This is a genomic window from Roseovarius sp. MMSF_3359 (assembly GCF_030733385.1).
Taxonomy (GTDB): Bacteria; Pseudomonadota; Alphaproteobacteria; order Rhodobacterales; family Rhodobacteraceae; genus Roseovarius.
Genome location: NZ_JASHJC010000008.1, coordinates 1 through 114,041 on the forward strand (window position 1 = coordinate 1; position 114,041 = coordinate 114,041).

The 114,041-nt window shown below is 61.3% G+C and carries 105 protein-coding genes and 2 tRNA genes; 46 read left to right on the top strand and 61 right to left on the bottom strand.

Going from position 1 to position 114,041, the window contains the following annotated elements; translation table 11 throughout:
* The 3 genes from RBB29_RS12570 to RBB29_RS12580 all read left to right on the top strand — a co-directional run.
* The coding region (locus tag RBB29_RS12570) for a tetratricopeptide repeat protein (RefSeq protein ID WP_371931497.1) at nt 1-765 on the top strand (765 nt) is incomplete at its 5' end.
* The gene (ruvX, locus tag RBB29_RS12575; RefSeq protein WP_306117061.1) at nt 762-1,238 is read left to right on the top strand and encodes a Holliday junction resolvase RuvX; all 477 of its coding nucleotides are present in this window, start codon (nt 762-764) and stop codon (nt 1,236-1,238) included. The genes RBB29_RS12570 and ruvX, both read left to right, overlap by 4 nt.
* A complete protein-coding gene (locus RBB29_RS12580; RefSeq protein WP_306117060.1) occupies nt 1,235-1,477 on the top strand; it encodes a DUF1289 domain-containing protein in 243 nt (80 codons plus the stop codon). Before ruvX ends, RBB29_RS12580 begins: the two co-directional genes overlap by 4 nt.
* Before the next feature lie 46 nt (nt 1,478-1,523).
* Here the strand turns inward: RBB29_RS12580 and RBB29_RS12585 are convergent, their stop codons facing one another.
* A complete protein-coding gene (locus RBB29_RS12585; RefSeq protein ID WP_306117059.1) occupies nt 1,524-1,880 on the bottom strand; it encodes a cupin domain-containing protein in 357 nt (118 codons plus the stop codon).
* A gap of 9 nt (nt 1,881-1,889) precedes the next feature.
* A complete protein-coding gene (locus RBB29_RS12590) occupies nt 1,890-3,773 on the bottom strand; it encodes an acyl-CoA synthetase (protein WP_306117058.1) in 1,884 nt (627 codons plus the stop codon).
* A 382-nt stretch (nt 3,774-4,155) separates the two neighbouring features.
* On the opposite strand from RBB29_RS12590, the gene RBB29_RS12595 reads away from it, so the two are divergent.
* Nucleotides 4,156-5,163 (top strand): extracellular solute-binding protein, encoded by a 1,008-nt coding sequence (locus RBB29_RS12595; protein WP_306117056.1) that lies wholly within the window; start codon nt 4,156-4,158, stop codon nt 5,161-5,163.
* 78 nt (nt 5,164-5,241) lie between these two features.
* On the opposite strand, the gene RBB29_RS12600 is transcribed toward RBB29_RS12595, so the two are convergent.
* Nucleotides 5,242-6,021 carry a DeoR/GlpR family DNA-binding transcription regulator gene (locus RBB29_RS12600; RefSeq protein ID WP_306117055.1) on the bottom strand — a complete coding sequence of 260 codons (780 nt, stop codon included), beginning with the start codon at nt 6,019-6,021 and terminating at the stop codon, nt 5,242-5,244.
* Nucleotides 6,022-6,230: 209 nt separating this feature from the next.
* On the opposite strand from RBB29_RS12600, the gene RBB29_RS12605 reads away from it, so the two are divergent.
* The 5 genes from RBB29_RS12605 to RBB29_RS12625 all read left to right on the top strand — a co-directional run bounded on the left by RBB29_RS12605 (nt 6,231) and on the right by RBB29_RS12625 (nt 13,615).
* Nucleotides 6,231-7,172, top strand: coding sequence for an ABC transporter substrate-binding protein (locus RBB29_RS12605; RefSeq protein ID WP_306117054.1), 942 nt, complete (start codon nt 6,231-6,233; stop codon nt 7,170-7,172).
* 99 nt (nt 7,173-7,271) lie between these two features.
* The gene (locus RBB29_RS12610; RefSeq protein WP_306117053.1) at nt 7,272-8,294 is read left to right on the top strand and encodes a glycine betaine/L-proline ABC transporter ATP-binding protein; all 1,023 of its coding nucleotides are present in this window, start codon (nt 7,272-7,274) and stop codon (nt 8,292-8,294) included.
* A complete protein-coding gene (locus tag RBB29_RS12615; RefSeq protein WP_306117052.1) occupies nt 8,291-10,288 on the top strand; it encodes a proline/glycine betaine ABC transporter permease in 1,998 nt (665 codons plus the stop codon). Before RBB29_RS12610 ends, RBB29_RS12615 begins: the two co-directional genes overlap by 4 nt.
* A gap of 3 nt (nt 10,289-10,291) precedes the next feature.
* Nucleotides 10,292-11,161 carry a phosphotransferase gene (locus RBB29_RS12620; protein WP_306117051.1) on the top strand — a complete coding sequence of 290 codons (870 nt, stop codon included), beginning with the start codon at nt 10,292-10,294 and terminating at the stop codon, nt 11,159-11,161.
* Nucleotides 11,162-11,170: 9 nt separating this feature from the next.
* Nucleotides 11,171-13,615, top strand: coding sequence for an FAD-dependent oxidoreductase (locus RBB29_RS12625; protein ID WP_306117050.1), 2,445 nt, complete (start codon nt 11,171-11,173; stop codon nt 13,613-13,615).
* Nucleotides 13,616-13,706: 91 nt separating this feature from the next.
* Here RBB29_RS12625 and RBB29_RS12630 read toward each other — a convergent pair whose 3' ends face one another.
* The 3 genes from RBB29_RS12630 to RBB29_RS12640 are packed head-to-tail and all read right to left on the bottom strand — an operon-like array spanning nt 13,707 to nt 15,720.
* Nucleotides 13,707-14,603, bottom strand: a complete 897-nt coding sequence (locus RBB29_RS12630; protein ID WP_306117062.1) for a DMT family transporter — start codon at nt 14,601-14,603, stop codon at nt 13,707-13,709.
* Nucleotides 14,604-14,624: 21 nt separating this feature from the next.
* Complete coding sequence (locus RBB29_RS12635; protein WP_306117049.1) at nt 14,625-15,521, bottom strand: fatty acid desaturase; 897 nt, start codon at nt 15,519-15,521, stop codon at nt 14,625-14,627.
* A complete protein-coding gene (locus RBB29_RS12640; RefSeq protein ID WP_306117048.1) occupies nt 15,514-15,720 on the bottom strand; it encodes a DUF2061 domain-containing protein in 207 nt (68 codons plus the stop codon). Before RBB29_RS12640 ends, RBB29_RS12635 begins: the two co-directional genes overlap by 8 nt.
* 105 nt (nt 15,721-15,825) lie before the next feature.
* Here RBB29_RS12640 and RBB29_RS12645 point away from each other — a divergent pair, with 105 nt between their 5' ends.
* Nucleotides 15,826-16,683: a helix-turn-helix domain-containing protein gene (locus tag RBB29_RS12645; RefSeq protein ID WP_306117047.1), complete on the top strand. Its 858-nt coding sequence runs from the start codon at nt 15,826-15,828 to the stop codon at nt 16,681-16,683.
* A 13-nt stretch (nt 16,684-16,696) separates the two neighbouring features.
* Here the strand turns inward: RBB29_RS12645 and RBB29_RS12650 are convergent, their stop codons facing one another.
* Nucleotides 16,697-18,610: an acyltransferase family protein gene (locus RBB29_RS12650; protein WP_306121161.1), complete on the bottom strand. Its 1,914-nt coding sequence runs from the start codon at nt 18,608-18,610 to the stop codon at nt 16,697-16,699.
* Between the two features lie 565 nt (nt 18,611-19,175).
* On the opposite strand from RBB29_RS12650, the gene RBB29_RS12655 reads away from it, so the two are divergent.
* Nucleotides 19,176-20,279, top strand: a complete 1,104-nt coding sequence (locus RBB29_RS12655; RefSeq protein ID WP_306117084.1) for a hypothetical protein — start codon at nt 19,176-19,178, stop codon at nt 20,277-20,279.
* 3 nt (nt 20,280-20,282) lie between these two features.
* On the opposite strand, the gene RBB29_RS12660 is transcribed toward RBB29_RS12655, so the two are convergent.
* The 3 genes from RBB29_RS12660 to RBB29_RS12670 all read right to left on the bottom strand — a co-directional run bounded on the left by RBB29_RS12660 (nt 20,283) and on the right by RBB29_RS12670 (nt 21,597).
* Nucleotides 20,283-20,368, bottom strand: a tRNA-Leu gene (locus RBB29_RS12660).
* Nucleotides 20,369-20,544: 176 nt separating this feature from the next.
* Nucleotides 20,545-21,090, bottom strand: coding sequence for a hypothetical protein (locus RBB29_RS12665; protein ID WP_306117085.1), 546 nt, complete (start codon nt 21,088-21,090; stop codon nt 20,545-20,547).
* A gap of 30 nt (nt 21,091-21,120) precedes the next feature.
* Nucleotides 21,121-21,597 carry an Lrp/AsnC family transcriptional regulator gene (locus tag RBB29_RS12670; RefSeq protein WP_306117086.1) on the bottom strand — a complete coding sequence of 159 codons (477 nt, stop codon included), beginning with the start codon at nt 21,595-21,597 and terminating at the stop codon, nt 21,121-21,123.
* Nucleotides 21,598-21,707: 110 nt separating this feature from the next.
* Here RBB29_RS12670 and putA point away from each other — a divergent pair, with 110 nt between their 5' ends.
* Genes putA through RBB29_RS12685 form a run of 3 tightly spaced genes read left to right on the top strand, consistent with a single transcriptional unit; the run spans nt 21,708 to nt 26,292 of the window.
* A complete protein-coding gene (gene putA, locus RBB29_RS12675) occupies nt 21,708-25,139 on the top strand; it encodes a bifunctional proline dehydrogenase/L-glutamate gamma-semialdehyde dehydrogenase PutA (protein WP_306117087.1) in 3,432 nt (1,143 codons plus the stop codon).
* Between the two features lie 44 nt (nt 25,140-25,183).
* On the top strand, nt 25,184-25,927 hold the full coding sequence (locus RBB29_RS12680; protein WP_306117088.1) for a rhomboid family intramembrane serine protease: 744 nt from the start codon (nt 25,184-25,186) through the stop codon (nt 25,925-25,927).
* Nucleotides 25,924-26,292: a GFA family protein gene (locus RBB29_RS12685; RefSeq protein ID WP_306117089.1), complete on the top strand. Its 369-nt coding sequence runs from the start codon at nt 25,924-25,926 to the stop codon at nt 26,290-26,292. Before RBB29_RS12680 ends, RBB29_RS12685 begins: the two co-directional genes overlap by 4 nt.
* 42 nt (nt 26,293-26,334) lie before the next feature.
* Here the strand turns inward: RBB29_RS12685 and RBB29_RS12690 are convergent, their stop codons facing one another.
* Together RBB29_RS12690 and RBB29_RS12695 are read right to left on the bottom strand one after the other, a co-directional pair.
* The gene (locus tag RBB29_RS12690; RefSeq protein WP_306117090.1) at nt 26,335-27,123 is read right to left on the bottom strand and encodes an inositol monophosphatase family protein; all 789 of its coding nucleotides are present in this window, start codon (nt 27,121-27,123) and stop codon (nt 26,335-26,337) included.
* A gap of 193 nt (nt 27,124-27,316) precedes the next feature.
* Nucleotides 27,317-28,231 (bottom strand): LysR family transcriptional regulator, encoded by a 915-nt coding sequence (locus RBB29_RS12695; protein ID WP_306117093.1) that lies wholly within the window; start codon nt 28,229-28,231, stop codon nt 27,317-27,319.
* 99 nt (nt 28,232-28,330) lie between these two features.
* Between RBB29_RS12695 and metF the strand changes: the two genes are divergently transcribed.
* Both metF and RBB29_RS12705 read left to right on the top strand, forming a co-directional pair.
* The gene (gene metF, locus RBB29_RS12700; protein WP_306117091.1) at nt 28,331-29,197 is read left to right on the top strand and encodes a methylenetetrahydrofolate reductase [NAD(P)H]; all 867 of its coding nucleotides are present in this window, start codon (nt 28,331-28,333) and stop codon (nt 29,195-29,197) included.
* Between the two features lie 72 nt (nt 29,198-29,269).
* Nucleotides 29,270-29,758: a PaaI family thioesterase gene (locus RBB29_RS12705; protein ID WP_306117092.1), complete on the top strand. Its 489-nt coding sequence runs from the start codon at nt 29,270-29,272 to the stop codon at nt 29,756-29,758.
* 80 nt (nt 29,759-29,838) lie between these two features.
* On the opposite strand, the gene RBB29_RS12710 is transcribed toward RBB29_RS12705, so the two are convergent.
* Together RBB29_RS12710 and RBB29_RS12715 are read right to left on the bottom strand one after the other, a co-directional pair.
* Nucleotides 29,839-30,900, bottom strand: a complete 1,062-nt coding sequence (locus RBB29_RS12710; protein WP_306116485.1) for a DUF2235 domain-containing protein — start codon at nt 30,898-30,900, stop codon at nt 29,839-29,841.
* A 415-nt stretch (nt 30,901-31,315) separates the two neighbouring features.
* The gene (locus tag RBB29_RS12715; protein ID WP_306116484.1) at nt 31,316-32,443 is read right to left on the bottom strand and encodes a type III PLP-dependent enzyme; all 1,128 of its coding nucleotides are present in this window, start codon (nt 32,441-32,443) and stop codon (nt 31,316-31,318) included.
* A gap of 109 nt (nt 32,444-32,552) precedes the next feature.
* On the opposite strand from RBB29_RS12715, the gene RBB29_RS12720 reads away from it, so the two are divergent.
* Nucleotides 32,553-32,987, top strand: a complete 435-nt coding sequence (locus RBB29_RS12720) for an Lrp/AsnC family transcriptional regulator (protein ID WP_306116483.1) — start codon at nt 32,553-32,555, stop codon at nt 32,985-32,987.
* A gap of 83 nt (nt 32,988-33,070) precedes the next feature.
* Here RBB29_RS12720 and RBB29_RS12725 read toward each other — a convergent pair whose 3' ends face one another.
* Complete coding sequence (locus RBB29_RS12725) at nt 33,071-33,964, bottom strand: LysR family transcriptional regulator (protein ID WP_306116482.1); 894 nt, start codon at nt 33,962-33,964, stop codon at nt 33,071-33,073.
* A 105-nt stretch (nt 33,965-34,069) separates the two neighbouring features.
* On the opposite strand from RBB29_RS12725, the gene RBB29_RS12730 reads away from it, so the two are divergent.
* From RBB29_RS12730 to RBB29_RS12740, 3 genes are read left to right on the top strand one after another with little or no spacing between them, the layout of a single operon-like run.
* Nucleotides 34,070-34,978, top strand: a complete 909-nt coding sequence (locus tag RBB29_RS12730; RefSeq protein ID WP_306116481.1) for a phytanoyl-CoA dioxygenase family protein — start codon at nt 34,070-34,072, stop codon at nt 34,976-34,978.
* On the top strand, nt 34,979-35,596 hold the full coding sequence (locus RBB29_RS12735; RefSeq protein ID WP_306116480.1) for an HD domain-containing protein: 618 nt from the start codon (nt 34,979-34,981) through the stop codon (nt 35,594-35,596). It begins immediately after the preceding gene.
* Nucleotides 35,597-35,635: 39 nt separating this feature from the next.
* Nucleotides 35,636-36,640: a sterol desaturase family protein gene (locus tag RBB29_RS12740; protein ID WP_306116479.1), complete on the top strand. Its 1,005-nt coding sequence runs from the start codon at nt 35,636-35,638 to the stop codon at nt 36,638-36,640.
* Between the two features lie 241 nt (nt 36,641-36,881).
* On the opposite strand, the gene RBB29_RS12745 is transcribed toward RBB29_RS12740, so the two are convergent.
* Complete coding sequence (locus RBB29_RS12745) at nt 36,882-37,859, bottom strand: zinc transporter ZntB (RefSeq protein ID WP_306121162.1); 978 nt, start codon at nt 37,857-37,859, stop codon at nt 36,882-36,884.
* 143 nt (nt 37,860-38,002) lie between these two features.
* On the opposite strand from RBB29_RS12745, the gene RBB29_RS12750 reads away from it, so the two are divergent.
* Nucleotides 38,003-41,053, top strand: a complete 3,051-nt coding sequence (locus RBB29_RS12750; protein ID WP_306116477.1) for a valine--tRNA ligase — start codon at nt 38,003-38,005, stop codon at nt 41,051-41,053.
* A 212-nt stretch (nt 41,054-41,265) separates the two neighbouring features.
* Here the strand turns inward: RBB29_RS12750 and RBB29_RS12755 are convergent, their stop codons facing one another.
* Entirely contained in the window at nt 41,266-42,048 is a 783-nt protein-coding gene (locus tag RBB29_RS12755; protein ID WP_306116476.1) for a crotonase/enoyl-CoA hydratase family protein, read from the bottom strand.
* A 60-nt stretch (nt 42,049-42,108) separates the two neighbouring features.
* Nucleotides 42,109-42,273 (bottom strand): Tat pathway signal protein, encoded by a 165-nt coding sequence (locus tag RBB29_RS12760; protein ID WP_306116475.1) that lies wholly within the window; start codon nt 42,271-42,273, stop codon nt 42,109-42,111.
* A 101-nt stretch (nt 42,274-42,374) separates the two neighbouring features.
* On the opposite strand from RBB29_RS12760, the gene RBB29_RS12765 reads away from it, so the two are divergent.
* The 3 genes from RBB29_RS12765 to RBB29_RS12775 all read left to right on the top strand — a co-directional run bounded on the left by RBB29_RS12765 (nt 42,375) and on the right by RBB29_RS12775 (nt 44,560).
* Complete coding sequence (locus RBB29_RS12765; RefSeq protein ID WP_306116474.1) at nt 42,375-43,481, top strand: pyridoxal phosphate-dependent aminotransferase; 1,107 nt, start codon at nt 42,375-42,377, stop codon at nt 43,479-43,481.
* A gap of 58 nt (nt 43,482-43,539) precedes the next feature.
* Nucleotides 43,540-43,716 (top strand): hypothetical protein, encoded by a 177-nt coding sequence (locus RBB29_RS12770; protein WP_306116473.1) that lies wholly within the window; start codon nt 43,540-43,542, stop codon nt 43,714-43,716.
* 160 nt (nt 43,717-43,876) lie between these two features.
* A complete protein-coding gene (locus tag RBB29_RS12775) occupies nt 43,877-44,560 on the top strand; it encodes a tyrosine-protein phosphatase (RefSeq protein ID WP_306116472.1) in 684 nt (227 codons plus the stop codon).
* 9 nt (nt 44,561-44,569) lie between these two features.
* Here the strand turns inward: RBB29_RS12775 and RBB29_RS12780 are convergent, their stop codons facing one another.
* Nucleotides 44,570-45,241, bottom strand: coding sequence for a TIGR04283 family arsenosugar biosynthesis glycosyltransferase (locus RBB29_RS12780; RefSeq protein ID WP_306116471.1), 672 nt, complete (start codon nt 45,239-45,241; stop codon nt 44,570-44,572).
* 67 nt (nt 45,242-45,308) lie between these two features.
* Between RBB29_RS12780 and RBB29_RS12785 the strand changes: the two genes are divergently transcribed.
* Nucleotides 45,309-46,046, top strand: coding sequence for a folate-binding protein YgfZ (locus tag RBB29_RS12785; RefSeq protein ID WP_306116470.1), 738 nt, complete (start codon nt 45,309-45,311; stop codon nt 46,044-46,046).
* Nucleotides 46,047-46,095: 49 nt separating this feature from the next.
* Here RBB29_RS12785 and efp read toward each other — a convergent pair whose 3' ends face one another.
* Complete coding sequence (gene efp / locus RBB29_RS12790) at nt 46,096-46,659, bottom strand: elongation factor P (RefSeq protein WP_306116469.1); 564 nt, start codon at nt 46,657-46,659, stop codon at nt 46,096-46,098.
* Between the two features lie 217 nt (nt 46,660-46,876).
* Here efp and RBB29_RS12795 point away from each other — a divergent pair, with 217 nt between their 5' ends.
* Nucleotides 46,877-47,197 carry a DUF6280 family protein gene (locus RBB29_RS12795; protein ID WP_085801363.1) on the top strand — a complete coding sequence of 107 codons (321 nt, stop codon included), beginning with the start codon at nt 46,877-46,879 and terminating at the stop codon, nt 47,195-47,197.
* A 151-nt stretch (nt 47,198-47,348) separates the two neighbouring features.
* On the opposite strand, the gene RBB29_RS12800 is transcribed toward RBB29_RS12795, so the two are convergent.
* Complete coding sequence (locus RBB29_RS12800) at nt 47,349-47,933, bottom strand: cobalamin biosynthesis protein CobQ (RefSeq protein ID WP_306116468.1); 585 nt, start codon at nt 47,931-47,933, stop codon at nt 47,349-47,351.
* Nucleotides 47,934-47,990: 57 nt separating this feature from the next.
* On the opposite strand from RBB29_RS12800, the gene RBB29_RS12805 reads away from it, so the two are divergent.
* Nucleotides 47,991-49,457, top strand: a complete 1,467-nt coding sequence (locus RBB29_RS12805; RefSeq protein ID WP_306116467.1) for a cobyric acid synthase — start codon at nt 47,991-47,993, stop codon at nt 49,455-49,457.
* On the opposite strand, the gene RBB29_RS12810 is transcribed toward RBB29_RS12805, so the two are convergent.
* From RBB29_RS12810 to RBB29_RS12820, 3 genes are all read right to left on the bottom strand, one after another.
* Entirely contained in the window at nt 49,442-50,776 is a 1,335-nt protein-coding gene (locus tag RBB29_RS12810) for a hypothetical protein (RefSeq protein WP_306116466.1), read from the bottom strand. The genes RBB29_RS12805 and RBB29_RS12810 overlap by 16 nt on opposite strands.
* A gap of 72 nt (nt 50,777-50,848) precedes the next feature.
* Nucleotides 50,849-52,255 carry a TolC family outer membrane protein gene (locus RBB29_RS12815; RefSeq protein ID WP_306116465.1) on the bottom strand — a complete coding sequence of 469 codons (1,407 nt, stop codon included), beginning with the start codon at nt 52,253-52,255 and terminating at the stop codon, nt 50,849-50,851.
* A gap of 35 nt (nt 52,256-52,290) precedes the next feature.
* Nucleotides 52,291-52,944, bottom strand: a complete 654-nt coding sequence (locus RBB29_RS12820) for a protein-L-isoaspartate O-methyltransferase (RefSeq protein WP_306116464.1) — start codon at nt 52,942-52,944, stop codon at nt 52,291-52,293.
* 143 nt (nt 52,945-53,087) lie between these two features.
* Between RBB29_RS12820 and RBB29_RS12825 the strand changes: the two genes are divergently transcribed.
* Nucleotides 53,088-53,161, top strand: a tRNA-Cys gene (locus RBB29_RS12825).
* A gap of 255 nt (nt 53,162-53,416) precedes the next feature.
* On the opposite strand, the gene RBB29_RS12830 is transcribed toward RBB29_RS12825, so the two are convergent.
* Genes RBB29_RS12830 through RBB29_RS12855 form a run of 6 tightly spaced genes read right to left on the bottom strand, consistent with a single transcriptional unit; the run spans nt 53,417 to nt 59,466 of the window.
* Entirely contained in the window at nt 53,417-54,790 is a 1,374-nt protein-coding gene (locus RBB29_RS12830; protein ID WP_306116463.1) for an aminotransferase class III-fold pyridoxal phosphate-dependent enzyme, read from the bottom strand.
* Nucleotides 54,787-55,554, bottom strand: a complete 768-nt coding sequence (locus RBB29_RS12835; protein ID WP_306116462.1) for a carbon-nitrogen hydrolase family protein — start codon at nt 55,552-55,554, stop codon at nt 54,787-54,789. The genes RBB29_RS12830 and RBB29_RS12835 overlap by 4 nt, the downstream gene beginning before the upstream one ends.
* Before the next feature lie 16 nt (nt 55,555-55,570).
* On the bottom strand, nt 55,571-56,605 hold the full coding sequence (locus tag RBB29_RS12840; protein WP_306116461.1) for an extracellular solute-binding protein: 1,035 nt from the start codon (nt 56,603-56,605) through the stop codon (nt 55,571-55,573).
* Nucleotides 56,606-56,624: 19 nt separating this feature from the next.
* The gene (locus RBB29_RS12845; protein WP_306116460.1) at nt 56,625-57,434 is read right to left on the bottom strand and encodes an ABC transporter permease; all 810 of its coding nucleotides are present in this window, start codon (nt 57,432-57,434) and stop codon (nt 56,625-56,627) included.
* Complete coding sequence (locus RBB29_RS12850) at nt 57,434-58,363, bottom strand: ABC transporter permease (protein ID WP_306116459.1); 930 nt, start codon at nt 58,361-58,363, stop codon at nt 57,434-57,436. Before RBB29_RS12850 ends, RBB29_RS12845 begins: the two co-directional genes overlap by 1 nt.
* On the bottom strand, nt 58,363-59,466 hold the full coding sequence (locus RBB29_RS12855; RefSeq protein WP_306116458.1) for an ABC transporter ATP-binding protein: 1,104 nt from the start codon (nt 59,464-59,466) through the stop codon (nt 58,363-58,365). The genes RBB29_RS12850 and RBB29_RS12855 overlap by 1 nt, the downstream gene beginning before the upstream one ends.
* A 76-nt stretch (nt 59,467-59,542) precedes the next feature.
* Between RBB29_RS12855 and RBB29_RS12860 the strand changes: the two genes are divergently transcribed.
* Entirely contained in the window at nt 59,543-60,331 is a 789-nt protein-coding gene (locus tag RBB29_RS12860; protein WP_306116457.1) for a helix-turn-helix transcriptional regulator, read from the top strand.
* 45 nt (nt 60,332-60,376) lie between these two features.
* Here RBB29_RS12860 and eutC read toward each other — a convergent pair whose 3' ends face one another.
* Together eutC and RBB29_RS12870 are read right to left on the bottom strand one after the other, a co-directional pair.
* Nucleotides 60,377-61,369, bottom strand: coding sequence for an ectoine utilization protein EutC (gene eutC, locus RBB29_RS12865; protein WP_306116456.1), 993 nt, complete (start codon nt 61,367-61,369; stop codon nt 60,377-60,379).
* Between the two features lie 48 nt (nt 61,370-61,417).
* A complete protein-coding gene (locus RBB29_RS12870; protein ID WP_306116455.1) occupies nt 61,418-62,302 on the bottom strand; it encodes a hypothetical protein in 885 nt (294 codons plus the stop codon).
* A 209-nt stretch (nt 62,303-62,511) separates the two neighbouring features.
* Between RBB29_RS12870 and RBB29_RS12875 the strand changes: the two genes are divergently transcribed.
* Together RBB29_RS12875 and RBB29_RS12880 are read left to right on the top strand one after the other, a co-directional pair.
* Complete coding sequence (locus RBB29_RS12875) at nt 62,512-63,576, top strand: DMT family transporter (protein ID WP_306116454.1); 1,065 nt, start codon at nt 62,512-62,514, stop codon at nt 63,574-63,576.
* Nucleotides 63,577-63,768: 192 nt separating this feature from the next.
* Nucleotides 63,769-64,845 carry a DMT family transporter gene (locus RBB29_RS12880; RefSeq protein WP_306116453.1) on the top strand — a complete coding sequence of 359 codons (1,077 nt, stop codon included), beginning with the start codon at nt 63,769-63,771 and terminating at the stop codon, nt 64,843-64,845.
* On the opposite strand, the gene RBB29_RS12885 is transcribed toward RBB29_RS12880, so the two are convergent.
* The 4 genes from RBB29_RS12885 to RBB29_RS12900 all read right to left on the bottom strand — a co-directional run bounded on the left by RBB29_RS12885 (nt 64,832) and on the right by RBB29_RS12900 (nt 69,840).
* Nucleotides 64,832-65,989 carry a glycosyltransferase gene (locus tag RBB29_RS12885; RefSeq protein WP_306121163.1) on the bottom strand — a complete coding sequence of 386 codons (1,158 nt, stop codon included), beginning with the start codon at nt 65,987-65,989 and terminating at the stop codon, nt 64,832-64,834. The genes RBB29_RS12880 and RBB29_RS12885 overlap by 14 nt on opposite strands.
* 375 nt (nt 65,990-66,364) lie before the next feature.
* Nucleotides 66,365-67,855 carry a D-alanyl-D-alanine carboxypeptidase/D-alanyl-D-alanine-endopeptidase gene (gene dacB, locus RBB29_RS12890; RefSeq protein WP_306116451.1) on the bottom strand — a complete coding sequence of 497 codons (1,491 nt, stop codon included), beginning with the start codon at nt 67,853-67,855 and terminating at the stop codon, nt 66,365-66,367.
* Between the two features lie 86 nt (nt 67,856-67,941).
* Nucleotides 67,942-68,577 carry a nicotinate-nucleotide adenylyltransferase gene (locus RBB29_RS12895; protein ID WP_306116450.1) on the bottom strand — a complete coding sequence of 212 codons (636 nt, stop codon included), beginning with the start codon at nt 68,575-68,577 and terminating at the stop codon, nt 67,942-67,944.
* A gap of 21 nt (nt 68,578-68,598) precedes the next feature.
* Entirely contained in the window at nt 68,599-69,840 is a 1,242-nt protein-coding gene (locus tag RBB29_RS12900; protein ID WP_306116449.1) for an alpha/beta hydrolase, read from the bottom strand.
* A 247-nt stretch (nt 69,841-70,087) separates the two neighbouring features.
* Between RBB29_RS12900 and RBB29_RS12905 the strand changes: the two genes are divergently transcribed.
* From RBB29_RS12905 to RBB29_RS12915, 3 genes are all read left to right on the top strand, one after another.
* Nucleotides 70,088-71,887, top strand: coding sequence for a GGDEF domain-containing phosphodiesterase (locus RBB29_RS12905; protein WP_306116448.1), 1,800 nt, complete (start codon nt 70,088-70,090; stop codon nt 71,885-71,887).
* Nucleotides 71,888-72,067: 180 nt separating this feature from the next.
* On the top strand, nt 72,068-73,723 hold the full coding sequence (ettA, locus tag RBB29_RS12910; RefSeq protein WP_306116447.1) for an energy-dependent translational throttle protein EttA: 1,656 nt from the start codon (nt 72,068-72,070) through the stop codon (nt 73,721-73,723).
* A 4-nt stretch (nt 73,724-73,727) separates the two neighbouring features.
* Nucleotides 73,728-74,708: a PIN domain-containing protein gene (locus RBB29_RS12915; RefSeq protein WP_306116446.1), complete on the top strand. Its 981-nt coding sequence runs from the start codon at nt 73,728-73,730 to the stop codon at nt 74,706-74,708.
* A 246-nt stretch (nt 74,709-74,954) separates the two neighbouring features.
* Here the strand turns inward: RBB29_RS12915 and RBB29_RS12920 are convergent, their stop codons facing one another.
* From RBB29_RS12920 to RBB29_RS12935, 4 genes are all read right to left on the bottom strand, one after another.
* A complete protein-coding gene (locus tag RBB29_RS12920; protein ID WP_306116445.1) occupies nt 74,955-75,476 on the bottom strand; it encodes a hypothetical protein in 522 nt (173 codons plus the stop codon).
* A gap of 141 nt (nt 75,477-75,617) precedes the next feature.
* Nucleotides 75,618-75,908: a hypothetical protein gene (locus RBB29_RS12925; protein WP_306116444.1), complete on the bottom strand. Its 291-nt coding sequence runs from the start codon at nt 75,906-75,908 to the stop codon at nt 75,618-75,620.
* Nucleotides 75,909-76,073: 165 nt separating this feature from the next.
* Nucleotides 76,074-78,527, bottom strand: a complete 2,454-nt coding sequence (locus RBB29_RS12930; RefSeq protein ID WP_306116443.1) for a Hint domain-containing protein — start codon at nt 78,525-78,527, stop codon at nt 76,074-76,076.
* Between the two features lie 386 nt (nt 78,528-78,913).
* Entirely contained in the window at nt 78,914-79,588 is a 675-nt protein-coding gene (locus tag RBB29_RS12935; protein ID WP_306116442.1) for a VPLPA-CTERM sorting domain-containing protein, read from the bottom strand.
* Nucleotides 79,589-80,050: 462 nt separating this feature from the next.
* On the opposite strand from RBB29_RS12935, the gene RBB29_RS12940 reads away from it, so the two are divergent.
* The 3 genes from RBB29_RS12940 to RBB29_RS12950 all read left to right on the top strand — a co-directional run bounded on the left by RBB29_RS12940 (nt 80,051) and on the right by RBB29_RS12950 (nt 82,731).
* Nucleotides 80,051-80,605: a L,D-transpeptidase gene (locus tag RBB29_RS12940; RefSeq protein ID WP_306116441.1), complete on the top strand. Its 555-nt coding sequence runs from the start codon at nt 80,051-80,053 to the stop codon at nt 80,603-80,605.
* A gap of 305 nt (nt 80,606-80,910) precedes the next feature.
* Entirely contained in the window at nt 80,911-82,266 is a 1,356-nt protein-coding gene (locus tag RBB29_RS12945) for a hypothetical protein (RefSeq protein WP_306116440.1), read from the top strand.
* 258 nt (nt 82,267-82,524) lie between these two features.
* Complete coding sequence (locus RBB29_RS12950) at nt 82,525-82,731, top strand: cold-shock protein (RefSeq protein WP_306116439.1); 207 nt, start codon at nt 82,525-82,527, stop codon at nt 82,729-82,731.
* A gap of 397 nt (nt 82,732-83,128) precedes the next feature.
* Here RBB29_RS12950 and RBB29_RS12955 read toward each other — a convergent pair whose 3' ends face one another.
* The 21 genes from RBB29_RS12955 to RBB29_RS13055 form a co-directional block, all read right to left on the bottom strand.
* On the bottom strand, nt 83,129-83,917 hold the full coding sequence (locus RBB29_RS12955; protein WP_306116438.1) for a hypothetical protein: 789 nt from the start codon (nt 83,915-83,917) through the stop codon (nt 83,129-83,131).
* Complete coding sequence (locus tag RBB29_RS12960) at nt 83,911-84,735, bottom strand: sulfite exporter TauE/SafE family protein (RefSeq protein WP_306116437.1); 825 nt, start codon at nt 84,733-84,735, stop codon at nt 83,911-83,913. The genes RBB29_RS12955 and RBB29_RS12960 overlap by 7 nt, the downstream gene beginning before the upstream one ends.
* A 72-nt stretch (nt 84,736-84,807) precedes the next feature.
* Entirely contained in the window at nt 84,808-85,839 is a 1,032-nt protein-coding gene (gene dusA, locus RBB29_RS12965; RefSeq protein ID WP_371931501.1) for a tRNA dihydrouridine(20/20a) synthase DusA, read from the bottom strand.
* A gap of 205 nt (nt 85,840-86,044) precedes the next feature.
* Nucleotides 86,045-86,413: a hypothetical protein gene (locus RBB29_RS12970; RefSeq protein WP_306116435.1), complete on the bottom strand. Its 369-nt coding sequence runs from the start codon at nt 86,411-86,413 to the stop codon at nt 86,045-86,047.
* Between the two features lie 9 nt (nt 86,414-86,422).
* Nucleotides 86,423-89,056 carry a G8 domain-containing protein gene (locus RBB29_RS12975; protein ID WP_306116434.1) on the bottom strand — a complete coding sequence of 878 codons (2,634 nt, stop codon included), beginning with the start codon at nt 89,054-89,056 and terminating at the stop codon, nt 86,423-86,425.
* 9 nt (nt 89,057-89,065) lie between these two features.
* Complete coding sequence (locus tag RBB29_RS12980; protein WP_306116433.1) at nt 89,066-89,860, bottom strand: hypothetical protein; 795 nt, start codon at nt 89,858-89,860, stop codon at nt 89,066-89,068.
* Entirely contained in the window at nt 89,860-91,296 is a 1,437-nt protein-coding gene (locus RBB29_RS12985) for a hypothetical protein (RefSeq protein ID WP_306116432.1), read from the bottom strand. The genes RBB29_RS12980 and RBB29_RS12985 overlap by 1 nt, the downstream gene beginning before the upstream one ends.
* Before the next feature lie 10 nt (nt 91,297-91,306).
* Nucleotides 91,307-91,747 (bottom strand): hypothetical protein, encoded by a 441-nt coding sequence (locus tag RBB29_RS12990; RefSeq protein WP_306116431.1) that lies wholly within the window; start codon nt 91,745-91,747, stop codon nt 91,307-91,309.
* Entirely contained in the window at nt 91,744-92,001 is a 258-nt protein-coding gene (locus RBB29_RS12995; protein ID WP_306116430.1) for a hypothetical protein, read from the bottom strand. The genes RBB29_RS12990 and RBB29_RS12995 overlap by 4 nt, the downstream gene beginning before the upstream one ends.
* A gap of 608 nt (nt 92,002-92,609) precedes the next feature.
* Nucleotides 92,610-93,116 (bottom strand): hypothetical protein, encoded by a 507-nt coding sequence (locus tag RBB29_RS13000; protein ID WP_306116429.1) that lies wholly within the window; start codon nt 93,114-93,116, stop codon nt 92,610-92,612.
* A 105-nt stretch (nt 93,117-93,221) separates the two neighbouring features.
* The gene (locus tag RBB29_RS13005; protein WP_306116428.1) at nt 93,222-94,091 is read right to left on the bottom strand and encodes a sulfotransferase domain-containing protein; all 870 of its coding nucleotides are present in this window, start codon (nt 94,089-94,091) and stop codon (nt 93,222-93,224) included.
* Complete coding sequence (locus RBB29_RS13010) at nt 94,091-94,918, bottom strand: sulfotransferase domain-containing protein (RefSeq protein WP_306116427.1); 828 nt, start codon at nt 94,916-94,918, stop codon at nt 94,091-94,093. Before RBB29_RS13010 ends, RBB29_RS13005 begins: the two co-directional genes overlap by 1 nt.
* A gap of 96 nt (nt 94,919-95,014) precedes the next feature.
* Nucleotides 95,015-96,160, bottom strand: coding sequence for a porin (locus tag RBB29_RS13015; protein ID WP_306116426.1), 1,146 nt, complete (start codon nt 96,158-96,160; stop codon nt 95,015-95,017).
* A gap of 373 nt (nt 96,161-96,533) precedes the next feature.
* Nucleotides 96,534-97,367: a 3-keto-5-aminohexanoate cleavage protein gene (locus tag RBB29_RS13020; protein WP_306116425.1), complete on the bottom strand. Its 834-nt coding sequence runs from the start codon at nt 97,365-97,367 to the stop codon at nt 96,534-96,536.
* Between the two features lie 42 nt (nt 97,368-97,409).
* Nucleotides 97,410-97,796 (bottom strand): carboxymuconolactone decarboxylase family protein, encoded by a 387-nt coding sequence (locus RBB29_RS13025; RefSeq protein ID WP_306116424.1) that lies wholly within the window; start codon nt 97,794-97,796, stop codon nt 97,410-97,412.
* A 43-nt stretch (nt 97,797-97,839) separates the two neighbouring features.
* A complete protein-coding gene (locus RBB29_RS13030) occupies nt 97,840-99,291 on the bottom strand; it encodes an aldehyde dehydrogenase family protein (protein WP_306116423.1) in 1,452 nt (483 codons plus the stop codon).
* Nucleotides 99,292-99,303: 12 nt separating this feature from the next.
* Complete coding sequence (locus RBB29_RS13035) at nt 99,304-100,044, bottom strand: sulfotransferase family protein (RefSeq protein WP_306116422.1); 741 nt, start codon at nt 100,042-100,044, stop codon at nt 99,304-99,306.
* Between the two features lie 45 nt (nt 100,045-100,089).
* A complete protein-coding gene (locus RBB29_RS13040; protein ID WP_306116421.1) occupies nt 100,090-100,908 on the bottom strand; it encodes a hypothetical protein in 819 nt (272 codons plus the stop codon).
* A complete protein-coding gene (locus RBB29_RS13045; RefSeq protein ID WP_306116420.1) occupies nt 100,902-101,546 on the bottom strand; it encodes a DsbA family protein in 645 nt (214 codons plus the stop codon). Before RBB29_RS13045 ends, RBB29_RS13040 begins: the two co-directional genes overlap by 7 nt.
* Before the next feature lie 3 nt (nt 101,547-101,549).
* On the bottom strand, nt 101,550-102,629 hold the full coding sequence (locus RBB29_RS13050) for an aromatic ring-hydroxylating dioxygenase subunit alpha (protein WP_306116419.1): 1,080 nt from the start codon (nt 102,627-102,629) through the stop codon (nt 101,550-101,552).
* Entirely contained in the window at nt 102,626-103,513 is an 888-nt protein-coding gene (locus RBB29_RS13055) for a MurR/RpiR family transcriptional regulator (protein WP_306116418.1), read from the bottom strand. The genes RBB29_RS13050 and RBB29_RS13055 overlap by 4 nt, the downstream gene beginning before the upstream one ends.
* A gap of 72 nt (nt 103,514-103,585) precedes the next feature.
* Here RBB29_RS13055 and RBB29_RS13060 point away from each other — a divergent pair, with 72 nt between their 5' ends.
* The 9 genes from RBB29_RS13060 (at nt 103,586) to RBB29_RS13100 (ending at nt 113,877) form a co-directional block, all read left to right on the top strand.
* The gene (locus RBB29_RS13060) at nt 103,586-106,045 is read left to right on the top strand and encodes an FAD-dependent oxidoreductase (protein WP_306116417.1); all 2,460 of its coding nucleotides are present in this window, start codon (nt 103,586-103,588) and stop codon (nt 106,043-106,045) included.
* Nucleotides 106,042-107,124 carry a zinc-binding dehydrogenase gene (locus RBB29_RS13065; protein ID WP_306116416.1) on the top strand — a complete coding sequence of 361 codons (1,083 nt, stop codon included), beginning with the start codon at nt 106,042-106,044 and terminating at the stop codon, nt 107,122-107,124. Before RBB29_RS13060 ends, RBB29_RS13065 begins: the two co-directional genes overlap by 4 nt.
* Complete coding sequence (locus RBB29_RS13070; protein WP_306116415.1) at nt 107,121-107,720, top strand: dimethylsulfonioproprionate lyase family protein; 600 nt, start codon at nt 107,121-107,123, stop codon at nt 107,718-107,720. The genes RBB29_RS13065 and RBB29_RS13070 overlap by 4 nt, the downstream gene beginning before the upstream one ends.
* Nucleotides 107,717-108,847 carry a mandelate racemase/muconate lactonizing enzyme family protein gene (locus RBB29_RS13075; protein WP_306116414.1) on the top strand — a complete coding sequence of 377 codons (1,131 nt, stop codon included), beginning with the start codon at nt 107,717-107,719 and terminating at the stop codon, nt 108,845-108,847. Before RBB29_RS13070 ends, RBB29_RS13075 begins: the two co-directional genes overlap by 4 nt.
* Nucleotides 108,844-109,956: a mandelate racemase/muconate lactonizing enzyme family protein gene (locus RBB29_RS13080; protein ID WP_306116413.1), complete on the top strand. Its 1,113-nt coding sequence runs from the start codon at nt 108,844-108,846 to the stop codon at nt 109,954-109,956. The genes RBB29_RS13075 and RBB29_RS13080 overlap by 4 nt, the downstream gene beginning before the upstream one ends.
* Nucleotides 109,953-110,234: a cupin domain-containing protein gene (locus RBB29_RS13085; protein ID WP_306116412.1), complete on the top strand. Its 282-nt coding sequence runs from the start codon at nt 109,953-109,955 to the stop codon at nt 110,232-110,234. Before RBB29_RS13080 ends, RBB29_RS13085 begins: the two co-directional genes overlap by 4 nt.
* Complete coding sequence (locus RBB29_RS13090) at nt 110,231-111,340, top strand: mandelate racemase/muconate lactonizing enzyme family protein (RefSeq protein ID WP_306116411.1); 1,110 nt, start codon at nt 110,231-110,233, stop codon at nt 111,338-111,340. The genes RBB29_RS13085 and RBB29_RS13090 overlap by 4 nt, the downstream gene beginning before the upstream one ends.
* A gap of 144 nt (nt 111,341-111,484) precedes the next feature.
* On the top strand, nt 111,485-112,588 hold the full coding sequence (locus tag RBB29_RS13095) for a mandelate racemase/muconate lactonizing enzyme family protein (RefSeq protein ID WP_306121164.1): 1,104 nt from the start codon (nt 111,485-111,487) through the stop codon (nt 112,586-112,588).
* Nucleotides 112,589-112,599: 11 nt separating this feature from the next.
* Nucleotides 112,600-113,877, top strand: a complete 1,278-nt coding sequence (locus RBB29_RS13100) for an aspartate aminotransferase family protein (RefSeq protein ID WP_306116104.1) — start codon at nt 112,600-112,602, stop codon at nt 113,875-113,877.
* Nucleotides 113,878-114,041: the final 164 nt, after the last annotated feature.

Consider the following 114,041-nt stretch of genomic DNA (forward strand, 5'->3'; position numbering starts at 1 on the left):
GATGCCGCGCCCGATTACCTGGAACTGATGGAAAAGCTGCGGCAAACCGTGGCCGAGCGGCCCGATGACCTGCGTGGGTTGCGCTTGCTTGTGCGCAACGAGGCGGCCCTTGGCAATGTCGCTGCCGCCTATGCGGCGCAGCAGCAGACCATCCGCGTGAAAGGCCCCGAGGCCACCGCCGACGACCATGCCCTGCTGGCCGACCTGATGATTGCGGCCGCCGGCGGTTATGTCTCGACCGAGGCCGAGGCTGCCCTGCGCACGGCGCTCCAGGCCGATCCGGACAACCCAACCTCGCGCTATTACCTCGGTGCCTATCTGATGCAGGTGGACAGGCCCGATGCCGCTTTCCGGATCTGGGAAAGGCTCCTGCGCGAAAGCCCGCCCGATGCGCCCTGGGTGACGCCCATCCGCGCCCAGATCGAAGATGTCGCCTGGCGTGCCGGTGTGCAGTATCAACTGCCCGAGGCACCGCGTGAGGCCCCGCGCGGGCCATCGGCCGAGGACATGGAAGCCGCCGCCGACATGAGCGCCGACGAGCGGATGGAGATGATCCGCGGCATGGTCAGGAATCTCGCGGTGCGGGTCGAAAACGAGGCGGTGCCGCCCGCGGATTGGGCGCGCCTGATCTCGGCCTATGCGGTGCTGGGCGAAAGGGAACTGGCGCAAAACGTGTGGAGCGATGCGCAAAAGACATTCTGGGACGCGCCGAACGCGCTCGCGCTGATCCGGCAGGCGGCCATCGACGCGGGCCTGACCGAATGATTTTCGACGAGATTGAGGCGTTTGCCGCCGCCCTGCCGGCGCATCGGGCGCTGATTGGCCTCGACCTGGGTGAAAAGACCATTGGCGTCGCCATCTCCGACGGATTGCTGTCCGTGGCCAGCCCGTTCGAGACCATCCGGCGGCGAAAATTCGGGCTGGATGCCGCGCGGCTTCTGGACATCGTGGCGGAGCGGAATGTGGGCGGGATCATCCTTGGCCTGCCGCGCAACATGGACGGCTCCGAGGGGCCGCGCTGCCAATCGACCCGCGCTTTTGCGCGCAATCTCGAACGCCTGACCGACCTGCCGATCGGCTTCTGGGATGAACGACTGTCCACCGTGGCCGCGGAAAAAGCCCTGTTAGAGGCGGATGCGACACGAAAACGTCGCGCGGAGGTCATAGATAACATCGCGGCGTCCTATATTCTGCAGGGAGTATTGGACCGTTTGAGCCATCTGAGGGCCTCATCATGAGCGACGACATCCCCGTCTGGACCCGCAAGGAGATCGAAAGCCCCTGCGTGCGGATCTGCGTGGTGCATCCGGAGGCCCGGATCTGCACCGGTTGCTATCGCTCTGTCGATGAGATCAGCCGCTGGTCCAAGATGAGTGCCGATGAGCGCCGCGAGATCATGGCGGACCTGCCCAATCGCGCACCGCTTCTGCGCAAACGCCGGGGCGGCCGTGCCGCGCGGATGCAGCGGGGCCAGTAGACCGCGCCGCCACCTTTCGCGTCAGAGCAGACCGCAGTACCCTGGCCTATTCCGCGATCATGTAGAACTTGCGCAAGGTTTCTGTGATTTCCCAAACGCAGGGTGATCCCTTGGCGATGAAGAAGGTATCGCCCGCGCGGAAGGTTTCCGACCGGCCATCGGGATGCGTGAGGGTCACCGAGCCGGAAATGACGGTCATCATCTCATGCACCGGATAGGCGTCGATCTCTTCCCGGCAGGGCGCGCATTCCCACACACCGGCCAGGATCGACTCGTCTTCGGTGGCGTATGAGGTCAGGTTGATCTCCGAGTGATCCGCCGTTGTGAAAGCCTCCGCCGGGGTCATGGTGGACGGCTCCATCCCCTCGGGGTTCGGGACAAGTCGGAAACCATGCTGTGACATGCGCGCGCCCTACTCCGCCCATTCCCAGGGCCTTGTGTAATTGCCCAGGACCTCGTTCAGCTTGGCCTCATCCACATCACTGGTCTTTTCCAGTTGCGCCACCAGGCCGCGTTTCTTGTCATCGACCACATGGGTGACCCGCGCCGAAAGGCCCGCTTTTTCCAGGTCGGCATTGTAGATCCGGGTGATTGCGCTCTTGCGCAGGTCGGGCTTGAACACCTTGCCCACGGCGGTCTTGGGCAACTCGTCCAGCACCTCGATATACTTCGGGATGGCCGCGCGTTCATGCACATGGATCTTGCAATGCTCACGCAACTCTTCGCCGGTCACGCTCGCCCCTTCAACCAGTTCGACATAGGCGCAGGGGATTTCGCCCGCATGGGAATCCGGCTGCCCGATCGCACCGGCCATCGCGACGGATTTATGCGCCATCAGCGCCTCTTCGATATCGGCAGGGTCGATGTTATGCCCGCCCCGAATGATGAGGTCCTTGGCCCGGCCCGTGATCCAGAGGTATCCATCCTCGTCGATCCGTCCCAGATCGCCGGTGCGCAGGAACTTCTCCTTGTGGTAAAGATCGCGGTTCTTGGCGGCCTCGGTGTAGGTGTTGCCCGCGAAGACGCCTGGATTGTCGATGCAGATCTCGCCCACCTCATCGGTGCCACACTCCGCCGGACCATCCGGCGTGTTGTTGAAGATCTTCACGTTGGTATAGGGCAGCGGCACGCCGACCGATCCCACCTTTTTCTCGCCCGTGGGCGGGTTGCAGGACACAAGGCAGGTCGCCTCGGTCAACCCATAGCCTTCGATCACGGTCATGCCGGTCGCGCTTTCGAACCGCTTGAAAAGCTCAAGCGGCATCGGGGCCGAGCCGGAAAAGGCGTTCTTGACCGAAGAGATATCGGCATCGACCTTGCGCTGCATCAGCGCCGCCGTGGCCGTCGGCACGGTGATGACGAAGCTGATTTTCCACCGCTCGCAGAGTTTCCAGAAATTGTCGAAAACCCCGTCGCCCCGGAACCCGGCAGGTGTTGGGAAAACCACGTGCGCGCCGGATTTGATCATCGCCATCAGGATCACGTGGCAGGCGAAAACGTGGAAAAGCGGCAGCGGACACATGATGACATCATGTTCGTCAAACAAGAGCTTGTGGCCCAGCCAGCCGTTATAAACCATGCCGGAATAGCGGTGCTGCGCCACCTTGGGCATGCCCGTCGTCCCGCCGGTATGGAAATAGGCCCCCACGCGATCCTTCTCCGCATCGGCAAAATCGAGCGAAGTGTTTTGCTTGGCCACTTCCTTGTTGAAGCTCAGCACGTCGGCGTGGTGGTTGCTGGGGTTTTTCGGCCGCACCAGCGGCACGATCCAGCTTTTCGGCGGGCTGAGATAGGTGTTGAGGTCGATCTCCAGCACCGTGTGGACGCCCGGCGCGTGGCGCACGGCTTCGGCGGTCTTCTGGGCGATGTCGGTCTTTGGGAAGGACTTGAGCGTGACGACGACCTTGGCGTTCGTCTCCCGCAGGATCGCGCCGATCTGTTCGGGCTCCAGCAGCGGGTTGATTGGGTTGACGATCCCCGCGACCATTCCGCCAATCGTTGCCACCGCCGTTTCCAGGCAGTTGGGCAGCACCAGCGCCACAACGTCGGCCTCATTGACACGCAGGCTCCGATAGAGGTTCGCCGCCTGACAAACCTGATCGTGGAATTGCTGCCAGCTCAGCGTCTGCGCCTTGTCATCGGGGCCGGAAAAGAGCTGATAGGAAATTGCCGGACGGTCCGGGAAGGCCTTGGCCGTCTGTCGCAGCATCTGGTAGACCGTCTCGGGCCGCTCCCGTGCTTCCCACGGCATTTCGTCTTCGATGGCGCGCACATCTGCCTTGGTGGCAAAACTCATTCATGATCCTCCCAAATCGCCCGATCTATGCGGGCATGACTTTTCCCTTGCGCGCCAGCATGGGAGGGAAACGCCGGGCGCGCAAGTTTTACGCAGCGTATTTCGCCACGGAACCGGCGAATTCGCGGCACATCTCCGGCGAAATCACCGCCCCGCGCCGGAAATCAGCGGTTGATGCGCATGAGGCGCGCGTTTCCAAGCATTGCACCGAAGGAAGATCACGGTCGCTTGCCCGCTCACAAAAGGGCCCGACCGATGCAGGATCCTCATTCAGACCGTCCCCTTTTTTCGCGCAGATGTCGGGCATTAATCTTTTTCACTTGACTATTTTTGTAAGAAATAAGATTTATCACCGAGTAATTTAGTCAGAAAAGGAAGCCCGATGAGGACCCTTACATTCGCTGCCGCCGCTTTTGCGCTTGCCACGCCTGCCCTGAGTCAGGAGGTCAATGTCTATTCCTCCCGCCACTACGACACCGATGATGCGCTTTATGCCAAGTTCACCGAAGAGACCGGCATCAAGGTCAACCGCGTTGAAGCAAAGGCCGATGAGCTGATCGCGCGTCTTGAAGCCGAAGGTGACAACAGCCCGGCGGACGTTCTTATCACCGTCGATGTGGGCCGGATGGACCGCGCGGAACAAGCCGGATTGCTACAGCCGATTTCGTCGGACGTGGTCGAAGAGCGCATCCCTGCGCATTTCCAGCACCCCGACAACCTGTGGATCGGCATCTCGCAACGCGCGCGGATCATCTATTATGCCAAGGACCGCGTCGAAACCCCGCCCCAAAGCTACGAGGAACTGGCGGATGAGAAATGGAACGACATGATCTGCATCCGCTCTTCGTCAAACATCTACAACCAGTCGCTGATGGCCTCGATCATCGAAGTGCATGGCGAGGATGCGGCGCGTGAATGGGCGGCCGGAGTGCTGGCCAACATGGCGCGTGACCCGCAAGGCGGCGACACGGACCAGCTGCGCGGCGTGGTGTCGGGCGAATGTGACGTGGCCGTTGGCAATCACTACTACTTCCTGCGGGGCTTCTCCAAGGATGTGGATGGCCTGACCTCGGGCATCGACAATATCGGCTGGGTCTGGCCCAACCAGGACGACCGCGGCACCCACGTGAACCTCTCAACCGCCGCCATTTTGGCCAATGCACCCAATGCCGAGAACGCGACAAAACTGGTTGAATTCCTGACCAGCGATTTCGCGCAGGAGCACTTGGCCGTGCAGAACCACGAATACCCTGCCGTGACCGGCGCAAAGGGGACCGAGACCACCGAACGCCTCGGTGAGTTCAAGGCAGATGACACGACACCCACCGCAGTGTTCAGCCGGAACGCAGGCAAGGCGCAGAAGGTCTTCAACGAGGTCGGCTGGAACTAATCAAGAGCAGCGAACGCGACCGGGCGGTGCCAAACGATGGCGCCGCCCCTTTTTTGTTGGGCCCCGCGGGCGGCTGGTTCAGTCAACCACGACCAGATCGACATCCTGCTCCTGCAGCATCGCCCGGATCGGCGCGGGCGGTTCCTTGTCGGTGTAAAAGACGTCGAAGCCCGGGGACTGGCCCAAGGCCACCGGCGCGCGCTTGTTGAACTTGTCATTGTCGGCCACGACGATATTGACCTGCGCATTGCCGGCGGCGACCCGGGCGATATTGGCCTCTTCGAGATCGTGCAGCATGAAGCCGGTCTCGGCATTCACCGCCCCCACGGAAAAGATCGCGAACCGCACGTTCAGCCGCCCGATCAGGTCAAGCGCCTCGGCCCCGAACGCCCCGCCGTCATGGGCGCGCAGCTCGCCACCGGCCAGGAACACCCGGTTGCCATTGCGCGTGGCAAGCGTGCTGGCCACAAAGGCGGAGTTGGTGACCACGAAAAGATCGCTGCGGGCTTTGAGCGCCATCGCCACATAAGCCGTTGTCGACCCGATATCGAGAAAGACGGAATCGCCATCGCTGATGTTCTCGGCCACCGCCACCGCCAGCCGCGCCTTGACATCCGCATGGGTGGAAATCCGGCTCTCAAAAGTCGGCTCCGAAATATCCTCGACCAGGTGCACCCCCCCGTGCACTTTGCGGACAATACTGGCCTGCTCAAGCGTGCGGATGTTGCGCCGGATGGTCTCGTTCGTGACGTTCAGCGTCTCCGCCAGGAAACTCACGCGGCACGACCCGCCCGCCTTGCGGAGTTCGTTGAGGATCTCCTCTTCCCGCTGATTTGTCGTCTTACCCTGTATCTGCATGGCAGTCCTGTCGCTAATTGCAGTTCAGAAAGCCACAAAAAGCAACATTCGCCAAGTCAATTTTGCCGGATCGCCGAAATTTTCCGCGCAATATCAGCAAAAAATGTGGGTAAATGTGGTAATGATTGACTAAAACCAAGTTTTGCCGCAGGATTTTCGTACAACCAGACAAAAAAGCACAGAAGACCAATGAAACGGGGAGAATTAACATGTTGAATTTCAAGAACTTGGGCGCCCTGGCGATTGCCGCCGCGACCGCATCCGCCGGGTGGGCCGCAGATTCGTCCGATCCGATCAAGCTGACCCTGCATGACTGGTCCGGGCAGCTTATCAACACCAAGATCATGGGCTCGATCCTCGAAGAAGCCGGGTATAACGTCGAGTACGTTCAGGCCGACTACATCGCGCAGTTTGCCGGGCTCAAGACCGGTGATCTTCACCTTGCCATGGAGATCTGGGAAACCACGGGCCGCGGTGCGCTGGACGAGGCCGTGGCCACCGGCAATGTCGTCAATGTGGGCGAGACCGGCCTGATGGCGATCGAGGAGTGGTGGTATCCGCTCTACATGAAGGAACGGTGCCCCGGCCTGCCCAACTGGGAAGCCCTCAAGGATTGCGCCGAGGAATTCGCTACTGCCGAAACCGACCCGAACGGGCGCTATGTCGGCGGCCCGGTAACCTGGGGCGGGTTCGATGACGAGCGTGTCGAGGCGTTGGAGCTTGATTTCGAAGTGGTGCATGCGGGCACCGATGCGGCGCTTTTTGCCGAACTCGAATCCGCCTATCAGCGGCAGGATCCGGTGATCCTCTGGGTCTATGTCCCGCACTGGGCGCCAGCGAAGTACGAAGGCGAATTCGTTGAATTCCCAGCCTACACACCCGAATGCTACGAAGATCCCGCCTGGGGCATCAACCCGAATATGGCCTATGATTGCGGCAAGCCGCGCGGCCCGATCTGGAAAGCGGCGTGGTCCGGGCTTCAGGAAAACTGGCCCGGTGCCTATCCCATCATCGAGGCCTACAAGCTCACCAATGAAGAGATGAGCGCGATGGTCGGCAAGGCCGATCTCGACGGGGTGGACGTTGACACTGTGGTCGCCGACTGGATGGCCAAGAACAAGGATCGCTGGTCCGGCTGGATCGGTCAGTAATCTCCCTGGGCCGGGGGGCGTGGGCGACGCTTCCCGGTCATTTTTCCAACAGGTTTGCTATCCTTCTGCCGTGCCAACGGTCAGAATCGGGGTGTCTTGATGAACGCGAATATCAAGCTGTCATGCCGCAGCGTCTGGAAGCTCTACGGCAACGAAACCGACAGCTTCCTGCAACAGAACCCGGACCCGTCGGATGACGATATCCGCGATGCCGGGATCATCGGAGCGGTGCGCAACGCGAGCCTCGACATCGCCGAGGGCGAGATTTTCGTCATCATGGGGCTTTCGGGCTCGGGCAAGTCAACGCTCGTGCGGTGCCTGTCGCGCCTGATCGAACCCACGGGCGGCGAGGTGTTGTTCGATGGCGCCGATCTTCTGCGCGCCAGCGACGCCGAAATGATCGAGATTCGCCGTCACAAGCTCGGGATGGTGTTCCAGCATTTCGCCCTCCTGCCCCACCTGAGCGTTTTGCAGAACGTGATGTTCCCCCTGACCGTGCAGGCCGTGCCGAAACCGCAGGCCGAGGCCAAGGCGCGCGAGGTGGTCGAGCTTGTGGGCCTCAAGGGGCGCGAGGATTATTACCCGCGCGAACTCAGCGGCGGGCAGCAGCAGCGCGTGGGGATCGCCCGGTCGCTCGTGACCGAACCCGACCTGTGGTTCCTCGACGAGCCGTTTTCGGCGCTCGATCCGCTGATCCGCCGCGAGATGCAGGATGAATTCCTGAGCCTGCAGGCGCGCCTGCACAAGACCATCGTTTTCATCACCCATGATTTCGACGAGGCGGTGCGCCTGGCCGACCGGATCGCGATCATGAAGGACGGCAAGATCATCCAGGTCGCCACGCCCGAGGAGTTGGTGGTCAACCCGGCCTCGGATTATGTCGAGGAATTCACCCGCCACATCCCGCGTGACAAGGTGCTGACCGCGGGCGGGCTGATGACGCGCGGCGCAACTGCCGAAGGCACGCCGGTCCCGACCAATGCGCGGATTTCGGACGTGGCCGAACGGATCATCATGGCCGACGGCCCCGTGCCCGTGGCCGACCGGTCCGGCGAGATTGTCGGCACAATTGACCGCAAGGCCATCGCCCATGTCCTCTTTGGCGCGGGGGGCGGTGCATGACCCGACGGCTTAGCCCTGCCCTCGTGATCACGCTGAGCCTGGTCGTCATCACGATCATCCTCGGCACCTACGGGCGCGATCTTTCGAAGGCGCTTGATGCGCGCTGGCTGGTCAAATTCCCTTCCGCCTGGATCATCCCGTTCAAAACCTACATCTCGGCGGCTATGAAATGGCTCGTGGAAGAGGCGGCCATCGGCCCGCTTTCCTTCACCGATGTCACGCGCTCCATCGCCTGGCTGATCGAACAACCTTACCGTTTCGTGCTCTCTCTCCTAGGGGATGGCTTTACCACCGGTCAGGGCAACGCTGAGACCGTGATCCTGCCGCCGATAAGCTGGGTCGTGGTCACCGCAGCGGTCGTGGCGCTCGGGCATTACTGCCGCGACTGGATGCTGGCGGCGCTGGTTGGCGCCTGCTTCCTCTACCTCGCGATCTTCGGCCAGTGGGACAGCGCGATGGTCACCCTCGCCTCGGTCCTGATCGCCGTGCCGATCGGCGCGGGCGGCGGGCTTCTGATGGGCATCTGGGCCTATCGCCACCCGCGGGGCGAACGGTTCTTGATGCCGGTCCTCGACCTGATGCAGACGATCCCGATCTTTGCCTATCTCGTCCCGATCCTCTTCATGTTCGGCTTCGGCCCGGTCTCGGCCCTCGTGGCGACGATCATCTATGCCACCCCGCCAATGGTCCGCGTCACGATCCTCGCGCTCAAATCCGTCGATCCGGAACTGGTCGATTTCGGCCGCATGGCGGGGACCACACCACGGCAACTGATGTGGCGCGTGTTGGTCCCTTCGGCCTCCCACAGCCTGATGGTGGGCGTTAATCAGGTCATCATGCTCACCCTCAACATGGTCATCATCGCATCGATGATCGGCGCGGGCGGGCTGGGATTCGACGTGCTGGCCGCGCTCAGGCGTCTTGATATCGGCGCGGGGTTCGAGGCCGGGATCGCCATCGTCGTGCTGGCCATCGCGGTTGACCGGCTGAGCCAGGCTTTCGCCGAACGCATGGGGCAGATCCATCATGCACCCGAACACCAGTCGTGGATCGCCCGCCACAAACGCACCGCCATCGTTCTGGCGCTCCTCGCAATCACTTGGGCCTTTGGCCGGTTTGCCCCCGCGATCATGGCCTACCCAGAGGCGCAGACGATTACGACCGGCGCGTTCTGGGACGATACGGTCAAATACCTCAACGTGAACTTTTTCGACACGTTCGAGGCGATCAAGGTCTTCTTCCTCACCTATTTCCTTCTCCCCATCAAACGCACACTTCTGGGCATTCCCTGGCCCTGGACCATCGCCATGCTCATGCTTCTGGGCTGGCGCGCGGGCGGCTGGCGACTGGCGGTGCTCTGCGGCGGGCTGTCGGGCCTCATCGCCATCACCGGGCTTTGGTCCAAGGCGATGGTCACGGTCTATCTCTGCGGCGCGTCGGTCATCATCGCCACGCTGATCGGCGTTCCCCTGGGCGTTCTCGCCGCGCTCAACAAACGTGCGGGCGTGGTCATCAATGTGCTGATCGACACGCTGCAAACCTTGCCCAGTTTCGTCTACCTGATCCCTGTGGTGATGCTTTTCCGCGTGGGGGATTTCACCGCAATGATCGCCATTGTGCTTTATGCCCTCGCCCCCGCCGTGCGCTATGCCGCCCACGGGGTGCGCAACGTGAGCCATGACCTGATCGAAGCGGGGATCGTGTCGGGCTGCACACCGCGGCAACTCCTGCGCCTGGTGCGCCTGCCGCTGGCCCTGCCCGAGATCCTGCTGGGCATCAACCAGACGATCATGCTGGCGCTGTCGATGCTGGTCATCACCGCGCTCGTCGGCACCCGCGATCTGGGCCAAGAGGTCTATATCGCGCTGACCAAGGCCGACACGGGCCGCGGCATCGTCGCCGGTCTTGCCATCGCCTTCATCGCCATCATCGCCGACCGGCTGGTCAATGCCGGGGCAAGCGGCGCCCGCAAACGCTTTGGATTGGAGAGCTGAGCCATGAGCCAACCCGATTTCCGCACCCTCCCCCTCTGGCAGGGAGAAATCACCGCGACGCCACTGACCGGCGGGATCACGAATGTGAACTACCTCGTCGAGGATGGAGCGCAGAAATACGTTGTCCGCGTGGGCGACGACATTCCGCTGCATCAGGTGATGCGGTTCAACGAGTTGGCCGCCAGCCGCGCGGCCCATGCCGCCGGATTGTCGCCCGCCGTGGTCCATGCCGAACCGGGCCTCACGGTGCTTGATTACATCGACAGCAAAACGTTGACCGAAGCGGATGTGCGCGCGCCCGAGATGCTGCCCCGCGCGCTTGACCTGGTAAAACGCTGCCACCGCGAGGTGCCCAAACACCTGCGCGGGCCAAGCCTCGTCTTCTGGGTTTTTCACGTGATCCGCGATTATGGCGCAACGCTGACGGATCGGGGCAGCAGCCAAACCGCGCTGATCCCCGAACTGATCGATATTGCTGGTCAGCTCGAAGAGGCGGCAGGCCCCTATGACATCGTCTTCGGCCACAACGACCTGCTCTGCGGCAATTTCCTCGACGATGGTGACCGGCTCTGGCTGATCGATTTCGACTATGCCGGGTTCAACTCGCCACTCTTCGATCTGGGCGGGCTTGCATCGAATAACGGGCTGAGCGAGGCGCAGGAAGAGTGGATGCTTGAGACCTATTTCGAAGCACCGGTCACCGACGATCTGCGTCGCCGTTATTCGGCGATGAAATGCGCCTCGCTCCTGCGCGAGACGATGTGGAGCATGGTGTCGGAAATCACGTCGGAAATCGACTTTGACTACGGCGCCTACACCGCTGAAAACCTTGCACGATTCCGTGCAAGCCTTGAAACATTCAACCAAAGCTGAGGCACCGACATGGCTGATCTCCCCTCCACCGCCAAGGCCGTCATCATCGGGGGTGGCATCATCGGATGTTCCACCGCCTATCACTTGGCCAAACTGGGCTGGACCGACACCGTCCTTCTGGAGCGCAAGAAGCTGACCTCCGGCACCACGTTCCACGCGGCGGGGCTTGTGGGGCAATTGCGGTCCAACGCAAACATCACGCAGCTTCTGGGCTATTCCGTCGATCTCTACACCAAGCTCGAGGAGGAAACCGGCCTTGGCACCGGCTGGAAGATGAACGGGGGGCTGCGGCTGGCGTGTAACGAGGAACGCTGGACCGAGGTCAAGCGGCAGGCCACCACGGCGCATTCCTTCGGGCTTGAAATGGAGCTGCTGACGCCCGCGGAGGCGCTGAAGCTTTGGCCGCTCATGGATATCTCTGATCTTGTCGGCGCGGCCTTCATGCCCACCGATGGGCAGGCCAACCCGTCTGATATCACGCAAGCATTGGCAAAAGGCGCACGGATGGCCGGCGCCACGATCCTTGAGGACACGAAGGTGACCGATCTGGAGGTCGAAAACGGCCGTATCCGCGCGGTCATCACCGATCAGGGGCGGATTGAGTGCGAAAAGGTGATCGTCTGCGCCGGGCAATGGACCCGCGATTTCGCCGCTAAATTCGGCGTCAACGTGCCGCTGGTGTCGATGGAGCACCAATATATGCTGACCGAGCCGATGGGCGTGCCCTCGAACCTGCCGACGCTGCGTGATCCTGACCGGCTTTGTTACTACAAGGAAGAGGTCGGCGGGCTGGTCATGGGCGGGTATGAACCGAACCCGATCCCCTGGGCCGTGGACGGCATTCCGGAAGGGTTCCACTACACCCTGCTCGACAGCAATTACGACCATTTCGAGCAGATCATGGAGAAATCCCTGGGCCGCGTCCCCGCGCTTGAAACCGCCGGGATCAAGACGCTCACCAACGGGCCCGAAAGTTTCACGCCGGACGGTAATTTCATCATCGGCGAGGCGCCGGAACTCAGGAATTTCTATGTCGGCGCCGGGTTCAATGCCTTTGGTATCGCCTCGGGCGGCGGTGCGGGCATGGCGCTTGCCGAGTGGGCGCATAAGGGCGAGCCGCCATTTGATCTCTGGTCCGCCGATATCCGCCGCTTTGGCCGACCGCATTTCGATACCGACTGGGTCCGCACCCGCACGGTCGAGGCCTATGGCAAGCACTACACGATGGCCTGGCCGCATGAGGAACATGATAGCGGCCGCCCCTGCCGCAAGTCGCCGCTCTATGACACGCTGGCCGAACAAGGCGCTTGCTTTGGCGAAAAGCTGGGCTGGGAGCGGCCCAACTGGTTTGCCGACGTGGCGGCTGGCGAGGCACCCAAGGATATCTACAGCTTTGGCCGCCAGAACTGGTTTGCCGCCAACGCCCGCGAACACCGCGCCGCGCGTGAGGCCGCGATCGTGATCGACCAGACGTCTTTTGCCAAATTTATACTCAAAGGCCCCGATGCGCAGGCGGCGCTGAACTGGATCGCAGCGGGCAATGTGAACAAGCCCGTGGGCGCGCTGACCTATACCCAGATGCTCAACGACAAGGGCGGGATCGAATGTGACCTGACCATCGCGCGGGTGGCGGAGGAGGAGTTTTACATCGTCACCGGTACCGGTTTCGCCACCCATGATTTCAACTGGATCAGCCGGAATATCCCCGAGGAGATGAATTGCCAGCTTTTCGATGTGACCTCATCTAATGCTGTCCTATCCCTGATGGGGCCCGAGGCGCGCAATATCCTGCAAAAGGTCACCCGCGCGGATGTCTCGGACGCGGGGTTCAAATTCGGCACGGTGCAGACCATCGGCATCGCCGGATGCCCGGTGCAGGCGCTCAGGATCACCTATGTGGGCGAATTGGGGTGGGAGCTGCACCTGCCCGTCGAATACGCGCAGACGGTCTATGCCGCGCTGATGCGGGCCGGAGCGGATCACGGGTTGCTCAACGCGGGCTACCGGACAATTGAATCGCTTAGGCTCGAGAAGGGATACCGCGCCTGGGGCTCGGATATCGGGCCGGATCACACGCCGTTCGAGGCCGGTCTTGGCTGGGCCACGAAACTACGCAGCAACACGGATTTCAAAGGCCGCGCCGCGACCGAAGCGCAACGCGCGGACGGGGTGCAAAAGATGCTGGCGACCTTCACGGTCGATCCGGATGTGGTCCTGCTGGGCCGCGAGACGATCTATCGCGATGGCGAGCGGGTCGGTTGGCTGACCTCAGGCGGGTTTGGCCACACGGTCGGCAAATCCATTGGGTTGGGGTATGTGCGGAACCCCGATGGCGTAGACGCAGACTTCGTGATGTCGGGGAATTACGAGCTCGAAGTCGCGACCGAGCGCTTCCCCGCGCAGGTCCATCTGCAGCCGCTCTATGACCCGGAGATGACCCGCGTGAAGGCCTGATCCCGGCAGTCACCAACCGAAAGGGTTGCAGCGGCAACAATCCCACCGTGCCTGCGCGCCGCATCCGGAATTGCCCATTTCGGGGCATGGCTCAGTTCAGCAGGATGAGGCCCAGAATACTGGCGCTGAGCAGCGCGATGCCAAGTGCCTCGCGGCCCGCGATCTTTTCGCGGAAGAAAAGCACCGACGCCATGAGCGAAAAGATCACCTCGATCTGCCCGACGGCAAAGACATAGGCCGCGTTCTGCAAGGTGAAAGCCGTGAACCAGCAGAGCGAGCCTGCCATGCCGGTGAGCCCCATCCAGACCGCGGTGCGCCGGGCCGCGATGACGCGGGTGATCTCGCCCTTTTCCCGCCAGGCCAGCCAACCCGCCATGCCCAAAGCCTGCGCGGTGGTCACGATGGCCAGCGATATGCAGGCGCGCAGGAACGGATCATCGCTGGCGATCTCCAGCGTGGCACCGCGATACCCCACCGCCGAGATGGCGAAGAGCGCCCCGGACGCAAGGCCCAGACCCGCCGCCTTGTTGAAAAGCCGCGCCCCCTGCCCCGCGATGCGGTTGTCCGACAGGATCAGCACCCCCAGCAGGCCGATGACGATCGCGATGAACCCCGGCAGGCTGATCCGGTCACCCAGGACCAGCAGGCCGACCAGCGCCGTCTGGATCACCTCGGTCTTCTTGAAGGTGATGCCCACGGCGAAGTTCCGCTGCGCGAAAAGCGCCACGACGCACCAGGTGGCGAGGATCTGCGCCAGTCCACCGCTCAGCGCGTAAATCCAAAAAAGCCCGCCATAGGACGGCCATCCGGCGCCCGCGTGGAGCACGTAGGCCAGGGCCAACGTGACGACGAATGGCATCGAATAGACAAACCGCGCAAAGGTGGCCCCGCCGGTGCTGAGCGTGCCCATGCTGAGGTGTTTTTGCAGCATGAAGCGCAGCGTCTGGAACGCGGCCGCAGCGATTGAGATGATGATCCAGGCCTCCATGTGGCCCGTCATGCCCGGGATTTACCGCTTGCGCCAGAGCGGATGCGGCACCGGGTCCTTGGCGCGCCAGAAATACTGGCGGAAAATCTGCCCGTAGGAGCGATAGATATAGCTGTCGTTGCGGCGGATGTACTTGTCCCGGTCGGAGCGGTAGAGCGCGGGCAGATCGTACCAGGCCACCTTGGGGTGCATGTGATGAACGACATGCAGGTTATTGTTCAGAAAGAGAAAGCTCAGCGGTCCGCGATCTTCGACAATCGCTGTGCGGCCACTGCATTTCTCATGGGCGCGGTGTTCGAGAAAAGTGCGGATCTTGATGATGCCATAGCCGAAATAGGCCGCCACGAGATACGCCCATAATGGCATCGGCGACAGCCAGACCACCCACAGCACCACCAGGACGGACGGGACCTGCAACAGCCAGGCGCGTGTTACGTCTCCGTCGCCCGCGCGCATCGCCCTGAGATCGGCGCGCAGAAAGGCGGCAAACCCGATGGCCGGGCCAATCGACATGCGCCCCAGAAGCGTGTTGTTGAACATCAGGAGGCGCTGCACCCATCGCGGCTGACGCGCCCAGGTTTCGGGGTCGAGATAGTTGGATTCGGGGTCATCATACGGGTCGGTAAGATTGCTGTCCTGGTGATGGGCCAGGTGCAGGTCACGGAACCGGCGATAGGGCACCAGGAGCCCGAGGCAAGGAAACCCGATCCCCTCATTGATCCGCTCGTTGCGGAACGGATGGCCATGGATCATTTCGTGGGTCAGCGACGAATGCAGCGCGATGAAAATCGTCGCCGTGGCCACCCCGAGCGGCAGCCAGATCGCCGCCAGCCAGAAGACCGACACACCCCATCCTGCATAGCAGGCTATCAGCAGGGCCAGCGTGGGCCATTCAACCTTTGCCGGCGCCCTAGTCATGGGACCGCCCCCACCGAACATGCGCCCAGAAACGCTCGTAGACGAAATAGCAACTCAGCCCGATCACCGTGTTGATGACCGCGATCGCCCCGCCCATTGTGGCCGATCCGGTCATGACAAGGCCCACAAGGCTCATCATCACCAGTCCCAACAGGTTCCAGGCCACCGCCTTCACCAGGGTGCGCTGTCTCGTCTCCATGAATTCCCCAAATCTTCCCTTCACGAATTTGTTACGACAGAAAATGACAGGAGGGGATTCCGTTTCTAGTTAACATTCCTCTGCATTGATGATAAAAATCACCATATGATGGAAAAAGCAGACAAACGGCTGCGCGCTCTCCTGTTTCGGTCCCGGCTGGGGGATGCCATGCGCGACCGCGACGTCACGCAAAGCGCATTGGCCCGCCGTGTGGGGGTGGACCGTTCGACCATATCGCAACTGCTCAAAAGCCAGGGCGCCCGCCTGCCCAATGCGCAGGTCGTGGCGGAATGCGCCGCGGCGCTTGGTGTCTCGGCCGATTGGCTCCTGGGGTTGACGGACCGCCCCGAGACAGCCGCCGACATCGTCGCCAACTCCATGTCCCTGACCGAAGCACCCCGAGCGCTTGTCGATGAGCAGATTTTCCAGTGGCACAAGGAGGCCGCCGGGTACAAGATCCGCCATGTCCCTGCCGGCCTTCCGGATATGCTCAAAACCCGCGCGATGCTTGAATGGGAATACGCGCCCCATCTGGGCCGCTCGACAGATCAGGTCATCGGCGCGTCCGAGGACCGGTTGGAATGGATGCGCGGGGCGCAATCCGATTATGAAATTGCCCTGCCGATGTATGCGCTGACGAGTTTCGCCCGCGGCGAGGGCTATTACCGCGGTCTCGATGCTGACATTCGCCGGGGTCAGATCGAGCACCTTCTGGACGTCGCGCAGCAGCTCTATCCTCGGCTACGGCTCTACCTTTTCGATGCGCGCCGCGTTTTTTCCGCCCCGGTCACGATCTTCGGGCCGCTACTGGCCGTGGTCTATATCGGGCGCAATTACATGGCCTTTCGCGATACCGAACGGGTGCAGGTCCTGACCGCGCATTTCGACCACCTCATTCGCGAAGCCGCCGTCACCGCTCGCAAATTGCCGGATTTCCTCAACGAAGAGTGTCAAATTCGATAAGCAGGAACGGTGCCTATTCCGGCCGGCCCACTGCGTCTTCGACAAGCCGCACGGCCCCTGCCGGGGTCAGGTGATCATGATCGCGATACCAGCTTTGTGCCGCCGTCCCCGAATAACAGAATTCCGCATCGCAAAAGACCGCCCTCGGGTCATGAACATGCAGCTCGGGGTGAGAGAGCTTGAGCTTTTCGATGATCTGATCCATTTCCCGCAAGCTGCGATCAACATCCTCACGAGCCAGGCGAAGGGGACATTTCCCAAACCAACCCGCCGCCCTTGTGCTGCAATGGACGGGACTGTGGATCATTTCCGGGTTATCGGAGATCAGCAACACCTGCTTGCCGGAGGCCAGGAGCCTGCCAACGGTCTCCTGCAGCCCCTCAAGCAGCAATGCCTGCCTCTGCTCGATCTCTGCGGGGTCGAGATGTTCCGGCTCATGCGCCCGTCGGCGCAGCAATTCCCACACCCCGTAGCCACTCAGGACAACCTGTTTGATCCCCTGATCTTCGATAGCGTATGCGATTGATTTGTCTATGAAATCCTGCGCGCACTGCATGAACCCGTCAATTTCCCGGCCTTTGGTGACAACCGGAAAACACCCGCCACTGACGAAGATGATCGGGTTTTCGGTTGTGTCGGCAAAGACCTCACGGATACCGAATGCCAGATGTTGGGCGTGGCTGTCGCCGATGATGGCCGACGTCGGCGCCGCATTATCATCCAGGATCGAACATCTGCCGCCGGCCTCTTCGCGGGTGCCAAAGGGGTAACATTTTGTCCAGCCCTGCCATTGGGTCTGCAGGTCCAATGCGTCAAAGGCCGGACGTATCTGCTTCGGCAGGTTCACCCCAAGGGTCAAGATGCCGATACTCGCCGCAGCGGCGGTGATAAGTACAGTGCGGACGCGGAAATGCTTCTTGCGAAATGGCCGCTCGATAAAACGCCAGGTGATCCAGGCCAGCAGCAAGGTGAGTACGGTCAGCGCCAGAAACAGGTATGATCCCTGCGGCAATCCGAAGAGATAGCGCGAGAAGACGAACAGCGGCTGGTGCCAGAGGTACATGCTGTAGGAAATCAGGCCAATTCCGACGCAGGCCCGCAAGCTCAACAGGCGATGCGTGAGCGTCCCCGGCGCGGCAAAGAGGATGACGAGGGCCGTGCCCACCGTCGGCACCAGCGCATAAAGACCCGGGAAGGGCGTTCTTCCATCGAAGAGAACCACCGCGGCGGCGATGGCGAGCAACCCGGCGGCGGCAAGCCCATCCCCGACCCGTCCCGCCCGGATCCCCCCGCGCCCCTGCAGGTAAAGGGCGGCAAAAGCGCCGATCAGCAACTCCCATCCACGCGCATGCAGCAGGAAAAACGTCGCCGACGGATAGGCAAGCGCGCCCCATTCCGCCAAGGACAGGCTGATGAAGAAAAGCACCGCCAACACCGCGATCAGCGGCCTCAGGCCAAACCGCCAGAGCGCCATCAGGAGGAGCGGAAAGATGATGTAAAACTGCTCTTCAACCGCCAGGCTCCAGGTATGCAAGAGCGGTTTCAACTCGGCCGCCGTGTCGAAATACCCGCTTTGCAGCCAAAAGAGGATGTTCGAGGCAAACATGCCCACGGCCATGACACTGTGGAGAAACTCGGTCAGGTCCTTGGGCAGCAGGATGAACCAGGCGACGGGAATGCAGCAGAGCACGACAAAGAAAAGCGCGGGCAGAATTCGGCGGGCGCGACGGTCATAGAACCCGGCAAGGCTGAAACTCCCAGTTTTCAGTTCCTCGGCGATCAGGCTGGTGATGAGATAGCCGCTGATGACAAAAAACACGTCAACGCCGACGAACCCGCCGGCAAAAGGCGCAAAACCCGCGTGGAAGAAGATGACCGGCAGGACAGCAACCGCGCGCAAACCGTCAATTTCGGCGCGGTACTTCACGCGCCCTGCCCCGCATGCAGATGCTGTTTGGGGGCGGTGCCATCCGCCAAACCGCAAAACCGGGGCGGCAGGGAAAGGACTGCGGCTCTGACTGGTCGGGATTGTCTGCTCACCTTAAAATCACCACGCCTCGTCGTCGCTTTGCGGTGCAGGTCATGTGCGTGACCCGCCCCGGCACCACCCGGCCTCGATCTCAGGGTGGCTGGCTCATAGCTCTACACAGACCTTGCAATTTGTCAAAATCAAGCGACAGCAGAAATTCGGAACGGGGATGAGCCCGGGCAGCATTCAACCACATTGCCGCAAAGTAACTTCTATTTACGATGACGCGGGTGGTGGGATTTGACCCCCCCGGATATTGCAACACCGGAACTCAAATCTGGCGCATCATTATTAACATATTGATTGATATACATTTCCTAACGTCAATGATTGAAAAACTACCCACTGTCGACGTCCCTAACAACTAAGCAGATCACTGATCTTGCAGATATTTGTCATGTGACACTAGAGAATTCCAGACATAATCATGTTGGGGAGCGGCGGATGTAAGAAGATGTAAGCTGTGGCGGCCATCTTTGGCTTCAGGCCGGGCGCCGCCTTCGATCAGGAGTTAGATTTGACCGTTTTCTCACAGATCAAGATGTTCAATCCACCATCCTGGGCTGCCTTCACAGATGGTGCAATCACGACAAATCGGATCGAGCATTTCCCACCTTCTTCCATACCTACACTTTATGGTTTGGATGGGAAAAAATTTAAGTCCAGACTGCGCCGAGTGATGAGTAAATGTGTAGTGCTCAATGATAGGTGCATTTTTTGGGCGGGCGATGTTGAACTGGCGCGGCATGCTTGCAGGGCGTTGATAGCTCACAACCCTCGGACACAAGAGGAGTTCAACGCCGTCATTGGGCGGCTTGATCCGAAAACCTTGGCTAGCGTACAAATTATGCTGACTGTTTTTGACGGCGAGGCGATCCGCGAATTTGGCTACTGGTTATATGGCACCAGTCTTTCACAATCTGTTGAACTAGTCGGCGGTGGTTCCGGCTGGGAAGACCTAATCGAGATTAGCAGCGAGAGTTCGTTCGGGTTTGACCTTCATAACCCTCAAACAAGCGAAATCACCAACGCCGTTTACTGGGCTCTTGCCGCCATAGCAAGCATGCTTGACATTGAAAGGAACTCACCTGTTCAGGGTCATTTAGATTATGGTGGCTGCGCCGATCTGATTTCGTTCGGACCAACTGGTTTCGTCCGAGAAAGTTTCTGTGTGATCGAAGCCATCACGTCCAAGGTGGCACCTCGAGAAGATCTTGCAATAACAGGTTTCTTTGCATCGTATGGGATCGAAGGTGGATCAATCGTTTCTTACACCGATTTGACAAATCTTGACCCGCAAGATCCCTTCGTGGTCTCGCAAAGCCACGAAATACTGGCGGACTCAAAACAGAAGCCATCCCTAGATAGAATAGGCGGTCCGTTACCCTACTCGATTGTAAGAGTTCGGTGTGAGGACCGCCAATACACCTACTTCGGCAACAGTCCATTTCATATTCGCACTTTAATTGAGGATGAAATGGTTAGGCTAGATATCGAACCACGATCAGACAAAGACATTGGAGACGTTTTCTACGAAGGTCTGAACAGTCTTCGTTGGGAGCTATAAGCTTGGTGCGGGCGGTGGGACTCGAACCCACACGGCCATTCGGCCTTCAGATTTTAAGTCTGATATGTCTACCATTCCATCACGCCCGCGGATGACGTGTCGGGCCTCGTTGCAGGCTTGATAGATTACCTATCGCCGCCGCGCGCCGATGACAACGTGCTTTGGAAAAACGCGGGCATTTATGGAACCGCTTTATGAGGTGCTGCGCCGTCGCAGACCTTCCCGACCGTCCGCTCCGCTAAGGGTCAAACCGCCCGAGGGGCGATCACAACTCCTGCTCGCCGCTCTCAAGCGAGGGCAGCAGTGCGCGCTCGGACAGCCACGGGTTTAGCGCCAGCGCGGCCCGCAGGCTCAGCGCCGCTTCGGCCTTTCGCTCCAGCCCCACAAGCGTCAGCGCCCGCCCGGCAAGCGCCGCCACATGCCGCGGTGAAAGGGCGATAGCACGGTTCAGGTCCGGCAGGGCGGCGGCAAAATCCTGTCGCAGGAAATTCACGAAGGCGCGCTGATTATACCCTTCGGCATAGTTCGGGCAGTAGGTGACCAACGCATCGAGCGCGACCATCGCGCCGTCATAGTCGTAGGACGCACGCCGACTCATCCCCTCATCGAGCAATTCCTGCGCGTAGTCATCCGGCGCATCCGCCCAATATTGCCACATGTCGTTCGATATCTGCAGGCCGGTCGCCTGATCCGGCGCCTGTTGCGCGGATTGGATCAGGTCGTTCAATGCGTCGCTGTGGTCAGGCGCATCGGGGCAGGTTTCGGCAAGGGCGGGGCCAGCAACAAGAAGGGCAAGGATCGCGTATTTCATGACCCGATAATGGCGCGCCAACCGCACAGGTCAAATCACATCCGGGACAACACTCTCCTTGACCGCCTGCATCGCGACATAGGTGGAGGTATGTGCGACATGCGGCAGTGACGAGATATGCTCGCCCAATACCCGCCGGTAATCGCTCATGTTCTGGGTGCGGATTTTCATCAGGTAGTCGAAATTGGCCGCGATCATATGCACCTGCTCGATCTCGGGGATCTTGGCCACCGCCGCGTTGAAATCCGCAAGCGCCTTTTCTCGCGTATCGTTAAGGCGCACCTCGACAAAACTGACATGGTCCATGCCAAGGCGGATCGGGTCGAAAAGCGCGGAATAGCCGGTGATCACCCCCTCCTTCTCCAACCGCCTGAGCCGCGCCTGGGTCGGGGATTTCGACAAGCCGATTTCACGCGCGAGATCGGTGATGCTGATTCGACCATCCCCGGACAGCACCCGCAGGATGGCCCGGTCAAACCCGTCAAGTTCCGTCTTTCCACTTTGCATATCTTTTTTCCCTTCAGGTAGCCAAAACGACCTGCATAATCCACCAATTCAGGAAAAATAACTCATGTAACCATGATACGATAGCCCAATTCGCCAAATGGGGGTGCATCATGCCATACGATACCGATATCCGCAGTAAGATCGACCACGCCACATATGCAGATGAGGCCGAGACGCTCGCCCGCCTGGTGGCCGAGGCCGATTTGTCGCCCGAGGATCGCGCCCGCATTTCGGCGCGCGGCGCGCAGCTCGTTCGCGACATCCGCGGACAATCGAGCCCGGGCCTGATGGAGGTGTTCCTCGCCGAGTACGGCCTTTCCACCGATGAAGGCGTGGCCCTGATGTGCCTGGCCGAAGCCCTGTTGCGCGTGCCGGATGCGGAAACCATCGACGCGCTGATCGAAGACAAGATCGCGCCCTCGGACTGGGGCAAGCACATGGGGCACTCCACCTCATCGCTGGTCAACGCCTCGACCTGGGCCTTGATGCTGACCGGGAAGGTCCTGAAAGAAGACAAGACCGGCCCCGTCGGCCACCTGCGTGGCGCGATCAAACGTCTGGGGGAGCCGGTGATCCGCACCGCCGTGGCCCGGGCGATGAAGGAAATGGGTCGGCAATTCGTGCTGGGTGAGACCATCCAGGGCGCGATGGAACGCGCCGCGGGGATGGAGAAGAAAGGTTATTCCTACTCCTATGACATGCTGGGCGAGGCCGCGCGCACGGACGCGGACGCCACGCGCTATCACCTCGCCTATTCGCGGGCGATCACCGCGATCGCGCAGGCCTGCGACAAGGCGGATATCCGCGACAATCCGGGCATCTCGGTCAAGCTTTCGGCGCTTCATCCCCGCTATGAGGTGGCACAACGCGAGCAGGTCATGGAGATCCTGGTGCCGCGCCTGCGCTCGCTGGCGCTTCTGGCGAAATCCGCGCGTATGGGGCTCAATATCGACGCCGAAGAGGCCGATCGCCTGTCTCTTTCACTCGATGTGATCGAAACCGTTCTGGCTGAGCCTGCGCTCGCCGGATGGGACGGGTTCGGCGTCGTCGTGCAGGCTTTCGGGCAACGCGCGGGCCATGTGCTCGACTATCTGCACGATCTGGCGGTGCGGCTTGATCGCCGGATCATGGTGCGCCTGGTCAAGGGCGCCTATTGGGATACCGAGATCAAGCTGGCGCAGGTCGAAGGCATCGATGGCTTTCCGGTCTTCACCAAGAAGGCCGCAACCGATGTCAGCTATATCGCCAATGCCCGCAAACTCCTCGGCATGACGGACCGGATTTATCCGCAATTCGCCACCCATAACGCCCACACGGTTGCCGCCATTCTCGACATGGCGACCGACAAGAAAACGTTTGAATTCCAGCGTTTGCATGGCATGGGTGAAGCGTTGCATGACATCGTTCTGCAATCCGAGGGCACCCGTTGCCGGATTTATGCCCCCGTGGGTGCGCATCGCGACCTCTTGGCCTATCTCGTGCGCCGCCTTTTGGAAAACGGGGCGAACTCCAGCTTCGTGAACCAGATCGTGGACGAGGATGTGGCGCCGGAAGTGGTGGCCCGCGACCCGTTTGAGGCCCTCGGCGACCCGGCCCCGCATCTGCCCACCGGGCCGGAGCTGTTCCAGCCGGAACGGCCTAATTCCAAGGGGTTCGACCTCAAACACCAACCCACGCTCGACCTGATCGAAGGCGCCCGTGCGCCCTTTGCCAACCATCAATGGACCTCCGGCCCGATCCTTGCCGGAAAGGCAAAGCCGCTGGACGCCAAGCCAGTTATCAACCCGGCCAACCCGGCGGACGTGGTGGGCCACGTGTCCAACACCAGCCCGGCGGATATCGAAACCGCGCTGGACAACGCCGCGCCGTGGGAGGCCGGCGTTGAAGAGCGCGCGCGCGTGCTGAACAAGGTCGCGGACCTCTACGAAGAAAACTTCGGAGAGCTCTTCTCGCTCCTGTCGCGCGAGGCCGGCAAGATCTGGATCGACGAAGTGGCCGAACTGCGCGAAGCGGTTGATTTCCTGCGCTATTACGCGGCCAACGCGCCTGCGACCCCGCCCGTGGGCGTCTTTACCTGCATCGCGCCGTGGAACTTCCCGCTGGCGATTTTCACCGGCCAAATGGCCGCCGCCCTCGCCTCGGGCAATGCGGTGCTGTCGAAACCCGCCGAACAAACCCCGCTCATCGCGCATTTCGCGGTGTCGCTGATGCACAAGGCGGGGGTTCCGGACACCGTCCTGCAACTCCTGCCCGGCGGCGGCGATGTGGGCGCGGCACTGACCTCGGACGCCCGCGTCGGCGGCGTGGCCTTCACCGGCTCCACCGCGACGGCCATGAAAATCCGCAGCGCCATGGCGGAAAACCTCGCCCCCGGCGCGCCGCTGATCGCGGAAACCGGCGGGCTGAACGCGATGATCGTCGATTCAACCGCCCTGCCCGAGCAAGCCGTTGGCGCGATCGTCGAATCCGCCTTCCAATCCGCCGGGCAAAGGTGTTCGGCCCTGCGCTGCCTTTACGTGCAGGAGGATATTGCCGAGCCTTTCATCAAGATGCTCAAAGGCGCGATGGATGCGCTGGTGATCGGCGATCCGTGGTCTGTCGCCACCGATTGCGGTCCTGTTATCGACGAAGCCGCGCGCAAGGGCATCGCCGATCATATCCAGCAAGCCCGCGCCGAGGGCCGCTTGATGCATGAGCTCAAGACGCCGAACTCGGGCACCTATATCGCGCCTACGCTGATCCGGGTCGATGGGATCGACAAGCTCGAGCGGGAGATCTTTGGCCCGGTCCTGCACCTGGCCACCTTTGGCTCGGAAGAGTTGGACGGCGTGATCGACACGATCAACGCCACCGGCTATGGCCTGACCTTCGGTCTGATGACCCGGATCGACGACCGGGTGCAACATGTGACCGAACGGGTGAATGCCGGCAACCTCTATGTCAACCGCAACCAGATCGGCGCCATCGTCGGCAGCCAACCCTTCGGCGGTGAGGGCCTTTCCGGCACCGGCCCCAAGGCGGGCGGCCCGAACTACCTCGCCCGTTTCTCGGCCACCAAAGCGCCGATGGCGGGAGCGAACTGGTCCGCCGAGATGGCCACAAAAGACGCCCAATCGGTACTCTCGGCGGCACGGCAGACGGACCCCGCGATCCATGCGGCCCATGTCCTGCCCGGCCCTACCGGCGAATCGAACCGCCTGACCGCCCATGCCCGTGATCCGATCCTTTGCCTGGGTCCGGGCGCCGATGCGGCGGCGGCGCAGGCCAAGGCGGTCACCGATCTGGGCGGGATCGCGGTGCAGGCCACAGGGTCGCTCGCCGCCGATGCGCTGACCGCGCTCGATGATGTGTCCGGCGCAATCTGGTGGGGAGACGAGGCCTCCGCCCGCGACTACGCCCGCGCGCTTTCCAAGCGCAATGGGCCAATCCTGCCGCTCATCACCGGGCTGCCGGACACCGGTCATGTGCTGCACGAACGCCATGTCTGCGTCGACACCACGGCGGCGGGCGGGAACGCGGCCCTGCTTGGCGGCGCGTCGTAAAGCATCTCTTGACGCCAACGGTCGGGGCCGCCACGGTGGCCCCGATGTTACCCATCCGTGACCATAATCCGTCGGGGCGCACCCCTTATGTCACCTACGCGCTGATTGCGATCAACGTCGTCGTCTTCATCAGCTATTGGCACCTGTTCAGCGACGCCCGCGCCATCAACGCCTTCTTCAACGATTGGGCCATGATCCCGCGACAGGTCACCCAGACCGGCGATTATGGCGGCCTCTTCACGTCGATGTTCCTGCATGGCGGGTTGATGCACCTTGGCGGTAACATGCTGTTTTTATGGATTTTCGGCGACAATATCGAAGACGAAATGGGCCATCTGCCGTTTCTTCTCTTCTATCTTGCCGCCGGCATCGGCGCGGGCCTTGTGCATGTCCTCTCCGCACCGGGATCGCTGGTGCCGACGGTGGGCGCCTCGGGCGCCATCGCCGGTGTCATGGGCAGCTACCTGCTGCTCTATCCCAAGGCAAAGGTCGATATTTTCCTCTTCTTGGTGATCTTCTTTCGCATCCTGCCGATCCCCGCCTGGATCATGCTCGGCGTCTGGTTCGGGCTGCAACTATTCAACGGCGTCGGGGCGGATCCGGCGGCCGGCGGCGTCGCCTATTGGGCCCATGCGGGCGGGTTCGTCATCGGCAGCCTCCTGAGCCTGCCCTTGTTTCTGCGCCTCGGCGGGCCGCGCTTCTGGGCGCGGACAGACGGCCACCCGCCCCACCCCGAGGCCGAATACCAGATTGGCCGCACCCGCATTCCAACCGTGAGGCGACGATGACCCAGATCACCAAATCCACCTGCCATTGCGGCGCGGTCGAGCTCCGCCTGACCCTACCCGACGGGATCGAGAATCCGCACCGTTGCGATTGCAGTTTCTGTCGCCGCAGGGCCGCACCGACGGTCAGTGTGCCCCTGGCCAATCTCGAGGTCGTGCGCGGCGCGGACAAGCTCGCGCTCTACACCTGGAACACCGGCACGGCGCAGCATTATTTCTGCAAAATCTGCGGGATCTATACACACCATCAGCGCCGGTCAAACCCGAACGAGTTCGGCGTGAACCTGGGCACGATCGAAGGGATCAACCCGGCGGATTTCGAACCCATGCCCTGGGATGATGGCGTGAACCACCCGTCGGATGCCTAGAGCGTTAGAGAGGCGACCAGAAACGGTTCTCTCGCCATCGCATCAGGTGTCGCGGATCACCTTGGCAAACTTGTCGAAGATCGCCTCGTTGGCGCAGATGATCTCGCCATCCTCGAGAATATCACCACCTTCGCGCAGCGGCTCGACCAGCGCGCCCGCCTCGCGCAGGATGATGACACCCGCGGCCAGGTCCCAGGCGTTCAACCGCCGCTCCCAGAACCCGTCAAACCGCCCGGCCGCGACATAGGCCAGGTCCAGAGCTGCGGAGCCAAACCGCCGGACCCCCGCACAGGTGGGCATCAACCGTGCCAGGTCCTGCAACGTCTCGGGCAGATCGGCGCGCCCGCCGAAGGGCAGACCAGTGGCAAAAAGCGCCTCGATCATCTTGTCCCGCCCCGAGACGCGCAACCGGCTCTCGTTCATCCAGGCCCCTTCGCCCTTCTCGGCGAAAAATGCCTCGTCCTTCGTGGGGTCATAAATCACCCCGGCCACCACCTGGCCCTTATTTTCAAGGGCAATCGACACGGCCCAATGCGGTAGCCCGTGCAGGAAATTCGTGGTCCCATCGAGCGGGTCGACGATCCAGCGGCGCGTCGGGTCCTTGCCCTCTTCACCGCCGCCCTCCTCGCCCAGCCAACCATAGGTCGGGCGCGCATTCATCAGCTCGGATTTGATGATCTGCTCGGCGGCGATATCGGCGCGGCTCACGAAATCGCCCGCGCCCTTCATGCTCACCTGGAGGTTCTCGACCTCGCGGAAATCCTTGGCAAGCGCGCGGCCCGCTTTCCGCGCCGCTCTCAGCATAACATTCAGATTGGCACTAAGGGCCATGACCATCGCTCCTCAAGGTTCAGGCCGCGCGTATACGCCCCGAAAGCCAGCTTGCCAAGGGGGTCAACAGCGACAGTTGCCCCCAACATCAGAGATAAGACAGGCGCGCGCCACACGCGGCCCGAGGAGAAGGCCGGAGGCCGCCGACGAGATATCCGGCGTGCGCGGCACGCGCACTCAACCTGACAACAAATCAACCCTGACCGGCGCGCTGCAATCTCACCGGAATCTCCCGGGCCAGCCGGATCAGATGCGCCATATAGGGCTTGTCCGCATCCTCTTCGCGGATCGCCGCGTAAAGCCGCTTGGTCAGCCCCTTTTCCGTCACCTTCCGCGTGACATAATCCGTGCTCGTGCGCACCTCGCGGATCACCCAATCGGGCAAGACCGCCACCCCGCGGTTGGACGCCACCAGAAGCAGGATCACCGCCGTCAGTTCCACCTGCCTGATCCCGCGCGGCTCCACTTTCGCGGGCGTCAGCAATTCGGTGAACACGTCGAGGCGTGAGCGATCCACCGGATAGGTGATCAGCATCTCGTCGCGGAAATCCTCTGCCACCACGAATTCCTTCGCGGCCAGCGGATGCTGGCTCGATGCCACGAAAACCGGCTCGTAATCGAACAGCGGTTTGAAAATCACACCCGGCAGGTCCTCGGGATCCGACGATACAACCAGATCGACCTCTTCCTTCTGCAGGGCGGGCAAGGCGTCAAAGGCAAGGCCCGGCCGGATATCCACATCCACATCCGCCCAGGTCTTGCGAAACCGCTCCAGCACCGGAAACAGCCATTCGAAACAAGCATGGCATTCGATCGCGATATGCATCCGCCCCGCGCTGCCCTCGCGCACCCCTTCGAACTCGGCTTCCAGGGCTTCGATTTCCGGCAAGACCTTCTCGGCAAGACGCAACAGCCGATGCCCCGCCGCCGAGAGCTTCAAAGGCTTCGACCGGCGCACGAAAAGCTCAACACCGGCCTGATCCTCCAACCCCTTGATCTGATGGCTCAACGCCGATTGCGTGATGTGCAGGATCTCCGCCGCACGCGCCAGCCCGCCCGCGCGATGAATGGCCCGGATCGTCTTGAGGTGCCGAAACTCGATATGCATAAATTGAACAAACCTCATCTTGTTCGTGAATATTATGAAATTGTCTCACAACAGCCGACCTGCAACAAGAGGACAATTCACTCTGTCAGGATTGTTGCCATGCCCGCGCCCAACATCTCGTTCGAATTCTTCCCGCCAAAATCTCTCGAAGGGTCCTTCCGCCTTTGGGACACGGTACAATCACTCGCCCCGCTTGCGCCCCGCTTCGTCTCGGTCACCTACGGCGCAGGAGGTACCACGCGGGAGTTGACCCGCGACGCGGTCCGCACGCTGCACAGCAGTTCCGGCCTCAACGTCGCGGCACATCTGACCTGCGTCGATGCCAGCCGGTCAGAGACCCTCGCGATAGCAAATGATTTCGCCGCCGCCGGCGTGACTGAAATCGTGGCCCTGCGCGGCGATCCGCCCAAGGGCAGCGGCGCCTTCCGGCCACACCCCGATGGCTTCAACGACAGTTGCGAGCTGATCGCGGCCCTCGCAGAGACCGGCAAGTTCACCCTGCGTGTCGGTGCCTATCCGGAAAAGCATCCCGAGGCCGCGGATCAGAAGGCCGATATCGACTGGCTCAAACGCAAGATCGACGCCGGCGCCTCGGAGGCGATCACGCAGTTCTTCTTCGAGGCCGATACGTTCTTCCGCTTCCGCGATGCCTGCGTGAAGGCCGGGATCGACGCGCCAATCATCCCCGGCATCCTGCCGATCGAAAACTGGCAGAATGCGCGGCGGTTTTCGCTGGCCTGCGGTGCCAACGTCCCTGCATGGATGGATGATCTCTTCGACAAGGCCATTCGCGATGATCGCCATGATTTGCTGGCCACGGCCCTCGCGACCGAGCTGTGCAGCAAACTGATGGATGGCGGTGTCGAAGACCTGCATTTCTATACTCTGAACCGCCCCGAACTCACGCGCGACATCTGCCACGCCCTCGGTGTGGTCCCCGAAGTCTCCCTGCGCCACGTCGCCTGACACGGGATTGCGCTTGATCCGCCTCCGCCGCCCTGCCAAACAAAAGGTCAGGGCGGGCAAAGGAGGCATCGCATGAAATTCGTGGACGCTTTGGAGGATCTGCCCAGCGCATCGGACCTCGGGTCACGATCAGGCCTCGAGTTCATGCGCGCCATCCTGGCAGGTGAACTCGCCGCACCGCCCATCGCCCGAAACCTGGGGTTTCAACTCACCGATGTTGAGGATGGCAGCGCCACCTTCGAAGGCACGCCCGAATTCGGCGCCCTGAACCCCATGCGCGGCGTGCATGGCGGCTGGTACGGCACCATCCTCGACAGTGCGATGGCCTGCGCCGTCATGACCAAGGTGCCGCAGGGGGCAATCTACACCACCCTCGAATACAAGATAAACATCACCCGCGCGATCCCGGTTGGCACTCCCGTTCGGACCATCGGTTCGGTCGATCACGCCGGGCGCACCACATCCGTGGCCAGCGGCGAAATCCGCGGTATCGAAGACAACCGTCTTTATGCCACAGGCACGACCACCTGCCTTATCATGAAGGCACCTAACGCTGGCTAAATGGCTGGACCCGCTCCCTTTTTGCGACGGGGCGGGCGGGTGGGCGGCGCAAAAAGGGAGCGCGCGACGCACACCATATCTCACCCGATCTGCTGGTGCAGAACTTCCTCCAAACCCCGGTCGGTAACGGTGTCGTGCAACCGTTCACTCGGATCCTCTCCGACCTTACGCGCAGTTCTCAACAAGAAGATCTTGCTCCATCCCTGCCAGGTGCCAACCGACGGCGCATGGGCATCCATCGGGAAACGGCCCCGCCACCCCTCCGGCAAGGGCAGACCACAAAGCTCGGCCCGCTCCAACATCCATTGCAACGGCACATTCGCCAACGGCCGCGCTGCGTGGTATCCGCTCAACTGACCGCCGATATCCCCGTGGCTTCCCCGAAACCAGACCTGTTCGACCTTACCGGAATGATCCGGAGGGCTTTCCCACATCACGGGCGCATAGACCGCCCGCGTCTCGTCAAGCGCCAGCGCATGATAGCCATGACGCACCGACGGGCCCAACCTGTGCGAATGGAACGAATGGGCCGCTTCCGCCCAACGCCAGAGGATCGGCAGACGCAACCCAAGCGCCTTGACCGTGTCCCAGACACCTACCATCTCGATCGGCGTATCCGGATGGCAGAATTCGTCGGCAAAATCCCGGGCGACCGGGCTGCCGGGGGTGCATTGATAATGCCGGTACGCCGTCATGATGTTACGCTCGGTGGCGTGTTCATCGCGCAGAAGACCGACCGTGTCTATCAGGCCAGCAAGCGACCTGACCGCGTAGGCGCCCCGTGAATATCCCAAAAGGAAAATCCGGTCACCGGCCTTGTACCGGCTGGCCAGATACCCATAGGCGCGCCGGATCTGCCGGTTGATGCCCCGCCCCACCATCACATCCGGTGTCGCCCGCCAATCCTGCCACTGCAACCCCGCTTCATAATAAACAGACAAATCCGGCCCACTGACCTCAGACAAAAGCCGATAGGTCAGCCCCGCGTTGCTTTCACATCCCGGCGTCAGGGACGACATCGTCCCATCCAGGATCAGCACATGGGTCACCTGCCCCCGCGCCCTGGCGTATCCGGTTTGCCCGCGGCGCAGTCCGGGCCGCAGAAACTCGAAAACCGTCTTTGTCCAAGTGCGCCAGGACATGCCTTTGCCTTACCTTTCTTCTCCACCGGATGCCCGCCAGTTCCTCGGTGGCCGACACCTGTTTTTCTTATACTGCCGGGCCGCCATCCGGCCCCGCCCCCTCAACCTAGTCGCCAAATTCACGTTCGGCAAAGCCTGACGGCATCGGAGGCGCTGATCGCGGACAAGCAGAGCCATCTTGCCGCGTTTTCGTGAAGGCCGGGTTACTGTGACAGCACGCGACCTTACAGGCCAGCAACCCGCCCCAAAATTCATGTTTTATATCAGATGACTATGTGCTGGGACGGCGACCAAAACCGCCATTCAAGGAAAGATCCACCAAACCGGCCGATCCGTTGCGTGTCGTTGAATTTCGGATCAGATCAGGAGCCATCGCCCGACCCGGTCAACAGATCGTGACAACGGCACCACCGCGTCAGAGGGCGGCAACCGTAACCGGCGCCCCGAGCCCGTAGCCATTGAACTGCGTCGTCAATGACCGCGAATAAGCGCCCATCCCGGCAAAGAGCACGTAATCCCCCTCTTCGATATCCGACGGCAGCGGGAGCGGATCCGGCAGCCGGTCGATGCTGTCGCATGTCGGGCCGAAGACGACCCGCGGTTGCGCCGCACCGTCGCGCCATTGTCCCCCGGCACCAAGCACCCGTACCCGGTCGGTGCAGCAGATATCGCGCATCTCGAACAGCCCGCCATAGATGCCATCATTGAGGAAAAGCGAGCCATCAGCGCGCAGCGCCTTGACCCGGGCGGCCAACGTGAAGGCATCCGCCACCATCGCTCGCCCCGGCTCACAGACAAGCGCGGGCGCCTCATCCCCGAAACATGCATCCACCTCGGCCCGGATGTGATCGAAAATCGCCTCAAGGTCGGGCGCGGCCCCGGTCCGATGCGCGGCAAATCCGCCGCCTACGTTCAGCCGCGCGAGGCGCACCCCGGCCTCACGGGCCATCTCGGCCACAACCTTGATATAGCTGCCCCATGCCGCCGGATCGGCACATTGCGTCCCCGGATGGAACGTGACCGACGGCACGAAACCCTTGTCCACAACCTGGCGCAGCAAAGCCGCCGCACGCGCGGGTCCAACGCCGAATTTCTCCCCGAAATCATAGGCGGCACCCGCAACCGGCAAGGCAAGCCGCACCGAGATCTCCGCTCCGGCGGGCACCTGCGAAAGCTTCTTCAACTCCCGTTCGCAATCAACGGAATAGGACATGATCCCCAGGGCCACGGCCACGGAAATCTCCTCCTGCGACCGCACCGGATTGTGATAATGAAGCACCGCATCGGGACAGACCGAGCGCACCGCATACATCTCCCGCGGGCTTGCCACGTCAAAGGCGCGGATACCCGCTGCCACGAGATTGGCCAGCACTTCCTCCCCGGCATTGGCCTTGACCGCATAGGTCACGAGACCGTCAAACCCGTCCTGGAACCGCCGCGCCGTCGCCTGCAAAACCGCCGGACAGAAATAGACCAACGCCGCATCCGGCAGATGCCGCAGGAGATGCGCCCGGGGGTCGGGCCAGTTCGGAGAATTATGCATCGCAGTGCCTCATAACGTCTTTTTTCCCATCGTTCCGGGATTCACCGTCGATTTCACGTGTCATTTTATATATTATGACTGAAATACTTAACAAAATGACGAACAAGATATGCAAACTGACGAAACCGATCTCGCACTGCTCTCACTTCTGGGGGAAAACGCTCGCACACCGGTGGCCACCCTCGCACGCAAACTCGGCCTCGCCCGCACCACGGTGCAGGCCCGGCTTGACCGGCTCGAAACCACGGGCGTCATCCTCGGCTACAGCCTCCGCCTGGGGCAGACCGCCCGTCCGCCCCTGCGCGCCACCGTCCTGGTCAGCATCGAACCCCGCAGCGCCCCGGCGATCCTCGCACGCCTCAAATCACTCACCGAGGTCCGGCGTGTCCACACCACGTCCGGCCGTTTCGACCTGATCGTCTCGCTTGAGGCCACAACCACCGAGGCACTGGATGAAACCCTCGACCGCATCGGTGAGGCGAAAGGCGTCAACCGCTCCGAAAGCCTGATCCACCTCTCCACCAAACTCGACCGCGGCCCCTGAAGGCGCGCGACATCAGACCGACGCGCCCCGAGGAGGACGTCGGAGACGGACGACGAGATATCCGGCGTGCGCGGCACGCGCACTCAATCTGACAACCTCTGCCTTTCGCACCAATCCAGCAGCCAGTCGCGAAACACCCGAGCCGGCGGGCGGAGCGCCGCGCGGTCGGGATAGACCAGGTGATACGCCTCGCGCCCCCATACCGACACGCCGGGCAGACATGGAACAAGCCCCGCCTCCCGCATCGCCTTGTCGCTGGCAGGCGCCCGCGCCAGGGCGATCCCGGCCCCCTCAGAAGCCAGCGCCATCGCCATCATCGTGCTGTCGGCATAGAAGTACCGCGCCTGGCCCGGCAAAATCCCGAGACTGTCGAACACATGCGGCCACCCGGCGCGATGCGTCGCCACCTCGATCAACCGGTGCCGCATCAGATCGGCGGGGCCGTCAATCCCCGCCACGACCTCCGGCAATGCCACGGGATAGAGTTTCTCGCCCAGAAGCTTGTCGCCTTCCGCACCATAAGCCTGCGGGCTGCCAAAGATGATCTGCAGATCCGTAAACCCCCGGGCGAACTCGAAAGGCAGGTTGGCGGTGGTCAGGGTCATGTTGATGTCCGGGTGGGCAGAGGTGAAATCCTCATATCCCCGCGACAGCAGCCCTTGCGCGAAAATCAGGACCGATTGCACGAAAAGCTGTTGCGCCCGAGCCGCCCCAAAAAGCCCCTCGGTCGCATTCTCCAGCGTGAGAAGCGCCTGCTGCACCGACGGCAGATACGCCCGCCCCACCGCCGTCAGGCTGACCGCATGGGCGTGACGGTCGAAAAGCGCCACGCCCAACCGCTCTTCAAGCGCCCTGACCTGCTGCGACACGGCGGCAGGTGACATGTTGAGCTGCACCGCCGCCCGCGCGAAACTCTCGCATCGGGCGGCAGCTTCGAACACACGTAACCAGTTGAGCGAGGGAAGATTGACCGACATGCCGCAAGGCTAAGCTCAACTTAGCCTTAGCGTCCAGCACTATCGTTCTGCTTTTTCGACCGCAACGAGTAGCCTGCCCAAAGATCAAACCAAGGAGCGCCCAAGGTGCCGAAACCTCAATCTCTCATCGACGGTCGCTTGTCCGAGGGCGAGATCAGCCAATATTGGCGCGACGGATACCTCTTTCCCCTGGACGTTTTTGGCTCGGATGAGGCCCAATCATACCGCTCCGAGTTGGAAGAGATCGAGCGCGACTGGCGCGAGGCCGACCTGCCGCATCCGCTCAACATGTACAAGCGCACCAATGCCCATTGCGTGCTCCCCCTGGCGGCGCGGATGGCCAGCGACCCGCGCGTGCTGGACGCGGTCGAGGGTATCCTTGGCCCCGACCTGATGATCTGGTCGGCGGAGTTTTTCATCAAGGAACCGCGCACCACCCATGTGGTCGGCATGCATCAGGACCTCACCTATTGGGGCCTGGGAGAGACCTCGGACCAAGTCACCGCCTGGATTGCCCTTTCACCGGCCACGGTGGAAAGCGGCTGCATGGATTTCGTCCGGGGCAGCCACAAGAACCCGATCCTGCCCCACAACGACACATTCTCGGAAAACAATCTGCTCTCACGCGGACAGGAGATTGCCGTGGACGTGGCCGACGAAGACAAGACCCATATCGAGTTGCAACCGGGACAGATGTCGCTGCATCACGGGCTGACGATCCACGGCTCGGGTCCCAACCGCTCGGACGACCGGCGCGTGGGCTTTGCCATCCGCTACCTCAATCCGAACGCACAGCAACAGGTCGCCAAGCGCGATTTCGCGATGCTGGCCCGCGGCGCCGACCTGCAGGGCAACTTCATTCACTATGCCGCACCGACCGGAAATTTCGCGCCGCATTCCCTGACGCTCTACGATCAAATCCTCGCCGCCCAAAGGGACGCCCTTTCAGAAGGGGTTGACAGCGGCGCGCTCTTTAGCGGCCATAGGAACATGCAGAAACAAGGGATCGCTTAAATGGACAAAGTCAGCTTTACCCAGATGAAAGACGGCACCAAGGAAGAGTATGAATTCCTCACCGCCCATGAGATCGACCATACCAAACACACCGCGCAAAGGTTGCTGAAGGCGCTTGTGGATCTGGACGAAAGCCTTTCGGGCTACCAGATCACCCGCCTGGGCCACTCCGTGCAATCGGCAACACGGGCCTGGCGCGATGGGGCGGACACCGATTGGGTCGTCGGCGCGCTTCTGCACGATATCGGCGATATCTATGCGCCCTACAACCACGACGAATATGCCGCGACGATCCTCAAACCCTTCGTGCGGGAGCAGGTCACCTGGTGCGTGCAAACCCATGGCGATTTCCAAATGCTCTATTACGGCCATCACCTTGACGGCGCGGACCAGCACAAGCGCGACCGCCACAAGGACAACCCCTATTTCGACGATTGCGCCGAATTCTGCGAACGGTGGGACCAGGCGAGTTTCGACCCGGATTACGATGACCTGCCGCTCGACTTCTTCGCACCCATGGTCGAAGAAGTCTTTGCCCGGGAGCCCTACAGCGCCGATGTGATACAGCCCGGGATGCGCAAGCCACTCACCGACAAAACGGTTGCCGCCAGCCGGTAACGCACTGACCAGACAGGGATTTTTGACATGGAGCCGTCCGTGAACACTCGAGTTGTGCCTGAACGCAAGGGGCGCAAGACCTGGAATTACACGCCCGATCTGCCTCTTCGGCTCGCCCCCTATTGGGACTGGCCGCTTAGGCCACTGGCCTCGGTCAGGTACCTCCTGCGCAGTTGGAACCCGGTGGCGCAGCGGTTTCTCTTTCTGCTCGCGGCAATCGCCGTGTGGACCTGGTTCACGCCCGATCTTGACCGGGCGCGCACGCTCAGCCTCGATTGGATTTTCGATATCTGGCTGCGCAACCTCGTGATCCTGCTCGTGGTGGCGGGCGGGCTGCACCTGGCGCTCTGGAAGTACCGAACCCAGGCCGACGAGTACCGCTATGACATGCGACCGATGGTCAAGGGTGCAAAGATCTTCACCTTCAAGAACCAGGTCTGGGACAACATGTTCTGGACGCTTGGCCCGGCGCTTGCCTTCGCGACCTTCTGGGAGGCCCTGATGTGGTACGCCTATGCCAACGGTTGGGCCAGTATGATCACGCTCACGTCCAACCCGGTCTGGTTCGTGCTCCTGATCGTGCTCATCCCGATCTGGGCCGGGTTTCATTTCTACTGGCTGCACCGGCTCCTGCATGTCGGCCCGCTTTACACCCGTATTCACGCCTGGCATCACCGCAACATCAACACCGGGCCCTGGTCCGGGCTTGCCATGCACCCGGTCGAAAGCTTCTTACTGATGTTCGACACCATGATTTTCTTCCTTCTGCCCGCGCACCCCACACATGTTCTATTTTTGATATTTCATCACCTGATTGGCGCCCCGACATCGCATGCAGGGTTTGAAAACATCAAGTTTGGTAAATCCGCCAAGCTGGGCCTGGGTGACTTTTTTCACCAGCTTCACCACAAGTTCTTCGATTGTAACTACGGCACCTGGGAGACGCCCTGGGATAAATGGTTCAACACCTTCCATGACGGCACGACCGAGGGTGACAGCCATATCCGGGAGCGGCGCCGCAAGATCTGGTCACGGGCTGGCTAGAGCCTAAAAACCCGCGCAGGTGCGCGCAGCTTGCCCCTGCACGCACCTGCTTCGGGATCCGGCCGGCCAGGAAGAAAACCGGCGATCCGTGTTCGATTGCAAGACCACCGCAGACAAATGTCGATATGCCTCGAATGGCCCCGGAGGACAGGACTGAAACCGCCCCCTTCTTTCGACCTTATGGCAAGGAGAGATTCGCGCCAAAGTATATTTTTTCTAAAATTTTATCGCGCCAGAGTTGTTATTTGCGGCCCAGCAAACCCAAACTGCGAAACCATATGAACAGCAACCCGCCGATGATGGCCAAGGCCAGGGTCACGATCCAGAAAGATCCGCCATATTGCGTCCCCGGCACACCGCCCACATTGATGCCCAGCAAACCGGTGATGAGCCCAAGGGGCAGGAAAATTGCCGCAACGACCGACAAGATCAACATCTGCTGGTTCATCGTCTCCGCGCGGGCATCCATGATCTGATCCTGGACCACTTGCGCCCGATCGCGGATGGCGTCCAGTTCTTCGGCTAGGCGGGTCATCCGCTCCGTCGCCTCCCTCAGGCGCGCGCGGCCTTCCGGCGCGATCCACGCCATCTCTTCGATCTCGAATGTGCTGAGCGCGTCCCGCTGCGGCGCCATGTGCCGCCGGAGCATGATGGACACCCGCCGCACATTGGCCAGATCGAACCGCGATGCGGGCACGCCTCCGTCGATCAGTTGATCTTCGAGCACGTCGACCTTTTCGTTCAACTCCGCCACCACCGGCTCCGCCCGGTCGGCGAGCCGCAAGGCCAGACGCGCGACCAGTTCCGCGGGGTGTTCCGCGCCCTGCCCCCGCTCGAACCCCGCCATCACATCCGCCACGGCCCGCAGTTGCCGCAGTTGAACACTCATGACCAGCTTCTCGGTGATCCACATCCGGAGCGAGATCATGTCCTCGACCTCGTCCCCGGGGTTCAGGTTGACGCCACGCAGGTTCATCAACACCCCGTCGCCGTGCACCGTGCAGCGCGGCCGCGTTTCGGGCGCCAGCAACGCGCGCAGCACCAGCGGGTCAAGCCCCGCCTCTTCTAACCAGCCTCGTGCCCCCTCCTGCGCCACATCCACATGCAGCCAGACATAACCCGGCGCATGCATATCAAGCAGGTGCGGACCTTGACCCACATGCACCGCCGTGGCCGCGCCCGCCTCCGTCACGTGCCATTGGGAAACACCGTCCATCATCCTGCCTCCGTTCGCCTCTCCACAATCTGCGCCGTATTTTCGCGCCTGTCACGGGGCCGCAAGAAAATACCGTCGCGACCTTCCCCTTGCCCCCTCGTTTCGCTAGACGTGCGGGCAACAGATTTATGACGCGAGGCGCCCCCATGGCGATGGAAAAAACCTTCAACGCGGCCGAGGCCGAAGACCGCATCTACAAGGCCTGGGAAGCGGCCGACGCCTTTGCCGCAGGCGCCAATGCCAAACCTGGGGCCGAGACGTTTTCGATCATGATCCCGCCGCCCAACGTGACCGGCGTGCTGCACATGGGCCATGCGTTCAACAACACATTGCAGGATATCCTGATCCGCTGGCACCGGATGCGCGGCTTCGACACGCTCTGGCAGCCGGGGACCGATCATGCGGGCATCGCCACGCAGATGGTCGTGGAACGCCGCCTTGCGGAAACACAACAGCCCAGCCGCGCAGAGATGGGGCGCGAGGCCTTCACGCAGAAGATCTGGGAGTGGAAAGCGGAATCCGGTGGCACGATCGTCAGTCAGCTCAAGCGCCTCGGCGCCTCCTGTGACTGGTCGCGCGAGGCCTTCACCATGTCCGGCGCCCCCGGGGCGCCCGCCGACGTGGCCAGCGGCAATTTCCACGATGCGGTCATCAAGGTCTTTGTCGAAATGTACAACAAGGGCCTGATTTACCGCGGCAAGCGGCTCGTGAATTGGGATCCGCATTTTGAAACCGCGATTTCCGACCTTGAGGTCGAGAATATCGAGGTTGCCGGCCATATGTGGCACTTCAAATACCCGCTCGCCGGTGGGGCCACCTATACCTATGTCGAAAAGGATGAAGACGGGAATGTAACGCTCGAAGAAGAGCGCGATTATATCTCCATCGCCACGACCAGGCCCGAAACGATGCTGGGCGACGGTGCGGTTGCGGTCCACCCCTCGGATGAACGGTATGCGCCAATCATCGGAAAACTCTGTGAAATTCCCGTTGGCCCCAAGGAGCATCGCCGCCTGATCCCGATCATCACCGATGAATATCCTGACCCTGATTTCGGCTCGGGCGCGGTCAAGATCACCGGCGCGCATGATTTCAACGACTACCAGGTCGCCAAGCGCGGCGGCATCCCGATGTACCGGTTGATGGACACGAAAGGCGCGATGCGCGCTGACGGCACGCCCTATGCCGAGATGGCCGAGATTGCGATGGCCGTCGCCAAGGGTGAGCGGGAATTGAGCGAGGCCGAGGCCGATACAATCAACCTCGTCCCCGATGATCTACGCGGGCTGGACCGGTTTGAGGCGCGCAAGAAGGTTGTCGAACAGATCACCTCCGAGGGGCTGGCGGTGATGGAGCTTGTCCCGGTGACCGATGCGGATGGCGGTGAAAGCGTCGATGCGCGGCCTCTGGTCGAAAACAAGCCGATCATGCAGCCCTTTGGCGACCGCTCCAAGGTGGTGATCGAGCCGATGCTGACCGACCAGTGGTTTGTCGACACGGACAAAATCGTCGGTCCCGCGCTGGAAGCGGTCAAGGACGGCACGGTAAAAATCCTGCCCGAAAGCGGAGAGCGCACCTATTACCACTGGCTGGAAAACATCGAGCCCTGGTGCATCTCGCGCCAGCTCTGGTGGGGGCATCAGATCCCGGTTTGGTATGGACCGAAAGTTCACTACAAGGAACACGCTGACGGCAATGTCGATTTCGAGATCGACTTCAGTGAACTTACTTCATTTTGCGCCGCAACCAAGGCTGAAGCTATCGAGAAAGCGCAAGCCCATTACGGCATCACGGTAAGCGCCTTCGCTGATGAAACGGAAGCGAAGGCGGCCGCGAGCGACCCGCAAAAAATTATGGCTGCCCCAATCTATCGCGACCCAGATGTGCTTGACACCTGGTTTTCCTCCGGTCTCTGGCCTATCGGCACACTGGGCTGGCCCGAGGAGACAGAGGAACTCAAGAAATACTTCCCCACCTCGGTGCTGGTCACCGGGCAGGACATCCTGTTCTTCTGGGTCGCGCGGATGATGATGATGCAGTTGGCGGTGCTGGATGAGGCCAAACCCGTCACCGAGCGCATCCCCTTCCACGATGTTTACCTGCACGGGCTTGTCCGCGATGCCAAGGGCAAGAAGATGTCGAAATCCACCGGCAACGTCATGGATCCGCTTGATATCATTGACGAATACGGCGCCGACGCGCTGCGCTTCTCCTCCGCAGCGATGGCCGCGTTGGGCGGGGTCCTGAAGCTCGATATGGAGCGGATCAAGGGTTACCGCAATTTCGGCACCAAGCTCTGGAACGCTGCGCGCTTTGCCGAGATGAACGGCGCGACGGGCAGCGATGGCACCCTGCCCCAACCCTCCGCCACCGTGAACAAATGGATCATCGGTGAGACCGCCAAGGTCCGCGAGGCCGTTGATGCCGCGATGGCGGGCTACCGTTTCAACGACGCGGCCTCGGCGCTTTATGCCTTTGTCTGGGGCAAGGTGTGTGACTGGTATGTGGAGTTTTCCAAACCGCTTCTGCTCGATGGGGACGCCGCCACCAAGGCCGAGACGCAGGCCACGATGGCCTGGGTGATCGACCAATGTCTGATCCTGCTTCATCCGATCATGCCCTTTATCACCGAAGAGCTTTGGGGCACTTTGGGCGACCGGCAAAAGATGCTGATCCACGCGGAATGGCCCACCTATGGCGCTGAGATCATTGACGAAAGCGCCGACCGCGAGATGAACTGGGTGATCGACCTGATCGACGGCATCCGCTCAGCCCGGGCGCAGGTTCGGGTGCCGGTGGGGCTTTACGTGCCGCTGGTCGTGACCGAGCTGAGCGATGTCGGCCGCGCCGCATGGGCCAACAACGAGACCATGATCAAGCGCCTTGCGCGGATCGAGGACCTGAGCGAAGTGGACGCCTTCCCCAAGGGCTGCATCACCGTACCTGCCGAGGGCGCGAGCTTTGGCCTGCCGCTGGCGGATGTGATCGACGTGGGCGAGGAAAAGGCGCGGTTGGAGAAGACGATTAGCAAGCTCGACAAGGAGTTGGGCGGCTTGCGCGGACGTCTGAACAACCCGAAATTCGTCGAAAGCGCGCCGGACGAGGTGGTGGCCGAGGCCCGCGAAAACCTCGCCTTGCGCGAGGAAGAGCATGGCAAGCTGCAAGCGGCATTGGACCGGCTGAACGAGATCGGTTGAGCCGTCGGGAAAAGACCGAGACAGTTCTTGGGCTTTCCGCGTCTGTGCAGAACCACCCGCCCCGGGTCACGCCCGGGGCGGGTGAGGATTCTACAAAAAGCCATGCCGGATGAGCGGACGATTGATATCCGCACAGGAAAGTACCCGGTCGCGCTGGCTGCGCCAGCACTCGGCGCCTGCGGCGGGCGGGGGGCTCGCTGCGCTCGCCCTTTTCAGAATACCGGTTTGCGCTTTGCCATATTGGCAGCAATGACCTCCATCTGGTGCGGTTTGCCGATCAGGTCCGCCTGCTCGCGGCTTTCGGCGAGCAACACCGCGTCCGCATGGGCACCGCTCTCGGCAAATTCGATCAGTCGTTTTGCAGCACGGATCGCGGACGGACTTTTGCCCGCGATATCTTCTGCAATCTCAAGCGCCTTTGCGCGGGGATCCTCGGCAAGTTCGGTGACCAGACCCCAGGTGCAGGCCGTTTCCGCCGGTATCGGCGTGGCGGAATAGATCATGCGGCGAATGACATCGCTGCGCGCCAGGCGCGGCAGCAAGACCATCCCGCCCATGTCGGGGATAAGGCCCCATTTCATCTCCATGATCGCCAGCTTCGCGTCGGGGGCGGCAATGCGGATATCGGCGCCAAGCGCCAGTTGGAACCCGGCGCCATAGACCGCCCCGTGCAGCGCCGCGATGACCGGCACCGGCACGCGCCGCCAAACCATGGCGACCTCCTGGAAGAGATTGGTGTTGCCATGGGTCCGCGGCATCACCAAAGCCTCGGGATCGCCGGCGGCCAGTTGCGCGAAACTCATCACGTCGAGACCGGCGCAGAAGGACTTGCCTTCGCCCGCCAGCACGACGGCGCGGATATCGGCCTCGAGAAGGTCCTGCCCTGTCGCAACGATGGCATCCGCCATCTCGGGATCGACAGCGTTCATCTTGTCGGGGCGGGACAGGGTGACCCGGGCGATGTGATCGGTGATGTCAACGGAAACGCGGCTCATGGAACTTCTCCTCTGTTGGCCCCATGAAAGCCCAAACGCCGACCTACCGCCAGTGGAACGTCAGGGCACGATGCGTTCCACGGCCCGCATCATGCCGAGCGATTTGTCATAGACCAGTGTCAGGATGCGGCGTCCGCCGGTGCGCGTGGCGATTGCGGGCACGGATCGCAGCGTTCCCGCGGCAAGCGTGGCGGCAATGAACCCGCGGCGTGTAAAATCGGGCATGATATCCCCTCCCTGATGACCGAACTGCCATTTGACGTAAACACGCCGCTTTTGTTTTCAAGGGCTTGCGGTGCGCTGCGCGATACCGTTATCTCACCTGCATGACCGGTCCGCGATACACCAAACTCGTCCAATCCCTGCCTGCCAGCGTGCCTTTTGTCGGCCCCGAGGAGCAGGAACGCACCCGCGGCGCGGCTTTTGCGGCGCGGCTTGGGGCAAATGAAAACGTGTTTGGTCCGTCACCCAAGGCCATCGCCGCCATGCGGGCCGCGTCGGGCGAGATCTGGAAATACGGTGACCCGGCGAGCCATGATCTGCGCCAGTCGCTGGCTGCGCATCTGTCGGTCGCGCCGCAAAATATCGTGGTGGGCGAAGGGATTGACGGGTTGCTTGGCTATCTCGTGCGGATGCTGATCGGCCCGGGCGATGCGGTGGTCACCTCGGACGGGGCCTATCCCACGTTCAACTACCATGTGGCGGGCTTCGGCGGGGTGCTGCACAAGGTGCCTTATCGCGACGATCGCGAAGACCCTGAGGCCCTTTTCCGGCGCGCCGCGGAGGTGGGTGCGAAGCTGGTGTATCTTGCGAACCCCGACAACCCGATGGGGACGTGGCAGCGCGGCGAGGATATCCGTGGTGCGCTTGACCTCCTGCCCGACGGCTGCCTGTTGCTGCTCGACGAGGCCTATATCGAATTTGCACCGACCGACGCCGTGCCACAGATCGCCATCGACGACGCCCGTGTCGTCCGGATGCGCACCTTTTCAAAGGCTTACGGCATGGCGGGCGCACGCGTGGGTTATGCCTTCGGGGCCGAGGAGCTGATCCGCAGCTTCGACAAGATCCGCAATCATTTCGGTATGAACCGCGCAGCCCAGATCGGCGCCTCGGCCGCGCTGGAGGATCAGGCGTGGTTGAAGCAGGTTCAAGACCAGGTGGCCGCCTCCCGCGCCGAAATCAGCCGGATCGCGGGTGAAAACGGGCTGAAGGCACTCGCCTCGGCCACGAATTTCGTGGCGGTGGATTGCGGCCAGGACGGCGAGTTTGCGCGCGATGTGCTGACCGGTCTCGTCAACCGTGGCCTCTTTGTCCGCATGCCATTCGTGGCGCCGCAGGACCGCTGCATCCGGATCAGTTGCGGCAGGCCAGAGGATCTGGCGCTTCTGGCGGACGCCCTTCCCGATGCGCTGGCAGATGCCCGCCGTTGACGGGTTTTTGTGGCGGATTTTACCGCGCCACGCTTGTTTTCTGCGCTAAGTTACCACCATGCGAAGAGGAAACCTGCCTTCCGCCCCGAACTACACCAACGCCGCGCTGGTGATGGGGTTGGTGAATTTACTCTGGATTTTCATGACACTGTGGGCTGTCTTTGGATTTCCCTTTGTCCTGCTCACCGGATTTGTGCTCGACCGGATCATCACCCGCATTGGTGCGCGCGGTTAGGGCCAGGATCGCGCCAAGGGTGCCCGGCGGGTCCAACCGACGACGCGCCGCCACACCGCCCTGTCCTCCAACCGATCTTGTGGCTTGTCTTACCCCCGCGCCTTGCCTACATGGTGGCGAGCCGGGCCGGATCAGGCCCCTGACGGAGCGCACGGACCTCATGAGCCTTTTCAAACGCATCGTGGATTGGGAAAAAGATCTGCGTGCCTCCTATAATGTCGATCTCTCGACGCCGGAAAACCGGCGCCGCGCGCATATCTACAACCTGTGGTTCGACCACGCGATCTTGCGCAAATTCTGGACGAATTTCTTTCCCGTCGCCCCCGGCGTTTATCGGTCGAACCAGCCGACCCATGAGCGGTTCGTGAAACTCAAGGCGATGGGGATCAAATCGGTTCTGAACCTGCGCGGATCGGCGGGCGCGGCGCATTACCTGGTCGAGGAGGAAAGCTGCCGCAAACTCGGGCTGAACCTGGTCAATTGCACATTGCATGCGCGCTATGCGGCCCCGCGTGAGGATATCCTGGCGGTGATCCGGGCGTTCCGCGAAATCGAGAAGCCCTTTGTCATGCACTGCAAATCCGGTGCCGACCGGGCGGGTTTTGCCAGTGCGATCTATCTTCTGGTGATCGAAGGCAAGCCGCTCGCAGAGGCGCGCAAGATGCTGAGCGTCAAATACCTGCACCTGAAATGGTCGCGCACCGGCATCCTTGGCTTCATCTTCGACATGTATGAAGAGCGCAATGCGCAGGAACCGATTGATTTCGAAGACTGGGTTGCCACGGAGTATGACAGCACCGAGGCGCAGGCGAAATACAACGCCACCCATAATCCAAAATTCTGAAGGGGCGCTTCAGTAGCGCCGTGCCAACTGCTCGGGGGCCGCGCCGGCAAGGTAGCGCAAAAGCAGGATCAGGTTCCGCAATCCGCGCCGCATCCACCCGTCGCGCCGATACCGGTCCGCGCCGGTGGTGATCGCCAGCGGCAACATCACCAGACGCCCCTTGAGTTTGCGGACGATGGCCACGTCCTCCATCAGGGGAATGTCCGGGAAACCACCGATGGCGTCGTAGTCCGCGCGCGAGATCAGGAGGCCCTGATCGCCATAGGGCAGCCCGAAGAGCCTTGACCGGAGGTTCGCCCAGCCCGCCACCAACGCCGGTGCCATACCACGCGCGTCGAATTTCAGGCGAAAGCAGGCCGGGCGGCCCGCGGCCATTTGGGCCTCCACCGCGTCGCTCCAGCCGTCTGGCAGTTGCGAATCTGCATGTAAAAACAACAGCCAATCGCCGCCCGCGGCCCCGGCCCCTCGGCGCAACTGACCACCGCGCGATGGCGGGCCAGAGACCTGCACCGCGCCTGCCTCTTCGGCAATTGCCATGGTCGCGTCCTGCGACCCGCCATCGGAAATCACCAGTTCACGGATCAACCCGGTCTCAACCCCCGCCATCAACGCGCTCAGGCAAGCGGGCAGCGCCGACGCCGCATTCAGCGTGGGGATGACGACAGATAGTTTTGCGCGCATCTCGGGGGTCCCTGTTGCAGTCACCGACGTGACCTATATTACACGGATAACAAATCCTGGAGGGGTCATGAACCGCACGATCCTCGAAATCGCTGGCAATGATGCCACCACGTTCCTGCAAGGGCTGGTCACCAATGACGTGGCCCGCCTTGACCAGGGGTTGGTCTATGCTGCGCTGCTGACCCCGCAGGGCAAGTACCTGGCGGATTTCTTCCTGATCCAGCACGGCAGCGCCATCCTTCTGGACGTGGATGCCGGTCTTGCGCCGGGCCTGCTTCAGCGGCTCACCATGTACAAGCTGCGGGCGGATGTCATGATCACCCCGTCGGATCTGGGCGTCAGTCGGGGGACGGGCGACACACCACAAGGCGCCCTGCCCGATCCGCGGCATCCTGATCTGGGTTGGCGGCTCTACGGCGGGCAAGCCGACGATGACGGGACAGATTTCGACGCAATTCGCGTGGCCCATTGCATCCCCGAGACCGGGATCGAACTCACCCCCGATACCTTCATCCTCGAAGCCGGGTTCGACCGGCTGAACGGCGTCGATTTCCGCAAAGGCTGCTACGTCGGACAGGAAGTGACCGCGCGGATGAAACACAAGACCGAATTGCGCAAGGGCCTGCGCACCGTCCAGATCGACGGGACCGCGCCGGTCGGCACCGCCATCACTGCGGATGGAAAACCTGCCGGAACGCTTTTCACGCAATCCGAGGGGCAGGCCATCGCCTACCTGCGGTTTGACCGCGCCAAAGGTGCGATGCAGGCGGAAGACGCGCGGATCACACTCCCGAGCGGGGCGTAAAAAAGGGGCCGATGACGGCCCCTCCCTGTCGGTTTTTGCAACCAGTGCGCTAGGCGCGCTCGGAATATTCCATGGTCTCCGTGTTGACCACGATCGCCTCATCCGGGCCGACGAAGGGCGGCACCATGACCTTGACGCCATTGTCGAGGATGGCGGGCTTGAAGCTGTTCGCGGCGGTCTGTCCCTTCACCACCGGTTCGGTCTCGGCGATGGTGCAGGTGACCTTCTGCGGCAAGGTCGCGTTGAGTGCTTCGGCCTCGTAAAACTCCACCGTGATCGTCATGCCATCCTGCAGAAACGGCCGACGATCGCCAAGGATATCAGCGGGAAGTTGGATCTGCTCATAGGTCTCGGCATCCATGAAATGGAGCTGACCGTCATCCTCGTAGAGGAACTGCTGATCTTTCTGCTCCAGCCGGACACGCTCGACCTTGTCGGCGCTGCGGAAACGCTCGTTCAACTTGGAGCCATTGCGCAGATTGCGCAGCTCGACCTGGGCAAAAGCGCCGCCCTTACCGGGCTTTACATGGTCGACCTTCACGGCGGACCAAAGCCCGTCATTATGTTCCAGAACATTGCCTGGGCGGATCTCGTTTCCGTTGATTTTCGGCATTGGGCAAAACCTTGGCAAAAGGTTGATCGGAGTTTGACATACCCTATATCTGGGGACATGACAGGGCGCAAGACGACGAAATATCGTGCTGCAAGTGCGAAAGGTATGCGATTAATGCATGGAAGCTATGCATTTAAAGCCTATCCGAATCACTGAAAGATCGTCATAAAGGGCGCCACGCCAAAATTACAAGAGCAAAGAAAAACAAGGACGAACCATGAAGGATTTCGTTGACGGCACAGCCTTCAAAAGTGAACAGGGCAATCGTGCACGTAAACTTTTCGCAGCCGTCGTACTGGCTGCACTGGACGACGCCATTTCTGATGACAAGAAATATGGCAACGGACCGGAACAGATCGCCCGCTGGGCGCGCTCCCGCGATGGCCGCGAGGTGCTGACCTGTGCCGGGATCGACCCGAACGAACGTGTCGTTTCGGGACTGATGGAATTTGTCTCGAAAGGCGTTCGGACATCGGTCGCGCTTTCGCGTGAAGAAAGCGAACGCCGCAATGCGGCCGCTCAGGCCGAAGCCGCCTGACGCAAGAAAACCCGAAGAGGTTTCGAAAGCCCTGCCTTCGGCGGGGCTTTTCTTTTGCCGTCGAATGGGCATTTGGATGACGCCTCGCAGCGCCATACAGCAGGAGAGGTTCTGACCTCGCGCCACTCAACCCAAGGTAGCGCCCGCCCTGTCAGGTGCCGCCCGTCGCAAAGATAAAGACCCAAAAGAAGACCGGCGCCAATTGCATCGCCGCGGCCACGCAGATCACCGCGCGCGACCTGAGGCTGCCAAAGCGGAAGAAGAGCAGAATGCAAAACCCGAAGGAGACCAGCATCTCGATCGGGCCCACGATATCGCCGTAATGCTGCCTGTCCCAATAGCTGACCGGGCTGTGAAATACCCAATCGCTGAGCGGCCAGAAATGCGCGCGCCCGTCGTCGTGGTGCAGCGGAAAATCGAATGCCAGGTGCAGCAGCCCTGCCCCGGCAAAAACCATCGCCGTGGTGGATCTGAACCACCATGCCAGCCCCAGGCCAATCCCCCAGAGAATGAACGAGTTGTCGATCTTGAACACCATCTGCCAGGCATCGGAAAAGTAAAGCGTATCAAACACATACCCCGGGCTGTACCCCAGCACGAAGAGCGAGATACCTGCCATGAGATAAAGCGACAGGTCCGGCGCCAGCGCCCCGGCGAGCGCCGCGATCGTCCGGGGGCGTTCGTGGGGGCGGGCAAAGGCCGCGGCGGCAAAAATCAGATGGGCGGGTGTGTTCATGTCTTTCCCTCGGCGCAGGTGGCCTTTATCACCTGATGAGGGAGTATGGGGCAGACCATGACAAAAGCAATCATGATCCAGGGGGCGGGCTCGAATGTGGGCAAGTCGATGGTTGTCGCGGGCCTCGCCCGGGCTTTTGCCAATCGCGGTCTGTCGGTTGCCCCCTTCAAGCCGCAGAACATGTCCAACAATGCTGCGGTAACCACGAATGGTGGCGAAATCGGGCGGGCGCAGGCCCTGCAGGCGATGGCCAGCCGGCGCGCGCCGCATACGGACATGAACCCAGTTCTGCTAAAGCCGGAATCCGAGATCGGCGCGCAGATCATCCTCAATGGCGAGCGGTTCGCGACGATGCGTGCGGCGGACTATGGCAAGGCGAAGTCGCAGCTCTTGCCGCCTGTTCTGGAGAGTTTTCACAGGCTTTGCGGCACCGCCGACCTGGTCCTGATCGAAGGGGCTGGCAGCCCGGCCGAGATCAACCTGCGATCCGGTGATATCGCCAATATGGGCTTTGCCGAGGCGGCGGGTGTGCCGGTGATCCTCATCGGCGACATCGACCGTGGGGGCGTGATCGCGCAGATCGTTGGCACGCAGGTCATTCTGCCCAAGGCTGATGCGGATCTCATCAAAGCCTTTGCAATCAACAAGTTCCGGGGTGACACTCAACTATTCGATGACGGTCTCAGGGAAACGGTACGCCGGACCGGCTGGCCCTCGCTTGGTGTCATCCCGTGGTTTGATCAGGCGTGGCGGCTGCCGGCGGAGGATGTGCTCGACATTTCCTCGGCCAGCGGTGGCGCATGCAAGATTGCGGTTCCCCGCCTGTCGCGCATCGCCAATTTCGACGATCTCGATCCGCTGTCGTCGGAGCCGGGCGTACAGGTGGAGATCATCCAGCCCGGACGCCCCTTGCCCGGCGATGCAACGCTGGTGCTGATCCCCGGCAGTAAATCCACCATCGGTGACCTTGCGGATTTTCGCGCCAATGGCTGGGATATCGACCTCGCCGCGCATATCCGGCGCGGGGGCCATGTGCTGGGTCTGTGTGGCGGGTATCAGATGCTGGGCCAGAGCGTTGCCGACCCGGAGGGAATCGAAGGCGCCCCATCCGAGGTCAATGGGCTGGGGCATCTGGATATCCGCACGGTTATGAAGCCAAAAAAGCGGGTGGTTCTGACCCAGGCCACCTATACGGCCACGGGCGACCCGGTTGAAGGCTACGAGATCCACCTGGGAGAGACCGATGGCCCGGATTGCGACCGGGCCTGGCTGTCGGTGAATGGTCAGCGCGCGGGGGCGGCGAGCGCCGACGGGCGTATCCGGGGATGTTACCTGCACGGGCTCTTCACGTCGGACACTTTCCGGGCCTCATTCCTGGCCGAACTGGGCGCGACGTCGCAAATCGCCTATGGCGCCGATGTCGAAGACACGTTGGATGCGTTGGCGCAGCACCTTGAAAGTCACATGGACCTTGATTTGCTGCTGGAACTGGCCGAGACGCCGCGGAGTTATTCCAACTCCTGACTGGCCAATGCGCGGTGGATTTCACGACGCACGAGCTTGCGCACGTTGCGGGTGATCCGCTCTCCCAAAGCGCCCTGCAACTCCTGTCTGACGATCTCGCTGACCATGTCACGCAGCGACTCTTCGTCGAGCATTGCTTCTTCCGTCGCCAAGGTCTCAGCTGCTTCGTCGGCCGCGTGTTCCCGGGCGCGGTTCTCGTCATCGGCCTGGCGCGCTCCTGATTGCGACCGGAAGACAAACGGGGCCGGATCCGTGTCGGACATCATTTCCTGCAGGTCATCCACACCCGATTGATCCGCGTCTTCGACCGCTGTTTGGGTCTCCGTGACAGGCGGCACACGCGCCAGATCGGCCATGACCCGCGCCAGATCGGCGTCGTCATCCTCCGCGGATACCTCCGCTGTTGCCTCATCATCCGTTTCGCCTTGGTCACTGTCGGTCTGCGCCGCCTCGTCCTCGGCTTCCGGAACTTCCAGATCTTCTGCCGGGTCCGCCGCCGCTGCGGTCTCCTCGACTATCATATCGGCCGGATCGCCTTCGACGTCATCTGCATCATCCTCGGACACAGCCGCCTCATCGGCCTCGTCCGCATCCTCTTGCCAGGGAAGCGGGCCAACCGGGCTGGCAGCATTGTCATCTTCGGTGGTGCCGTCCGGGTCCCAGGCGTCTTCGGTCGTGGCAATGATCGCCTCAAACTCCGCAGCGCGGCGCTGCAGGTTGTTGGCGGCTTCATCGTCGGCCGTCTCGCCCGCGCTGTCCGCGCGTTCGTGATCTTCCAGAACGCGAAAGTCCGGCGGGTTTTCGCCATCGTCTGCGGCGTCCTGCACGGTCAGCGATGCTTCGTCTATTTCATTAGAATTCTCGGTAGTTTCGGACAGGATCGCGTCCAGCGTATCCAGAGAATCTGTGTCCTCGGCAGTGACGTCCGTCTCCTCCTCAGCAACCTTGGCGTCATCCGTCGCCTCAAGCTCTTCATCCGGCGCCGCAGCGTCGGCAATCTTTTCAAAAAACGCCTCGTCAGAGGCCGCTTCGGTTTCTGTCGCTGTCACGTCCTCGGGCGCATCTTCGACAGGCTCGGCGGCGCCGTCATCATCGGCCAGAAGTTCGGTAATATCCTGATCTTCAACGGCATTCTCGGCACTCTCAGCCACGTCATCGGCGGGTTCATCGACCCTCAGCGCAGGGGTCAGGACCAACTTCTCCGCCACGTCTTCCTGCGCTTCACCCTCACCGCGCTCAGCCTGGTCCGACGTGGACACAAGCCGGCGGATTGAGGACAGGACGTCTTCGATTTCCACGTTTGTTACGGGTTTCGACATGTCTGAATACCACTCTTGCCTGAGCATAGTTTATCTATGCGCACCATCTCACACAACCGATTAGAAAAGGATTTAGTTTTTGCCCAGGGCCCGCAAAACTTTGTCCAGCTGCCGCCCCTGCTTGCTGCTGTTGGTCGGCGCGTCCTTGACCAGATTGTAGTAAGCGGTCGCATCATAGGTCTGCACACCCAGATTGAGGTCTTTGGCCGTCAACTGCCCGGTGGCCGCCAGCACCCCGTAGGCAGCGATGTAAACATCGACCTGCGCCGAGATCAGGTTGGCGCGGGCATCGAGCAACTCCTGCTCGGTGTCCAGAACGTCAAGCGTGGTCCGGGCGCCCAGTTTGGCCTCTTCGCGGACACCGTTGAACGCGACCGTCGCGGCGCGGACGCCCTCTTCACCGGCAGCCGCAGCAGCCCGGGCCGCCCGCAGGTTCGCATAGGCGTTACCGACATTCTGCTGCACCAGATGACGTACTTCGTGCAACGCGCCACGCTGTGCATCGCGCTGCGCCATCGCCTGGCGTGTCGCCGCGCTCAGCCGTCCCCCCTGATAGATCGGGCCGGTGACTTCGATCCCGACCGATCCGTTGCGGGCAAAATTGGAACCGCCAAGCTCTTCCTCGGCGCTCAAGCGCGTCGCCAGGTTGACGGTCGGGCGGACCGCGGCCTTGGCGACCTGGATGTTCAGGTCGGCCACCGCCACGTTATGGCGGGCCTGCAACATGTCGGGATGCTGACGCACGGCAACCGCCTTGGCGGCCTCCACGTCCCCCGACAAACGCGGCAGACGGGACGGCGGAACCAGGTTGCCGGGTTTACGGCCGACGGCGGCGCGAAACTCCTCGACCGCCTGCAGCAGATCACCCTGCGCAAGCGCCAGCCCGCTGCGGGCATTGGCCAGACGCGATTCCGCCTGTGCCACATCGGTCCGCGTCACCTCACCGACTTCGAACCGGTCCTTCGCAGCGCGCAGCTCTTCCTGCAGCAGCCTCAGGTTGTTTCGACGGATGGAAACGAACTCGTTGTTGCGGCGCACATTCATATAGGCCGTAACCGCACGTAAAAGCACCTGTTGCTCGATCGAGATCAACCCCTGGCGCGTCGCCAGAACCAATTCCTTTTGCGATTCAATCTGCAGCCGCGTCCGCCCGAAATCGAAAAGCAGCAGCGTTCCCGTAATCCCGACATTGATGTCGGTCGAGTGGCTGTTATTTGTGCCCGTTCTATTGCGGTTACGTCCGAACGATCGGGTGAGATCCGACGACCAACTGATGATCGGGCGCAGCCCCGAGACGGCAATCGCCACGTCCTCATCGGCGGCACGCAAAAGCGCCCGGTTTTGGCGCAGAAGGCCACTGTGGTCATAGGCACTCGCCAGCGCATCGGCCAAAGTCTCAGCCGTGGCAACCGCCGGCGCGCCAACGGTCAACGCGATCGTCAGCCCCGCCACCTTGAGCGTTGAAAAAATGCCTCTCATCACAGCCGCCTCCAATTGACCGGGCCTTCTGGCCCTCAGAACGTAAACGCCGCGTGTCTTTCGAACCCTGGCATCACAGGGGCGCCTGCGTTGAATGAAAACCGCCAGTTGATCCGGCCATCAATCTTGTAGCCGACGCGCACCACGCCCAATGCGCCTTCCATGAACAGGCAGCCGATCCGCCCGCCATCCTTGAGCTGGTCGGTCAGACCTTCCGGCAGGTGTTCAACCGCGCCCTGGATGGTGATGACGTCATAAGGGCCATGCTCCGGCGCGCCTGCGGTCAACGGTCCCTCGTGCAGGATCACGTTGTCGGCGCCGTTCTCGACCAGAAGCCCGGTGGCCTCTGCCACCATGTCCGCGTTGTCCTCGACCGCGACAACCGCTTCGGCCATCCGCGCCATTACGGCGGCGGAATAGCCCAGGGCCGATCCGATATCCAGAACGAGCTCATCGCCCCGGATTTCCAGCGCATCCAGCATCTTGGCCAATGTCCGCGGCTCCAGCATCACGCGCCCGCCGCCCAGGTCGATATTCTCGCCCACATAGGCCGCTTCGCGCAGGCCACGCGGCACAAACGCCTCACGCGGGACGGAAAGCATCGCATCAATGATCGGGAACTTGGTCACATCCGACGGACGGATCTGGGTATCAACCATCATCGTGCGGCGCTCGGTATAGTCGGTCATCTGCTAAACTCTTGCGTTCGGAATCCTTGTCCACGGTTGTGGCACAGAAGGGGCGCATGAACAATGCCTGCCAACGGCGATTTCCTGCCCCAGACCTCTTGCGCAGTCCCGGGTGATCGGATAATCCGCCTACACCACAAGGCGGCGAGTTGGCGGAGTGGTGACGCAGCGGATTGCAAATCCGTGTACACCGGTTCGATTCCGGTACTCGCCTCCATTAAAAATCAATGACTTGGATATCTTTTTCGTTGACGGTAGCCCGGCTAGGCAAGCTCTCGCTTCACCGGCAATCCTGTGCCGCGGGTGATTTTTGATCGCTGGTGTCATCTCCTATCAGCAAGGTCTCACAGGAAATCGGTTGTTCCGTGACCTCCTGCCTAAAGGTGGAGCCAAAACGCAGAAGGCAGGTTTATCCTGTTCTGGGAAGCTTCGCGGCGATGCGGAGTTGGGGGGCTTTAATCAGAACCCCCCTCTAGATGCCTAGTTCACCCGCCACAGTCTGGATACTTTCGCGCAGGATGCCTTCGACGTCCGAGATCATCGCCTCGTCCATGATGAGCGTGGGTGACAGGATCAGGATGTTGCCCAAGGCCCGGGCGATCAGGCCCCTTTCCTGGGCCTCCTGTGCCACTTTCGATCCGATCATCGCGTCCGAGTCAAACTCCTCCCGCGTTTCCTTGTTCTTGACGAACTCGATCCCCATCATGAAATGCGATCCGCGCACTTCGCCGACCATGTCGATATCATCGAGACCCCGCAGGGCGTTTTCGAAAACCTTGCCCGTCGTCTGGACCCGCTCGGGGATGCCCTCCCGCTCGAGGATGTCGATATTGGCGAGCCCTGCCGCCGCCGCCGCCGGGTGGCCGGAATAGGTCATGCCGTGCAGGAACATCGCGTCCGGCCCCGAGATCACGTCATGGATTTCACTTGAGATGATCGTCGCCGAGAGCGGCTGATAGCCCGATGTCAGACCCTTGGCGGTGGTGATGATGTCCGGCACGCAGTCATAGGCATCCTCTGACGCGAACATATGGCCGAGCCGCCCCCAGGCGGTCACCACCTCATCGGCGACATAGGCGATGTCATGCTCGGCAGTAACTTCGCGCATGCGCTTGTGATAGCCCGCCGGTGCGGTGATGACCCCACCCGCGCCCTGGATCGGTTCGGCAAAGAAAGCACAGATCTTGTCAGCGCCGATCTTCGCGATCGTGTCGAGCATGTCCTGCTCCAGGATTTCGAGGAACTCGGCGTCAGTCATCTCGGGCGCTTCGCGGTATTTATGCGGGGCCTTCAGGTGATGCACGAGGCCATCGGCCGCCGTGTGCCAGCCCTCGGAATAGGCCGGCGTGGTCAGCGCCATCGCCAGATGGGTCGAGCCGTGATAGCCGCCCATGCGCGACAGCACCTGCCGTTTCTCGGGCTTGCCCCTGAGGATGTTGTAGTGATGCAGCATCCGGACCGCCGTATCGTTCGCCACCGATCCGGAATTGGCAAAATAGACATGGTTGAGCTGCCCCGGTGCGAGGGAGGCCACCTTTTCCGCAAGGGCCGCTGCGGCGGGGTGGGTGAAGTTGTAGAAGGTCGAATAATAGTCGAGCGTCCTGAGTTGATCGGTGATCGCGTCGATGATCTCGTCGCGGCCATGGCCCACGTTCACGCACCAAAGCCCGCCGATCCCGTCGATCAGCTTGTTGCCCTCGCTATCGGTCACATGCGCGCCCTTGGCCGAGACGATCGCGGTGCGTGCGCCGTCCTGCTTGAGCGCGTTCAGGTTGGCAAAGGATTGGATCAGATGGGTGTCGGATGTCAGCACATCGTCGGTACGGCTTGGAATATCGAGTGTCATTCTGGGATCTCCCTGTAGTCGGCCAGTTGCGTCGAAAGCAGGGCCGGGTCGGCATCATGGGCGATGTCGGTCACGATGAGGGTTTCGGTGGTATGGGCCGCGGCAAGCACACTGCCGTCGGGGGCGGCAACAAGAGAATGACCGCCAAAAAGCAGGTCCCCTTCCGTGCCGCAGTAATTGGCATAGGCAATGGTCACCGCATGGGTGTAGGCCTGCGCCGGAACGGTCAGGCGCGAGACGTTTTCGAACCCGGCGGGGTTGGCCGTCGGGACAAGCACAAGGTCCACGCCCTTGCGGGCCAGCGCCTGCAGATGATGGGAAAACTCGACATCATAGCAGATCATCAAGGCGCAGGTACGGCCATCGAATTCGAAGAGGCTATAGGCGTCACCGAAGGCAAAACTGGCCTTTTCCATCGGACCGAAAAGCTGCACCTTGCGGTAATGCGCCAGCACGGCGCCATCGGGACCAAATGCCGTTGCGGCGTTGTAGACCGCATCCCCGTCCCGCTCGGCCCAGCCGATGGTCAGCCCGCACCCCGAGGCGCGGGCCATTTCCGCCAGGCGGTTGCACCAGTCCCCGCCCCGGGGCTGAGACTGGCCAAGGTGCAGGGCGGGCTGATTGTAGCCCGGCAGGTAAAGTTCGGGGAAGGTGACCATGCGAGCACCGGCTCGGGCCGCAGCATCAAGCTGCTGGCGGATCCGCGCAAGACCCGCCTCCGCGTCGCCCCCTGTGGGTGGCCCCTGGTATATCCCGATCTTCATCTGCCGAGGCGCCTTGTCACTTCTTCAGGTTGGTCCAGATCTGGTCATAGACCTTCTGGGTTTCCTGGTCGCAGACCTCGACAAAGACGGTGTTGATCCCCTCTGGCGGGTTCTGCTCGGGCATGGTCTTGAGAACCTCGTCGATATGATCCTCGGCCCCTTTTACCCCGGACTTGTAGCGCGCGAAGTTGGTCACGGCGCCCATGTTTTCGGGCTCCAGCAGGAAGTCCATGAACTTCAGGGCATTGTCGCGGTTGGGCGCATCCTTGAGCAGGACGACATTGTCCATCCAGACGATCAAGCCCTGGCTCGGATAGGCATATTCGACATTCGCGCCCTCTTCACGCGCCTTGGCACCAAACCCGTTCCAGATCATGCCCGCCGCCGCATCGCCGGAAACGAGCACGTCCTTGGCGGTGTCCGAGTTGAACGACACCCAATTCTCTTTCGATGCCTGCAACAGATCATTGAGCGCCTGGAGCTGATCGCGGTCCTGGGTGCATTGCGGCACGTCAAGATGCAGGGAGGCGAGCAACATCACCTCACCCTGACTGTCGAGGATGTTGATCTTGCCGGCCAGCTCGGCAGGCGGGTTGAAGATGATATCGGTGGTGTTGATGTCGCCCTGATAAGTGTCGCGGTTGACCATGAAGGAGGTCGACCCCCACTGGTACGGGATCGAGCTTGCCCGGCCCGGATCGAAGCTGGGGTCGGCCCATTCCTCGGCGATGTTGCCGGCATTGGCCAATTCACCCTCAGCGATGGTATCGAGCATCCCCTCACCGGCCATGATCTTGACCATGTAATCGCCCGGCACGGCCAGGTCATAGGTGCCGATACCGCCCGCCTTGAGCGAGGCGAGCAGCGATTCATTGGAATCGAACGTGTCCATGACCACATCGATGCCGGTCTCGGCGGTGAACTTGTCCAGCAATTCCTGCGGGATGTATTCAAACCAGTGGTAGAGCACCACCTGCCCTTCGGCGTGGGCGGCTTGCGCACCGATGCTGAGCGCCAGGGCCGCAGCGGTTGTTTTCAGCAGATTTTTCATAGTTACCTCCTTGTTTTGGTTATTTGGCATTGTCCGATTTGCTGATGAAATATGAGATCGTGACCATGACGACCGACACCGCAAGAAGCATGGTCGAGATGGCCATGATGTTGGGTTTGATCCCCTGCTTGACCGCACCGAAGATCGCCGTCGGCAGTGTCTCGACCCCGGCGCCCTTGACGAAATTCGTGATGATGAAGTCGTCGAGCGAAATGATAAAGGCCAGCAGGAACCCCGAGATGATCCCCGGCATCATGAGCGGCAGGAGGATCTTGGTGAATGCCTGCCGCCTGGTCGCGTAAAGGTCCATCGCAGCCTGTTCGTAGCTGTCTTCGATCCCCTGCATCCGCGCGGAAATCGGCATGTAGGCAAAGGGGATGCAAAACGCGATATGGGCCAGAAGGATCGTCGTGTAGCCCCGCACGAAGCCGATCGAGTTGAAGAAGATCAGCGTCGCCACGGCGGTCACGATTTCCGGCACCATCAGCGGCAGGGAGATCAGCCCGAAAGACAGCGTGCGCAGCCGGAAGGTGCCGCTCCGGATCATGCCGGTGGCCGCCAGGGTGGCGATGGTTGTCGCCGTGGTTGCGGCGATCAGTGCGATGGTGAAACTGTTCCACGCCGCCCGCTTGTACTTGTCGGCTTCGACGCCGGTGAACACATCGACATACCACCTGAGGCTCACCCCTTCCCAGTTGGTGATCGAGTTGCTGGCGTTGAAGGAATAGACCGTAACGACAATGAGCGGCGCATAAAGCAGTGTGAGGCACAGGATCGTCATCGGCAAAAAGCCGGGATAGCGCCGGATATCATGGGTGCGACGGGCCATCAGCCGGCTCCCTTCTGCGCCCGCGCCTGCTGGCGGGCGAGGATCAGCAGGATGATTAAGACCATGGTCAGAAGTATCATCGCCGATGCCGCGCCAAAGGGCCAATTACCGGCGTTGCCTTTGAACTGCTCTTCGATGAGCGAGCCGATCATGAAATTCTTGGCGCCGCCCAGAAGATCCGGCGCGAGGAACGAGCCGAGCGAGGGGACAAAGACCAGGATGCAGCCCGCGATGACCCCCGGCTTGACCGCCGGCAGCAGCACGCGGCGCAGGGTGGTCCATTTGCTGGCGTAAAGGTCGGCGGCCGCTTCGGACAGGGTGAAATTGTAGCGTTCGACCGAGGCATAGATCGGCAACACCATGAACGGCAGGTAGGAATAGAACAGCCCCAGTTGCACCGCGAAATTGGTATTCACGATCCGCAGGGGATCGTCGATCAGGCCGGTCGCAAGCAGCAGGTCGTTAAGCGGCCCCTGGTCGCGCAGCACGAATTTCATCGACACGGTCCGGATCAGCAGGTTGACCCAATAGGGGATCGTGATGAGAAACACCCAGAGCGGGCGCACACGCTCGGGCCGGGTCGCGATGAAATAGGCCGTCGGGAACCCGATCACGAGGCTCAGAATCGTGGCGGCACCGGCCTGCCAGATCGAGCGCCAGAAGATGTTGATATAGGTCCATTCGATGGCGCAAGGTTCGTCCCCGAAAAGGCCCCTGTTGCAGAAGAACTGGTCATAGGCCGCAAGCGAGAATTCCCAGATCACCCCGCCGCGGAATTCCTTGGTCAGGAAGGAATAGACCAGCATCATCGCGACCGGTGCCAGCACGAGGATGGTCAGCACCGCCCAGGCGGGCAGTAAAAGCCATGTCCGTGCCTCCTTGTAGGTGTCGGAGCGGGCCGAGCCGCCGGATGCCGCGCCTGCCGCCATCAGTCCACCAGGAGGCGCGCGGCCCCCGCCTCCATGTTGACATGAACCGCGCGGCCTGGCTCGAAAATGCGGGCATTGCCGCGGTCCGAATTCGATGAGCGCACGGTGATGTCGGGGCCTTCGCGCAGGGCGACGATGGTCTGGATATCCGTGCCGACAAAGATGTTGTCGCGGACGGTGCCTTCGAGGCTTTGTGCCTCCGTCGGCCCGTCAGACAGGAAAAGGCGTTCTGGCCGGATCGACATGTGGACATGGGCGCCCTGCCCGATCCCCTCGACCGCATCGCAACTAAGGATGTAGCCACCACCAAGATCGCAGGTCGCGCGGTCGTCCTTGACCTCGTTGACGGACACTTCGAGCAGGTTCGTCTCGCCGATGAAATCCGCGACAAAGACGTTATGCGGCGCCTCGTAGATATCGCGCGCGGCGCCCAGTTGCTGCAATCGCCCATCGGACATGACCGCGATGCGGTCCGACATGGTCAGGGCCTCTTCCTGATCGTGGGTTACGAAGATGAAGGTGATCCCGGTTTCGCGCTGGAGCGCCTTCAACTCGTACCGCATCGCCTGGCGCAGCTTGAGATCAAGCGCAGAAAGCGGCTCATCGAGAAGCAGCACCTTGGGTTGCGGCGCCAGCGCACGGGCCAGCGCGACGCGCTGCTGCTGACCGCCCGAAAGCTGCGAGGGCTGCCGGTCGGCAAAGCGCGAGAGCTGCACCAGTTCGAGCATCTCGCCCGCCCGCGCCCGCGCCTCGGCTTTCGAGCGCCCGAGCATTTCAAGCCCGAAGGCCACGTTGTCCGTCACACTCATATGCGGAAAAAGCGCGTAGTTCTGAAAGACCGTGTTGACGGGCCGCTTGTTGGGCGGCAGCGTTTCGATCTCGTCCCCGAAGAGATAGATCTCCCCTTCGGTCACGTCCTCGAACCCCGCAATCATGCGCAAAAGCGTGGTCTTGCCGCATCCCGACGGGCCAAGCAACGTGAAGAATTCATTATCCGCAATGGTGAGCGAGATATCCCGCAGCGCCGTGAATGTGCCGTAGCGTTTCGTGACGTGGTCGATACTGACCGCAACAGTATCGGCCGCTGACGCTGTATTTCCCATTGCCTATACCCCCTAAAGCGGCAAGATTAGGTTAAGAACTTCTATGAGAGGGGTATATACCCCCGGAGTGGTATAGATGGATACGCCCACCCCCGCCGAAACCCACCTGGCGCAGACCATTGACGCGCTTGGACAGGCCGATTTCACCGAGGCGATGAACCGGTGGCTGCAGGCCGAAATCCGTCAGGATAATTGCACCATCCTGGCCTATTTCGACGGGCGCCGCCCCCTGTCGCTGTCGCGGAGCGCGACGACCAACGCGGTCCACAGGAATTTCGAAAAGACCTATGTTGCAGGTGCTTACCTGCTGGACCCGTTCCACAACCTGCATGTCAACCGGGCGGCGGCGGGCGTTTACCGGCTGTCGGACATCGCGCCGGATCAATTCCATCGCAACCCCTATTTCCTCGACTATTATTCGGCCACCACCCTGCTGGATGAAATCGCCTTTGTCACCTATCCGGCCCGCGATATCTCGCTGCATATTTGTCTTGGCCGCGACCGAAGCTCCAAATCACGCTTCAATTCGAAGGAGTTGGCAACAGCGCATCGGATTGCGCCTATCGTCCTGTCGCTCGCCAACCGTCAATGGGCGGGCCTCGCGGCGCAAGGTGATTATTCCGACACCGCCGTGACCGACCGCCTTGTTGCCTCGCTGGCGCGAACCCATGGCATCAAGCTCAGCCAGCGCCAGGCGGAAGTGGCCTTTTTCATCCTGCGCGGTCATTCATCCGTGTCAATCGGGCTCACGCTCGGGGTCAGCCCGCAAACGGTGAAAGTCTTCCGCAAGCAGCTTTACCGGAAATGCGCGATCAGCTCACAAGCGGAGCTGTTTCGCCTGATGCTGCCATTGCTGAGCGAGTGAGCCGCCCACCGGGCGGGACGCAAATCGCTGCGTGGTCGCAAACTCTTAGCTGGAAACCACCGTCCCCTTGCCCGCCTGCGCCGCCCGTTGCCGTGCGAGGGTCGCGATGGCGGTGTCCTGCACGCCGGTTCCGGTCAGGTCCGCGATGGTGATATCGCGGTCATTGGCGCGCCCGGCGGCCTTGCCCGTGACGATATCGCCAATTTCCGGGAATACGTCGTCAGGCGAAAACAACCCGGCCTCGAGCGCGGGCCGCAACTCACCCAGGATGGCGGTTTGGGATTGCCGGTCAGGCACATAGAGCGCCGCCCGCGTCAGGCAGGCGGGGTCCAGTTCGCATTTATGCGCCTGATCCGATCCCATGGCGGTGATATGTTGCCCGTCCTCCAACCAGTCCGACATAAGCACAGGCTGAGCCGCGGGTGTGGTTGTCACCACGATATCGGCCCCCTTGACCGCCTGCGCCGCCTCGGGCTGCGCCGTTACCTCAATGCCAAGCTCGCGGCGCAACTCATCGGCGGCTTGCTCAGCCTTTGCCGCATCGCGCGCCCAGATCACTGCCCGGGTGATGGGCCTCACCAGCGTCAGCGCCTTGAGTTGCAGGCGCGCCTGCATCCCCGCACCAATGATGCAGGCCGATGACGCCTCGGGGCGGGCCAGATGCCGGGCGGCCACAGCACCGGCGGCGGCGGTCCGAACCTCGGTCAGATAACCATTGTCGAGCAAAACCGCCTCGACCTGGCCGGTCTTGGCGGAGAAAACCACCATGATCCCGTTCGTCGATGGCAGGCCCAGGGACGGGTTGTCGTAAAACCCCGGCGACATCTTGATCGTGAAGCTCTCCGCCCCGGCGATATGGGCGGTTTTGACATCGACCTCGCCATTGCTCTCGGCGATGGCCATCGACATGATCGGCGGCATCGCGACATTGCCCGCGGACAGGGCCGCAAAGCCCTGCTCGACGCAATCGACAACCGCCACGTCCAGGGGCACCAGCGCCCGCAAATCCGCTTCGGTCAGAATGTTGATGTCCGGCATCGCTCTCCCCCTGCTATCACGGCACCCTAATGTCCATGGCGCACCCCGTCACCCGGCGGATGCCGCGACGGGCGAGACCGGCCAGTTTGCCACCGGGGTCGCCTCCGCCGCCGGGCGGGCCAGGAAAAGCTGCGCATGGAAATAGCCGGTTGTTTCATACCCGTCGGTCTTGTGGCCCCGCGCTTCGGCATTGGCGATGGCGCGGGCCTGTTCGTCGGCATCGGCAAACCGGCGGTGCCGAAACGGCGGCACATCGAGTGCCTCGACCGTCAGGCCATGACCGGCCATGATTTCCATCGCCTCGGCGGTGTCATTGCCGCGGATCGGGGCCGTGATGACCCAAGGCGCGCGCGCCCCTGCCCCGCTCAACACCCGGTCGAGTGCGGCGGGCAGCATATGGGCCACGCTGCCGCATTCGATCACGAGGTCGGTCGCGGCCAGCGCCTCCTGCAAGGCCGGGCTCGGCGCATCCGCCTGGAGGTTTTCGGGGAAAACTTCATCAAAAATGCCCACCGCACGGGCATAGTCGAGCGCCTTGTCGGCAATGTCGATGCCAAAACTCCGGTCCTCCTGATCCCCGCGGCGATGCCCGGCGAACCAGTCGCGGTCGGCGGCGATCACCGCCTCAGAGGTGGCATCGTCAAACCACGGATCGCGGTACCGGGTCAGCACGTCGTCCAATGACACCTCATGGCGCGTGAGCGCCCCGCCAATACCATAGCCGCTGGCGAAATCCATCACCCCGGCGGAGGTGAGCCCCCGCACCCGCTTGAGTTCGGCCAGGACCGCCCGGAACGCCGCTGCCGCATAATGCGCCGTGCGGAACCCCGCATGATCCATCGCCCGGTAATAGGCGCGGCAATCCGGCAGGTTATAGATATCGTCAAAAATGGTGACGATCTTTTGCGCGCGCTCGCCCTGGTTCTCGATCATTGTTTCTGGCCCTAATCCTATTCGGTCAAACTTGCAGTCAGACGCATATAGGCACAAGCGCAAATCACCCCATCGGGTATGTCGGTCAATCGCAGAGTTGTGAATTCCCGCAAGGGTTGAAACACGTTTGCGTTCCCTGACCGGAACGTGAGGCCATCGTGACCCCGGGCGGTTGTAGGCTGCTCTCAACGCCATCGGGGACAGTTCAGATGACCTATACCGACAGCAAAGCCACTCATGGAATGATCGCAACGGGCAAGGCCCCGACGGGCCTGCCCTTCCTCACCATGGGGGCCGGCTTTGCTTGGATTGCGGTGCTGGTCTATGCCTCGTCCAACTCGATCGTCACGCTTCTGGTCGATATCGGCCGCGCCAACCCGGTGGCGGCCGGGCGCAACGCGATTACCTATTGCAACCTGCTTTTTCTGGGCTCGCTGATTTCCGTCATCCCGATGATCGCGATCTTCCACCGGGATTGGACCCGCAAGAACCTGCGCCGCTTGTCACGGCGCGATTGGGGCATCCTCACGGTCTCGGCCTTCCTGTCCTCGGCTGTGACACCGGGGCTATTCTTCTACGCGCTCGAACACACGACCGTCACGAACGTGGTGCTGATCGGCCGGATCGAGCCGCCGCTTTTCTTGCTCGCTGCATGGCTCTTTCTCAACGAGGATCTGAACCCCTGGGCCATGTGGGCGGGGTTGATCGCGCTCATCGGCGCGGTGTTGATGATCGGGATGCGCGGCAATGGCGCGCTGTTCCAATTCGGCGCCGGAGAGCTTGCGACCATTGCCGCCACGCTCTCGTTCATCGCCTCGACCATCGTCACGCGGGTGGGCCTGCGTGGCGTCCCCTTGGGCATCTTTTCGATCTACCGGACGGTGCTTGGCGCGGGGCTTTACTTCCTGCTGGCAATGTACCTCTTCGGACCGGCTCATTTTCAGGACCTCTTTGCCCCCGTCGTCCTCAAATGGATCTGGGTCTATGCCATCGTGGTGATCGTGATCGGGCAGTTTTCCTGGAATCTCGGCCTGAAATATGCCCGTTCCGGCGACGTGTCGCTCGCCACGTCGTTTTCACCATTGGCCGCAATCGTCTTTGCCATGCTCCTTCTGGGCGAAGATCCCGGACCGGGCCTGATCCCCGGGGGCGCCGTGATCCTGACCGGGATCGCCATCGGCCATTTCGGGCGCCGCCGCACGCGGCAAACCCGTCGCCGCGCCAGCAACCTCGCCATGGAGCATGAAGGAAAGCTCAATTTCAAAGGTGCCTGATCCGCGCCATCAGCCTGTTTTTGTTACATCTCGCCACGCTGGCGTGACCCCAAACAGGCGTTTTGCAACAATGTTTCGTAGCCTGACCGCAACGTGATGGCTTTGTGACGGAACCGGGCCGCCGCACCGCTTGACCGGGCAACATGCCGCCTCGTAAGCAGGATGAAATCAATTATTTAGGGGACATAAATCATGAGCACCGCCAGCACGCAGCCCGATACCGGCATGTCCAAGGCGCTGATGGGCGCGGTCCTCGTCTGGGTGGCGGTCATCGTCTATGCCTCCTCCAACTCCATCGTCTCGCTTCTGGCCGATATCGGACGGCAGAACACCGTGATGGGCCGCAACGCGGTGTCGCTGTGCAACCTGCTCTTCCTCGGCAGCCTGATTTCCCTGGTGCCGATGGTGTTCATGTTCTGGCGGGACTGGACCCGCGAAAACCTGCGCAAGCTCAGCCGCAAGGATTGGGGTGTCCTGACGTTGTCGGCGTTCCTCTCCTCGGCGCTCACCCCGGCGCTTTTCTTCATCGCGCTTGACTATACGACCGTCACCAACGTCGTGCTGATCGGTCGGATCGAACCGCCGCTCTTCCTGCTGGCCACGTTCTTCATCCTCAAGGAGAAACTCGACCCATGGGCGTTCGCCGCCGGGCTGATCGCGCTCGTGGGCGCGGTGGTCATCATCTCGCTCAAGGGCGGGGACACCGCGTTTACCTTCGGCAAGGGAGAGATCGCGACCGTCTTCGCCACGCTTTCATTCATCGCCTCGACCCTCGTCACACGGCTGGGCCTCAAGGGCATTCCCCTTGGCATCTTCTCGATCTACCGCACGGTGCTGGGGACGATCATCTATTACTTCCTCGCGCTCTATCTCTATGGCCCCAACCACTTCCAGGACCTGTTCCAGCCGATCGTGCTGAAATACGTTTGGGTCTACGCGATCATCGTCATCATCATCGGGCAGTTTTCGTGGAACCTCGGGCTGAAACACGCGCGCTCCGGCGATGTGTCGCTGGCCACGTCCTTCTCGCCGCTGGCGGCGCTGGTCATTGCCATGCTGCTTCTGGGCGAAGACCCCGGCGCAGGGCTCATTCCCGGCGGTCTCATCATCGTCTTCGCCATCGCCGTGGGGCAGTTTGGCCGGATCAAGACCCAACGCGCCGAACGCCGCGCCGAGGAAGAAGCCGCCCGCCGCGAGGCAGCCAAGGGCAAGCTCGACACCGACGAGGCGCTGGCCCACGAATCCCGCATCAACTTCAAAGGGGCCTGACGCGGAACACCTCCCGCATGGGGTCGTCGGGCGCTGGCACGCCCAGCTCCTGCAGCAGATCCGTCTTGATCTGCGCGCCCCTGGCAATATCGACGCCCATATCCGCTTTCAGCGTAGTGTCGGGGGTGTCCGCCATCAGGAGGAGCTGTCGCATCTCGGCTTCCACGCGGTCGGCAAGCATTTGCAATGCCGATTGCAGCGGCTTTCCATCAACCGCCGCCTCGGGCGCGATGAGCCGAATGCCAGATGCCGTGGGTGCCGGGCGAAATGGAATGACCCCGGCAAGGCTTTCGATGTGGACCGTCGGCAGCATCTCCAACGCCGCGCGCAAGGCCGCGGCCTCTGCATCATCGGCGCGATCAAGAAAGATGCTGACCCGCCCCCCTGCCCGCGCATGGCTGGCAACCGTACCAAGACAACCGGTGGCGACCTGCGCCGCCGTCTCGGCCAGCACCACTATTTCCCGCGTGATTTGCAGATCCCGCTGACGCAGGAAGAACGCCATGATCGTGTCCGACATGGCGCTGTAATGCGCACCGTCGCGCGGGTTGTTGTCGAGCCGTCCGATATCGACCTCGGTCACCTCCGCCCCGGCGGCATGGACCCGCAGCATCACGTCGATATCGGCGGCGTAATCCCCGATGATCTCGGGCAGCGCGATGAGTGAGCGATCAAAGGCATAGATGCCCGAATTGGGCGCGTTGAGCCCGCCAAGCGCGGGAAACATCTGCCGCAGCGCGGGCATCACCAGGTAGCGCGTCATCGGCATCGCATCGCGCGGATCCTGCCATTGACCCTTGATGAGCCCGACGCCCGGCGCACGCGCGGCGATCATACGGCTGAACAGAGAGGTGTCGAAGCGGTCGAGATCGGCATCGACCTTCATCACCCAATCATTGCGCGCCGCGATGAAGCCGGCGCGGATCGCATGCCCCATCCCGGGCCGCGCCTCGGTCACCACCCGGCCACCGGCAGCACGCGCCACGTCTGCGGTGTCGTCGGTCGAGCCGTTATCGACGACCACAACTTCATCCACCAGTGGCATGGCCGACATGGTCTCAATCACACGGGCAATGGTCGCGGCCTCGTTCCGGGCAGGAACAATCACTGAAACGGGAAGAGCTTTCGGGTGGACAGGGGTCAAAGTTACCTCTCATGACTGTTCTTATGTCTAGACCGCAGGCGACACGGCCACAAGCAGGCGCTTTCCGGATCACCGAGTTGTGCAATAGGCCACGAGGTGAACGGCCAATAGGCGAGATGCCTGCTTTGCGAACAAGGCGATCCTTCGGTCATCATTGAAACAGAGGGCATCGCCCGACCGTGGGTGGGCGCCATGTAGGTTGTTCATCGCACTTTATGGTTTAGCTTACCTCCAACAATCGTCGGGATTGAGACGGTGACGAAGCGCCCGCCCATGGGGCGGTCGGGCGCTGCCCGGCGGCGCTGCGCGCCTTGATTCCGGGCTTGAGCAATGTCCAACATGGACTCGAAGCAGTAACTCGATTTCTTAACCAAACTAACTGCCGTAGACCGTCCCCCAGCGTTCGATCAGCTTCTGTTGCAGCCTCTTGGCGCGGCTGTTCCAGCTTGATGCGCCGGGGGGGCGGTCGCCGAGTTTCTTGGGCAAGGCGTCACGGCGGTCCGTATCAGCGGCAAAGATCGCAAAGGCCATCTCCTTACCATCCGCCGCGGTCAAATAGCCCGCGAGGCCACTGACGAAATAGAGCGTGCCGGTCTTGGCCGCGACCTTGACCGGGTGGTTCTTGTCCTTGCGCCCCTTCGCATCCTTCAGCGTGATTGGCTTCAGGATCGGCTTCAACGCGCCGTCCCCATGCACCGCCGCCAATGCCTGCGCCGTGGCCTCCGCCGAGAGGCGCGATTGACTGCCAAGCCCGGAATGATCCACCAGCCGCGCTGCTTTCATCCCAAGCGTTTCCCGCGCCCAGTAGGACATTTCGCGCGCCGAGGCGCGGATGCTGTCCACCTGTCCCAGCCGCGCCTTGCTGGCCATCAGCCCGACCAGTTCGGCGGTCAGGTTGGTCGAGTACTTCAACATCTCGCGCAGGATTTCCGGCAATGCGACGCTCTGCCGGGTGACGAGGATACGGCCGCCCGGATCGTCCTTCACAACTTCCGGCTTGGGCAGCACGATCCCGTTGGAGCGCGCCAGCGTGCCAAAAACTTCGCCCGCATAGGCCTCGGGCTTGCGCACAGGCAACCAGCGTGATCCGTTCTTGCCCAGAAACTTGCGCGCGACGGTCCAGCTGTCGAAACTGCCGCCATCCGTGTAGGTATAAACCGGCCCCTTGCGATCCATGACCAGCATCCGCGCAACGGTGACATCGGGGCGGTACTTGGCGGTGCGGGCATCCATCGTGATGGTGTAGTCCTTGGTGCCGCGCTTCCACTGGAAATGCACCCGGTTGTAGTTGAGGTTAAGCCCGGAGACCGACGGGTTGTAAGCCACCTGGTCGGGCTGATCCTCGTCAATCGCGCGGGTGAAGGGCAACACCCCGCCATAGATCAGGAAACGACCCTTGATCTCGCGCACACCGGCCTCCTTGAGCTGCTGCGCCATCTCGGCCAGGCCATCCGTGTCGAGCGACGGATCTCCGCCGCCCGCCAGCACCAGATCACCCTGCAACACGCCATTTTCCAGCGGCCCCGTCGCCCTTAGCCGCGTCGTGAAGCGGAACCCGGGACCAAGCGCATCGAGCGCGTAGAGCGCGGTCAGCGCCTTTGTCACGCTGGCCGGAGGCTGACCGGAGCGCGCATTCACGCCCTCTAGCTGTTTGCCGGATTTCACATCGACCACCGCGCAACCGACGCGCCCGCCCAGGTTGGCCTCGCGGATCAAAACCTCGGCACCGGTCGGCGCCGGGGGCCGCGGCCCATCGGGGCGCACCTGCGGGCGCAGGGACACGGCCGGCGCACCGCCAAATGCCGTGCTCGCCACACCGCCGAAAACGCCGCTCAGGATGAAGCGTCTTGTGACTTTACTGCTCATGGGCGCAAAATAACCTCAGGTGACTGATACAGACAATCCGCTTTCCACTTCACATACCGTTCAAATTCGCGGCAGTTGCGCAGCGGTCACCGTGCCGCGCCCTTTGGCCACTGCCCTTTTGCCCGCAGCCCCGTGGAAGAGATCGCGCGCATCGGCATGTTGATGAAGCACCAACATGGGGCGTCCGCGCGGGCCAGCAAGTGGCTCATCCGCCCTGGCAGGCGGGCATGGGCGTAAATCCGCGCGGGCTTGGACATGCGCGCCGAGATCCGCTGGCCCGGCCGAGCCAGCACACCCACGGGCACGCTTTCCATGATCCAGCGCCAATCCTGCCACTGGTCAAGCTGCGCCAGGTTGTCCGCCCCCATGAGCCAGACGAAGCGCACGCCCGGATGGGCGGCCTGCAACGCCGCCAGCGTCTCGGCGGTATAGCGGGTGCCGGCGTGGCTTTCGAAATCGCTGATCGCGACGCGAGGGTGATCCATGATCGCCCGACAGGCCGCCATGCGTTTTTCCATCGGGGCGGGGCCACGGGGTTTGAGCGGGTTGCCGGGACTGACCAGCCACCAGACCTGGTCCAGCCCGAAGCGTTTCAACGCCTCACGGGTCAGGTGGACATGCCCGGCATGGGGCGGATCAAACGACCCGCCCAGCAGGCCGATCACCTGCCCGGCCCGTGTCGGGGGTGTATGGCGGCGCGTCATCCGCAGCAGCTCCGGCATTCTGTCGGCCTGGTCATCGCCTTACCTGTCCACCGGGACGAAGGTCACCTCTGGCACCTGTTCAAGCATCCAGAAATTTGCAGCTATGTGGCTGAGGTTACGTTCCGGGCTGCCCGGGGCGGCACCGGTTTTCAACAGGGTGACGATATCCGAGAGGACCACCGGGTTTTCGCGGAAATAGGAATGACCCCGCGGAGACACCACGCCGCTTACATCTATGAAATGCACGTTGCCGACACGGCTCAGGATCTCGCGTTCACCTGGGTCGAGATCGTCATAAGAGAGCCGCCCGAACCGGGTGCCGGAATTGACCGCCTGCGCCAGCCCCAGCGCCCCGTCAGACGGGTTCATGTAGACCGAGATGCGCCCGAAGGCGGGGCCGAATTTCTCGGCGATCAACCGCTGCCGCACCACGCCGAAATCAAGGTCAGGTGCCGCCAGCACCAGGTTGTCGACCTTCAGAACCTGCCGCGGATCCCGCCCGGCAGACCGCGCGGCGATGACCATTTCGCGCAACGCGGTTGTGGTCACATCTGTGCCGCGGCTATGGGCAATCACCTGTATCCGGCGCAGGCCGCGCACCCCGCCCAGAAGGCGCAATGTCTCCTTGAGGTGAAAGATCGAGAACTCGCCGCTTTCGCGATCCTTGAAATAACCGAAGAGGCCCGGATTGTCCGCAGGCCAGGTGTAGGCGATCGGTACCGCGCGCTGCTCGCCCGCCTGCCAGATATTGGCCATTGTCGACAGGGCGTCGTCGAAATCATTCTTGTAGCCATGCACGAAGAGGACCACCTCATCCGTCGCCGATGCCCTGAGCGCCGCGCTGACCTCGTCCTGAAACGCTTTGGCTGCGCGGCCATATCCCGACCGGGCGTCGCCGTCGTCAACGATCCTGCCCTGCTGCAGCGAGAACGGCAGCGGGGTCGTCGGGAACCGCACCCGCTCCGAGACGCCGTGCACCCGGATCAGGCGGTCACCGGCGCTTCCCGACAGCCGGTCAAACCCGACATCGGCGCTGCCAAAGGCCATCGAAGAACTCCGGGCAAACCCATATCCGGCCCCCGCCCCATCGGCGGCGCGATCGGTCACGTAGTAGATCTGCGCCCGGTCCGGCGCCTCGCTCATGTTGGGGAAAACGGTGGAGGTCAGCACCGGCACGGTTTCGCAACCTGCCAGCAAAAGCAGTGATGCCAGCGACAGCAACACATGCCGTAACAGCGCGGGTCGCATCCCGCCATTTCCGATCACCCCCGCGCGTTTCATCCGCGACCGCCCTCATGGTTGATAGCTCGCCCGACTATCACCCAAAGGCGGCGGCGCGACAATGCCCGCCGCGATACTGACCCACACCCTGTGGCACAAAGCATTCAATTTTAATCGTTTTTCGAGGCCTGCGAGGCCTCAGTGCCATCCATTCTTAACTTACGCGCGCCAAGGTGTCCGGGAATTAGGACATCCAACCCGGGGAAGAATTGTGGCGCGACGGACCCACAATGGAAAAACTGCACCGATGACACGCGATCAATGCAGCCTGCCCGCGGCAATCCTGGGTCAGATTGCAGAGAATATGCGTGACGCCATTTGTATGCAGGATATGCAGGGGCGCGTGGAATGGATGAACCCGGCCTGCGAGCAGATGTTCGGTTGGACCCTGGAGGAATTGCGCGGGCGCGAGGTGATCGACTTCGTCAGTGTCCCGGGCAAACGCCACCTCGGCCCCGGTGACAAGCCTTTCCGGTACGATGTCGACAGCCGGATTTTCGTCGATCCCATCGTGACGGAGTTTCAGCGGCGGGACCGGTCACGTCTCTGGGTGCAGCAGACCTTTTCGTTGATCGGTGACACCGCCAAGGCGGAGCCGCAGAAAGTCGTCGTGACTTGCCGGGACATCACCGCCCTTGTGCGCGCGGAACAAAAGCTGCGCCAGGCCCACGCCAACATGAGTTTCGCGGCCACCCATGACACCCTGACCAAGCTGGCCAATCGCACGAAGCTCGATGAATTCTTCAAGTCAGAAGAGATTGTTGCCGCACTCCGGGCGGCCAGCATCGGCATCGTCCAACTGGATATCCGACGCTTCAAGGACATCAACGACACTGCCGGTCATGCGGCGGGGGACGCCATGCTCCGGCATGTGGCGGCCGCGCTTCAACGCAACTGCCGCCAAGGCGAATTGTGCTGTCGCATCGGGGGGGATGAGTTCCTGCTGATCTGCCTCGACTGCGGCACCGAGGACGAATTGACCGAGCGCGCGCAGGCGCTTCTGGAGGATGCCACGACGCCTTTGCCCTGGGAGGGCCGCCAGTTGCGAACTTCCGTCTCCATCGGCGCAAGCCTGGTCTCCGCCACCAATCAGACTGGCGAAGAGCTTGTCCAACAGGCCAACCTGGCGCTCGTGACCGCAAAACGCGAAGGGCGCGATCAGATCGCCCTTTACCAGGCGGCCATGGGCCAGAAATACCATGCCGACATGGTGCAGATCGAGGAAATCAGGACCGCGTTGAGAGGCGATCAGTTCGAGATTTACCTGCAGCCGCAGGTACGTCTTTCCGATGCGTCGCTTATCGGGTTCGAAACCCTGATCCGCTGGAACCATCCGGCGCAGGGTGTGCTGAACCCCGGACAATTCCTGCCGAACACCGAGGCAGCGGGTCTGTCCGCTGATCTCGACTATGTCGCGATGAACCTCTCGCTCGACGCCAAAGCGCGGCTGCACGAGGCGGGGTTCGAGAACCAGCATTTCTCCCTCAATGTCTCTAGTTCCATCCTGGGTGACGTGAATTACCCGGGCCTTCTCGACTGGGCCATGCAGTCGCGCGATATCGACCCCCGGACGGTCTGCATCGAAGTTCTGGAAACGACCATTCTTGACGGCGGCGGTGTCGAGATTGCAACGGCAATCGACCGTCTCAAGCGGCTCGGGGTACGCATCTCCCTCGACGATTTCGGCACGGGCTATGCGGGGCTCGCCCATATGGCGAATTTTGACGTTGACGAGATCAAGATCGACCGGTCGATGATTTCACGCCTCGCCGAAGATCCGCGTAACCGGATGGTCGTCCGATCCATCATTCGCCTGTGCGGCATGTTGGGAATCGGCGTGGTGGCCGAAGGGGTGGAGACAAACCAGCAGTTGGAAATCCTCCGCCGCACGACATGTCCCCTTGTCCAGGGGTTCGGCGTTGCACGGCCAATGCCCGTCGACGATGCCATCGAATGGCTCCGTTCATCGACGCCGATCCCTGCCCCCCTCCGTTTCGAGAGCGCGCCGAAGGCAGATATCATCCCGCTGACCGCCGCGAGCCAATAGACGCCGCTCCTTCGCACGGGTTTCTGACGCATCGCCGGGGGTCATCGCGATTACATGACCGCGCGATGCGATGCCTTGCCGATTTCCCCCGCAGATTTCGCCCACGACCGGCGCTCAAAAGGTTGAAACCCGCCGCACGCCCCCGTAAACCCGTGCGAACATCTACGGCGGAGTTGGATCATGGCAGCCTATCAATACGTCTATCACATGCAGGGGGTCTCCAAGACCTATCCCGGTGGCAAAAAGTGCTTTGAAAACATCAACCTGTCCTTCCTGCCGGGTGTGAAGATCGGCGTGGTTGGCGTCAACGGCGCCGGTAAATCCACCCTGATGAAGATCATGACCGGCCTCGACACCGATTTCACCGGCGAGGCCTGGGCCGCCGAAGGCGCACGGGTGGGTTATCTCCCGCAGGAGCCGCAGCTCGACGAAGCCTTAAGTGTGCGCGACAACGTCATGCTGGGCGTCGCCGCGAAAAAGGCCAAGCTGGACCGGTTCAACGAATTGGCGATGAACTATTCGGACGAGACCGCCGACGAGATGGCGCAGCTTCAGGATCAGATCGACGCCGAGAACCTCTGGGATCTCGACGCGCAGATCGACGTCTCGATGGAGGCGCTGCGCTGCCCACCCGACGACGCCGATGTCAAAACCCTCTCGGGCGGGGAAAAACGCCGGGTCGCGCTTTGCAAACTGCTGTTGGAAGCGCCCGACATGCTGCTCCTGGACGAGCCTACCAACCACCTTGACGCAGAAACCATCGCCTGGCTGCAGCAGCATCTTATTGATTACAAAGGCACAATCCTGATTGTCACCCACGATCGCTATTTCCTTGACGATATCACCGGCTGGATCCTCGAGTTGGACCGCGGCCGCGGTATTCCCTATGAAGGCAACTACTCCGCCTGGCTGGAACAGAAGGCCAAACGCCTGGCTCAAGAGGCCCGCGAGGACAAATCCAAGCAAAAGACGCTGGAGCGCGAGCTCGAATGGATGCGCCAGGGTCAGAAGGCCCGGCAGGCCAAATCCAAGGCCCGGATCAACGCCTATAACGAGATGGCGGCGCAATCCGAGCGCGAAAAACTCACCCGCGCGCAGATCGTCATCCCCAACGGTCCGCGCCTCGGCGACAAGGTGATCGAGGTCGAGGGCCTCAAGAAAGCCATGGGTGACAAGCTCCTGATCGAAGACCTCTCCTTCTCGCTGCCGCCGGGCGGGATCGTCGGCGTGATCGGCCCCAACGGCGCGGGCAAATCGACGCTCTTCAAGATGCTCACCGGGCAGGAACAACCCGATGCGGGCGCGATCAGCTATGGCGACACGGTGCAACTTTCCTATGTCGACCAGTCCCGCGATGACCTGAACCCCAATGAAAACGTGTGGGAGGCCATCGCCGACGGGCAGGACATCATCAAACTGGGCGACGCCGAGGTGAACGCCCGCGCCTATTGCTCGGCCTTCAACTTCAAGGGCGGGGATCAGCAGAAAAAGGTCTCGCTTCTCTCGGGCGGCGAACGCAACCGCGTCCACATGGCGCGGCTTCTGCGCGAAGGCGGCAACGTGCTTCTGCTCGACGAGCCGACCAACGACCTCGACGTCGAAACCCTCCGCGCTTTGGAAGACGCACTCGTAGATTTCGCCGGCTGCGCCGTGGTCATCAGCCACGACCGCTTCTTCCTCGACCGCATCTGCACGCATATCCTTGCTTTTGAGGGCGAGGCCCATGTGGAATGGTTCGAGGGGAACTTCGAGGATTACGAAGAAGACAAAAAACGCCGCCTAGGGGCCGATGCGCTGGAGCCGAAACGGATGAAGCACAAGAAGTTTGCGAGGTAAGGTTTTGGCTAGGAGACTGTTCCTTGACGCAAACATTTACCTTTCGTTCTACCTGACAGGAAAAGATGACCTAGATGAGCTGGCAAAAGTCGCAAAATTGATAAGCGACGAAGAGATAGTCTTGTTCTCCAACGATCAGCTTAAGAGAGAGGTCTATAGAAACCGAGAGGCAAAGATCGCGAGCGGTTACGATGTTCTGAAGTCCAAAAATTTTGGACGCGAGTTCCCAAAATACTGCAACGACTACGAGGAAACTGAAGAAATCAGAAGGCTCCTGAAATTGGTCGGAAAAGAACACGCAAAACTGATGGAGAGAGTTGCTGAAGGAATAAAAAATAGGTCTTTGAACGCCGACATTTTTATTGATGGACTATTTAGTATAGCGACCGAGCTGGGATTCGAGCCGGACACGATTGCGAAAGCAAAAGATCGGGTGGCTTTTGGAGATCCGCCAGGGAAACGAAACTCGCTAGGTGATGCAATCCACTGGCAAATCTTGTTGGAGCATTCGGGAGATGGGGACCTCGACATTGTTTCCTTGGATGGCGATTTCACTTCACCGCTTTCGACAAGCTCAATCTCCGAATTTTTGTTTGACGAATGGAAGTCTAAGAAACACTACGGGCAAGTAGAATTGTTTTCGTCCTTGTCGGACTATACTAAAGCTCGATTTCCAGAAATAAGGCTTTCCGATGAATTCAAGAAAGACGAATTAGTGACGAAATTGGTCAAGTCGCCGAACTTTTCAACAACTCACGATACCATCGCGAAATTGAATGAGTTTGACCACTTCACCAAGGGTCAAATTAGGATGATTTTTTCAGCATTGACTAATAATCAACAAGTGAACTGGATATGTACTGATAGTGACGTTCTGGAATTTTATAAACAATTTCAAATGACAGCTGGGCATTTAGACTGCTCCACATTGCAGAAAGCGGAGAGTGAGCTCGGGCTGGAGGCTGACTACTTCATTCCGTTTTGAGAGAATTGGCAGCAATGTGGTATGCGCAGAGTAGAATGCGTGCTCGCACGCACCTTTCTGCGCTTCTCACACCATCTCACACCCCCGCGACACCCTCTGGTGGAATAAGGCGCGGCTTCCCACGTTATCTAGTGAAAGGAGGCCCGTTGTGACTGTGCAAAAGGATCGACCCAAACGCCGGGAATTGCCGCATCCGCCGATGACCCGCCGACCGCTGCCCTTTCGCTTTACTGACTGGGCAGCGATCTAAAGCCGCCGGGCCATGCGTTCGGTCTCGTCCAGAACGCCGTTCAGCGTCCGTTTGCCCTTGCCCCAGGCGAACATCTGGCCCTTGATCTCGCTCGCGCCGATGACCTCGGTGCCGTCTTCGCCCAAATCCATCACGTCGAATTCGACCTTGCCGCCGAGAGACAGAATATCGCTTGGCATGTTGCCCATCAGCATCGCGCCCCGGCGGGTGTCGGTGGCGGCGGAGAGGCCGGTGTCGCCGGTGGTCATGGCCATCACCATCGCCCTGAGCACGATGTCATAGGGGTCGCGGAAGTGGCGCGTGACTTCTTTCTTGCTGGAAAGCCCCATGCTCTTGCCCAGTTGTTCGCCCACCAGCACCGCGCCCAAGAAATCGCTTTTGTCCATATCCGCGGCCCCTGCCAGGCCGGCGGTGATGGTCGATTTGCTATCGCCCGCCTTGCCCGAGGAGGTGCGGATGCCCTGCTGGGCCAAAACATCCTGAACGGAAACTCTTTTGCTTGTATCTTGTTGTGCCATGTCTTTGCCGCCAAATATCTTGCTGAAAAGGGCAGTATAGCGCAGATATCCCATCGGCACCAAATGGCGGGCGCAGGACGCCAGTGATCGGCCCCCTTGCCCGGGGACAGGCGGGGGCGTGCTGCGGAGGGTGGTTCCGGCTCAGACCTCGGCGACCACTTCACCCTTCATCTCGCCGGTCAGGCGGATCAGATCCTCGGTATGGACCTTGGCGCGGACGGCTTCGATGGCGGCTTCGGCGGCGTCCCGGGTGACCTTGTCGGGCCATTCGGTGATTGCGGCGGTGGTGCGGTCGCTGGTGCGCAGGACGGTGACGGCACTGGCCCCCAACTCCTTGAGCGCGGGCAGGCGTTTATCGCGGATGTTGCGCAAGGTGGCGTCGTAATCCACGCCATCGCCGACTTCCCAGGTTGTGATTGTCACATAGGGCATCTCGCCCTCTCCCATGATGTCATGGGGATAGTATACACCAATTGCCGGCTTTTTCGTAGGGGTGCCAGGGCATCGGCGCGTAAATCCGAATTACCGGATACGCGCTAATATATTGTTTTTGTACGACTTATGCGTCCAAAAGACCCTGACTTTCGCCCCATCTCTTTAGCCCACCAACCGGTGCCGCGGGACCTCCTCCAACGCGATGCGGCGTTTGAGATAGCGCCGTGCGGCCGCGCCATACCAGGCCTCGGGGGCATCGAAGACGCCCTGGTTCAACGCGGGGAAAAACCCGGTCAGCTCCCGGCATGACGTCCTGTCCATGCCCGCCAGCGCCATCTTGCCCGGGTAAAGGCTTTCCGAGCGGGTGTTTTCGGCAAAGATGATCTGATGCTGATCGAACAGCAGATGGATATAGGTGACGTGCCGCCTTCCATTTGCGACACGCACGGGATTGCCCCTGGCCTCGGCCAGGAACTTTGCGCGCACCAGTTGCTGATCAGGCATTAGCATGCCGTGTTGGGGCGAGACCAAGAGGTCACGCTCCGCCCCCATCACACCACGGCGGATCAGGATCGGACGCAGGTGCGGGTTGGCCGCCAGTTCCAGCGGCCCGAGGTGCCGTTTGCCGATCCAGCGAATGGGCTGCGGGCCGTTGTCGAGCGTCGTGACCAGGTCACCAACCTTCAGGTCGTCGATCAGCCGATCGCCCATGGGGGTGCGGATGGCGGTACCGGTCGTGAAACAGACCACACCAGTGTTTTCCTGCGTGAAGCTCGAATTGTCAGCACTCGCACCCTGCACCCGCATGGAGCCGGAGCCGAATTGCGTGTTGTCCGAATAGTCCGTGCTGCGGCCCTTGCTGTCGAAAGCGTTCGACTGGTTGAGGATACCGTCATCGGCCTGGTCAGCGTAAAGCTCCGACAGGTTGTCGTAATAGCCGCTGAGGTCGATGAAATCGTTGTTGCTGCTGTCGCCGTCGTTCAGCGTCCCGGTATTGCCGGTGTTGAAGTCCGTGATCGTGTCATGGCCATCCCCGGGGCTGTAGGTAAAGACGTCATCCCCACTGCCACCGGTCAGCAGATCATCCCCCGCCCCGCCGCCGACGGTGTCATCCCCTTCGCCGCCGTCGACCTCGTCATCGCCGGCCCCGGCAGTGATATCGTCAGCGCCGGTACCTCCGTCGATGGTATCGGCCCCTTCCCCGCCATCGACCTGATCGGCGCCGGTCCCGCCCGACAGGCTGTCATCACCGGTGCCGCCAAAGATCGTGTCGCTGCCGCTGCCGCCGCTGATCGTGTCATCGCTCGTTTCAAGCGCGGTGGTCGAATAACTGATATCCGTGACCGAGTAATCCGACCCGTCGGTGCCATCGGTTTGCAGCTTCGCGGTGAACACCAATTGGTCAAACGCGCCGAACCCGTCGATATCGACGGTACCCGAGCCGCTGCCAACGCCATCTTCGGTAAAATCAGCCTCGGCGACCAGCACACCGTCGTTGTAAATCTCCCAATGTCCAACCTCGCCGAAACTGTCGGTAAAGAGCGATTGGAAGCTGAAACTTGCCGCGGTGATGTCATTGTCGAAGTCGACGATCAGCCGCTCGGAGATGCCCGACGCCTTGTCGAACCCCAACTGTTCATTGACCCCGCTGTCGGAGTCCGACACCGCGCCCGTGGCGCCGAGGCCCCCAGAAAAAGTTGACACATTCGCGGTACTGGCCGCAGTCAGCGCGCCATTTTCGACATTCTGCGCGGTGACGGTATAGCCTTGGCCGACCTCGTCGTAGTTGCCCGTTCCGATCGACGTGTTTTTGGAAACGACAGCGTCATCGCCCCCTGTCAGGGAGTCATTTCCATCGCCGCCGTCGATGGAATCGTCGCCGCCCTGGCCGTGGATCGTATCATCGCCGGTGCCGCCGATCAGCGTGTCATCGCCATGCGATCCGGTGACCGAGTCGTCATCAGCGCCCGCATCGACGTAATCCCCTTCATAGGTCGCCGAGCCATCCTGCTGATTGCTGTCGATGGTATCATCACCGGACCCGCCAAAGACCGTATCGCTGCCTTCGCCTGACGAGATCGAGTCGTCGCCCGCGCCCGCATCAATCGTGTCCGAACCGCTGTCAGAGGTTAGCGTATCATCGTTGGTCGTACCGGAGATGTCATTGTCCGCATCCTCGTTGTAGGACTGATCCTCGAGTTCGGAGTATTCGGGCGCATTGTCTTCATCGACATTGTTGGTGTTGCTGACCGTGTAGGTGTTGCCGGGCTGAACCGGGCCATCGGCGATATAGCCCACATGGGTGCCGCCGATTTCGACGCGGTAAAGCCGTACGGTGTTGCCGTTGCCATCTGTGAGAACATAGGCTTCTTCGAGATAAGCCCGGCCGCTTGCCACCTGGTTGCCGGACGCATCATAGACAACCGCCGTCTGCTGGTCTTCATCATCGCCGGTTTCGTTTTCATCCGCGTCACCCTCAAACGAGGAATCGTCATCGGTGATATGAAAATCAAGCGCATCGTCCCCCCGGTCCCAGCCGGGATCGAGTTGCATCTTGCCGGGTTCAGGCGACGTCCAGGCGTCCGGATCAAATCCATAGAAATAGTGGGTGGGCATCAGTCACCTCTCCTGCTCAAACAAGGCCAGAGCAGCCAAAGACGCGCCTTCGCCGAAGGGCCGCAAAGCTCACTGATCTTTACTGCCCGCATCTCTGTGCCATCCTGCTTGCACTTTCAAAACCCGGATCCGGGAACCCGGGCTTCTGCTGGGGCACAATCAAACGTGGCAGGTTGGAAATATGGTTAATCGGACCGCTAAAAACCGAATTAGACTTCTAAAATTTTAGCTTTTTCTCGGCGGAGCAGCAGCGCAGCCAATCGCGCATCGGGTATCGGGTAGCGCCGCGGCCTTACGATCAGTTGAAAGCAACCAATGGAGGCGGCGCATAGAAAAAGGCCCCCTGCAATCGCAGAGGGCCCAGAACTTTCAGAAGTCCGCTTGGATCAGGCTTTCTTACGGAGTTTCCGTGCGAAGCCAAACCCACCTACGCCTGCCAGAAGGAATCCGAAGGACGCCGGAAGCGGAACAACACCGCCGCTGCCGCCATTGTCTTCATAGGCGATGCGCAGGTCCAGACCGTGACACTTGCCAATGTTCTTTCTGCAGAACCTGTTGCCGTTCTTGACCGAGCGATACTGCTTGGTGTCACCCCACAGCGCGATGTAGTTTTTCGCGCCACCGGTTACGAAACCGTTCGGCTCACCGCCGGCGTAGGATTCATCGTCAAAGATGAAGTCCAGCGAGTACCCCGCCCAGCTGCCGCTGGTGAAGTCGAACGAGATGTTGCCGAACAGACCGCCTGCGCGGCTCACGGAGCTCATCAGCGAACCCATGGCCGAAAATGCCGACACGTTGCCGTTGCTGCGGTTCTTGATCGTACCGTCGAACTTGATGTCGCCGGTGACAGTGTCAAACGTACCGCCGGTGATCGCGCTTTCTACGTCAGCGACGATCTTGCCGTTCATGCGGCCTTTGTTTTGCAGATGGATCATCGACGAGTTGAAGCTGTTAGCGTTGAAGCTAAGGACTTCGGTCAGGTCGAGGAGAGCTGCACTTGCGCTGGAAGCGCCGAGGCCGACAGACAGAACTGCAGCCGTAAATAGATGCTTAATCTTCATGGTTACCTCTTTCTACTCACCAATCTATGGTCCCTCTTAGCATAAATTCGCCTCAAAAAAACCCCAAATTGGCGGAATTGTGCCGTAATTTGGCAAAAACACCCTATGGTTGAACAAAACACTTGACGGAAAGCGCCACAGTTTACGAATCGACACCAATTTCGCCGTTTCGACGAGATTGTTTTCGCGGCTGCGACATCACTGAAATCGACCAGCAAGATCCGCGCCAGAACCACCAAAAGTGATTCCACTTACACTGATGTACTTGATTTTATTCAACTATTCACAAATTCACTGGGGCAATCGACCGGGTTGGGCCTTTGTCGCGTGATTCCCCTCCCGCCGATCCCTCGGGAACCTGTTGCCCGTGTGCAACCATATCCATCCTTCACCGGTTTTTGATTTTCTTAGGCCAATATCGCCTCATATACCTTTCGCAGACGACCAAGGGGAACCGAACCAATGATGAAACGCCGCCATTTCCTGGCCAGTGGCATCGCTGCCGCCACGCTGCCCGCCTCCGCCCGCGCCTTTGAGGTTGCGCCGAAATTCAGACCGCAGGAAGTGCGGATCAGCAGCAAGTACCAACCCGGTCAACTTCTCGTGCTGCCGCGCGCCCATTTCCTGTACCTCGTGACCGAGCCCAACAAGGCGCTGCGGTATGGTGTTGGCGTCGGCAAGGCCGGGCTTGAATTCACCGGCACGGCCACGATCTCGGTCAAGAAGAAATGGCCCACCTGGCGGCCCACAAATGAGATGATCGAACGCGACCCGCATCTTTATGGCGAGTTCATCGATAATGACTATGTGCAGCCCGGCGGCCCCGGCAATCCGCTTGGATCGCGCGCGCTCTACCTGTTCCAGAATGGCCGCGATACCTATTTCCGCATCCATGGCACCACGGCGCCCCGTTCCATTGGGCGCTCGGTCTCAAACGGCTGCATCCGCATGATCAACGAACATGTCAAAGACCTCTACGAGCGGGTACCGATCGGCACGGTTGTCACCGTCCTCTGACCCGCCAGGCACCTGTCTGACCAAGTGAACGCCGCGCTCTGACGCGGCGTTTTGCTGTCAATTGGGGTATTCCGGACTTTACAGGGCAAGGCGCTCCCTTGAGCCATTTTTCGCCCCGCGCCGCACCACTCCTGGGCCATTATCGGCCCAAAGTGACGCCCCATGACATCCGCACTCGCCCTTACGTTGCACGGGCCTAAACTGCTGGCAGTCTGCGCGCGATCACACCCGGGTTCTTATTTCCGAGCCCGGTCGCGGCGGGCTGTTTTTTTGAATCAAGTCACTTTTTGATGGAGGAAATAAGTATGCCTGATGGCGAACTCACAACCACGAACAAGATCCCCTGTTGTCCGGAAATCACCACGGAGCCGTGCTGCGAAAGCCTGACCACCACCTACCGGCTGACGTATAATCTGGGTGCGGCCCAGGTCGAGGTCAGCATTGTGGCCGAACTGGAACGCTGCCCCGGTCCGATGGCGCTCGGCGACGTGATCTATTCAACCACCCTGCTGCCCGGCGAAAAGGTCCGCCTTTACACCGCGAACCGCAACAGCCGCTTTACCTATGACAGCGAAAGCGAGGTAAGCTACCGGCACGAGCAGACCTCCGAGGAGACCTATTACATGAAGGCGATGGACCGCTACATGTCGGACCTCACGGTCACCGACAGCGGCTCGGCGCAATCGCAGTCGCATTCGGATTTCGAGACGGATGTGGATGCCTATGGCGCCTCCTTCGGGTTTGCCGGCGGTGGAAGCGTCAATGTCGAAGGCGATTTCAATGCCAACAGCTCATCCTCGTTCCTGCGGGAACTGTCGCGCCATGCCTCTGCCTCGCACGAACGCTCGGTCCAGGCGACGCGGGCGGCCAATGCGACGCAGATCGGCGAGGTGGAAAGCCGCACCCATGCGGAAGGCGAAAGCGAAAGCGCCTACGAGGCCTCGACCCGGTCCATCGAAAACAAGAACCAGTGCCATGCGGTGACCTATTTCGCCTATCAGCTGGTCAAGCGGCAGATCCTGCGGTTCCGGATCAAATCGGTGCTGCGACGGGTGGTCGATGCGGCGGCGGGTTCCGTGGTCGATGCCCGCCCGGTCCGTCCGGTCACGGGGATCAAGGTGCTGCCCAACGGGCTTCTGGCGACGCAAACCGCGCGCGCCGAAGTGCAGGCGGTTGGCCGCGTCTCGGCCGTGGCGCAGCGGGCCAATGCCACGCCGAACATGGCTGGCACCTCGCTTGGCACGGCCGCTGGTTTTACCACCAACGTGGCTGCGGTTGCCGCGCGGACGCCGATCGTTGCCAATGCCAAGCCGCTCTCGGCGGATGTCCACGCCAAGGCGCTCCAGCAGGTTGACGACGATCTGGTCAAGCAGGGGATACTTGCCAAGGCAGGCTCGAACGAGGTGGGGCGCCAACTGGCCGCCGAGCTTGAATTCGAGCGGGTCTATTGCCTGCCGACCCAGGGCGTGGTGATCAAGGGCTGCCTTGATGACTGCAACACCTGCGAGGACAGCCGGAGAAAGTCGATCGAACTCGACAATGTCCGCAAGGATCTCGAGAACCAGCTGCTGGCCAAGCAGATCGAACTTCTCGACCAGAGCCAGGAATACCGCTGCTGCCCCGTGGGCGAGGCGGAAACCGACCCGGCGGAAGACGGCTGACCCAACCAGCGGAGGGTGCTCTTCGCACAACCGGGGCGTTGCGGCGCCCCGGGACCTGCGAAAGGAGTGTCGATATTCCGCTCAAGAGCCGCTAAATCGTTATTTCCCCTTGAATTATTGGTCCACCCGCCTCATATCGACGCTGCGACGTTACCACTATCGACTACCTGCTCCTACTCACGGCTCAGTCACTCGATCTTGCACTGACTAGCCGGGTTGCCGCACTCACGCGGGCAGCAAAATCTAGGAGACTACGGTATGGCTAATGGCACCGTAAAATGGTTCAACGCAACAAAAGGCTACGGCTTCATCGCGCCGGAAGGTGGCGGCAAGGACGTTTTTGTCCACATCTCCGCCGTTGAGCGCGCGGGTCTGACCGGCCTGGCCGACGACCAGAAAGTGACCTTCGACATCGAAGCAGGCCGTGATGGCCGTGAATCGGCATCGAACATCGCCCTGGCCTGAGCCTACAGGAATTGAATGCGGAAACGGGCCCCTCGCGGGGCCCTTTCTTTTTGGGGTGGGTCCCAAAGGAGCCGACGCCTGACCTTGGTCACGACGAGTGGGGTTGGTGTTCGGTTTGAGCCCTTTGCGAACACTGCTTCAGCCCGGAATCAAGGTGCGCAGCACCGCCGGGCAGCGCCCGACCGCCCCATGGGCGGGCGCTTCGTCACCGTTTCAACCCCAACGATTGTTGAAAGTATACGTCACCATAAAGTGCGATGAACCACCTACGTGGCGCCCACCCGCGGTCGGGCGATGCCCTCTGTTTAAATGATGGCCGAAAGACTGCTTTGTCCGCACAGCGGGCATACACCAACTCGCGACCTCCCTAGATCGGAGACCGGACAACCATCACCGCCTACGGCGCGCGGAGCCAGTCATCCGATCCTTCGGGCAGTTCCGGGCGGAAATAGGCGATCATCCGGCCCTCCATCGGCGCATCGGCCTCGTCGGCCCATGGCGCCACACCGTGCAACGCATGGCGGTGAACGACATACGCCTCCCCCGGTGCGGCTGGTACGATCACGCGCGGGCATGTGTCAAACACCTCTCGGCGCGCCGCCTGGTAAATGTTGGTCAGATCAACCTCGGCCCATTCGGCCTCGGGCAAGTGACCCAAGGCATCTTCGAACGCCTCTCGCATGATATGGTGGCTACCTTCCCAGACCACCAGCGGGCTGGCCCCGGCGCCGCAATCGGTCAGCGGCAGGCCAAGAATATAGGCGTGGCGCTCTTTCAGCATCCGCCGCCGGGCAGCGCCCACGGCCAGCAACCCGTCCACATGGGCCGCATCACGATCCCGCCGATACCGGAACGCCCCCGCCCCTTCGCCCGCACGCGGACGCGGATACCCGGGGTAGATCACCGACACCTGGCCACGATGAAGCGGCAAGGTGCCATAGGTTGCCTGGGCAAAATCATATGCCGCCCCCGCAAGCGGCCCGCTTTGTGATACCGACCCGTCCGGCCCGTTGGGCAAGGTATCCACCCCGACAAACCACGTTCCCTCGCATTGCAGCCACTGGCGCTGCTCCTCCGGGTCGGCAACCCGCTCGGCGGCAACCGGCCGGACGGCATCGACCCAGGCTTGCAGCGCGGGATCTACCGGAAACCGGACCCAGCTTTTTTCCAGGAAATCCCCTACCATCCCAAGGCCTTGCGCAGCATGTTGAGCGCCACAAGCGTCAGAAAGACCGCAAAGACCCGCTTGAGCGGTTTGGGGTCCATCGCATGGGCCAGTCGCACGCCCCAGGGCGCGGTGATGAGGGTCATGGCGATCACTGTGGAAAAGGCCGGCAGGTTGACCGCGCCGATGGTCCAGGGCGGGCGGTGTTCCGGCGCGATGGTCAGAAAGAGAAACCCGATGACCGAGGGGACCGCGATGGTCACGCCAAACCCCGCCGCGGTTGCCACGGCCCGGTGAATGGCGGTGTTGTAAAGGCTCATCAGTGGCACACCGAAACTGCCGCCGCCAATGCCCATCAGCACGGACAAAAAGCCGAGGGAGGGCGACATCACGGCGCGGGTCACCCCGGTGGGCATCGCCTGCCCCAGGCGCCATTCGGCACGTCCAAACCCCATGTAAAGGCCGATCACGATGCCGAGCACCCCGAACACGCCTTGCAGGAAGGTCGAACTCAGGTTCGACGCGGCCGTCACACCGATCACCGCGCCGATAACGATGCCCGGCGCCCATGTCCGCAGGATATCCCAGTCCACCGCGCCTTTCTTGTTGTGGCTCAGGACGGACCGCACCGAGGTGACGATGATCGTCGCCAAAGACGTGGCCAGGCAGACCTGCATCAATTGCGGCCCGTCATAGCCAAGTGTCTGAAACGCGTAGAAGAATGCGGGAACGAGGACGATGCCACCGCCCACGCCCAGAAGCCCGGCCAGCACACCGGCAAAGGCGCCGATCACCAAAAGCAGCGCCAACATGGCGAGCAAGAGAGAGGGATCAGGCATCAAGGTGGCTCCGCATCGCGTGTCGAGGGTCACATAGAGCGGATTTAGGGCGTATCGACAACGGCTTTCTGCTCAGGCGACATGCGCCAAGGCCTCAAGGACGACCTCCGGCCCCGCGCCGTCCCGGACCGCACCCTCCGACAATGTCCGCCGCCAGCCGCGTGCGCCGGGGCGGCCGGAGAAGAGGCCAAGCATATGCCGCGTGATCTGATGCAGCCGTCCGCCGGCGGCCAGATGCGCCTCGATATAGGGCAGCATGGCGTCAACGGCGACCTCGGCGGTGCGATCAGGCCCGTCAGCGTTGAAAAACCGGCGGTCAACCGCGGAGAGGATATCGGCGGGCTGGTGATAGGCGGCGCGTCCGAACATCACCCCATCCACCCCTGCGTCCAGAAACGCCTCGGCCTGGTCAAGCGACGTGATCCCGCCATTGATGCTCAGGTGCAGGGCGGGGAAAAGGCCCTTCATCGACACGGCCAGATCGTAGTCCAGTGGCGGGATCTCGCGGTTTTCCTTGGGGCTGAGACCCTGCAGCCAGGCCATGCGCGCGTGAATGGCAAACCGGCTCACCCCTGCCGCACTGACGCGGGACAGGAACTCGGGGAGAACGTCGTGCGGGTCCTGATCGTCAACGCCGATGCGGCACTTGACCGTGACCTCCACATCCGTGGCCGCCATCATCGCCGCGCAGCATTCCGCGACCAGCGCAGGGTCTTTCATCAGGACAGCGCCGAAAGTCCCTGACTGCACCCGATCCGACGGGCAGCCGACATTGAGGTTGATCTCATCATACCCCGCCTGAGCGCCAAGCCGCGCCGCCTCGGCCAGCTCCGCAGGGTCCGATCCGCCCAGTTGCAGCGCCACCGGATGTTCGGCAGGCGAATGGTCGAGCAGATGCAAGGCATTACCGCGGACCAAAGCGGGAGCCGTGACCATCTCGGTATAAAGCAAGGCGTGCCGGGAAAGCTGCCGGTGAAGGAAACGGCAATGGCGGTCGGTCCAGTCCATCATCGGCGCAACGGAAATCCGCGCCGCCTGACGGGCGGCACGGGTGCGATCCGAGGCGTCACCTGCCTCCGAAAGAGTTTCGACACTTTGGTCCATCAAGCTCGTCAACGCCCTGGCCTTCGGTTCCGGATGGCGCGCCCGGGGAAACAGCCCGGCGCAGCCGCGCAGGTCATAATCGCTTTCGGTCCGCCCGTCCACCTTCGCCCCCAAATGGTTCCAGACATAACAAAACGGAGCCTTCTGCAAAGGCTCCGCTTCAGTACTCTCCCCTCACCCCCGCACCACCCCGTGCGGCTGGCAATCAGCCGGTCAGCTTTTCCACATCTTCCCTGACCTGCTCCCACTTGAAGTTATAGATGCGTTTGGAGCGTTTGATCGTGATCGCAAGGATATAGGCGCGGAAGGCAACGATCGCCAACCCGACCCAGAACACAACGGATTCAGGCAGGAAGTTCAGGTTATGCAACCCCATGCCAAACCCCATCACGGCGCAATCGACGCCCATGTTCTGCTCGCCGCGACGCGCCATCGTCGCCAGTTCCATCTGGTTGTACTTGAGCAGCCACCCGGCATTGCGGCTGTTGTAGTAGTGAAGGTACAGCGACGCGCCACTGATGAGAATGAGCGCCCAGGAAAGAAGCGGCGTCAGCATTGGAATGTGATGATGCATGGTGATCTCCTATGTTAGACCATTGGTCCCGGCGGGATTGAAACTTGTGAAATCCTGCCCGTTGACAGTGCCGAGCACGCCGTTGTTGCCCACACCTGTTGCGTAGCCCGGCAGGATGGCGTTGAACTCGTTTGCGGGCATGCGCAGGGCGACCGGTGTGTAGAAATAGGTGCTCAGGCCCGATGTCCGGTCCTGGACGACATCAGGGATCAGCAGAACCTTATCCCCCGCAGCAGAGGTATAGACCCCCTCCTGCTTCATCATCTGCTGCATCATCGTCCGGGTAATGAGCACCAGTATGCCCGCGTCTTTTGACGTCCGCGAAAACTGGTTCGCCTCGTTCTGGCCGTTGATGCGATCGCCCCAGCCAAACTCCGTATTGGGGACGCCCTTGTACCGCTTCTGGTACCCGATGCTGTCGGTGTAGCCAAAGTCATCGGCGATCACGAAATGGTTGTCGTCGCCCGCCCAGGTACAGCTATCTTCGAGGTAATCGGGAACGACCGCCCCCGCCGCGTTGCTGCCCAAGTTGGCCAAGGGGATCTCTTCGGCATCAACCACTCCGTTGTTCAGCGCCGACCACGGCAGCGTAATGGACGTGCCGTCATGGGCATAGTCCGTGGTGCAATCGGTGAAGACCGGGCCCACAACCTTCTGCGCCTTGTTGGTGCGCGTGTTGTCTCCTCCGACGGTCGTAAAGTCGATCCCGCGACTGAACGCCTCGATCCTGGGTTCCATGAACACCATGCTGACGGTCTGGCGGAACGGCCAAAGTCCAATTCCGGCAGCATAGGGGGCAATGGACCTGTTGGCCGGGTTGAACCCGATCACGTCGAAATCTTTCATCGAATACATGCCGGTGTATTGCCAGTGAAACCCGACATCCACTTCCCAAGCCTTGAAGCCATCCATGAAGGACACGAGATCATGATGCTGGACCGGGAACCGCTTGGCGACCGATCCACCCCAGTTGCAGGCATAGACCTCGTTGTGCTCAAAACCCTCGATCACCGCGAACGTCTTTTGCACGTCCGTGCTTGGATCGGCTGCAAGGCCGTAGAAAGCGCGCAACTCCTCGGTAATCCCGGGATAGACGTTGGTGCCGAAACTCACACGGGATGTCCATGCCATCCCCACGGTGCAATCCGCCGCGATGCAGTTCCTGAAGTTCAGCGGGCGCGAGTTTGACCAGAAACCGTGACCGATATCGCCGATCTTGTTGCCGCCATCCTTGATCCGGGCCGTCGAAGGCCCTGCCCACGGCTCCCGCGTTCCAATGGCGATGCACCCGTTGATCTCACCCCAGGAACCGCCACCCTCGCCGGCAAAGCCGACCGCCTGAAAGTCATGTGCGATACAGTCGATCATCTTGCCGTGGCTGTCGTGGTGGACGAAGACCCATCCCGGCGAATCGTAGCCAACGCACCCGCGGAACACCGAAGGGTTCAGCGTTGGATCATCGGCCCCGTTGCGATGGAAATGCCAGATATAGCGGCCATTCGTGTTCGTTGTGCTGGTGATCGTCGGCATCGTGCTCAGCATCACCGGCGAGGTGCCAAGCGTCTTGAAGTCCATGTCGGTGCGACCCATGCCCCAGGCCTCGACATATTCGACCGTATTCTGGTCCTTGTTCTTGAAAAGCTGGTGCGCGCGCCGTTGCGCATCCGATGGCGCGCCGTCGGTACTGGTCCGGAAGTTCCGCGTCCGGTTGACGATATGTGGCGTGAAGGCCGCGCGGCGGAAACAGGCCGGGTGCGGATGGTTCAGCCCACCGGACCAGGAAATCACCGGGGCGGACGGGGTCGAGTTATCAACGGCCGTGATCGTGCGTATCTCGGTCTCCCAAGGCTCCCACTGACTGTTCATGCCCCTCATCCGCGTGCCTGGAATGATGATCTCATCGCCCGGTTTCCAGTCGCGAAACCCCGACACGTTCTGCACCTGCCGATCGAGCGTGACCGACGTAGCGCCTTGCGGGATCCCGCCCGCAGCCCGCGCAATACCGATCACCGGCGTGGCAAAGATGGAGGCTTTGCCAAAACAGACCAGCCCACGCTGCATCTTGACCGGATCGTTGGTGACATCGAGCGGTCCGTTGTTGGTATAGATCAATGTCTGCGTGAAACTTTCCGATGCCGGCGCAGATTCTGACGCCAGTTCGTAGGTGCCTGTATGATCCACGAAGATCGTGTCGCAGTGCAACTCCGTGCTTCGGTCATCGGCCCAGATGAAACCGCCATCGACGCGGATCGTGTTGTACTCGGTTGTGCTGATCTGGTCATAGGTGACGTTGACACCCGCCGGGATCAGGATGTTCTCGCCAGGCTGTGGCACCCGTTGCGTATTGCCCGAGATCGACCACCATGTCGTGGCATCCGACCACGCACCGGACGCCACCGCGATGACATCCGCATTTGAGCGTGCGCAGTAGCTCTTGATGCTGTCGATGTCACGCTGCAGCATCGGGTCAATGAACGCGTTCTGGTCATAGGTCTCGGTCGCGTTCGCAATGTAGGTGAGGGCTTCGGTTTCCGGATCACCACCCCCGACACCGTTATTGTCCTGTTGAACAGGATAGGGCCTGCTTGTCAGGGTGGAGCCGGTATCGTTGACCAGCACTTGAAGATCAGATGTATGTAACACGTTAGCCTCCTACGAGAAGGACGGACCGTCCGCGGTCCAATCGTTGCCGGTGCCGAAATTTGTGCCATTGTTGTAATTCGATGCTGGCCCGTGGAGTTCGTAGGACGGGACACCATAAGCAGCGTGCGACACGGCCGGATCGACGGTCACGCCAGTCGAGCCATTGAAAAACCTGTCCTGAACGGTGCCGTCGTCGATGTTGGGCGGCGCGCCACCCAGGTCATTGGCATCCCAGAACGCAAAGCGATAGTTCATAAGATCTGCCGAGCGTTGACCACCAGCCGACGCGAACAAGGCAGGCGGCGTGGCACTATACCTGTTCCAGTCATACGAATTGGCCGAGGCCGCGCTATTGGTGGTGAAGACGCTGGCCGCCGCGCCGCTGGTCTCGTCCCAAATGACGACTTTGGAGGTCGCCACCGATCCGGAAATCGTTCCCGAGATCAGCAAACACATCTTGTCACCAATGGCGTAGTTCGCGGTGCTGATGAATTTGGAGTCGCGATCTCCGTTGATCAGGAAATCAATCTCGGGGCGCGCAAGGCCATCTGAATTCGTATCATCCGCGCGCCAGCCATCCGACGAGATGACATTTTCAAGCCCGAGGATACTGCCGCGGAAATCCGAGTTGGTCCGATACGACGAGAAGGCAAGGAAATGTTGGGTTGCCGGCAGGGTCGCCGGGAAAACGAGGTAGGCGCCGTCATTCGTGTTGACGCCCACCTCGGTATAGGAACTGACCGCGGCTTTGCGTTTTGACAGCAGGATGCCGTTCGTGATCATATCAAAAGCTGAAACCGGCATCAGGTGATATCCCCCTGGATCACCCAGGCATCCGTGCCGATTTTGCGCAGAACACAGCCCGAATATTGGTTGTTGATATCCACGCTGCCGCCGGACACGCCATTCACGGCTACACCGCCCGCGCCATCCACCGTTGTTGGACCCGCGCCCAGTTGTGTGATGGAAATGGTCGCACCGACCGCAAAAGCAGTGCTCGCATTCGTCGGGATCGTCACCGTGTTCGCGGCGGCACTCGTCATGTCCACATTCAAACCGGCATCGGCAAGGCTCAGCGTATAGGCCGCACCTGTCTGCGTATTGACCGAGGCCACCCCGAAACCGCCACCCACGGCGATGTCATAGGTACCAAGGTTGGCTGGCATCGACGCCCCATGGTTGAACCAGATCACCGTCTTGGTCGCCGATTGCGTGGGGCGGGCAACGGCTGAGTCGCCTCCCGCATCAAAAACGATCACGTCCTGGCCACCCTGCAAAACAACGTCGGACTGATCGAGGGTCACGACATCCCCGTAATTGTCCAACTTGGTGGCAAGCTCCTGAAGCGCCGCTTCGACGTCGGCGGCGGTAAAGAGTGCCCCGCTGTCCTCCAACCCGATCAGAGATGCCCCCTGCCCGCTCGTATTCGATGCGAGGCTGGTCGCAGAAAGGACATTCAGGATCGCCCGAACCGCGGTGCTGTTGAGCGTTTGGACCTCTCCGGTGCCGCCACTCGTGCGGCCAAGCAAACGGTTGGTCGCAATCGGCGCCAGCTTGGGCAAGGTCACCGCGGCATCGTCGATCTCACCGGTTCCCACCGTATCGGTATCAGCCAGCGCACCGGTATTGGCCGTGGCCCCCGAGGCAACGCCCGAGAGCTTTGACTTCTCGGCATCGGTAAAGGCGTTGGTATTACTTTGCCCCTCATAGAGCGTCTTGATCTCGGCGCCATTCTGATCCGGCGATGCCCCGTCCGATACATTGAGCAACGCCCGCACATCTGCCGCGGTCAATTCTTCGCTGTCACCGGTGCCGGTCGACACACGACCCAAGATGCGGTTCTGGGCCACATCAATAACTCGGTCGGCGGGCCCGCCGCCACCACCGCCGCCGGATTGCCAGGTTGATCCCCCCAGCTCCGCATCAATTGCGGAAACGATCTCAGATCCGGTCTGATCCGCGGTTGCACCCGTCTCGATCCCGTTGAGTTTGCTAAGCTGTGCGGCGGTCGCAAACTTGTGGTTCGTCGACCCGTCGTCGATGTCATCAGCATTCAGATTGACCGCACCGGTGGCCCCGTTCACGCTATCGACGGCGTTCGGTTCGGCCCCTGCAGGAATGCCCGACAGTTTGGATTTTTCGTTGTCTGTGAATGCGTTGGTGTCGGCGTTTGCCTCATAGCGGCTCTTTACCGCCTCGTTCAATGAGGCGTCACTGCCCGTATTAAATTCAGTCGCCATTTCTAGCTCCTCATGCCGCGTTAAAGATCAACTGGTCGCCGTTCCACACCAATGGATCGCCGCTCAGCTCCAGATTTCCGGAAACGATGGTGAAGGCCGTGCTCAGCACATTTGACGCATTTCCCGCCGCGTCGATCACGCCCACATGGAACTGCCACCCACCGGAGGTGAGGCCGGACAAATCGGTTTGACCGGCATTGGTCCCCGCCAACGCCAAGGCACTGCCCGACGCCGCTGCCGTCGGTTTCGCCGCGACAAGCGCATCGGCGTCGGCGTAGCTTGATGTGGTATCAACCACCCAATGAAGCGCCCCGGCCTCATCACCGTCAAATCCGAACATCCCCGTGCCTTCGTCCAGCGACAACGCCGCCAGGATCGGTGCAACCAGATCAGGTTGACCGGTCGTGGTCCTGCGCGACCGGCGCCGGGGGCTGACGGAAAGACCAATCATTCCCAGGCCACCACAACAGCCGTTGTTCCCGTCGCAAGAACACGGACGGCCCGGAACTCAAGCACGTCGCCCACCTCAACCGGATAGGTAACATCCGTTCCCGCCCCATCGCGCACGGCGACGGTCCCCGACGCGATACATTTCAATGCCCGCGGACGCGGATCCAGATCGGCTGTGTCTGAAGGGGACACGACATAGTGCGTCTCCCCCGGAGAAGTAAGACTTGCCGCAAATCCTGCGAAATTGTCGGTCATCTAATCTTCCTTTCACTACTTCGGTTCTCTTTGGGAAATCCCGACGTCGGGTTGCGCCCTCTGCCAGGACCGTTCATTGGCCTTCTCGTCGGTTCCCCTCGCTGAGTTGCGAAGCGGCGGCACTGCATGCCGCCGTTCAGAAACCTCAATCGCGCGGAAACAGAGGCGCATTACCGGGTAAACGGATCCTCACCGCAGACAACGCATCGTCCGGCAGCGCGGAAAACATCCTTTTCACATGCATTCGAGGACACCCGCCCTGATTGCAAAACTTGACCGGTAAGGTTGATTTGAAGCGTGAAGAACTGGTAACCAGACAGTCCGGAACCGTTCTGGGAACCGCACTGCGATAGGTTTCAGATCATCTGGAAAACTTGGATTTCATGGATTTACGCATTTAATTCATATGCTTGAAAATCGCCTCGTCGCTCTGTGACGACGATCACATCGTTTCCGCTGACAGGAAACCGTAGCCATTGCGTTCAATGGGGAATCAAGAAGAATTCTATTCTAGATTGTACTTCACCAGATAACCAATGACACCACCGCAAAAGAATGGCGCCAAGAAAAGGCCGTCCCTCTCGCCACTTTCAATGAGTGAAGGGGGTTCAGACGCCGCCTGCGCCCGGCCCGCCCGGATCGAAGAACACGATCACACCGCCACCCACGCCGTCGAATTCCCGGTGCACGACATGACGGGGGATCCGGATCGACAGGCGCCGGTTCTCGTCCCCTGCCTGCCAGGGCCGGTCAATCTGCCGGCAATTCGCCGTGCTGCCGCTGTAATCGGCAACTGGCGGAACCTCCTGCATGAACGAAAGATCCTGCGCGATCTGGCTGCCATCCAACTGTACCGATCCCCGGGCCAGAACCTCCCCTGCCCGTCCCTTGGTCAAGATGGATTGCTGTTCGCTTTGTGCCCAGACACCACAAACGAGCGTCTGACCACCGCGTTCGCGCATGTCCGCCGCGACACTGATCCCCCCGCCCGTTGAATACTTGCCGCCCGATGACGCCGGAGCATCCCCAAGCATCGCCACGGTTTCCGGTCCGACATAGCTCGAACACCCCGTGACGGCCAAAACAGCAACCAGAGACAGACAAGTGGATTTCATGGTTCGGCCCTTTCACAACGCATGGCTCATCCGACAAAATGTGTCATGCCACGCCGTAATCAAGCATAGCAGAACCACTGACGGCCAACAGGCCGATTTGCCCTGTCAGGCGCCTGCCGCGAACTCTTTCGTTTCGTCAAGCATCTCAGGATACCATTTTTCGAGCGTCCCGCGAAACTCTTCCCGGATACGACCGACCTGCGCCGGGGTCAGATCTTCGCGCCATGACCCGGCCTTTCCCTTGGTGAAAAAGCTCTTCATCTCTGCGGGCTTCTCGGCAAAGCCAAGCTCTTTTTCCTGCTTTTGCAATGACTTAAAGCTCGCCTGCTTGACCGCGTAGGCCAATTTCGGGCGGTCTACCTTGACCTTCATGAACTTCTCAAGAAGGCCCGAAATGACCTTGCCCGGACTGGCAATCATATCCTCGTAGCGGATCACATAAAGCGGCAGGCCGGGCGCTGTTGTCCATGCCTCGACATGGTCATCCCACCGGCCGAGCGGTTCGTACATGCCGGTATTCGTCGCCATGATGTTCATTTCCGAGCTCATGCGCTCGATGGTCGTGTCGATATCCGCCGACTGGTGCCGCGCGAAGGAAGGCGTCAGGTCAAACGGGTTGCGCATGACATAGACCGCCGCCGCGGTCACTTCGGGCGGGATGATGTCGATGTCGAACATCCGCAACGTCTGACAATGTGTCTTGACGAAGTGATGGTTTGGCTTTGACGCCGCGATCAACCGCAGGGCTTTCTGACGCACTTTCGCCCATTCTTCCATGGTCGATGCGCTATAGGGACGCCCCAGGGCACGGTCGAAGAAGTCCTTGCGGATGTCGCCGGTGGTGAATTGACTGAGGCTGTTGATATCGGGGGCCTTGCTCTTGGGCATGAAGTAATTCGCCAGAAGCACCCGCACCCACGTGTTGCCGGATTTCGGAAAGGAGGCCAGCCAGATAATCCGCCTTAAGTCATTCATCAGTAATATCCGTGCTTTTTCATGACCTTACGATGCACACGCCGAACTCTGGCCACTTGATCCTCGGTCAATTCACTCTTCCAATTGTCGCTCGTGCCCTTGGAAAAGAATGTCTCGCTATGGCGCGAACGCTCAGCGAAACCGCCCTTTTTCTCCTGCTTGGACACTTCCTTGAAGCTCGAGTGTTTAACCGCGCGGTCGAGGCGCTCCGGATCGACAGGCACCCCGATGTTTTCCAACACCTTGGTGAAAGCGGCATGCGGATCGGTCAACATGTCTTCGTATCGCAACACGCAGATCGGAAACGATGACTTGCCGGTCCAGCTTTCGACGTGATCGGACCAACTGCCGAGAAACTGAAACACTGTCGTCTCATCGGGCTGGTTCACATGATCGGAATGACCGATGGCATCAATTGTGTCGTCGATGCTCATCCCGTAATGCCGGGCGTAGGACAGCACCATATCGAGCGGGTTGCGGATGATGTAGATCGCCGACCGGGTGAATTGATCGGGGATCAGTTCCGTCCCAAGCGCAGGTTTGTTGATATTGTGGGTCTTGACCAGGTTTACATCGGCGTTATTGGCCACGATCCCACGCAAAACCCGGTCCCGAAGGCCCAGGGTAACATTGACGTTCATCGTGTCGACATTGGCGCCGCCGACCATGCGGTATGTTTTGGGGATTGAATCACCCATGCCGAACTTGTGCACCTGGTTAATCGGCACCGGTTCTTTCGCATTGGTCAGGTAATTGGCGAGAAAAATGCGCGTCCAGGTGTTTCCCGACTTGGGATAGGAGGCCAGCCAGACGATGCTCTTTTTCATTTGGGGAAATTCCGCGTGTTGTGGCGTTGATCTTACCACTTCACATAAAAACAGCGGGGAGGTTTGTCACCCCCCCGCCGCATATATCGACCTGAATTAGAAGCTCAGGTTGATCGCTGTACCGATGATTGTACCGTCGATGTCTGTACCGGCGGTCGAGTTGTCATCGTTTTCAGCCCAAACGGCGTAGATGTTCCAGCTGACGCCCGGTCCAAGAGTGCGAGCTGCACCGATTTGGTAGGCTTCGTAGTCGTCGTCGCCAGCAACCGAGTCGCTCGAACCTTGCGATGTCAGAGCTTCAAACGACCAGGGGCCAGGTGCGTCAAATGTCGCGCCGAAGGTCCAGCCATCCGAGTCCGCACCAGCGTTACCACCGATACCGCCAACGCCGCCTGTGCCGCCGTTGTCGTTCTCAGCGTACGAACCGCCTACGGTGAAGCCACCGAAGCCAACGGTTGCGCCAACGCCCCATGTTTCAGGATCCGAAACACCCGGGTTGGTTGCTGCGTTAACCGAACCTGTACCCCAGCGTGCGCCGGCGTTCAGATCAACACCACCGATGGTGCCGCTGTAGTTGATACCGATGTCGAAGATGTCGGAAACAACGCCAGCACCGTTACGGTTGACGCTGAAGTTGTTACCTGCGTTGACAGTGCTTGTCGCGGCGTAGGAAACACCCAGAACCAGACCGTTGAAGTTCGGTGTGTAATAGCTGATTCGGTTTACGTCGTTGTTTGCCGATACTTCGGTGTAGGCCGAGTACTTAGCATCGCGGAACGAGATCGGAACACCAGCCGCTGTGAAGGGCAGGAAGGCCGAGATCGACGGCGAGTTGATGTACATCGAAGTAACCTGGGGAGCAGCAACCATCGACAGGTAACCTGCCGAGTTTTCGTTACCGATAACCAGTTTACCGAACGAGTCGCCACTGATGGTCATGTACGATTCGTCGATACCAGTGGCGCCGCCACCGTTGTTGTTACCTTCGATCTGGATGTTAACGCCGAATGTCAGGCCGTTATCCAGAGTGATCGACGGAGTGAAGTGGATTTCCGAGTTGTTCAGCGTGTCGATGCCGTCAAAGTCGGTACCAGCTGCCAGACCGGTGCCCGAAGCATCCGACCAAGCAACGTGCTGGTTCATGTATCCGCCCCAGTCCAGGTCCCACGATTGGGCCGAAGCAGGAGCAGCAGCGGCTACGCCGAGTGCGATCGCGCTGGTGCAAAGAAGTTGCTTTTTCAAGGGTGTCCCTCCTCATAAGCAAGAGATTAAAGTTCCGCCGTCACCAAAGGCGGTCACGACTTGATGATGAAATGCTGCAAACACCCCCCAACTGTCAACGAATGCGCCCTGTCCAAAATCGTTGTTGGGCGCGTTGTGACGTTTAAATCACACACGCCCCCGGGCCGATTTCACACGCCACGATCCCGGGGACACAGTTTTGCCTTATTTTATTGGGCTTGGCCTGTTTTTGTGCCTGCACCACACTTCCGGCGTGGCGCGGCTGCCACGTTTCAAAGACAGGCTCAGCAAAGGTTTGGACGTTGCGATTTGGTCACATGAGGCCCGGCGACAGAGAATCGGTCAGCCCGGCGACAGAGACCGGCCGTTCACGTCAGTTCACGGGCGACAGCCCGAGGATGTTGCGGGCCTGTTCAGGGGTGGCGACGGGGCGTTCATACTGATCGCAGAGTGCCACGCAGCGCGCCACCAGTGCGGCGTTCGACGGCGCCAGCGTCTGCCGATCAAGGCGGATGTTGTCCTCCAGGCCGGTGCGCGTATGCCCCCCCGCAGCAATCGCCCATTCATTGACGGCGATTTGGTTGGGCCCGACACCTGCGGCGCACCATTCGGCCTGGGGCGCGCGTTCACGCATGATCCGAACATAGAAATCGAAAACCTCGCGGTCGGCGGGCATTGCGTTCTTCACCCCCATCACAAACTGCACATAGAGCTTGCCGTAAAGCACACCCTCCCGGTGCAGCCGGATCGCATGGAGGATATGGCTAAGGTCAAACGCCTCGATTTCGGGGGTCACCTCATAGGTCTGCATCTCGGCGGCCAGCCAGGACACGAGATCAGGCGGATTTTCGTAAACCCGGGTGGGAAAGTTGTTCGACCCCACCGACAATGAGGCCATATCCGGCCGAAGCGGCAGCATCCCACCCCGTTCATTCCCGGCCCCGGAGCGGCCGCCGGTGGAAAACTGCACGATCATGCCCGGACAATGCCGGCGAATACCTTCGCCCAACTTTTCGAACCGGTCCGGATCCGAGCAGGGAAGCCCCGCGTCATCGCGCACATGGCAATGGGCAATTGCCGCGCCCTCTTCGAAGGCCGCATGGGTGCTCTCGATCTGCTCTTCGACGGTAACAGGCACCGCCGGGTTATCGGCCTTGGTCGGAACCGAGCCGGTGATGGCGACACATATAATGCAAGGCTGGGTCATGGCGCCGACGATACCCTACCGATTGTTGCCTGTCGAACCGGCTTAACTCTCCTGCTCCGCCAGCACTTTCTTGGCGGACCGGAAACACTCGATCGCCTGCGGCACGCCGCAATAGATGCCGACCACGTGGATGATCGCCCGGATTTCGTCCTGTGTGACGCCATTGGTGATTGCACCGCGACAATGCACTTCCCACTCGTGCATCTTGCCAAGCGCGCCCAGCATCGCAAGGTTCATCATGCTGCGCGTCTTGGCAGGGATCACGTCATCGCCCCAGCCGAACCCCCAGCACCAGGCCGTCATCGCCTCTTGGAACGGTCGCGTGAAATCATCGGCGGCGGCAAGGTTCTTCTCTACATATTCTGCCCCAAGCGTGGCCTTGCGCTGCTCAAGACCCTTGAGAAACAGATCTTCGTCGAACGTGCTCATGTCATGTACCTTTCTGTTGGAGTGTCGTGTCCGGGCCTGTCGCTCACCGCAGGGCGATCGCCACGTTTTTTGTCTGAACGTAATTCCAAAGGGCTTCGCGCCCCTTCTCCCGGCCATAGCCGGATTTGCCATAGCCCCCGAAAGGTGTCTCGACACCACCCGCGAACCACTGGTTGACGAACACCTGCCCCGCCCGCATCTGCCGGGCCGCGCGCGTCGCACGGTCAAGATCGCGGGTAAAGACACCCCCGACCAGCCCATATGGCGTCCCGTTGGCGATGCGGATCGCCTCGGCCTCGTCCCGGAATTTCATCACTGAAAGGACCGGCCCGAACACCTCGTCTTGCGCGATGGTCATGTCCGGCGTCACATCGGCCAGGACCGTAGGTTCAAGAAACGCGCCGGGGATGTTCATCTTGCGGCCACCGGTGACCACAAGCGCGCCCTGAGCTTCGGCCTCCGCGACCATATCGGCGGCGCGGTCGCGCTGCGCCTCGGACACCATCGCGCCCATATTGGCGCCTGGTTCCGCCCGTTCGATCCCCGGGCCAACTGACAGGGATTTCGCAATCTTTTCAGCGCGTTCCACCACCTCGTCATGACGGCTTTCGTGCACGATCACTCGGCTCATCGCGGAACACACCTGACCTGCGTTGAAGTAAATGCCCCAGCGGATGTCGTTTTCGAACGCCTCCAGATCGGCATCGTCATGGACAATCGCCGCGGACTTGCCACCAAGCTCCAGCACACAAGGAACCACATTGGCCGCTGCCGCCGTGGCAATCGCAACACCGGTCTTGACGGAACCGGTAAAGACGATCTGGTTGACGTCAGCATGGGTACTCAGCGCCGCCCCGGCCTGATGCCCCCAGCCACACAGGATGTTGACCGCACCGGCCGGCAATCCCACCGCCTCGGCGGCATGAGCAAACCACGCATTGCTCAGCGGCGTCAGTTCGGGCGTCTTCACCACGCAGGCATTGCCCGTGGTCAGCCCCGCCGAAAGCGACCGCGCCGTCATTTCGAGCGGATAGTTCCACGGGATGATCTGCGCCGAAACGCCGTAAGGTTCGTTATGGGTGAAGTCGAAATACCCCTCTCCCAGCGGGATCGAGCGGCCCTCGACCGTGGAGGCTTGATTGCCGTAATACTCGAAGTAAAGCGCCGCCCCCTGCACCTCGCGCTGCGCCTCCCAAAGGGGTTTGCCTTGCTCGAGGCTCAGGAGAGGTGCGATTTCATCAATATTATCGAGAAGATAGCGTCCAATTTCCTGCACGATACGGCCACGCTCGATGGGGCGCATCGCCGTCAGCACACCCGACTGGCGAACGCGCTTCGCCGCCTGCACCGCCCGGTCCACATCCGCCTCGTCCGCCAGCGCGTGTTCGGCCAGTTTCTCGCCCGTACCGGGGTTGATGATATCGACACGCCCGGCGCCGCCATCGACCCATGCGCCGTCAATGTAGTTCTGCCAATAGGGTTTCACGTCGATCATGTCGTGCGCCTTTCAGAGACGGATTCGGTGTGCGTGAAGCCTGTCATAATGCGGCTTCATCCGGCGGTACACCTGCTGCACCCGCGGCGGCGTGTCGTCAAGGTCGACATATCGGCGTTTCTGGGGTGTCAATCCGGTCGATTGGGCGAGGTTGGCGTGGAATGATCCACCGTCCCACCAACTATGTTCCGACGGGTCGCCGCCGGGCTCCCAACTGAGTGCCTCGGGTTTGAACGGGATGCCAACCGCATCGCAGAAGGCGCGGGTCATGTCATGGGGGTTTTCCAGAAGGTCATCGCTGTCGATCACCGGCGGCGGCGCGCCGTTCAATGCCCAAAGCAGATCGAAAAGCGCCCGCTGTTCCGGGAAACCCACTTCTCCCTCGTGGAAGTCCGGCCACTTACTGTGCATCGAGGTGATCGTCTTGGCGGGATCACGAATGAGGAACGCATGGGTGAAATGCGACAGGAATTCTGCATCCCACATGTGATTGATATAATGCGGAAAGTCCTTGAGAAACACCGGGCCATCAGCGGCGCGCGCCTGGATGTCCTGCCAGACGCTGTCGAGGGTAAGACCCGGTGTGGTCACCTCTCCGGGCGCGTAACGATGCCACAAAGGTGCCTCGCCCTGATACCAGGCCTCGCCAAAGGGCTCGTGCAGGCAATCCAGATCGCCGCGTTGGCGCATCATCCATTCAAATGCTGTGGAGGTTGACCTCGGGATCGCCCAAAGGGCCACGATCTTATGCATATTTTGCCTCCGGCTTCGGGGTATTCGGTACGGTGAAAGCAGTGGTCATAGGCTGTCCAGCAGGCGCCCCTGCGGTGAGGTGGGAGCAAGGCCGAGAGACTTGAAAATGCGCCAGTAGAGCGCGGTGTCGTGACCGATAACGGGCTTGCCCAGGGCGGTTTCCAGCATCGGCGTCAGGTGCAGCGGCCGTTGCGGCTGACCCATCGGTCCGGACCGGAAATTGCACATGCCGTTGATCAGATAGGCATCGGCCTGCGGTGCCTTCTCCGCCACGTAAGTAAATGATTTAAGGGCCAGATCACCGTCAAACACCCACCGGCGATCATTGACCTCTTCCTGGGTGTCGAACCATCCCTGATCGTGGAAATTCCCCGCCCAGACGACGTCAAACCCGGCCTCTTTGAGGAAACCCACCGTGCCCTGCCACCATTCCGGCCAATGATAGGCAGCGTTGAGCGCAACTTTCTCCACATTCATGGCCCTGAGCGCCTCGATCATGGCATAGCCCGCCATGTGGAAGCGTACCCCATACTTGTCGGAAAGGTCTTCGCAATGTTGCCGGATGCCTTCCACACCCAACCCGCTGGCATGGACCCAGTTCGACCCCACCTGCCCGGCCACATCGACCCCGTTACGGGCCATGCAATGGACGAAATCCTCCATCATGCCGAAATTCTGTTTCCGCTGGTCAAGACCGTGGGCGTACTCGGGTACATGCAGCATCCAGCCATGCACACCGACCGTTTCGGGCGCGATCCGCAGAAAATCACTCGGCGCGGCGTCATAATCGAAGGGCGGGCAGGTAAATCCGACCTGATGCGGGAAAAGTTTGTGTTCGGGGCGCCACTCTTCGGGCATCAGCATGGTAGATCTCCCTTCTGTCCCATCCGCCAGACCATCTGGTCAAACCGGTCTTGTCCGTAAAACGGCTCATTGCGATAGACCATCAACGGGACACCCCAATGACCGGCCTCAAGCATCGCCTCTGCATTCCTGTCCAGATCGGTCTTGGCCTCCGCCCAGGAGGTGCTGGCGAGGATCGCATCCATGTCCATCCCTGCCGCTGCCATCGCCTTGGTGAGATGATCGCCCTTGTCCCACCCCGGCGTCGACCCATCCCAGAGCTTCCGCGCCACGTGGTCGAGAAAAGCCAACCCTTTTCCGGCCCTGACGGCACCTACGAAAAGCCTGTTTAGCCGCTCGTTAAGGGACTGTTTTTCCTCGGCAATCCACAGCGATCCGGGTTTGAAGGTGATGGGTGACGGCTCCGGATAGGCATAGGGAAGCCCAAGATATGCCGCCTCACGTGCCGTGTCGGTCGCGAAATATGCCTGCTCCAATGCATCACGATCCCGGTAGCGGTCAGGCAGGCGCAGCACACCGCCCAGGACCGGGCGAATAGCGACGTCGATCCCCTGCCCGGCCAGCCAGATCAACCGGTCCAGCAGGAAGTAACAATAATCGCTCTGCAGCGAATAGAAGACCTCAACCCGCGCACCCATCTCCTAGCCGTCCACCGCCTCCCGCATCCAACGCTGCAGATGCATGACCGAGTGTTCGGAATTCACCCCACAGCTCGGATCCACAACCAGCGGACCGGGAACGTAACCCCTTGATTTCAAACCACGCTGAACGGATTCGACCAGGTGGATATCCTCTTCGACCGTCGTCGCGCGATCCTGAACCGCCATCCGGCGGACGGTCTCGTTATCCTCGCCGCCGACCGAATACCATCCGCGCCAGACCACAACGTGATCGGCATCTATGGCCCGCCAGTGATAAGTGTTCAGAAGATTGCCGGGATAGACCTGAAAGCTGAACATCGGCCAGAGGAACCAGCTTGAATATTCCTCGTTATGGGCGAAGCCGGAATCGATGTCATAGGTCATCTGATCCAGCGAGTTGCACTCGGTCGTGTGGCGCAGGCAGTAACCCTGCGGTTGGATATCGTAGGTTTCAGGCTTGATCACACCGGTGGAAAAGGTCGGGTGGTTGAGGCTGCAATGATAGCATTCCGAGTAGTTTTCGACCGAGACCTTCCAGTTGCAGTTTTCCGGGATTTCGACCCATTCCAGCGGTTTCAAATCTGCCCAATTTGGCACGAAATCTTCCAGCTCCGCCCGCGCGCCTGGGAACCATTCGTCCATCGGCGCCGCATCATCATCGAGATTGACGAAGATGAACCCCAGGAAAATCTCCGTCCGGACCGACGTCAGGCAAACCGTTGATTTATCGAAACCTTCCACGGCCTTGATGTTTGGGCCGGCCCGCAATTCACCGGTCAATTCATAGGTCCAGGCATGATAGGGGCAGACGACAACGCGGGTCTGACCGCTGCCCGAGACAAGCTGATGCGCGCGGTGCTGACAAACGTTGTAGAACGTGCGGATTTCCCCGTCGCGACCTCGAATGCAAAAGAGGCTCTCACCCCCCAGATCAAACGCAAAATAGTCGCCCGGATTTTCCAATGCGCTGGCATGACCGGCAAATTGCCATGTGCGCGCCAGAAGGCCGGTGCGCTCAGCCTCGAAGACTGCCGGATCGGTGTAGTACCGCGCGGCGAGCGAGCGGATCGGTGCACTCATTCAGGTTCCTCCTGGTAGATGCCCAACTGGTGGCGGCGTTTGTGAAATTTCTCAACTCTTTCAACGATTTCCTCGCTGGATACGGCGACCACGAAGCTGAGCAATGTCTCAAGAAGCGCGATGGTCGAGACCGACGACGGGAAAAATTGTGGTGTGTCGGCGGCGACGACAAAGCCGTGCTGCGCGGCCAGGATGATCGGACTGGCGGGACTGTCAGACAAGGCAACCACCGTGACCCCCTGTTCGCGCGCGATGCGCACCGCCTCGATCACCTCCGACCGGTACGGGCGGCAGGTAATTGCGATCAACACGTCGCGCTCATCCGCCCAGGCCAGATCATCCGTCGCCACGGACCCCGCCCGCGGGATGGTATGAAAGCGGGTCATCCCAGTGCCTGCCAGGTAAGTGAAGTTGCGGGCATTGGCGTTGTTGACGCCCACCCCCATCACGAACACCTGGCGCGAATTCCAGATATCCTCGGCGGCCGCCTTCAGCGCATCGGCACTGATGCCTGCGAATGTCTCCTCGATATTGCGGATCGCCGCGGCCACTTGGTCGGCGTAAAGCCCGCCGAGATCGCCCGATTTGCGCACCTCCTGAAGCCAGCGGACGCGGTCGGGATAGCTCACCTGCCCGCGCCTTATCGCTTCGCGGAACGGCTCCCGAAAATCGTCATACCCCTCGAAGCCCACCTGTCGTGCCATGCGCACGAAGGTGTTGGGCTTGACCTTCGCCGCCTCGGCAATCTCACGCACGGTCGACACCCCGACATCGGCAGGGTTTTCAAGCACGTAGCGCGCGGCCTTCTGCGCCTCAGGCGTCAGCGCCGACCACTCTTCTGTGAGACGCTCAAGAACGGATGATTGTACATTTGTATCATTCATGATTGACGATGGTACATATGTTCGATTAGCCTGTCGAGGAAAATTTCGACTCGTGCGACAAGGAATTGCGATATGTCCGAAAAAACCTTCCCCAACCACGCCCGCGTGGTCATTGTCGGCGGTGGCGTGATGGGGGTGGGGCTTGCCTATCACCTCGCGCATGAGGGCTGGGGGCCCGAGGTTGTTCTGCTGGAGAAGGCCGAACTTACCAGCGGCTCGACCTGGCACGCAGCAGGCCAGATCACCCATTCAACCAGCAGCTTCGGGCTGGGCAAATGCGTCGATTACAACATCGGCCTTTACTCGGGCGGGCTGGAGAAAGAGACCGGGCAAGCTGTCACCTGGCATGGCTGCGGTTCCTTCCGCCTGGCCTATGACGAAGATGAAATGGATTGGCTGCGTCACACGCTCAGTGTTGGTCGCTCACTGGGGTTCAACATCGACCTCGTCGGCCCCGCCGAGATCGCCAAACTGCACCCGTTCTACAATCTGGACGGCGTGATCGGGGCACTGCACACACCCGATGACGGCCATGTGGACCCCACCAACGTGACCATGGCGATGGCCGCAGGCGCTCGCCAATTGGGCGCGCGTATCATCCGCCGGTGCCGCGCCACGAACATCACGCAAGCCGATAATGGCGAATGGGTGGTTGAGACCGAACAAGGCACCATCACCTGCGAACACGTCGTTAACGCGGGCGGCACCTATGCCCGGCAGATGGGAGAATGGTCCGGGCTGCAGCTGCCCATGACGTCGATGACGCACCATTACTTTGTGACCGAAAATGTGCCTGAATTCAAAGATCTGGAGACCGAACTTCCAGTTATTCGCGATGACAAGCTGGTCTCGGGCTATATCCGGATGGAGCAAAAGCGCGGGCTCATAGGGATCTATGAAAAGGCCAACCCCAACACCGTTTGGGAGGATCACTGCCCCTGGGAGGCCGAGAACGAGCTTTTCGATGCCGACTATGACCGGATCATGCCCTGGCTAGAGAACTCTCTCGACCGGATGCCGATCTTTGCCGAGCTTGGGATCACACGCGAAGTCCACGGCGCGATCAGCCACCCACCCGATGGCAATCCGCTGATTGGCCCCGTCGCCGGTGCGCGCAACTACTGGTGCTGCTGCGGTACACAGATCGGCATCGGTTGGGGCCCCGGCCTGACCCGCGAGTTGGCGCGATGGATGGTGCACGGAGCTGCGGATATCTCGATGCGTGAATACGACCCACGCCGTTTTGGAGATTACGCGAACAAGGAGTGGCAAGTCATTAAGGCAAAAGAAGATTATTGCCTGCGCCACGAAATCCCCTTCCCGCATTTCAACCGCCTCGCGGGCCGCCCGATCAAACCCAGCCCGCTCTTTGAGCGGCTCAAGGAAAAGGGCGCCGTCTACGAAGAGGTCTTTGGCCACGAACGGCCCCGCTGGTTTGCCAAAAACGGGGTGGAACAACACGATCACTACAGCTTTGGCCGCAACGAGGTGCATGACATGGTGGGCCTTGAATGCCAGGCGGTGCGCAAGGGCGTGGGTATCATGGACATTTCGGCCTTCACCAAGGTCGAGGTTGCAGGCCCCGGTGCCGCCGCGTTGCTGGACCGACTGGTGGCCAACAAGCTACCGCAAAAGGTGGGTGGCATCACCCTGACCCATATGCTGAACCGCCGCGGTCGGATCGAGCTGGAAACCACCATCGTCAAGTTGAGCGACAACAGCTATTATCTTGTTTGCGCAGCGTTTTTCGAAAACCGCCTCTTGGATCACCTGAACCAAAACCTCGCGGGAGAGGATGTGCAGATCATCCTGCGCTCCAACGATTGGGCCGCGCTTGCTCTCAACGGCCCGAAATCCCGCGAGGTTCTGGCCCAATGCACCGATGCGGACCTGTCGAATGCCGGGTTCCGCTGGCTGACCGCGCAGCAGATCACCGTTGCAGGACACGAACTCTGGGCCTTCCGCATGTCCTACGCCGGTGAGTTGGGATGGGAATTCCATATCCCCCGTGACAGCGCCTTGGCGGTTTATGACGCACTCTGGAACGCGGGTGAGGCGCACGGCATCGCCGATTACGGCAGCTTTGCCATGAACGCGATGCGAATGGAGAAGATGTTCAAGGGTGCGGGGGAACTGACCAACGAGGTCACGCTGCCCGAGGCCGATGTGATGCGCTTTGCCAAGCTCGACAAGGAGTATCTGGGCGTGGACAAGACCCGCGAGAGCGCCGCGCAGACCGCGAGTGGTTCCATGCCCTGGGTATGTGCCTATCTCGAGATCGAACCGGATGGCGCCCATGACGGCCACGGCGGCGAAGCGGTGATGCTGGATGGTAAGGTCGTCGGTTCGACAGCTTCTGTCGCCTACGGGCATACAGTGGGCAAGATTCTGGCCTTTGCTTATATCAAGCCCCACGCCAACGTAGCAGGCACAGAGGTCGAGGTTGTCATCGCGGGCAGCCCCCGCAAGGGCCGCATACTGGATGCACCGGCTTATGACCCCGAAAGCCTGAAGCCAAGGACAGACGCATGACCGATATCCCGACGACAATGAAGGCGATGGTCCTGAAGGGCCATGGTGATCTGGACGCCTATGAGTGGCATGAAGACTGGCCGGTGCCTGAGGTTGGTCCCGATGACGTCCTCATCAAGGTCGGCGCCTGCGGGCTGAACAATACCGACGTCAACACCCGGTCCGGGTGGTATTCCAAGGCCGTGGATGACGGGACCACCGGCGGCGCCCTCGAGATCAACGATGACGATCCGACCTGGGGCGGGCGCCCCCTGTCCTTCCCACGCATCCAAGGGGCCGATGTTGTGGGCCGTGTCGTGGCCGTGGGGGCCAACGGAGACCCGGGCATCATCGGCAAACGCGCCATGGTGGATGGCTGGCAACGGGACTGGTCCGATCCCGGTAACATGGACAAGACCGGCTATTTCGGGTCCGAACGGGATGGCGGCTACGCCGAATATACCTCCGCGGATCGCCGTGATGTTGCCGTGGTGGAAAGCGACCTCAGCGACGCGGAACTGGCCACCTTCCAATGCAGCTACGCCACCGCCGAAGGCATGTTGGTGCGCGCCAATGTCACCGAAAAGGACACCGTTTTGATCCCCGGCGCGTCCGGCGGGGTCGGTGGTGCGCTTATCCAACTGGCCAAGCGCCGTAACGCGCGGGTGATTGCCATGGCGTCCGAGGCCAAGCACGCCGATGTCGCCAAATCGAACCCTGACCGCATCCTGCCCCGCAGCCCCGACAATCTTCGCGCCGCCCTGGGCGATGAGAAAATCACCGTCGTCGCGGATGTGGTGGGCGGCGATGGCTGGCCGGATCTCATCGACATTCTCGAACGCGGCGGGCGGTACACCTGCTCCGGCGCGATTGCCGGGCCGATGGTCACGCTGGACCTGCGTACATTCTACCTGCGCGATCTGACCTTTACCGGCTCCACCGTGAACCCGCCGCATGTCTTCCGCGACATCGTGAGGTACATCGAACGGGGCGAGCTTGAACCGGTTCTCGCGGCGACCTACGACCTGAGCGAGCTGCGCGAGGCGCAGGCGGCATTCATCGCCAAGAAACATACCGGCAATATCGTGGTCACGCCGTGACCCGTGCCGTTTGGGACAGACTTCTGGCCGAGGCCCGCCGTGTCCATGACGCGAACGCCGCACTGCACGCCTTTTGCCCTTTCCCGAACGACATCACGCCACAGCCCCTGTCGCCACATCACGTTCCCGCCGCGGATTTGTTCACCAGGGAGACCGGCCTTGCCGGATCACCGCTGGCCGGGTTTCACGATGCCCTTCTGGCCGCAACGCCGGCCGCCCATTGGCGCGAGACCTACAAGGACACCAATATCGGTCAGGATTTCATGGACCGGTTCGGATGTTATTGCCTGATCGGAGATCAAGGCCCGTTTCACAGCGATCATATGCGCGCCTGGATGGTCTATATGCCGCCCCATCTTCACTATACCTGGCACCACCATCTTGCCGAAGAGGCCTATCTCGTCATCGCCGGCAGCGCCCGGTTCTTTCGGCACAGATCCCCCGAGGTGACCCTGAGCGCAGGCGACACCTTGCAACACCAGAGTAACGAACCTCACGCCATGGAAACAGGCGACAGCCCGGTGCTCTGCTACGTGATCTGGCGCAACGGTTTCGACCTGATCCCGGTTCTGTCGACCGCTGAGGACCTGGCATGAGGATCGCGGCGGTTGATCTCTTCCAGGTCGATCTGCCGGTCAAAGGCGGTGTCTACCGGCTGTCTGGCGGGCGAGAATACACCTCCTACGACGCCACGATCGTGCGGATCACGACGGATTGCGGGATGCAGGGATGGGGCGAAAGCACGCCTTTCGGCGCGACCTATGTCGCCGCGCATGCGGGCGGGACGCGCGCGGCGCTTGACCTTCTGGCCCCCGCCCTGATCGGCATGGACCCGCGCCATCACGACCGGATCTGGGACGCGATGCGCGCCACGCTACGTGGCCACCGCGATGCGCGCACGGCGCTTGATGTCGCCTGCTGGGACATCGCCGCACAGGCCGCCGGGCTGCCGCTTTGCGATATGCTGGGCGGACGTATCCCCGGCCCTCTTCCGGTCATCTCATCCATCGGCGGAGACACGCCCGAGGCCATGCGCGCCAAGGTCGCCGCGCACCGCTCGGAGGGTTTCAAAGGTCATTCCATCAAGATCGGTGCGCAAGAGGTCGAAGGCGGCCCCGCCCTTGATGCCGAACGCATCCGCGCCTGCCTGGCAGACCGGCAGCCCGGTGAATGGTACCTGGCCGATGCCAATAACGGGCTGAGCCCGGAACATGCGCTCCGGATGCAGGCGCTCCTGCCGGACGGGCCTGATTTCGTGCTGGAGGCGCCCTGCGCCACCTGGCGCGAAACGCAGTCTCTGCGCGCCCGGTGCTCTGTTCCCCTTCTGCTCGATGAGTTGATCCAGACCGAAGCCGACCTGATCCAGGCCATCGTCAATGATAGCTGCGACGGGGTCGGGCTCAAAGTGTCGAAACAGGGCGGCATCACGCCGATGATCCGCCAACGCACCATTGCTGCCAGCGCGGGCATGGTCATGTCCATTCAGGACACGGTGGGCAGCGAGATCTCCTGCGCCACGATCCTGCATATCGCGCAATCCACCCCGCGCCATCTGCTGCGTTGTGCCCTGGATACACGCGCCATGATTGACATCACCGTGGCCCATTTGGACGCTCCGGTTGTTAATGGCGGGGTCGAGGCGCCCACCTTGCCGGGCCTTGGCATCACGCCCGACCTGTCCGTCCTCGGCTCCCCCATCGAGAGCTACGGTGCGCGACCATGAAGATCACCCGCATCCGCATCTACAAAACCGACCTGCCATATGTCGATGGCAGCTATGTCTGGGGCGCGGGCAATGCGATTTCCGTGGCCAAGACCTCTGTCGTGGTGATCGACACTGATGCGGGCCTGCAGGGGTGTGGCGAGTTCTGCCCTTGCGGGGAGAACTACATGGTCGCCCACTCGGAAGGAGTTGAGGCGCTGGCCCGCCTAGTCGCGCCGCAGCTTCTGGGAGAAGACCCGCGGCAGGTCGCGCGGATCGAGCGGCTGATGGACCACATTGTGCAGGGCCACGGCTATGCCAAGGCCCCGTTTGATGCCGCCTGCTGGGACCTTCTGGGGCAGGCCACCGGGCAGCCGGTCTGGATGCTGATGGGTGGCAAGCTGACCGATGGCGCGCCGATGTACCGCGTGGCCCCACAACGCGCCCTACCCGAGACGATCGCCGAGATGGACCGCCACCGCGCCGCCGGTTACCGCCAGTTCCAGATCAAGGTCGGCGGTGATTGGGCCACGGATATCGAGCGTATTCGCCAGACCGTACCCCTCTTGCAGCCGGGCGAAAAAGCGATGGCCGATGCCAATCAGGGCTGGCGTGTGGATGATGCGATCCGCGTGGCCCGCGCCACCGCTGACCTGGATTTCATCCTCGAACAGCCCTGCCAGACCTATGAGGAGTGCCAACAGGTCCGCCGCGTCGCCACCCAGCCGATGAAGCTCGATGAATGCGTGACCGGCCTGCACGCCGCGCAGCGGATCGTGCACGACCGCGGCGCCGAGATTTGCTGCCTCAAGATCTCGAACCTGGGCGGACTTTCCAAGGCCCGGCGGGTCCGCGACTTCCTGGTCGAAAACCGCATTCCGGTCGTGGCCGAAGATACCTGGGGCGGGCAGATCACCGGCGCCGCGCTGGCCCATTTTGCCGCCTCGACCCCGGCAGAATACCTGGTGAATTCGACCGACCTGATGAATTACAACTCCCGCAACACCGGCCTTGGTGGCCCGGTCACGGCCGATGGCAAGCTCTTTGCAACCGACACGCCCGGCCTTGGCGTGACCCCGGATTTCGAAAGCCTCGGCGCACCTGTCGCCACCTACGGAGCCTCAGAATGACCCATTGTACCGCGACCCAACTGATCGACGATGCCCGCACCCGGGTGACACGGTTCGATTTCGAACCGGGGCAGGATACAGGCTGGCACAAACATGGGTTCGACTACGTGATCACCGCGATCACCGATTGCCACATGCGCCTCGAACTGCCGGGCGGAGAGGTGAATGAAGTCACCGTGCCCGCGGGGACGGCCTATCGACGTGATGCGGGCGTTGAACATAACGTCATCAACGCAGGTGACGCGCCGATGTCCTTTGTCGAGGTCGAGTTGAAATGAAGATCACGCGGGTTTCTGTCTGGCAGATCGACCTGCCCCTGACCGAGCCCTACTGGCTCTCGGGCGGGCGGCTGAAGTTCGAACGGCTGGATAGCACCTTCCTCCGCATCGACACCGATGAGGGCCTCAGTGGCTGGGGCGAAAGCTGCCCCTGGGGGCATACCTACCTGCCCGCCCATGGCCCCGGTGTCCGGGCCGGGATCGAAACCCTTGCCCCTGCACTGATCGGCCTCGATCCGCGGAGCGTCGATCACGTGAACCGGGTGATGGATGTGCAGCTTCCGGGCCACCCTTACGTCAAATCCGCCGTCGATATCGCCTGCTGGGATATCCTCGGGCAATCGGCCAGCCTACCGCTCTGGCAATTGCTGGGCGGTGCCGAAGCCAGTCCCGTTGCGGTCAACTCGTCGATCTCGACTGGTACGCCGGACGAGATGATCGCGCTCATCAATGCCGCCGCGGAAAAGGGCTACACCGTGCATTCCGCCAAGGTGGGCGGCACGGATATCGCCGCCGATATCGACCGGATCGAGGCCATCTCCGCCGCCCTCCCCGACGGGCACCGCGTGACCTTCGACGTCAACCGCGCCTGGCAACCTGCCACCGCTATCGAGGTGCTGAATTCCGTCACCGCCCGCGATTGGGTCGAGCAGCCGTGCGAAACGCTGGATCAATGCGCCCATGTCGCGGGTCGGGTCCGCAATCCGATCCTGCTGGATGAATGCATGACCACGATGAACGACCACCTGGAAGCCTCGCGGCGCGGGGCCTGCGAAGGCGTCAAGATCAAACCCGGACGCGTGGGCGGGCTTACCAGGGCCCGGCAGATCCGGGATTTCGGCCTCTCTGTCGGCTGGCAGATGCATATCGAAGACGTTGGCGGCTCGGCCCTGGCTGATACCGCCGCGATCCACCTGGCCGCCGCGACGCCCGACGCCAACCGCCTCGCGTCCTGGCTCTGTCATTACCATCTCGCCATCGACCCGGTCCCGGACCAGGGCGCGCGCAACCTCGATGGCGCGGCAACGCCGCCCGATCTGCCCGGTCTCGGGGTTACGCCCGATCCGGATCTGCTAGGCGCGCCAATGGCGATCTACGGGGACTGACCGGATGCTGCATTCCTCCACAACCAACCCGGTGGCCCCGCTTCGCATCCGAGAGGCATATGGCCTTCACCCCAATGCGGCCCGCAGGGCCGCCCCCGGCGACGCGCGCAAGCGCGGCGCAAAACCTCAAGAGACCGACCGCCTATGAAGATCACCCGCCTCTCCCTCTGGCATGTGCCCCTGACCGCCCATGAGACCTATTACATGGCGGATGGCAAAACCTGTGACACGACAACCTCCGTGGTGCTGCGGCTCGATACCGATGCGGGGCTGAGCGGTTGGGGCGAGGTCTGTCCGATCCCGCACTACCTGCCCGCCTATGCCGAAGGTGTGGCTCCGGCGCTGACCGACCTGGCGCCTGCTTTGCTGGGCGCCGATCCGATTGGCCCGCCGGTCTTGATGGCCCGCCTCAATCATCATCTCAAAGGCCATGACTACGCCAAATCCGCGATTGATACGGCCCTTTGGGACCTGACCGCGAAGGCCGCAAAACTGCCGCTCTATGCGCTGCTCGGCGGACGTGCTGTGGCCGACATGCCGCTTTATCACTCGATCACCTGTGTTGCCCCGGAAGAGATGGCGCGCATGGCCATCGCGGCACAAGAAGCGGGCATGACACAGTTCCAGGTCAAACTTGGCGCGGACAATGACTGGTTGGCGGACGTGGCCCGTCTGGAGGCGGTTCGCCGGGCCGTCGGGCCCGGACCGCTGGTCTATGGGGATTGGAATTGCGGGGCGGATCGCCTCACCGCCACCCGCGTGGGTCGGGCCGTGGCGCATCTTGACGTGATGCTGGAGCAGCCCTGCGCCACCATCGACGAATGCGCCGCCGTGCGCGCCGCGACCGGCCTGCCGATGAAGCTCGACGAAAACGCCCATGATCTGCCGACGCTGCTCGAAGGCCATCGTCAGGGGTGCCTTGATGCCGTCGCCCTGAAGCTCAGCAAGTTCGGCGGGCTCTCCGCGATGCGGGTGGCCCGTGACCTCTGCCTGACACTCGGCGCACAGATGTGCGTCGAAGACACCTGGGGCAGCGACATCACCACCGCGGCGCTTCTGCACCTGGCGGCGTCTACCCCGGCGCGCGGGTTGATGAACACCTGCGACCTGAACCACTACGTCGCGCCGCGCCTCGCCCCCGATGCCCCCACCCGCCGCGATGGCCGCATCGCCCCGCCCGAAGGCCACGGCCTTGGCATCACCCCCGACACCGATCTTCTCGGCTCGCCCGACCTGATCCTCGATTAGGAGATACTCACATGCTCAAGACCCGCACTCAGGAAGAATGGATCACCCGCGCGCAGGAGGTTCTGCCCGCCGGCGGCTTCGGCAATTTCGACCCGTCGGTCTTTATCCGCGAGGGCCGTGGCGCCCGGGTCTGGGACGAAGACGGCAATGAATACATCGACTACCTGATCGGCTCCGGCCCGATGCTTCTTGGCCACGATCACCCCGAGGTGCGCGAGGCGATTTTCGAGCAGTTGCCAAAGGGCATGACCTTCTTCACCAACAACGCGCCTGCGATCGAATTGGCCGAAGAGATTTGCCGCGCTGTCCCCTGCGCCGAGCAGCTTCGTTATGTCTCCTCGGGGGGTGAGGCGGATATGTATGCCATCCGGCTCGCCCGCGCCTTCACCGGGCGCGACAAGATCGTCAAGTTCGAAGGGGGCTATCACGGCATGTCCGCCGAGGCACAGATGAGCCTCGCGCCAACCCGGCTCGCGAATTTCCCGCAAGCCGTGCCCGACAGCGCCGGCATCCCGCAAAGTGTCGCCAATGAGATGCTGATCGCGCCCTTCAACGATCCCGATTACATCCGCTCGCTTCTGGCGGAATGGGGGGATCAGGTGGCAGGGATCATCGTCGAGCCGCTGCAGCGGATCATCCCTCCTGCCCCCGGGTTCCTGCAGCTCTTGCGCGAGGAGGCCGACAAGTACGGCATCGTGCTGATCTATGACGAGGTCGTCACCGGTTTCCGCTTTTCCTATGGCGGCGCGCAGGAGCTTTACGGCGTGGCGCCGGATATCTGCACCCTGGGCAAAATCATTGGCGGCGGCTTCCCGCTGGCGGCCATCGCCGGACGCGCGGATATCATGGCGCATTTTGATAAATCCGCCGTCGGCGCCGACCGCTGGCTGATGCAGCTCGGCACGCTTTCGGGCAATCCAGTGGCGTCTGTTGCGGGCCTCAAAACGATGGAAGTCCTGCGCCGCGAGGGTCAATACGACCGGTTGCGCACCCTGGGTCAAACGATCATGGAGATGGCCAGCACCCCCCTCAAGGAACGCGGCATCCCGCACCGGATCGTCGGTGATCCAACCCTGTTCGAAGTCGTCTTTACCGACGGCAATGTCCAAAACTACCGCGATGTCCTGACGTCCGACGCGGCGCGGCAGGAACAGTTCAACCGCGTTCTGCGCCAAGAAGGCCTGCTGAAATCTCCGGGCAAGACCTATCCGTGCCTTGCGCTCACCGACGAAGACCTGGCCCAAACGCGGACCGCCTACATCCGCGCGGCGGACGCGCTCGTGCACTAGAATCGGACCTTTTCGCATCACTGCTGTTTAGTGCGGTCTTTGGACCAAATCGGAAGGTATGCACCTATCCGATTGGATAGCCACTACATATAGTGTGGAATTTTAGGAATAAATTTTACCTGACAGGAAAAACGACGCATGCTAACCTGTTTCCGACACGGCGC

What these genes read in the sequence shown, in the direction of transcription:
- ruvX (WP_306117061.1), top strand. Translation starts at nt 762, where the DNA reads ATGATTTTCGACGAGATTGAGGCGTTTGCCGCCGCCCTGCCGGCGCAT.
- RBB29_RS12580 (WP_306117060.1), top strand. Translation starts at nt 1,235, where the DNA reads ATGAGCGACGACATCCCCGTCTGGACCCGCAAGGAGATCGAAAGCCCC.
- RBB29_RS12585 (WP_306117059.1), bottom strand. Translation starts at nt 1,880, where the DNA reads ATGTCACAGCATGGTTTCCGACTTGTCCCGAACCCCGAGGGGATGGAG.
- RBB29_RS12590 (WP_306117058.1), bottom strand. Translation starts at nt 3,773, where the DNA reads ATGAGTTTTGCCACCAAGGCAGATGTGCGCGCCATCGAAGACGAAATG.
- RBB29_RS12595 (WP_306117056.1), top strand. Translation starts at nt 4,156, where the DNA reads ATGAGGACCCTTACATTCGCTGCCGCCGCTTTTGCGCTTGCCACGCCT.
- RBB29_RS12600 (WP_306117055.1), bottom strand. Translation starts at nt 6,021, where the DNA reads ATGCAGATACAGGGTAAGACGACAAATCAGCGGGAAGAGGAGATCCTC.
- RBB29_RS12605 (WP_306117054.1), top strand. Translation starts at nt 6,231, where the DNA reads ATGTTGAATTTCAAGAACTTGGGCGCCCTGGCGATTGCCGCCGCGACC.
- RBB29_RS12610 (WP_306117053.1), top strand. Translation starts at nt 7,272, where the DNA reads ATGAACGCGAATATCAAGCTGTCATGCCGCAGCGTCTGGAAGCTCTAC.
- RBB29_RS12615 (WP_306117052.1), top strand. Translation starts at nt 8,291, where the DNA reads ATGACCCGACGGCTTAGCCCTGCCCTCGTGATCACGCTGAGCCTGGTC.
- RBB29_RS12620 (WP_306117051.1), top strand. Translation starts at nt 10,292, where the DNA reads ATGAGCCAACCCGATTTCCGCACCCTCCCCCTCTGGCAGGGAGAAATC.
- RBB29_RS12625 (WP_306117050.1), top strand. Translation starts at nt 11,171, where the DNA reads ATGGCTGATCTCCCCTCCACCGCCAAGGCCGTCATCATCGGGGGTGGC.
- RBB29_RS12630 (WP_306117062.1), bottom strand. Translation starts at nt 14,603, where the DNA reads ATGGAGGCCTGGATCATCATCTCAATCGCTGCGGCCGCGTTCCAGACG.
- RBB29_RS12635 (WP_306117049.1), bottom strand. Translation starts at nt 15,521, where the DNA reads ATGACTAGGGCGCCGGCAAAGGTTGAATGGCCCACGCTGGCCCTGCTG.
- RBB29_RS12640 (WP_306117048.1), bottom strand. Translation starts at nt 15,720, where the DNA reads ATGGAGACGAGACAGCGCACCCTGGTGAAGGCGGTGGCCTGGAACCTG.
- RBB29_RS12645 (WP_306117047.1), top strand. Translation starts at nt 15,826, where the DNA reads ATGATGGAAAAAGCAGACAAACGGCTGCGCGCTCTCCTGTTTCGGTCC.
- RBB29_RS12665 (WP_306117085.1), bottom strand. Translation starts at nt 21,090, where the DNA reads ATGAAATACGCGATCCTTGCCCTTCTTGTTGCTGGCCCCGCCCTTGCC.
- RBB29_RS12670 (WP_306117086.1), bottom strand. Translation starts at nt 21,597, where the DNA reads ATGCAAAGTGGAAAGACGGAACTTGACGGGTTTGACCGGGCCATCCTG.
- putA (WP_306117087.1), top strand. Translation starts at nt 21,708, where the DNA reads ATGCCATACGATACCGATATCCGCAGTAAGATCGACCACGCCACATAT.
- RBB29_RS12680 (WP_306117088.1), top strand. Translation starts at nt 25,184, where the DNA reads ATGTTACCCATCCGTGACCATAATCCGTCGGGGCGCACCCCTTATGTC.
- RBB29_RS12685 (WP_306117089.1), top strand. Translation starts at nt 25,924, where the DNA reads ATGACCCAGATCACCAAATCCACCTGCCATTGCGGCGCGGTCGAGCTC.
- RBB29_RS12690 (WP_306117090.1), bottom strand. Translation starts at nt 27,123, where the DNA reads ATGGCCCTTAGTGCCAATCTGAATGTTATGCTGAGAGCGGCGCGGAAA.
- RBB29_RS12695 (WP_306117093.1), bottom strand. Translation starts at nt 28,231, where the DNA reads ATGCATATCGAGTTTCGGCACCTCAAGACGATCCGGGCCATTCATCGC.
- metF (WP_306117091.1), top strand. Translation starts at nt 28,331, where the DNA reads ATGCCCGCGCCCAACATCTCGTTCGAATTCTTCCCGCCAAAATCTCTC.
- RBB29_RS12705 (WP_306117092.1), top strand. Translation starts at nt 29,270, where the DNA reads ATGAAATTCGTGGACGCTTTGGAGGATCTGCCCAGCGCATCGGACCTC.
- RBB29_RS12710 (WP_306116485.1), bottom strand. Translation starts at nt 30,900, where the DNA reads ATGTCCTGGCGCACTTGGACAAAGACGGTTTTCGAGTTTCTGCGGCCC.
- RBB29_RS12715 (WP_306116484.1), bottom strand. Translation starts at nt 32,443, where the DNA reads ATGCATAATTCTCCGAACTGGCCCGACCCCCGGGCGCATCTCCTGCGG.
- RBB29_RS12720 (WP_306116483.1), top strand. Translation starts at nt 32,553, where the DNA reads ATGCAAACTGACGAAACCGATCTCGCACTGCTCTCACTTCTGGGGGAA.
- RBB29_RS12725 (WP_306116482.1), bottom strand. Translation starts at nt 33,964, where the DNA reads ATGTCGGTCAATCTTCCCTCGCTCAACTGGTTACGTGTGTTCGAAGCT.
- RBB29_RS12735 (WP_306116480.1), top strand. Translation starts at nt 34,979, where the DNA reads ATGGACAAAGTCAGCTTTACCCAGATGAAAGACGGCACCAAGGAAGAG.
- RBB29_RS12745 (WP_306121162.1), bottom strand. Translation starts at nt 37,859, where the DNA reads ATGATGGACGGTGTTTCCCAATGGCACGTGACGGAGGCGGGCGCGGCC.
- RBB29_RS12750 (WP_306116477.1), top strand. Translation starts at nt 38,003, where the DNA reads ATGGCGATGGAAAAAACCTTCAACGCGGCCGAGGCCGAAGACCGCATC.
- RBB29_RS12755 (WP_306116476.1), bottom strand. Translation starts at nt 42,048, where the DNA reads ATGAGCCGCGTTTCCGTTGACATCACCGATCACATCGCCCGGGTCACC.
- RBB29_RS12760 (WP_306116475.1), bottom strand. Translation starts at nt 42,273, where the DNA reads ATGCCCGATTTTACACGCCGCGGGTTCATTGCCGCCACGCTTGCCGCG.
- RBB29_RS12765 (WP_306116474.1), top strand. Translation starts at nt 42,375, where the DNA reads ATGACCGGTCCGCGATACACCAAACTCGTCCAATCCCTGCCTGCCAGC.
- RBB29_RS12770 (WP_306116473.1), top strand. Translation starts at nt 43,540, where the DNA reads ATGCGAAGAGGAAACCTGCCTTCCGCCCCGAACTACACCAACGCCGCG.
- RBB29_RS12775 (WP_306116472.1), top strand. Translation starts at nt 43,877, where the DNA reads ATGAGCCTTTTCAAACGCATCGTGGATTGGGAAAAAGATCTGCGTGCC.
- RBB29_RS12780 (WP_306116471.1), bottom strand. Translation starts at nt 45,241, where the DNA reads ATGCGCGCAAAACTATCTGTCGTCATCCCCACGCTGAATGCGGCGTCG.
- RBB29_RS12785 (WP_306116470.1), top strand. Translation starts at nt 45,309, where the DNA reads ATGAACCGCACGATCCTCGAAATCGCTGGCAATGATGCCACCACGTTC.
- efp (WP_306116469.1), bottom strand. Translation starts at nt 46,659, where the DNA reads ATGCCGAAAATCAACGGAAACGAGATCCGCCCAGGCAATGTTCTGGAA.
- RBB29_RS12795 (WP_085801363.1), top strand. Translation starts at nt 46,877, where the DNA reads ATGAAGGATTTCGTTGACGGCACAGCCTTCAAAAGTGAACAGGGCAAT.
- RBB29_RS12800 (WP_306116468.1), bottom strand. Translation starts at nt 47,933, where the DNA reads ATGAACACACCCGCCCATCTGATTTTTGCCGCCGCGGCCTTTGCCCGC.
- RBB29_RS12805 (WP_306116467.1), top strand. Translation starts at nt 47,991, where the DNA reads ATGACAAAAGCAATCATGATCCAGGGGGCGGGCTCGAATGTGGGCAAG.
- RBB29_RS12810 (WP_306116466.1), bottom strand. Translation starts at nt 50,776, where the DNA reads ATGTCGAAACCCGTAACAAACGTGGAAATCGAAGACGTCCTGTCCTCA.
- RBB29_RS12815 (WP_306116465.1), bottom strand. Translation starts at nt 52,255, where the DNA reads ATGAGAGGCATTTTTTCAACGCTCAAGGTGGCGGGGCTGACGATCGCG.
- RBB29_RS12820 (WP_306116464.1), bottom strand. Translation starts at nt 52,944, where the DNA reads ATGACCGACTATACCGAGCGCCGCACGATGATGGTTGATACCCAGATC.
- RBB29_RS12830 (WP_306116463.1), bottom strand. Translation starts at nt 54,790, where the DNA reads ATGACACTCGATATTCCAAGCCGTACCGACGATGTGCTGACATCCGAC.
- RBB29_RS12835 (WP_306116462.1), bottom strand. Translation starts at nt 55,554, where the DNA reads ATGAAGATCGGGATATACCAGGGGCCACCCACAGGGGGCGACGCGGAG.
- RBB29_RS12840 (WP_306116461.1), bottom strand. Translation starts at nt 56,605, where the DNA reads ATGAAAAATCTGCTGAAAACAACCGCTGCGGCCCTGGCGCTCAGCATC.
- RBB29_RS12845 (WP_306116460.1), bottom strand. Translation starts at nt 57,434, where the DNA reads ATGGCCCGTCGCACCCATGATATCCGGCGCTATCCCGGCTTTTTGCCG.
- RBB29_RS12850 (WP_306116459.1), bottom strand. Translation starts at nt 58,363, where the DNA reads ATGGCGGCAGGCGCGGCATCCGGCGGCTCGGCCCGCTCCGACACCTAC.
- RBB29_RS12855 (WP_306116458.1), bottom strand. Translation starts at nt 59,466, where the DNA reads ATGGGAAATACAGCGTCAGCGGCCGATACTGTTGCGGTCAGTATCGAC.
- RBB29_RS12860 (WP_306116457.1), top strand. Translation starts at nt 59,543, where the DNA reads ATGGATACGCCCACCCCCGCCGAAACCCACCTGGCGCAGACCATTGAC.
- eutC (WP_306116456.1), bottom strand. Translation starts at nt 61,369, where the DNA reads ATGCCGGACATCAACATTCTGACCGAAGCGGATTTGCGGGCGCTGGTG.
- RBB29_RS12870 (WP_306116455.1), bottom strand. Translation starts at nt 62,302, where the DNA reads ATGATCGAGAACCAGGGCGAGCGCGCGCAAAAGATCGTCACCATTTTT.
- RBB29_RS12875 (WP_306116454.1), top strand. Translation starts at nt 62,512, where the DNA reads ATGACCTATACCGACAGCAAAGCCACTCATGGAATGATCGCAACGGGC.
- RBB29_RS12880 (WP_306116453.1), top strand. Translation starts at nt 63,769, where the DNA reads ATGAGCACCGCCAGCACGCAGCCCGATACCGGCATGTCCAAGGCGCTG.
- dacB (WP_306116451.1), bottom strand. Translation starts at nt 67,855, where the DNA reads ATGAGCAGTAAAGTCACAAGACGCTTCATCCTGAGCGGCGTTTTCGGC.
- RBB29_RS12895 (WP_306116450.1), bottom strand. Translation starts at nt 68,577, where the DNA reads ATGCCGGAGCTGCTGCGGATGACGCGCCGCCATACACCCCCGACACGG.
- RBB29_RS12900 (WP_306116449.1), bottom strand. Translation starts at nt 69,840, where the DNA reads ATGAAACGCGCGGGGGTGATCGGAAATGGCGGGATGCGACCCGCGCTG.
- RBB29_RS12905 (WP_306116448.1), top strand. Translation starts at nt 70,088, where the DNA reads ATGACACGCGATCAATGCAGCCTGCCCGCGGCAATCCTGGGTCAGATT.
- ettA (WP_306116447.1), top strand. Translation starts at nt 72,068, where the DNA reads ATGGCAGCCTATCAATACGTCTATCACATGCAGGGGGTCTCCAAGACC.
- RBB29_RS12920 (WP_306116445.1), bottom strand. Translation starts at nt 75,476, where the DNA reads ATGGCACAACAAGATACAAGCAAAAGAGTTTCCGTTCAGGATGTTTTG.
- RBB29_RS12925 (WP_306116444.1), bottom strand. Translation starts at nt 75,908, where the DNA reads ATGCCCTATGTGACAATCACAACCTGGGAAGTCGGCGATGGCGTGGAT.
- RBB29_RS12930 (WP_306116443.1), bottom strand. Translation starts at nt 78,527, where the DNA reads ATGCCCACCCACTATTTCTATGGATTTGATCCGGACGCCTGGACGTCG.
- RBB29_RS12935 (WP_306116442.1), bottom strand. Translation starts at nt 79,588, where the DNA reads ATGAAGATTAAGCATCTATTTACGGCTGCAGTTCTGTCTGTCGGCCTC.
- RBB29_RS12940 (WP_306116441.1), top strand. Translation starts at nt 80,051, where the DNA reads ATGATGAAACGCCGCCATTTCCTGGCCAGTGGCATCGCTGCCGCCACG.
- RBB29_RS12945 (WP_306116440.1), top strand. Translation starts at nt 80,911, where the DNA reads ATGCCTGATGGCGAACTCACAACCACGAACAAGATCCCCTGTTGTCCG.
- RBB29_RS12950 (WP_306116439.1), top strand. Translation starts at nt 82,525, where the DNA reads ATGGCTAATGGCACCGTAAAATGGTTCAACGCAACAAAAGGCTACGGC.
- RBB29_RS12955 (WP_306116438.1), bottom strand. Translation starts at nt 83,917, where the DNA reads ATGGTAGGGGATTTCCTGGAAAAAAGCTGGGTCCGGTTTCCGGTAGAT.
- RBB29_RS12960 (WP_306116437.1), bottom strand. Translation starts at nt 84,735, where the DNA reads ATGCCTGATCCCTCTCTCTTGCTCGCCATGTTGGCGCTGCTTTTGGTG.
- dusA (WP_371931501.1), bottom strand. Translation starts at nt 85,839, where the DNA reads ATGGACCAAAGTGTCGAAACTCTTTCGGAGGCAGGTGACGCCTCGGAT.
- RBB29_RS12970 (WP_306116435.1), bottom strand. Translation starts at nt 86,413, where the DNA reads ATGCATCATCACATTCCAATGCTGACGCCGCTTCTTTCCTGGGCGCTC.
- RBB29_RS12980 (WP_306116433.1), bottom strand. Translation starts at nt 89,860, where the DNA reads ATGCCGGTTTCAGCTTTTGATATGATCACGAACGGCATCCTGCTGTCA.
- RBB29_RS12985 (WP_306116432.1), bottom strand. Translation starts at nt 91,296, where the DNA reads ATGGCGACTGAATTTAATACGGGCAGTGACGCCTCATTGAACGAGGCG.
- RBB29_RS12990 (WP_306116431.1), bottom strand. Translation starts at nt 91,747, where the DNA reads ATGATTGGTCTTTCCGTCAGCCCCCGGCGCCGGTCGCGCAGGACCACG.
- RBB29_RS12995 (WP_306116430.1), bottom strand. Translation starts at nt 92,001, where the DNA reads ATGACCGACAATTTCGCAGGATTTGCGGCAAGTCTTACTTCTCCGGGG.
- RBB29_RS13000 (WP_306116429.1), bottom strand. Translation starts at nt 93,116, where the DNA reads ATGAAATCCACTTGTCTGTCTCTGGTTGCTGTTTTGGCCGTCACGGGG.
- RBB29_RS13005 (WP_306116428.1), bottom strand. Translation starts at nt 94,091, where the DNA reads ATGAATGACTTAAGGCGGATTATCTGGCTGGCCTCCTTTCCGAAATCC.
- RBB29_RS13010 (WP_306116427.1), bottom strand. Translation starts at nt 94,918, where the DNA reads ATGAAAAAGAGCATCGTCTGGCTGGCCTCCTATCCCAAGTCGGGAAAC.
- RBB29_RS13020 (WP_306116425.1), bottom strand. Translation starts at nt 97,367, where the DNA reads ATGACCCAGCCTTGCATTATATGTGTCGCCATCACCGGCTCGGTTCCG.
- RBB29_RS13025 (WP_306116424.1), bottom strand. Translation starts at nt 97,796, where the DNA reads ATGAGCACGTTCGACGAAGATCTGTTTCTCAAGGGTCTTGAGCAGCGC.
- RBB29_RS13030 (WP_306116423.1), bottom strand. Translation starts at nt 99,291, where the DNA reads ATGATCGACGTGAAACCCTATTGGCAGAACTACATTGACGGCGCATGG.
- RBB29_RS13035 (WP_306116422.1), bottom strand. Translation starts at nt 100,044, where the DNA reads ATGCATAAGATCGTGGCCCTTTGGGCGATCCCGAGGTCAACCTCCACA.
- RBB29_RS13040 (WP_306116421.1), bottom strand. Translation starts at nt 100,908, where the DNA reads ATGCTGATGCCCGAAGAGTGGCGCCCCGAACACAAACTTTTCCCGCAT.
- RBB29_RS13045 (WP_306116420.1), bottom strand. Translation starts at nt 101,546, where the DNA reads ATGGGTGCGCGGGTTGAGGTCTTCTATTCGCTGCAGAGCGATTATTGT.
- RBB29_RS13050 (WP_306116419.1), bottom strand. Translation starts at nt 102,629, where the DNA reads ATGAGTGCACCGATCCGCTCGCTCGCCGCGCGGTACTACACCGATCCG.
- RBB29_RS13055 (WP_306116418.1), bottom strand. Translation starts at nt 103,513, where the DNA reads ATGAATGATACAAATGTACAATCATCCGTTCTTGAGCGTCTCACAGAA.
- RBB29_RS13060 (WP_306116417.1), top strand. Translation starts at nt 103,586, where the DNA reads ATGTCCGAAAAAACCTTCCCCAACCACGCCCGCGTGGTCATTGTCGGC.
- RBB29_RS13065 (WP_306116416.1), top strand. Translation starts at nt 106,042, where the DNA reads ATGACCGATATCCCGACGACAATGAAGGCGATGGTCCTGAAGGGCCAT.
- RBB29_RS13075 (WP_306116414.1), top strand. Translation starts at nt 107,717, where the DNA reads ATGAGGATCGCGGCGGTTGATCTCTTCCAGGTCGATCTGCCGGTCAAA.
- RBB29_RS13080 (WP_306116413.1), top strand. Translation starts at nt 108,844, where the DNA reads ATGAAGATCACCCGCATCCGCATCTACAAAACCGACCTGCCATATGTC.
- RBB29_RS13085 (WP_306116412.1), top strand. Translation starts at nt 109,953, where the DNA reads ATGACCCATTGTACCGCGACCCAACTGATCGACGATGCCCGCACCCGG.
- RBB29_RS13090 (WP_306116411.1), top strand. Translation starts at nt 110,231, where the DNA reads ATGAAGATCACGCGGGTTTCTGTCTGGCAGATCGACCTGCCCCTGACC.
- RBB29_RS13095 (WP_306121164.1), top strand. Translation starts at nt 111,485, where the DNA reads ATGAAGATCACCCGCCTCTCCCTCTGGCATGTGCCCCTGACCGCCCAT.
- RBB29_RS13100 (WP_306116104.1), top strand. Translation starts at nt 112,600, where the DNA reads ATGCTCAAGACCCGCACTCAGGAAGAATGGATCACCCGCGCGCAGGAG.